Here is an 89720-nt window from a genome sequence, read left to right as displayed (position 1 = left end):
AGCATCCGGTCGCGCAGGAAGCCGGCGTTGTTGACCAGGGCGTCCAGCCGGCCGATGGCGTCCTGGGCGGTGGCCACCCGCGAGGCGGCGCCGGCGTGGGTGGTGATGCCGCCGGGGGGCGCGGCGGCCCCGGCGGATGCGGGGGCCGCCGCGGCGTGTTCACAGCTTCCGCAGGGAGAGCCGCTGGACCTTGTGGTCCGGGCCCTTGCGGAGGACGAGGCTGGCGCGGCCGCGGGTGGGGGCCACGTTCTGCTCCAGGTTGGGGCGGTTGATGGTGCGCCACATCAGGCGGGCGTAGTCCAGCGCCTCCTCCTCGGAGACCTGGGTGTACTTGCGGAAGTACGAGCAGGGGTCCTGGAACGCGGTCCGGCGCAGTTTGCGGAAGCGGCCGAGGTACCACTGCTCGATGTCCTCGGTGCGGGCGTCCACGTAGACCGAGAAGTCGAAGAAGTCGGCGAGGCCGAGCCGGGTGCGGCCGTCCTTGCCGGGCAGCGCCGGCTGGAGGACGTTCAGGCCCTCGACGATGAGGATGTCCGGGCGGCGCACGGTCAGCCGCTCGCCGGGCACGATGTCGTAGATCAGGTGCGAGTAGACCGGGGCGGTGACCTCGGCCCGGCCGGACTTCACGTCGGCCACGAAGCGGGTCAGCGCCCGGCGGTCGTAGGACTCGGGGAAGCCCTTGCGGGACATCAGGCCGCGGCGGTGGAGTTCGGCGTTGGGATGCAGGAAGCCGTCGGTGGTGACCAGCTCGACGTGCGGGTGCTCGGGCCAGCGGGCCAGCAGCGCCTGGAGCAGCCGGGCGGTGGTGGACTTGCCGACCGCGACGCTGCCCGCCACGCCTATCACGAACGGGGTGCCGGGCTGGGAGCCGTGGCCGTTGCCGGCGTCGCCCAGGAAGGTGTTGAGGGCGCCGCGGAGGTTGCTGGTGGCGCCCACGTAGAGGTTGAGCAGCCGGGACAGCGGGAGGTAGACGTCGCGGACCTCGTCGAGGTCGATGACGTCGCCCAGGCCGCGCAGCCGTTCGACCTCCTCGGCGGTCAGCGGGAGCGGGGTCCGCTCCCGCAGGGCACTCCACTCCGCACGCGTCAGGTCGACGTACGGCGAGCTGTCGGTGCGGCGTCGTTGCGGATCCGTCGTCAGGGACACAGGGCCCATTGTCCGCGGCGGGCGCGGGCGGACCGCGGCGGGGTGCCGTCCGGCCGTCCGGGGCGCACGGACCCGGTCGTCGGGCGCCCGGAGGAGTGCGGACAAGGGTATTTTCTGACCGGGAGCGGCGCCGGTGGCCGCCGGGGAGACACAGGGGGGTCGGCGTGCGAGCACGCCTGCGGGAACTGCTGCGCGAACGCGCCCGGGAGCGCCGGCGGCGCGCGGCGGGCGCCCGGGCCGGGGCCGAGGGCTTCGCGGCCCGGGTCCACGCCGAGCTGGCCGAGGAGTTCCCGGACGCCGACATCGGGGAGGACCTGGCGGACTTCCTGGCGCACCACGAGCCCGGCGGGGACCCGGAGGCCGACGCGGAACTGCGCGCCCGGGCCCGGGAGGCGCGGGACCGGATAGCTCGCGGGTATTGAGAACGGCCCGGCGTAGGCTGCCTCCATGTGCGGAATCGTGGGGTACGTGGGCGGGCAGAGCGCCCTTGAGGTGGTGCTGGCCGGGCTGAAGCGGCTGGAGTACCGCGGCTACGACTCGGCCGGGGTCGCGGTGCTCGCGGACGGCGGGCTGGCCGCGGCCAAGAAGGCCGGCAAACTGGCCAACCTGGAGAAGGAGCTGGCCGACCGCCCGCTGCCCACCGGCACGGTGGGGATCGGCCACACCCGGTGGGCGACGCACGGCGGGCCCACCGACGCCAACGCCCATCCGCACCTGGACAACGCCGGCCGGGTCAGCGTCGTGCACAACGGCATCATCGAGAACTTCGCCGCGCTGCGCGCCGAACTCGCCGACCGCGGGCACGCGTTGGCGTCCGAGACCGACACCGAGGTGGTCGCGCACCTGCTCGCCGAGGCGTACTCCTCGTGCGGGGAGCTGGCCGAGGCCATGCGGCAGGTGTGCCGGCGGCTGGAGGGCGCGTTCACCCTCGTCGCGGTGCACGCCGACGCGCCGGACGTGGTGGTCGGCGCCCGCCGCAACTCCCCGCTGGTGGTGGGGCTCGGCGAGGACGAGGCGTTCCTGGCCTCGGACGTCGCGGCGTTCATCGCGTACACCCGGGAGGCCGTCGAGCTGGGCCAGGACCAGGTCGTGGAGCTGCGCCGGGACGGGGTGGCGGTGACCGACTTCGAGGGGGCGCCCGCCGAGGTCCGCCCCTACCACGTCGACTGGGACGCCTCGGCCGCCGAGAAGGGCGGCTACGACTACTTCATGCTCAAGGAGATCGCCGAGCAGCCGAAGGCGGTCGCCGACACCCTGCTGGGGCGGGTGGACGCCGCCGGGGTGCTGTCGCTGGACGAGGTGCGGATCCCGCCGGCGGTGCTGCGCGAGGTCGGCAAGGTGGTCATCGTGGCGTGCGGGACGGCCTACCACGCCGGGATGATCGCCAAGTACGCCATCGAGCACTGGACGCGGATCCCCTGCGAGACGGAGCTGGCCAGCGAGTTCCGCTACCGCGACCCGATCCTGGACGACCGCACGCTGGTGATCGCCATCAGCCAGTCCGGGGAGACCATGGACACCCTGATGGCGCTGCGGCACGCCCGCGAGCAGGGGGCGCGGGTGCTGGCCATCTGCAACACCAACGGCTCGACCATCCCGCGGGAGTCCGACGCGGTGCTCTACACGCACGCCGGGCCGGAGGTGGCGGTCGCCTCCACCAAGGCGTTCCTGACCCAGCTGGTCGCGGTCTACCTCGTCGCGCTGTACCTCGGGCAGGTGCGCGGGACGAAGTGGGGCGACGAGATCCGGGACGTGGTGCGCGAACTGGCCGCCATCGGCACGCAGGTGCAGCAGGTGCTGGGCACCATGGAGCCGGTCCGCGCACTGGCCCGCTCGCTGGCGGACAAGAACACGGTGCTGTTCCTGGGCCGGCACGTCGGTTACCCGGTCGCGCTGGAGGGTGCGCTCAAGCTCAAGGAGCTGGCGTACATGCACGCCGAGGGCTTCGCGGCCGGTGAGCTCAAGCACGGCCCGATCGCGCTCATCGAGGAGGACCTGCCGGTGGTCGTGGTGGTGCCGTCGCCGCGCGGCCGGTCGGTGCTGCACGACAAGATCGTCTCCAATATCCAGGAGATCCGGGCCCGGGGCGCCCGCACCATCGTCATCGCCGAGGAGGGCGACGAGGCCGTGGTGCCGTACGCGGACCACCTGGTGCGGATCCCGCGGACGCCGGTGCTGCTCCAGCCGCTGGTCTCCGCCGTCCCGCTCCAGGTCTTCGCATGCGAACTGGCCACCGCCCGCGGCAACGAGGTCGACCAGCCGCGCAACCTGGCCAAGTCGGTCACGGTGGAGTGACGCGGGTGATCATCGGGGTCGGGATCGACGTCGCGGAGATCGACCGCTTCGACGCGGCGCTGCGGCGGACGCCGGAGCTGGCGCACCGGCTGTTCATCGAGGCGGAGCTGACGCTGCCGAGCGGCGAGCGGCGCGGTATCGCCTCCCTGGCGGCGCGGTTCGCCGCGAAGGAGGCGGTGGCCAAGGCGCTGGGCGCGCCGGGCGGTCTGCACTGGACGGATGCCGAGGTGTACGTGGAGGACAGCGGGCAGCCGCGGCTGCGGGTGCGCGGCACGGTCGCCGCCCGCGCCGCCGAACTGGGCGTCCGCTCCTGGCACGTGTCGCTCAGTCACGATGCCGGGGTGGCCTCGGCGGTGGTGGTCGCCGAGGGGTGAGGCGGGCCGGCGGCGCGCGGGCGGCGCGCGTTCGCGGTGCCCGGTGCCGGTGTGACACTGGCCGCATGAGGACTGCCTACAGCGTTCAGACCGTGCGGGCCGCCGAGCAGGAGCTGATGGCCCGGCTGCCCGAGGGAACCCTGATGCAGCGGGCGGCGGCCGGACTGGCCGCCGCCTGCGCGCAGTTGCTGGGCCGGGTGTACGGGTCCCGGGTGGTGCTGCTGGTGGGCAGCGGCGACAACGGCGGGGACGCGCTGTACGCCGGTGCCCGGCTGGCCCGCCGCGGCGCCGGGGTGCGCGCGGTGCTGCTCTCGCCCGACCGGGCCCACCGCGGCGGGCTGGCGGCGCTGCGCGCGGCCGGCGGGCGGGTCTCGTCCGACGCCCCGGGCGACATCGGGCGGGCCGATCTGGTGCTCGACGGCATCGTCGGCATCGGCGGCCGCGGCGGGCTGCGCCCGGAGGCCGCCCGGCTCGCCCGCGCGGCCCGCGCGGCGGCGGGTGCGGTGGTCGCGGTCGATCTGCCCAGCGGCGTGGACGCGGACACCGGCGAGGTGGCCGGCGAGGCCGTCCGGGCCGATCTGACGGTCACGTTCGGCGCGTACAAGCCGGGCCTGCTGATCGATCCGGCGCGGGAGCGGGCCGGGGCGCTGCGCCTGGTGGACATCGGCCTGGACGTGCCGCCGGCCGCCGCCGCCGAGGCCCTCCAGCACGCGGACGTGGCCGCGCTGCTGCCGCGGCCGGCGGCGGAGAGCGACAAGTACCGGCGGGGCGTGGTCGGGGTGGTCGCGGGGTCGGCGCGGTATCCGGGGGCGGCGGTGCTGGCGGTCGCGGGCGCGGTGCGCGGCGGCGCCGGGGCGGTGCGGTACGTGGGGCCGGCGGCGGACGCGGTGCTGGCGCGGTTCCCGGAGACGCTGGTGCACGCCGGGCCGCCGGGGGCGGCGGGCCGGGTCCAGTCCTGGGTGATCGGCCCGGGGCTGGGCGACGAGTCGGGGGCGCTGGAGGAGGTGCTGGCCGCGGACGTGCCGGTGCTGGTGGATGCCGACGGGCTGCGCTTCCTGACGCCGGACCGGGTCCGGCGGCGCAGTGCCGGGACGCTGCTGACCCCGCACGCCGGGGAGGCGGCGGCGCTGCTGGGGTGCGGGCGCGCGGAGGTCGAGGCGGCGCGGCTGGCGTCCGTACGGGAGCTGGCCGCGCGCTACGGGGCGACGGTGCTGCTGAAGGGCTCGACGACGCTGGTGGCGGAGCCGGCGGACGGGGTCCCGGTCCGGGTCAACCCCACCGGCACCGGCTGGCTCGCCACCGCGGGCAGCGGCGATGTGCTCTCCGGGCTCACCGGTTCCCTGCTGGCCGCCGGGCTCGCGCCGCGGGACGCCGGTGCGGTGGGTGCGTACCTGCACGGCCTGGCGGCCCGGCGCGCGGCCGGCCCGCACGGCGCGCCGATCGTGGCGTCCCAGGTGGCCGGGGCGCTGGGGGCGGCCTGGCGGGACGTGGTGTCCTGAGGCCCGCGGTGCCCTGCCGGGGCGCCGGGGGCCGGGGTGCCGTGGACGCGTGGACGGCCCCTGCGGGCCGTGCCGTTGGCGGCTTTCCCGCCGGTTCGGCCGGGCTCGGCCCGTTCCGCGTGGCGCGTCCCCCCGGGAGGCGCGGGAACGCGAAAAGCCGGGACGGGACCGGCGTCAGCAGGGACCCCGAGGGCGGTCGCCTGCGACACTGAGGGGGATGAACGAGACAGCGAAGCGTGCCCGTGCCGCCATCGACCTCGCCGCCGTGCGGTCGAACGTCCGTGCCCTGCGGGACCGTGCCCCCGGGGCCGAGCTGATGGCCGTGGTCAAGTCCGACGGCTACGGGCACGGCGCCGTCCGGTGCGGCCGCGCCGCCCGGGAGGCGGGCGCGGCCTGGCTGGGCACGGCGCTCCCGGAGGAGGCGTTCGCCCTGCGCGCCGCGGGGGACACCGGACGGCTGATGTGCTGGCTGTGGACCCCGGGCGGGCCGTGGCGCAGAGCGGTCGAGGAGGCCATCGACGTCTCGGTGAGCGGCCTGTGGGCGCTGCGGGAGGTCGCGGACGCGGCGCGGGCCTGCGGCCGGGCCGCGCGCGTCCAGCTGAAGATCGACACCGGGCTCGGCCGGAACGGCTGCCAGCCGGCCGACTGGGCGGAGCTGACCGCGGCCGCCCGGGCCGCCGAGGCCGAGGGCGTGCTCGCGGTCACCGGCGTCTGGTCGCACTTCGCGTGCGCCGACGAGCCGGGGCACCCCTCGATCGCCGCGCAGCTGGCGGAGTTCCGCCGGGCGCTGGCGGTGGCCGACGCGGCCGGGCTGCGCCCCGAGGTGCGGCACATCGCCAACACCCCGGCGCTGCTCACCCTCCCCGAGGCCCACTTCGACCTGGTGCGCGCCGGGATCGGCATCTACGGCGTCTCGCCCAGCCCGGAGCTCGGCGCGCCGGAGGACTTCGGGCTGCGGCCGGTGATGACCCTGGAGGCGTCGCTGGCGTCGGTCAAGCGCGTGCCGGGCGGCCACGGGGTGTCGTACGGGCACCTCTACACCACACCGGGGGAGACCACCCTGGCGCTGGTCCCGCTGGGGTACGCCGACGGCATCCCGCGGCACGCCTCGGGGACGGGGCCGGTCCTGGTCGCCGGGAAGTGGCGGACGGTCGCCGGGCGGGTGGCGATGGACCAGTTCGTCGTCGACCTGGGCGGCGACCGCGCCGAGGCCGGGGAGCAGGCGGTGCTGTTCGGGCCCGGGGACCGCGGCGAGCCGAGCGCGGAGGACTGGGCGCGGGCGGCCGGCACGATCGGGTACGAGATCGTCACGCGGATCGGGAGCCGGGTGCCGCGCGTCTACGTGGACGGCGCGGCGCCCGCCGGAGGCGGTGGCGGGGACGGCGCGGCGCGGACGGGGGGCGGGGCATGACCGACGGCGGCAGGATCGCGGCGCAGGCCGTGGAGACGGCCGTGGAGGCGGCCGTCGAGACCGCCGCGGAGACGGCCGGCAACTGGGCCCGGGCGGGCCGCCAGGCGGGCCTGGCGGGGCTGGCGATCGGTGTGGTCGCGGCGGGCGCGGCGGCCGGGGTGGCGATGGAGCGGCTGACCGTCGGCCGGGGGATGCGCCGCCGGGCGCGGCTGGCGCTGGACGCGTCCGGCCCGTACGGCACGCTGCGCGGCATTCCGGGGGCGGCGGTCGCCGAGGACGGCACCGAGCTGTACTACGAGGTCGACGAGGTGGGGGAGCGGAAGCCGGCGGGGCGGGCCGCCAAGGGCGCCCGGGGGGCCGTCAACGGCTCGGCGAGCGCCCGTGCGGGCAAGGAGACGCGGGCCGCGCAGGACGCCCACAGCGGGCTGCACAAGCGGCTCAGGGCGGCTCTGGGGCGGCGCTCCCCGGCGCCGACGGTGGTCTTCAGCCACGGGTACTGCCTGAGTCAGGATTCCTGGCACTTCCAGCGGGCCGCGCTGCGCGGTGCGGTCCGCACCGTCCACTGGGACCAGCGCAGCCACGGCCGCTCGGCGCGCGGCCACGGGCAGCTCGACGGGAGCGAGCCGGTCACCATCGACCTGCTGGGCCGGGACCTGAAGGCGGTGCTGGACGCGGCGGTGCCCGAGGGGCCGATCGTGCTGGTCGGGCACTCCATGGGCGGGATGACGGTGATGGCGCTGGCCGACCAGTTCCCGGAGTTCGTCGCGGAGCGGGTGGCCGGGGTCGCGCTGATCGGGACGTCGGCGGGCCGGCTGAGCGAGGTGGGCTTCGGGCTGCCGTCGATGGGCTCGAAGGCGTTCCACTGGCTGGCGCCGGGGGTGCTGCGGGCGCTGGGGCGGCAGAGCGAGCTGGTCGAGCGCGGCCGGCGGGCCACCGCGGATCTGTTCGCGGGGCTGGTCAAGCGCTATTCGTTCGGCAGCCCGGAGGTGGATCCGGCGGTCGCGCGGTTCGGCGAGCGGCTGATCGAGGCGACCCCGATCGACGTGGTCGCCGAGTTCTTCCCGGCGTTCGCGGTGCACGACAAGACCGAGGCGCTGGTGGCGTACGACACGGTGCCGGCGCTGGTGCTCGCCGGGGAGGAGGACCTGATCACCCCGGCCGAGCACAGCCGGACCATCGCCGAGGTGCTGCCCGACGCCGAGCTGGTCTGCGTCCCGGAGGCCGGGCACCTGGTGATGCTGGAGCGGCCCGAGCTGGTCAACGAGCACCTGGTGGGGCTGGTGGAGCGGGTCAGCGCGGCCCGGAGGTCGCGCTCGGCGCGGGCCTGACACCCCGGTGTGCGCCGCCGCCCCCGGCCGGGCGCGGGACCGCCGCCGCGTCCGGGCCGTACCATTTGCGGCATGAGCACCACTGGCGTGACCGCCCGCGTAACCGTCAAGTCCCCCGATCAGATGCAGGAGTTGGGCCGCCGGCTGGCGCCGCTGCTGCGCCCCGGCGACCTGGTGCTGCTCACCGGTGAGCTGGGGGCCGGGAAGACCACGCTCACCCGCGGCCTGGGCGAGGGCCTGGGCGTGCGGGGCGCCGTGACGTCCCCCACCTTCGTCATCGCCCGGGTCCACCCCTCGCTGACCGGCGGCCCGGCGCTGGTGCACGTCGATGCGTACCGCCTCGACGGCGGCCTGGACGAGATGGAGGACCTGGACCTGGACGTCTCGCTGCCGGAGTCGGTGGTGGTCGTCGAGTGGGGCGAGGGCAAGGTCGAGGAGCTGTCCGAGGAGCGGCTGCACGTCGTCATCGGCCGCGCCGTGGGCGCCGAGGCCCCCGGCGGCCTCACCGGGCACCCGGAGGAGGACGAGGACGACGTGCGCGAGGTGAGCGTCACCGGGATCGGTGCGCGCTGGGCGGACGCCGGACTGCCGGACCTGGAGATCTGCTGACCAAGGCCGCTCCGGGGCGGTTTTCGGACCGGTCGGCCCGGTAGTTTCCGACAAGCCGTCGGCAAAATGTTGCGCGCGCGGTGCCGCGCGTGGTCACATGGGTGGGAGAGCCCTGGTTAGGTGTGCCTAAGTAGAGCCTGACCCCAGTCGCTTGCCCCAGGAGCCCGGGAGGCGTCCATGTCCCCCCACCAGCCCTCGCCGACGATGAACGAGCTGCTCGCGGCCGGTGCCGCGGCCAGCGCCGTCTCCACGCCGCCGGATACCGCGGAGGAGGCGAACGGCGCCGATGCCGCGCGCGCCGCGCGGCGGGCGGAGGAGCGGGCCGGGGAGAGCGACGAGGACGAAAGCGGCGCATCGGGGCGCCCCGCCGCGGCCGGCCGGCCCGCGTCCACTCCGGGCCGCGACGCGGCGTAACCCACACGGGCGAAGCGCGCGGGCGTCAGGGGACGACGGCGTCAGGGGACGACGACGACCTTCACGCCGCGCACCGCGAAGTCCCACAGCGCGGCGCCGTCCGCCCGCGCCTCCCGGATGCCGCCGGTCTTCCTGCCGTTCGCACCGCCCGGCGCGGGCGTCGAACCGTCGACCGCCGCGCTGAAGCCGATCACCACGCCGTTGACGGCGGCGAACCGCACCACGTGCTCGACCGCCACCCCGTCCGAGCCGGTCACGCTCACCGACCGCGAGGTGACCGGGTAGGTGCCCGGTGCCGGGGACACCGCGCTCGGCGTCACCGGGAACGTCCGCTGCGCGGTGCCGTCCGCGCCCACCAGCCAGACCCGCTTGGCGTCCAGCGCGTACACCACCCGCTTGCCGGTGCCCGACTGCGCCGGGACCGCGGGCGGGGCGGGCGGGGTGTCCTTCTTGTCGTGCTGCTCGCGGGCGGCCGGCCGCTCGGCGCTCCTGGCCTGGCCGCGCACCGGGGTCAGCGGGCCGGAGGCGGACGCGGTCGCCTGATAGCCGAGCACACCGATCGCGACCAGGGCGGCCACGGTGAGACCGGTGACGATCGTGCTGCTCTTAGCGGGCACCGCGGTGCCACCTTTCCGTACGCTCCCGGCCGCGGGCGGGGAGGGTGCTGGGTCGTGCCGACTGGGCGGGCAGGGGACCGACGGTAGCACCGCACCGGGCACCGCCGGCCGCGCCGTAGTCTTTAAGGCGTGCTGCTGCTAGCTCTTGACACCGCCACCCCCGCCGTCACCGCCGCGCTCCACGACGGTTCCCGCGTCCTCGCCGCCGCCGGCGAGGTGGATGCGCGCCGGCACGGGGAACTGCTGCTGCCCGCCGTCGACCGGGTCCTGGCCGAGGCCGGGCGGAAGCTCGCCGACGTCACCGGCATCGTGGCCGGGGTCGGCCCCGGCCCGTACACCGGGCTGCGGGTGGGGCTGGTCACCGCCACCGCCTTCGGCGCGGCGCTGGACGTGCCCGTCCACGGCCTGTGCTCGCTGGACGGCCTGGCCTACGCCTCCGGGCTGACCGAACCCTTCGTCGTGGCCACCGACGCGCGCCGCAAGGAGGTCTACTGGGCCCGGTACGCGGACGCGCGCACGCGGCTGACCGAGCCCGCCGTGGACCGCCCCGCCGACCTCGCCGACGAGGTCGCCGGGGTCCCGGCCGTGGGCGCCGGCGCGCTGCTCTACGACACCGTCTTCACCGGCGTCCGGCGCGACGGCCCGGAGCACCAGTCGGCCGCCGCGCTCGCCGAGCTGGCCGCCGCGAAGCTGGCCGCGGGCGAGGAGCTGCTGCCGCCGCGCCCGCTGTACCTGCGCCGCCCGGACGCCCAGGTGCCCGCCAACTACAAGGTGGTCACCCCCAAGTGAGCCCTCGCCCCGACGGGACCGGCCCCGCCCCGCGCGGCGAGCTGCGCGAGATGCGCTGGTGGGACCTGGAGCCGGTGCTGGCGCTGGAGCACGACCTCTTCCCCGAGGACGCCTGGTCGCCGGGGATGTTCTGGTCGGAGCTCGCGCACGCCCGCGGTCCGCTGGCCACCCGCCGCTACCTCGTCGCCGAGCAGGGCGGGCGGATCACCGGCTACGGCGGGCTCGCCGCCGTGGACGGCACCGGTGACATCCAGACCATCGCCACCGCGCGCGACCAGTGGGGCACCGGCCTCGGCGGCCGGCTGCTGGCCGCGCTGCTCGGCGCCGCCACCGCCTTCGAGTGCCACGAGGTGCTGCTGGAGGTGCGGGTCGACAACCTCCGCGCGCAGCGCCTCTACGAGCGCTTCGGCTTCGAGCCGATCGGCTTCCGGCGCGGCTACTACCAGCCCGGCAACGTCGACGCGCTGGTGATGCGCCGCCCCTCCCAGACCTCCTCCGAAGCACCCTCCGTACAAGGAACGTGAACATGGCTGATTCCCGCGGCGGACCGCTCGTCCTCGGCATCGAGACCTCCTGCGACGAGACCGGTGTCGGCATCGTCCGCGGCCACACCCTCCTCGCCGACGCGGTCGCCTCCAGCGTCGACGAGCACGCCCGCTTCGGCGGGGTGGTGCCCGAGGTGGCCTCCCGGGCCCACCTGGAGGCGATGGTCCCCACCATCCAGCGCGCGCTGAAGGAGGCCGGGGTCGCCGCCTCCGACCTGGACGGCATCGCGGTCACCGCCGGGCCCGGCCTGGCGGGCGCCCTGCTGGTCGGCGTCTCGGCCGCCAAGGCGTACGCCTACGCCCTCGGCAAGCCGCTCTACGGCGTCAACCACCTCGCCTCGCACATCTGCGTCGACCAGCTGGAGCACGGCCCGCTGCCGGAGCCGACGATGGCGCTGCTGGTCTCCGGCGGCCACTCCTCGCTGCTGCTGGCGCCCGACATCACCTCCGACGTCCGGCCGCTGGGCTCGACCATCGACGACGCGGCGGGCGAGGCGTTCGACAAGGTCGCCCGGGTCCTCAACCTCGGCTTCCCGGGCGGCCCGGTCATCGACCGGTACGCGCGCGAGGGCGACCCGGAGGCGATCCGCTTCCCGCGCGGCCTGACCGGCCCGCGCGATGCCGCCTACGACTTCTCCTTCTCCGGTCTGAAGACCGCGGTGGCCCGGTGGATCGAGGCCAAGCGGGCGGCCGGCGAGGAGGTACCGGTGGCGGACGTCTCGGCGTCGTTCCAGGAGGCGGTCGTCGACGTGCTGACCCGCAAGGCCGTCCGGGCCTGCAAGGACAGCGGCGTGGACCACCTGATGATCGGCGGCGGGGTGGCGGCCAACTCCCGGCTGCGGGCGATGGCCGAGCGCCGCTGCGAGGACGCCGGCATCCGGCTGCGGGTGCCGCGCCCCAAGCTGTGCACCGACAACGGCGCGATGGTCGCCGCGCTGGGCGCCGAGATGGTGGCCCGCAACCGCCCGGCCTCGGCCTGGGACCTGTCCGCGGACTCCTCGCTGCCGGTCACCGAGCCCCACGTCCCGGACCCGCACGCCCACGACCACGGCCACGGCGGGCACGGCGGCCACGATCACGACCACTTCCACGAGCTGAGCAAGGACAACCTCTATTCGTAGCCCGGACGTCCGGCGGCCCGCGCGCCACGCCGTATCCTGACGGCGGGCGCGGGTTACCGCCCCGTAGGAACGACCGGGGGACGGCGGGGGACGCGCGGTGGACTGGGACTGGTGGTATCTCTTCTTCCTGATCGGACCGGCGCTCTACGCCGGCCGCGCGGTGCGCGGCGCCGCCGCCGGGGCGCTGCGGACGCGGCACCGGCGCAAGCTGGCGCTCATCGAGGCGCGCCGGGCGGAGCGCCTGGCGCTGGAGGCCGCTGACCGTCCGCCCGCCCCGGTGTGCGGCTGCGAGCACCACCTCGCCAAGCACGACAAGCAGGGCGTCTGCCACGAGACGGTGCGCACCGCCGTGGCCTGGGGCGCCGACGACCGGCCCGTCCGGTACGAGGCCCGCCCGTGCGCCTGCCAGCAGTACGTGGGCCCGCAGCCGCTCGCCCGGATCTACGCCGAGGACCTGACCGACCTGGCCTGAGCCGGTGCCGGGCGGGTCAGGCGGCCGCCCCGGCGGGGTGCCCGAGCAGCATCGCGGGCGCCCCGGCGACCCGGGTGAGGAAGACCGTGCAGCTGTGCGGTCCGGCGAGCTTGAGCTTGCGGCGCAGCTCCTCGGGCTCCACCGCGGACCCGCGCTTCTTGATCACCGCGACGCCGACCTCCCGCTCCCGCAGCAGCGCCCGCAGCTTCTTGACGTTGAAGGGCAGCACGTCGGTGACGGCGTAGGCGGTGGCGTACGGCGTCGGCACCAGCTCGTCGGCCGTCACATAGGCGATGGTCGGGTCGATCAGCCGCCCGCCGACCTGCTCGGCGACCTCGGCGACCAGGTGCGCCCGGATCACCGCGCCGTCCGGCTCGTGGAGCCAGCCGCCGACCGGGCCGACCGGGGCGGGGTCCGGCGGGCCGGCGCCGAGGAGGGAGGCGCCGGACGGCAGCAGGGTGGCGCGGCGGGCGCCGGGCCGGCCGGTGCCGAACCACACCACGGCCTCCTTCACATCCCCGCCGTCGGAGATCCACTCGGTCTCGGCGTCCTCGGGCAGCGCCTCGTGCGGGACGCCCGGCGCGATCTTCAGCGCCGCGTACGGGGCCGAGCGGGCCGCGCCGACCGCCCAGGACAGCGGCGGCGCGTACGCCTCGGGGTCGAAGATCCGGCCGCCGCGGGCCCCGGTGCGCCGGGCCGGGTCCACGAACACCGCGTCGTACCCGGCGGTGCCGGTCTCGGTGACGTCGGCGCACCGCACCTCGATCCGGTCCGCGAGCCCCAGCGCCGCGGCGTTCGCCCGGGCCGCCGCGCAGGCCAGCGGATCGCGGTCCACGGCCAGGACGCGGATGCCGGCCCGGGCCAGCGCCAGCGCGTCGCCGCCGATCCCGCAGCACAGGTCGGCCAGCGTGCGGACGCCGAGGGCGGCCAGCCGGGCGGCGCGGTGGTCGGCGACCGGGGCGCGGGTGGACTGCTCGACGCCGTTGGGGGTGAAGTACATCCGGGCGGCGTCCGCGCCGAACTTGGCCGCCGCCCGCTGCCGCAGCCGGGCCTGCCCGAGGGCCGCGGAGACCAGCGGGGCGGGGTGGTCGCGGCGCAGCCGGGTGGCGGTCGCCAGCTCGTCCGCCGGGTCGTGGTCCCGCAGGGCGGCCAGCAGCTCCTGGCCCTCGGGGGCGAGCAGCGCGGAGAAGGTGTCGAGATCGGTCATCGGCACCATTGTGGGCCAGCCGGCGGCCCGGTCCGCACCCGCGGCCGGCTCAGGCCCCGGGGGCGGGCCCGGTGATCCGCGGCACCCGCTGGGTGGCGTCGGCGTCCGGCCGGGCCGGGGCCGGCCGGACCGGCTCCCGGCGCCGCTGGGCGCTGTCGCTGACCCGCAGCAGCACCGCCACCATCACCCAGTTCGCCACCATCGACGAGCCGCCCGCCGCGAGGAACGGCAGCGCCTTGCCGGTCAGCGGGATCAGGCCGGTGACGCCGCCGGTGACGACGAAGACCTGGAGCAGCAGCGCCCCGGAGAGCCCGACCGCCAGCAGCTTGCCGAACGGGTCGCGGGCGGTCAGGCCGACCCGCATGCCGCGCTGGGCGAGCAGGGCGTAGAGCAGCAGGACGGCCATCACCCCGGCCAGGCCCAGCTCCTCGCCGACGGTGGTGAGGATGAAGTCGGAGTTGCCGGCGAAGCCGATCAGCTCGGGGTGGCCCTGGCCCAGGCCGGTGCCGCCGATCCCGCCGCTGCCGAAGCTGAAGAGCGCCTGCGCGGCCTGGTCGGAGATCAGGCCCGGGGGCCGCTTGTCCGCCGGCAGGAAGATGTCCATCGGGTGCAGCCAGGCCATCACGCGGCCCTTGACGTGCGGTTCGGTGGAGCCGACGACGCCCGCGCCGACCACCGCCATGAGCAGGCCGCAGACCACCCAGCTGGTGCGCTCGGTGGCCATGTAGAGCATGATCACGAAGACGCCGAAGAAGATCAGCGAGGTGCCCAGGTCGCGTTCGAAGACCAGCACCAGCAGGCTGATGACCCAGATGGTGAAGATCGGTCCGAGCTGCCGGCCCGGCGGCAGCTGCATGCCCATCACCCGGCGCCCGGCCAGCGCCAGCGCGTCGCGGTTGACGGTCAGGTAGCCGGCGAAGAACACCACGATCATGATCTTCACGAACTCGCCGGGCTGGAGGGACAGCGGCCCCAGCATGATCCAGCGCTTGGCGCCGAACTTGTCCGCGCCGAAGAAGGCCGGCGCCATCAGCATCACCAGCGCGACCGCCATGGTCAGGTAGATGTAGCGCTGGAGGAAGCGGTGGTCGCGCAGCACCATCAGGATGACGACGCAGACCGCGACCCCGATGACCGTCCACACCAGCTGCCCGGTCGCCGCCTGGGCGATGTGCAGCCGCGGCTTCTCGGCGTAGGTGATGTCCAGCCGGTGCAGCAGCACCAGTCCGATGCCGGTGAGCAGCGTCGCCAGCGGCAGGATCAGCGGATCCGCGCGCGGGGCGAACCGGCGGACGACGAGGTGGGACACGAGCGCGATGAAGAAGACGCTCATCGCGAAGCCGCCCAGCCCGCCGCCGAACTGCCCCTTCATGGACAGCTCGGTGTAGGCGTAGCCGAAGACGGTGATGAACACGACGAAGGCGAGCAGCCAGGCTTCGGTCCGCCGGCGGTTGGGGGCCTGGGCCAGCGCCGCGAACGTCATGGTGCGCTCGGCGTCGCTCTCCGGTCCCCCGGGGCCCCGGGAAGCGCTGGTCAGTCCACGCACGGTTCCTCCGCGATCGATGGTCAGGGCCGCGGGGCGGCCGGGTCGTGGTCCGGTGTCAGCGGTCCGCGGGGCAAGACGGAACAGCCTCGGGGCCGGTTGCCGCCGACGCGCAGGTGTGTCGGAGTCCACCCGGTGCCGCCGGCCCCTGACACGGTACGCGCCCGCGGCTCGCTGGCACTCCGCTTGACCGAGTGCTAACGGCGTCATAGTCTCAGCGTTGGCACTCCCCGACGGAGAGTGCCAACACAGCGACGGGCAGGTCCGGCACCCGCGACGACGGATCCACCTGGTCGCCACCTCAGACAGTTAACCCCGTGAGATCTCCGAAGGGGGAGGTCGGATCGTGACGACCGCCAGCTCCAAGGTTGCCATCAAGCCGCTCGAGGACCGCATCGTGGTCCAGCCGCTCGACGCCGAGCAGACCACGGCCTCGGGCCTGGTCATCCCGGACACCGCCAAGGAGAAGCCCCAGGAGGGCGTCGTCCTGGCGATCGGCCCGGGCCGCTTCGAGGACGGCAAGCGCATCGAGCTCGACGTGAAGGTCGGTGACGTCGTGCTCTACAGCAAGTACGGCGGCACCGAGGTGAAGTACAGCGGCGAGGAGTACCTCGTCCTCTCGGCCCGCGACGTGCTCGCGATCGTCGAGAAGTAAGTCACCGGATTTGCCCTGATCTGCGCCCCTGGTTCCCGCGTTCTCACCGACCCGGGGCAGGGGCGCAGCTCATTTTTCGCGAGAGCGGTCCCGGCGGCGAGGCCGACGATCGCAACGAGAGGACTTGAAGCAACCCATGGCGAAGATCCTGAAGTTCGACGAGGACGCCCGCCGCGCCCTTGAGCGCGGTGTGAACAAGCTGGCCGACACGGTCAAGGTCACCATCGGCCCCAAGGGCCGCAACGTGGTCATCGACAAGAAGTTCGGTGCCCCGACCATCACCAACGACGGTGTGACCATCGCGCGCGAGGTGGAGATCGAGGACCCGTACGAGAACCTCGGCGCACAGCTCGTCAAGGAGGTGGCGACCAAGACCAACGACATCGCGGGTGACGGCACCACCACCGCCACCGTGCTGGCCCAGGCGCTGGTCCGCGAGGGTCTGCGCAACGTCGCCGCCGGCGCCTCCCCGGCCGCCCTGAAGAAGGGCATCGACGCGGCCGTCAAGGCCGTCTCCGACGAGCTGCTGGCCACCGCCCGCCCGATCGACGACAAGTCCGACATCGCCGCCGTCGCCGCGCTGTCCGCCCAGGACCCGCAGGTCGGCGAGCTGATCGCCGAGGCCATGGACAAGGTCGGCAAGGACGGTGTGATCACCGTCGAGGAGTCCAACACCTTCGGCCTGGAGCTGGACTTCACCGAGGGCATGGCCTTCGACAAGGGCTACCTCTCGCCCTACATGGTCACCGACCAGGAGCGCATGGAGGCCGTCCTCGACGACCCCTACATCCTGATCCACCAGGGCAAGATCTCCTCCATCCAGGACCTGCTGCCCCTGCTGGAGAAGATCATCCAGGCCAACGCCTCCAAGCCGCTGCTGATCATCGCCGAGGACGTCGAGGGCGAGGCGCTCTCCACCCTCGTCGTCAACAAGATCCGCGGCACCTTCAACGCGGTGGCCGTCAAGGCCCCCGGCTTCGGTGACCGCCGCAAGGCGATGCTCGGCGACATGGCCACCCTCACCGGTGCCACCGTCGTCGCCGAGGAGGTCGGCCTCAAGCTCGACCAGGTCGGCCTGGACGTGCTGGGCACCGCCCGCCGCGTGACCGTCACCAAGGACGACACCACCCTCGTCGACGGCGGCGGCAACTCCGCGGACGTCGCGGGCCGCGTCGCCCAGATCAAGGCCGAGATCGAGACCACCGACTCCGACTGGGACCGCGAGAAGCTCCAGGAGCGCCTGGCCAAGCTCGCCGGCGGCGTCTGCGTGATCCGCGTCGGCGCGGCCACCGAGGTCGAGCTCAAGGAGAAGAAGCACCGCCTGGAGGACGCCATCTCCGCGACCCGCGCCGCGGTCGAGGAGGGCATCGTCTCCGGTGGTGGCTCCGCCCTCGTCCACGCCGTCAAGGTGCTGGAGAACAACCTCGGCAAGGACGGCGACGAGGCCACCGGTGTCGCCGTGGTCCGCGGTGCCGCCGTCGAGCCGCTGCGCTGGATCGCCGAGAACGCCGGCCTCGAAGGCTACGTGATCACCACCAAGGTGTCCGAGCTCGACAAGGGCAACGGCTTCAACGCCGCCACCGGCGAGTACGGCGACCTGGTCAAGGCCGGCGTCATCGACCCGGTCAAGGTCACCCGCTCGGCCCTGGAGAACGCCGCCTCCATCGCCTCCCTCCTGCTGACGACCGAGACCCTGGTCGTCGAGAAGAAGGAAGAGGAAGAGGCCGCCGCCGGTCACGGCCACGGTCACGGCCACGCGCACTGACACCGGCCGGCCGCGCGCCCGCCGCGCGCCGTCGCAGGCCGCCGCCGAGGCCCGGTCCCGCACCCGCGGGGCCGGGCCTCGGCCCGTTCCGGGGCCCGGTCCGGCCGCTCAGGCCGAGTACCCCAGCTCCTCCCAGCGCACCGGCTCCGCGAACGGCTCGCCGCGCGCGTACCGCGCCAGCTCGTCCAGCGCGTGGTCGGCCATCCGGTGCAGCTCGGTGCCCAGCGACCCGGCGATGTGCGGGGTGAGCAGCACGTTCGGCAGGTCGTACAACGGCGAGTCGGCGGGCGGGAGTTCGGGCTCGGTGACGTCCAGTACGGCGGACAGCCGCCCGCCGCACAGCTCCGCGACCAGCGCCCGCTGATCGACCAGCGAGCCGCGCGAGGTGTTGACCAGCGTCGCCCCGTCCGGCATCAGCGCCAGCTCCCGGGCCCCGATCAGGTGCCGGGTGGCCGGCACCTCCGGCGCGTGCACGCTGACCACGTCGCTGCGCGCGCACAGCTCCGCCAGCGGCACCCGCGCCACCCCCAGCCGCGCCGCCTCCTCCGCCGCCAGGTACGGGTCGTGGACCAGCACCCGGAACCCGAACGGCGCGAGCAGCGCGATGACCCGCCGCCCGATGCGGGACGCGCCGACGATGCCGACGGTGCGCCCGTGGTTGCCGGCGCCGGCCAGCTCGGCCGCCCAGTCGTGGCGGCGGCGCAGCGTCCGGTAGCGGTGCGCGGCGTGCAGCACCCGCTTGTTGGCGAACAGGACGGCGGCCAGGGTGTACTCGGCCACCGGCCGGGCGTTGACCGACGCGGCCGAGCTGACGGCCAGTCCGCGGACCCGGCAGGCGTCGGTGACGTGGTGCTTGACCGACCCCGCCGCGTGCACCACCGCCCGCAGCCGGGGCGCCGCGGCCAGCACCTCGGCGGTGAGCGGCGGCGCACCCCAGCAGGTGAGCAGCACCTCCGCCTCGGCGAGCGCGGCGGCCACCGCGCTGCCCGGCCCGTCCCACGCGTGCGCGACAAGCCGCCGGTCCGTTCGGACCAGCCCCTCCAGGCGCGCCCACTGCGGTTCCCCCAGCAGCCGTTCGGCCACGCCCGGACCCATCGCCAGCAGCAGTACCGGTCGCATCGCCACCCCTCCTCCGACGCCGTCTCCCCCTTGCCTTCCCCGCCCGGGCCGCCCGCTCCCGCCCCGCGCCGGCCCCGTCGTGCGCGCCGGGCGCGCCCCGCCCCCGGCCACCGCGTGGCGATCCCCAACTCCCGGCTACGGTTCCGGTATGACGACTGCACTGATCACAGGAGCAACCGCCGGCATCGGCGCGGCGTTCGCCCGCCGCCTCGCGGGCGACGGGCACAGCGTGGTGCTGGTGGCCCGCGACGAGAAGCGCCTCCGCGAGCAGGCCACCGAACTCCACGACCGGCACGGCATCGAGGCCGAGGTGCTGCGCGCCGACCTGGCGACCGAGGAGGGCATCGCGGCCGTCGAGGCGCGCCTGGCGGACACCCGGCGGCCGGTGGACCTGCTGGTCAACAACGCCGGCTTCGGCAACAAGGGCGAGTACCTCGACGTCCCGATGGCCGACGAGCTGGCGATGCTCAAGGTGCACTGCGAGGCGGTGCTGCGGCTGACCACGGCCGCGGTGCGCGGGATGCGCGAGCGCCGGCGCGGCGCCGTGGTCAACGTGGCGTCGGTGGCGGCGTTCGTGCCGCGCGGTACGTACGGCGCGAGCAAGGCGTGGGTGGTGCAGTTCACCCAGGGCGCCGCCCGCGACCTGGCCGGCAGCGGGGTGCGGCTGATGGCGCTGTGCCCGGGCTTCGTGCGGACCGAGTTCCACCAGCGGGCCGGGATGGGCACCGACAACATCCCCGGCTGGCTGTGGCTGGACGCGGACAAGCTGGTGGACGCGGCGATGAAGGACCTGGCCCGCGGCCGGTCGCTGTCCGTCCCCGACCCCCGCTACAAGGCGCTGGTGGGCGCGGTGAAGCTGGCGCCGCGCGGCATGCTGGGCGGCCTGACCTCGCGGACCGGCCGGAAGTACGGCCCCCGGTAAGGGGGCCGCACCCCGCTCAACAGGCCGCCCTCTCCGTGTACTTCAGCGCCGTCTCGCGCGCCTTGGCGTGCAGGGCGTCGCCGGCCTCCAGCAGGCGCGGGAGGAGTTCGCGCCGGGTGGTCAGGGCGCGGAACATCAGGGCCACGGTGATGTCGTGCCCGGGGCGGTGCTCGATGCGGACGGGGTCGCCGGCGCGGATCTCGCCGGGTTCGAGGACCCGGAGGTAGGCGCCGGGGACCCCGGCCTGGGTGAAGCGCTTGAGCCAGCCGCGTTCGCCCAGCCGGCCCTGGAAGGTGCGGCAGGGGATGCGCGGCGAGGTGACCTCCAGGAGCAGCCGGCCGCCGACCCGCCAGCGTTCGCCGACGCGGGCGCCGGTGACGTCGAGTCCGGCGGTGGTGAGGTTCTCGCCGAAGACGCCGTTGGGCAGGTCCCGGTCCAGCTGCCGCTGCCAGTCGTCGAGGTCCTCGCGGGCGTACGCGTAGACGGCCTGGTCGTCACCGCCGTGGTGCCGCAGGTCGACCACCGCGTCGCCGGCGAGGCCGCTGCCGCCCCCGGGGCCGGGGGCGGCCACCGCCACCGGCCCGGCCGCGGGGCGTTTGTCGATGCCCGTGCCGCCCTCGGCGGAGGTGTGCGGGGAGGGCGTGGCCCGCCCGGTGTTCACGGTCAGAAGTGTCGCGCTCATGACCGCACGCTAGGACACCAGGTCAAAAGCAGACATCCTATTTTTCGCGTATGACCCAAGAAGTGCTTATGCTGGAAGGGTGATCGAAGCTCGTCATCTGCGGGTGCTGCGCGCCGTCGCCCGGACCGGTTCCTTCTCCGCCGCCGCCCGCGAACTGGGCTGCACCCAGCCGGCGGTCAGCCAGCAGATGAAGGCCCTGGAGCAGTCCGCCGGCACCCCGCTGCTGGTGCGGACCGGCCGCGAGATGCGGCTGACCCAGGCCGGCGAGGCGCTGGTCCGGCACGCCGCCGGGATCCTGGCGGGGCTCTCCGCGGCCGAGGACGAGGTCGCCGCCATCGCGGGGCTGCGCGCCGGGCGGGTGCGGCTGGTGTCGTTCCCCTCGGGCAGCTCGACGCTGGTGCCCACCGCGCTGGCCCGGATGCGGGCCGCCCACCCGGGCGTCCGGGTGTCGCTGGACGAGGCCGAGCCACCGCGCTCGATCGAGCTGCTGCGCAACGGCGAGTGCGAGATCGCGCTGGCCTTCCGCTATCCGGAGGTGCCGGGCGCGGACCCGTCCGCCGGGGCGGAGTGGGACGACCTGGTGGTCCGGCCGGTGCTCTCGGACCGGCTCACCGGCCTGGTGCCGGACGGCCACCGGCTGGCGCGGGCCGGTGCCGCGCGCTTCACGGACCTGGCCGGCGACCCGTGGATCGCCGGCTGCCCGCGCTGCCGCACCCACCTGGTCGAGGTCTGCGAACGCGCCGGCTTCACGCCCCGGATCGACTTCGCCACCGACGACTACCCGGCCGTGATCGGCCTGGTCGGCGCCGGGCTGGGCGTCGCGGCGCTGCCCGAGCTGACGCTCGCCTCGGTGCGGCCCAAGGGGGCCACGGCGGTGCGTCTGGAGCCCGCCGTGCACCGCGAGATCGTCGCGCTCACCCTGCCGGATCTGGCCCATGTGCCCGCGGTCGGCGCGATGCTCGACCAGCTGGCGGACGCCGCCGGGCGGTGACCGCCGCGGACCCCGGAGGGGCGGGACCCGCGGCGTACCGGGTCGTGAGCCGTGCGGGAACGTGGCACGGATTCGCTCGTACGGAATCGGTCGTAGGGAACGTCGTAGCGATTCGGTCGTACGGAAACAGTCGTGCAGGAACGTTTCTTCGGTAGTGCGTCCGCCGGGCCGGTCAGGCGCCGGGCACGGTCGCGTGGCCGGGCAGCGAACTCGCCGGGACCATCCGGTGGCGGGCCCGGCCCATGAGTTCCTCGCGCTCGTCCTCGGTCAGGCCGCCCCAGACGCCGTAGGGCTCGCGGACCGCCAGTGCATGCGCCGCGCACTGGGCCCGCACGGGGCAGCGCATGCAGACCTCCTTCGCCGACGCCTCCCGCGCGCTGCGGGCCGCCCCCCGCTCACCCTCGGGGTGGAAGAAGAGCGAGCTGTCCACACCACGGCAGGCGGCCAGCAGCTGCCAGTCCCAGAGGTCTGCGTTCGGGCCCGGGAGGCGGGAGAAATCTGCCATTGCTTGTCCCCTCGGAAGCGATGCGTATCGGGCTCGGTGCTCACGACGGTACATCTACTGTCTAAGTAGATGTAAATATGACTCATTGCGAATCTAGCCTCAGTCCACGCGAAAATGGAAGAAACAGAGCCAAATAGGGCATAGGGTGCACGCGGGATGCCGGTCGACCGGTGAATCGTCTGCGTATCCGGCTCCTCACGGAGCGTGCTGAACTCGGTCACCGAAGCCGTAACTCTTTCGAGTGACCGTCGTTGAGTGTGCGGAGGTGGTTGGCGGAGGGAGGTCTCGGGCAGGTGTCCGAGGCGGCCGTCAATCGCCCAGGTGACGATACGTACCAGCCTGGAGGCTCAAGGTGACGCGCATCAGCTGCGGAGGACGGTCATGACTTCCGTCCTCGTCTGCGACGACTCCCCGCTTGCCCGAGAGGCGCTCCGACGTGCGGTTGCGACCGTGCCCGGCGTCGAGCGCGTGACCACCGCGGCCAATGGCGAGGAGGTCCTCCGCCGCTGGGGGGCCGACCGCTCGGACCTGATTCTGATGGACGTGCGGATGCCCGGCCTCGGCGGTGTCGAGACCGTGCGCCGTCTGCTGTCCGCGGACCCCGGTGCCCGGATCATCATGCTCACCGTGGCCGAGGACCTGGACGGGGTCGCGCTCGCGGTCGCCGCCGGCGCCCGCGGCTATCTGCACAAGGACGCCTCGCGCGCCGAGCTGCGGGCGACGGTGACCCAGGCGCTGGCCGACCCGACGTGGCGGCTCGCCCCGCGCCGGCTGCGGTCCGCCGAGATGGGCGCCGCGCCGACGCTGACCGCCCGGGAGATCCAGGTGCTGGAGGGGATGAGCCACGGCCGCTCCAACGCCGAGATCGGCCGGGAGCTGTTCCTCTCCGAGGACACCGTCAAGACGCACGCCCGGCGGCTGTTCAAGAAGCTCGGCGCCTCCGACCGGGCGCACGCCGTCGCGCTCGGCTTCCGCTGGGGCCTGGTCCGCTGACACCGCTGTGCACACGGGGTTACGACGCCCACCCGCTCGCCGGGCCGCGTACGTCGTAACCCCGCTGCGTCGATGCCGGGCGCCGAAAGCTCACGCGATGCCGCATCCTTGAGGCGTGACTCCTCCCCGGCGGAGGCCGGGGCTTCTCACTCGGCCAGAAGAGACCTCATGACGGACAAGCCCTGCCCGGTGCCCTCCGGCACGCAGACAAGCTACCGGCGAGGCCCCGTGGTCGGTATGGGTACAACCCGAACGGGGGAGGCGTAGAACGTGAGTGCTAGCGCGACGGCTCGTAACGGTTGGGGGGCGAACGACGGGGGTGATGCCGCGGATCGTCCGGCGTCGGGGCACCATGGACCGATGCGTGAGGACGGGAAGCAGGAGATCGGCGCCCTCGTCGCACGCGCCGTCGAGGGCGACCGGCAGGCCACCCACGATCTGCTGGCCCATGTGCACCCGCTCGCCCTGCGCTACTGCCGCACCCGGCTCTCCCGGCTGCCCGGCGACGCCCGGCACTTCGTCGAGGACCTGGCGCAGGAGGTCTGCGTGGCGGTGCTCTGCGCGCTGCCGCGCTACCGCGACACCGGGAAGCCCTTCGAGGCGTTCGTCTTCGCGATCGCCGGGCACAAGGTCGCCGATCTACAGCGGGCCGCGATGCGGCATCCGGGGAGCACGGCGGTGCCGTCGGACGAGATGCCCGAGCAGCCGGACGATTCGCTGGGCCCCGAGGAGCGCGCGCTGCTGAGCAGCGACGCGGAGTGGGCCAAGAAGCTGCTGGCCAATCTGCCGGAGAACCAGCGGGAGCTGGTGCTGCTGCGGGTCGCGGTGGGGCTGACGGCGGAGGAGACCGGGCAGATGCTGGGGATGTCGCCGGGTGCGGTGCGGGTCGCCCAGCACCGCGCGCTGAGCCGGCTGCGGGCGCTCGCCGAGCAGTAGCGGCGGTCCGGTGCCGCGGTCCGGTGCCGCGGTCCGGTGTCGTGAAGTCGCCGTAGGAAAGTACGAGTGACGAGCCCCTCATTGCTCGTGGATTGGGACACCCCACAAGCCCGTTAGCATGGGAGTCCGCGCTGAGGCAAGAGCATTGGGGAAGGTGTCATGACTGACAACGTCGAGGGTATGCCCGCCAAATTCGCCATGCTCGGGCTCACATACGACGATGTGCTGCTGCTGCCCGGCGCGTCCGAAGTGCTGCCCAATGCCGTGAGCACCGCGTCCCGCGTCTCGCGGAACGTCCGGGTCAACATCCCGCTGCTCTCGGCCGCCATGGACAAGGTCACCGAGGCGCGGATGGCGATCGCGATGGCCCGGCAGGGCGGCGCGGGCGTGCTGCACCGCAACCTGTCCATCGAGGACCAGGCCAACCAGGTGGACCTGGTCAAGCGCTCCGAGTCCGGGATGGTCACCGACCCGATCACGGTCCGGCCGGACGCGCCGCTGGCGGAGGCCGACGCGCTGTGCGCCAAGTTCCGGATCAGCGGGGTGCCGGTCACCGACGCGGCGGGCAAGCTGCTGGGCATCGTGACCAACCGCGACATGGCCTTCGAGATGGACCGCAGCCGCCAGGTCCGCGAGGTCATGACGCCGATGCCGCTGGTCACCGGCAAGGTCGGCATCTCCGGTGACGACGCCATCGAGCTGCTGCGCCGCCACAAGATCGAGAAGCTGCCGCTGGTGGACGACGCCGGGGTGCTCAAGGGCCTGATCACGGTCAAGGACTTCGTCAAGGCGGAGAAGTACCCGCACGCCGCCAAGGACGCCGAGGGCCGGCTGATCGTCGGGGCCGCGGTCGGTGTCGGCGACGCGGCGTACGACCGGGCGCAGGCGCTGGTCGAGGCCGGTGCGGACTTCCTGGTCGTGGACAGCGCGCACGGCCACAGCCGCGGCATCCTCGACATGATCGCCAAGGTGAAGTCCAACATCAACGTCGATGTGGTCGGCGGCAACGTCGCCACCCGCGACGGCGCCCAGGCGCTGATCGACGCGGGCGTGGACGGGGTGAAGGTCGGTGTCGGCCCGGGCTCCATCTGCACCACGCGGGTGGTCGCCGGCATCGGCGTCCCGCAGGTCACCGCGATCTACGAGGCCGCCCAGGCGTGCCACGCGGCGGACGTGCCGCTGATCGGCGACGGCGGCCTCCAGTACTCCGGCGACATCGCCAAGGCGATCGCGGCCGGTGCGGACACCGTGATGCTGGGCTCGCTGCTGGCCGGCTGCGAGGAGTCGCCGGGCGAGATGGTCTTCGTCAACGGCAAGCAGTTCAAGTCGTACCGCGGGATGGGCTCGCTGGGCGCGATGCAGTCCCGCGGCCAGGGGCGGTCGTACTCCAAGGACCGCTACTTCCAGGACAACGTCCTCTCCGAGGACAAGCTGGTGCCGGAGGGCATCGAGGGCCAGGTGCCCTACCGCGGCCCGCTGGCCTCGGTCGCGCACCAGCTCGTCGGCGGTCTGCGGGCCTCCATGGGCTACGTCGGCTCCGCCGACATCCCCGAGCTGAAGGAGAAGGGCCGCTTCGTGCGGATCACCGCGGCGGGTCTGAAGGAGAGCCACCCGCACGACGTCCAGATGGTCACCGAGGCGCCCAACTACGCCCGGAGCTGACCCGGCCGCCCGGCGCGGGCACGGCCGGATGCGCCCCCGGTGTCCCCCGTCGGGGATACTGGGGGCGTATCCGTAGGAAGGCAGAACCAGTGACTGAGATCGAGATCGGGCGCGGCAAGCGCGGCCGCCGGGCATACGCGTTCGACGACATCGCCGTGGTACCCAGTCGGCGCACCCGTGACCCGAAGGAGGTCTCGATCGCCTGGCAGATCGACGCCTACCGCTTCGAGCTGCCGTTCCTGGCGGCGCCGATGGACTCGGTGGTCTCACCGAAGACCGCGATCCGCATCGGTGAGCTGGGCGGCCTCGGCGTGCTCAACCTCGAAGGGCTGTGGACCCGCTACGAGGACCCCGAGCCGCTGCTGGCGGAGATCGCCGAGCTGGACGGTGCGACGGCCACCAAGCGGCTCCAGGAGATCTACGCGGCGCCGATCAAGGAGGAGCTGATCGGGCAGCGTCTCAAGGAGGTGCGCGACGCCGGTGTGGTGACCGCCGCGGCGCTCTCCCCGCAGCGCACCGCGCAGTTCTCCAAGGCGGTCGTGGACGCCGGGGTGGACATCTTCGTGATCCGCGGGACGACGGTCTCCGCCGAGCACGTCTCCAGCGCCGCCGAGCCGCTGAACCTCAAGCAGTTCATCTACGAGCTCGACGTGCCGGTGATCGTCGGCGGCTGCGCCACGTACACCGCGGCGCTGCACCTGATGCGGACCGGCGCGGCCGGTGTGCTCGTCGGCTTCGGCGGCGGTGCCGCCCACACCACGCGCAACGTGCTGGGCATCCAGGTCCCGATGGCGACCGCGGTGGCCGATGTCGCCGCCGCCCGCCGGGACTACATGGACGAGTCCGGCGGCCGGTACGTGCACGTCATCGCGGACGGCGGGGTCGGGTACTCCGGCGACCTGCCGAAGGCGATCGCCTGCGGTGCCGACGCGGTGATGATGGGCTCGCCGCTGGCGCGCGCGACGGACGCACCGGGCCGCGGCCACCACTGGGGCATGGAGGCGGTCCATCAGGACGTGCCGCGCGGCAAGCGGGTGGACCTCGGTGCGGTCGGCACGACCGAGGAGATCCTGTGCGGTCCCTCGACGACGCCGGACGGGACGATGAACTTCTTCGGGGCGCTGCGGCGGGCGATGGCCACCACGGGGTACTCGGAGCTGAAGGAGTTCCAGCGGGTGGAGGTCACGGTGGCCCCCGGGCGGTAGCCGCACGTTGTCGGCCGGGGCGGTGGTCCGGACTGCTTCGCTTGACGTCCGGGCCACCACCCCTCCGGCCCCGCCCCCTCCCGTGAGAAGAGCCCGGCCGTGCCGGGCTCTTCGGCGTGTTACAGGCGGTGGGCGGCGCCGGTGGGGGTGGTGCCCTGGGTGTCGAGGAGGAGTTGGGCCTTGACGGCCAGGCCCTGGAGGTCGTAGGTGCGGTGGGGCTGGAGGAGGACCGTGAGGTCGGCGGCGGAGGCGGCGTCGTAGAGGGAGTCGGCGCGGGGGACGGGGCGGCCGGCGACCTCCCAGCGGGGGACGTAGGGGTCGTGGTAGGTGAGGTGGGCGCCCAGCTGGCGCAGGCGGGCGGCGACCTCGCGGGCCGGGGTGCCGGTGAGGTCGGCGAGGTCGGGCTTGTAGGTGATGCCGAGCAGCAGCACCCGGGCGCCGCGGGCGGACTTGCCGTGTTCGTTGAGCAGGGTGGTGCAGCGCTGGAGGACATAGGCCGGCATCCGGTCGTTGATGTCCTGGGCGAGTTCCACCATGCGCAGTGAACCGCCTTGCGGGGCGCGGCGGTTGGGGTCGAGCGGGGCGGCGTGGCCGCCGACGCCGGGGCCGGGGCGGAAGGACTGGAAGCCGAACGGTTTGGTCTCGGCGCAGCGGATGACGTCCCAGAGGTCGACGCCGATCTCGTGGCAGTAGACCGCCATCTCGTTCATCAGGGCGATGTTGATGTGGCGGTAGTTGGTCTCCAGGAGGTTGGCGGTCTCGGCCTCGCGGGGGCCGCGGGCGCGTACGACCTTGTCGGTGAGCCGGCCGTAGAAGGCCGCGGCGGCCTCGGTGCACGCGGGGGTGAGGCCGCCGATGACCTTGGGGGTGTTGCGGTAGCGGTGGGTGCGGTTGCCGGGGTCGTGGCGGGCGGGGGAGCAGGCGAGGTGGAAGTCGCGGCCCGCGGTGAGGCCGGAGCCGGCTTCCAGGAGCGGGCGGAGGAACTCCTCGGTGGTGCCCGGGTAGCCGGCCGATTCGAGGATGACGGTGGTGTGCGGGCGGAGCCGGGCGGCCAGGGTGCGGGCGGCCTCGGCGAGTGCGGACAGGTCCAGGGCGCGGTCCTCGCCGAGCGGGGTGGGGGCGCACAGGACGGCCGTGCGGACCCGGCCCAGGGCGGCGGGGTCGGCGGTGGTGCGGAAGCCGGCCGCGAGCAGCCGGCGCAACTCCGTGGCGGACAGCGGGCCGCCGGTGCCGGGCAGGGCGGCCGCGCGGGGGTCGGGATCGTAGCCGATGGTGGTGAGGCCGGCGGCGGTGGCGGCCTGGGCGAGGGGCAGACCCAGGTGACCGAGTCCGATGACGGCGAGATCTGCGGGCATGCTGCGGCCGTCCTTCCCGAGGGGTGGTGGGGGGCCCTGCGCGGTGTCCTGGTGCCCGGGCGGCACGGCGGGCGGCCGGGGCGCCAAGGGGCATAAATAGACTAAGCGGATATTTGACCCAGAATGGGTATTGGCGGATCGCCGTGCCCGGGTGTTGCCGCCGCGGGCGCACGGTGGTCGGGGGCGCGGGCGCGGGAAGAATCGTCGGACGGGGGGTGTGGCTTTCGGATCACAGCGGGAGGCAGCGGTGAAGACAGCGACCCTCGGACCGGCGCAGCGCGCCAAAGCACTCACCCGGATGGCGGAGCGCGAACTGGACGTGTTGGTGGTCGGCGGCGGGGTGGTCGGCGCCGGCACCGCCCTGGACGCCGCCACCCGCGGGCTGGACACCGGGCTGGTCGAGGCCCGTGACTGGGCGTCGGGCACGTCCAGCCGGTCGAGCAAGCTCGTCCACGGCGGCCTGCGGTATCTGGAGATGCTGGACTTCGCGCTGGTGCGCGAGGCGCTCAAGGAGCGCGGGCTGCTGCTCCACCGGCTGGCGCCCCACCTGGTCCGGCCGGTGCCGTTCCTCTACCCGCTCCGGCACCGCGGCTGGGAGCGCTTCTACGCGGGCTCCGGCGTGGCGCTCTACGACGGGATGTCGGTCTCGTCCGGGCACGGCCGCGGGCTGCCCGTGCACCGCCACCTCTCGCACCGCCGGGCGCTGCGGGTCGCGCCCTGCCTGCGCAAGGACGCGCTGGTCGGCGCGTTGCAGTACTACGACGCCCAGATGGACGACGCGCGCTACGTCGCGACCCTGGTGCGGACCGCGGCCGCCTACGGGGCGCACGTCGCCAACCGGGCCCGCGTGGTGGGTTTCCTGCGCGAGGGCGAACGGGTCGTCGGGGCGCGGGTGGAGGACGTCGAGGGCGGGGTGGAGTACGAGGTGCGGGCCCGGCAGGTCGTCAACGCGACCGGGGTGTGGACCGACGACACCCAGGGACTGATCGCGGAGCGCGGTCAGTTCCACGTGCGCGCCTCCAAGGGCATCCACCTGGTCGTCCCCAAGGACCGGATCCACTCCACGACCGGGCTGATCCTGCGGACCGAGAAGAGCGTGCTCTTCGTCATCCCCTGGGGGCGGCACTGGATCATCGGCACCACCGACACCGACTGGGACCTGGACAAGGCCCATCCGGCGGCCTCCAGCGCGGACATCGACTACCTGCTGGAGCATGTCAACGCGGTGCTGGCCACCCCCCTCACCCGGGACGACGTGGAGGGCGTCTACGCCGGGCTGCGCCCGCTGCTGGCCGGCGAGTCGGACGCCACCAGCAAGCTGTCGCGGGAGCACACCGTGGCCCACCCGGTGCCCGGCCTGGTGGTCGTCGCGGGCGGAAAGTACACCACGTACCGGGTGATGGCCAAGGACGCGGTGGACGAGGCGGTGCACGGGCTGGACGCCCGGGTCGCCGACTGCGTCACCGAGAACGTGCCGCTGGCGGGCGCCGAGGGCTATCAGGCGCTGTGGAACGCCCGGGCCCGGATCGCGGCCCGGACCGGGCTGCACGTGGCCCGGATAGAGCACCTGCTGAACCGCTACGGCTCGCTGACCGAGGAGCTGCTGGAACTGGTGGTGGCCGACCCGTCGCTGGGCCGCCCGCTCGCCGCCGCCGACGACTACCTGCGCGCCGAGGTCGTCTACGCCTGCACGCACGAGGGCGCCCGGCATCTGGACGACGTGCTGACCCGGCGCACCCGGATCTCCATCGAGACCTTCGACCGCGGCACCCGCAGCGCCCGGGAGGCCGCCGAGCTGATGGCCCCGGCGCTGGGCTGGGACGGTGCGCAGGTCGAGCGGGAGATCGCGCACTACGAGAAGCGGGTGGAGGCGGAGCGCGAATCGCAGCGGCAGCCCGACGACCTGACGGCGGACGCGGCCCGGCTGGGCGCGCCGGACATCGTGCCGCTCTCCTAGGGCCGCTCGGGCGGCGGCCGGTGACGGGCGGTCAGGTGCGGCGGCGGCAGAACTCGGCGGCCAGGACCGCGGTGCCGTCCGCCCGGCCGGCCGGGGCGTCGGTGTTGACCCGGTAGCTGACCAGATCGCGGCCGTCGGCGGTGCCGGCGGTCTGCGCGTACGAGCCGTTGATGTCGCCGTTGTGGCCCCAGACCGTCACCCCGCAGGGCAGCCGGGTGGCGTAGACGCCCAGGCCGTAGGCGCCGCCGGTGGCCCGCTCGCCGCGCAGTTCGGCCATCTGGCGGGGCGCCAGCAGCCGGCCGCCGAACAGGGCCGCGAAGAAGCGGTTGAGGTCGCCGAGGGTGGTGATCATCTCGCCGGCCGCACCGGCCCGGCTGGGGTTGAGGGCGGTGCTGTCCACGCTGCGGCCGCCGACGTCGGAGTAGCCGCGGCCGTGCGGCGCGGGCAGTGCCGGGCTGTCGCCGGGGAACGAGGTGTCGCGCAGCCCGGCCGGGACCAGGACGCGGCGGCGCACCTCCTCGGCGTACGGGTGCCCGGTGACGCCCTCGATGACCAGGCCGAGGACCAGGTAGTTGGTGTTGGAGTAGGCGTAGCGGGTGCCGGGGGCGGCGGTCGGGGGGTGGGCGAGGGCGATCCGCAGCAGCTCGGCCGGGGTGTGGCGGTCGTAGCGGTGGGCCGGGAAGCCCGTGCCGTACAGCTGTTCGGCGAGGTGCGGGTCCTCGGTGTAGTTGAACAGGCCGCTGGTGTGGTCCAGGAGCTGGCGGACCGTCACCCGGCGCAGGTCGCTCGCGCCGCCGGCGCCGGTGAGCGGGGTGCCGGGCGGGAGGTGGCCGGCGGCCGGCCCGTCGAGGGCGAGCCGGCCCTCCCCGACGAGTTGCAGCACCACCGTGGCCACCAGGGTCTTGGTGAGGCTGCCGGCCCGGAAGTGGTCCCGGCGGCCCATCCTGCGGCCGCTGCGCAGATCGGCGACGCCGGCCGCGGTGAACCGCGAGGCGGCCAGGTGGCCGCCCCGGGTGACCAGTGCGGCGGCGCCGGGCGCGCCGTCGGCGACCAGCCGGTGCAGCGCGGCCGCCGTCGCGGCCGGCGGCCGGAGCGCCGGCACCGGACGGACGGAGGCGAGGGGGCCGCCCGTACACCCCGTCAGGGCCAGGGCGGCCAGCAGGGCCGTGGCGGTGCGGCGCGGCGGGCCCGGTGCGGCCGGGCGGGGCGTGCGGAGGGGCACAAACGGACTCCCGTCGTCCGGGCCATCATGACGGGTGCGCGACGCCCTCCGGCACCCACCCGGGCCTTCCGCACGGCCGTGGATGAGAGAGAATGAAGGCTCTGCCAGGGTGGGTTGTCCGAGTTGGGGCAGTTTGGTGCTCGATGGAGAATCGAGGCTGCCAACTCGGCTGGAATGCAGAGGGGATTCCGTGGGCGACGAGGTCGAGATGGACGGCAAGGAGGGCAGGCTCCTCGCCGGCCGGTACCGGCTCGCCGATGTTCTCGGCCGGGGCGGGATGGGCACCGTCTGGCGGGCCGAGGACGAGGTCCTCGGCCGCACGGTCGCGGTCAAGGAGCTGCGCTTCCCCGGCGGCGTCGAGGAGGACGAGAAGCGCCGCCTGATCACCCGTACCCTGCGCGAGGCCAAGGCGATCGCCCGGATCCGCAACAACGGCGCGGTGACGGTCTTCGACGTGGTCGACGAGGACGACCGGCCCTGGATCGTGATGGAGCTGGTCGAGGGCCGCTCGCTGGCCGAGGTGATCCGCGACGACGGCGCGCTCACCCCGCGCCGCGCCGCCGAGGTCGGCCTCGCGGTGCTCGACGTCCTGCGCGCCGCCCACGGCCAGGGCATCCTGCACCGCGACGTGAAGCCCTCCAACGTCCTGATCTCCGACGACGGCCGGGTGGTGCTCACCGACTTCGGCATCGCCCAGGTCGAGGGCGACCCCTCGGTGACCTCCACCGGCATGCTGGTCGGCGCGCCCTCGTACATCTCGCCGGAGCGGGCCCGCGGCCAGAAGCCCGGCCCGCCGGCCGACCTGTGGTCCCTGGGCGGCCTGCTGTACGCCTGCGTCGAGGGCGTCCCGCCGTACGACAAGGGCTCGGCGATCGCGACCCTGACCGCGGTGATGACCGAGCCGGTGGAACCGCCGAAGAGCGCCGGGCCGCTGGAGGACGTCATCTACGGGCTGCTGGTGAAGGACCCGGCGGCCCGGCTGGACGAGGCGGGCGCGCGGGCGCTGCTGCTGGGCGTCATCCACGCCCCGGAGCCGGAGCCCGAGCCCCCGATGGACGCGACGCGGGCGATGGCGCTGCCCGCGGTGCCGGCGGAGCGGGCCGCGCGGCCCGCGGGCAAGCCCAAGGGGCCGGCCGCGGTGCCGCCGAAGCCGCGGACGAAGCCGGCGGCCGGGACGGCGCGCCGGACGCCCACCGGCGGGCCGGGCGGCGGGGCGGCGAAGCCGGCGGCCCGCGGGACCGGCGAGGGCACCGCGGTGTCCCGGCCGGCCGCGGCCAGGACCGGTGCGCGCACCTCCCCGGCCCGGCCCGGCTTCGACGCGGACGCCGCCAAGGAGCGGGTGCGCGCGGCGCTGGCGTCGGTGCGGAACGCCGCAGCGGCGGCCCGTTCCGACTCCAGACCCGGTGGCGGGGACGGCCGTCCCGCCCCGCCGCGCGCGTCGGTGACCGATGTCGTCCCGCGCCGCACGCTGATCATCGGGGTGGTCGTGGTCGTCGTCGTCCTCGCGACGCTGCTGGCGCTGGCGTTCAGCAGCGGCGGCGACACCGCGGGCGACGCCCGGGGGGCCGGCGCGAGCCGGGCCGCGACCCAGTCGGCCGCCGCGAGCGGGGACCCCGCCACCGACGGCGCGGACACGCCCGGCGGCGGCTCGCCGGGCGCCGGGGGCAAGGGCGGCAAGAAGGACGGCGCGGCGCTCCCGGACGGGTTCGCGGCGGTCGCCAACGGCGGCTTCCACTTCCGGATGGCGATGCCCGAGGGCTTCCGGCAGACCGGCACCGCGGGCCAGAACTCCGGCGCCATCTACAGCGCCGGCGGCGGCTTCCCGCGCATACAGGTCGACTACAACGACGCGCCGGGCAAGGACGCCGCGGCCTCCTGGCGCAGCCTGGAGCCCAGCGTCGCCGGGTCCAGCGAGGGCTACCACCTCCTGGGCATCAAGGCGGTGGACTGGCGCGGCTACCCGACCGTCGCGGACTGGTCGTTCACCCGCCGGCAGGGCGGCCAGGACGTGCGGGTGCTCAACCGCGGCTTCCGCGCCGACGACCACCACGGCTACGCCATCATGATCACCTGCAAGGCGGACGCCTGGGACGCCAAGGAGTGCCGGGAGCTGCGGGAGACCGCGTTCCGGACCTTCGCGATCAAGGACTGACCCGTACCGCGCGCGGACGGACACCGCGCGCGGCGCGCTCCGGCGGGCCCGACTGTCCGTGCCGCCCCGTATCGTGAGAAGGCCCAAGTCGTCCGCATCCGTCACCGGCGGGGCGCGGCGCACGCTGAGGGGAGGCGCGTCGTGGACGAGTACGCGGGACCTGTGCTCGCCGAGCGCTACCGCCTGCCGCGGCGGCCGGCCGGTGGCGGCCCCAAGTCCCCCGACGGCCCCTTCGCGGGGCAGCCCGCCGCGGTGCGGGCCCTCGACGGCTACAGCGGGCAGCAGGTGCTGATCCGTCAGGTGCCGCTGCCCGAGGTCGTGGACGCCGAGGTCGTGGCGGCGGACGGGGCCGGTGCGGAGGGGGCCGGGGCGTACGGGGCCGGGGCGTACGGGGATCCGGCGGACGGGCGTGCGGAGGATGGTTTCGGCAGGGGGCGGGGCCCGGCCGGCGCCGACCGCAGCCCCCGCGACCCGCTGGCGCGCCGCGCGCTGGAGGCCGCGACGGCCGCCGCCCAGCTGCCCGACCACCCGCTGCTGGAGCAGGTCTTCGACGTCTTCGCGCAGGACGGCAGCCTGTGGATCGTCGGGGAGGCGCTGCCCGCCCGCCCGCTGGCGGCGCTGCTCGCCGAGCGGCCGCTGGGCCCGCACCGCGCCGCGGAGATCGCCGCCGACCTGCTCACCGCGCTGCGCGCCCTGCACGCCCACGGCTGGCTGCACCGCAACGTCACCGCCGGCACGGTCCTGGTCTGCGACGACGGCCGGGCCGTGCTGACCGGGCTGGCGGCCGGTGCGGCCCAGGAGGCGCTGTGCGGGTACGACCCGCGGCCGGGGGCGCCGGCCGCCGCGGCCCGGCCGGCCGGGGGGCCCGCCGGGCTCGCCGCCGAGCGGGCTGTCCAGGCCCGGCTGCACCTGGTCGGCGCGGTCACCGAGCGCTGGGCGCCGGAGCTGGCCGGGCCGGCGGACGGCGGTGGTCCGGCGGGTCCGGCCGCGGATCTGTGGGCGGTGGGCGCGCTGCTGTTCCGCGCGGTGCAGGGGCGTCCGCCGTTCCCCGAGGAGAGCGCGGGCGAGCTGGTCCGGCTGGTGCGGGCCACCCCGCCGGCCGCGGCCGCCGAGTGCGGGGTGCTGCGGCCGGTCGTCGAGGCGCTGCTGTCGGCCGACCCGGCCGGGCGGCCCGGGTCCGGGGAGGTGCTCGCCCGGCTGCGGGAGCTGCTGCGCGGCGCGCCGGAGCCGGATCCGGGCCGCGGGCTGGTGACGGTGCCCGCCCTGGCGGGTGCGGGCGATCCGCGGCGGCTGCCGGTGCTGCGGCGCCGCGGCGAAGTGGTCCGCCAGGGGCGGCGCGCCCCCGTCCGTACGGCCCGTCCGCCGCGCCTGCCCCGGCAGTCCGGGCCGGGCCGCCCCGGGCGGGTGCCCGCCGCGGTGCCGGAGCCGGACGGGCCGGTCCGGGTCGGCGCGGGCCCGGCGGCGGGGCGCGGGCCGCGTGCGCCGCGGAGCCTGGGCCGGGTGCTGCTCGCGGTGATCCTGCTGCTGATGGTGGCCGGGATCGCGTACGCCGCGGTGTTCCTGCCGAAGTCCGGGGCGGACGCGGCGGGCGGGCCGGACGGCGCGGACCGCTCCGGCACCCCGGGCGGCGCGCCCGGCCGCAGCCCCGCCCCCGCGCCCGGCGGCACCGGCGGCCCGACCCCGCCGCGGACCACCGCCACCGCCGCCCCCGGCTTCACGCTCCGCACCGACCCGCTGGGCTTTTCGACCGCGGTCCCCGACGGCTGGCAGCGCGCCGGTGCCGACCGCGGCGGGGCGCGCTACACCGGCGGCGGCCTCACGCTGCTGGTGGTGCCCGGCCGGGACACCACCGCCCGGTTCGGCGCCGACCCGATGGCGTACCAGCAGACCGGGGAGCCCGAGCTGGCGGCGTACCGCGCCTCCGAGTGGTCCACGGTCGCCGGGCTGCGGCGGATAGACGTCGGGCAGACGGCGATGGCCGAGGGCACCTTCACCTGGAAGGACCGCGGCGGCCGCCAGGTCTACGCCCGCAACCTCGCGATGATCCGCGACGGTCGCTACCACCTCGTCCTGGTCACCGGCCCGGTCACCGGCCGCGCCGCGGTGGACCGGGTGTACGCCCGGGCGAGCAGCGCCTACCGCCCCGGTTAGCGGTCCGGGGCCCGGTCCGCGGCCCCGCCCCCGAAGCGTGCGCGCAGGTCGCGCTTGAGGACCTTGCGGAGGGTCGCGCCGCGCGGCAGGGCCGGTACGACCTCCAGCCGCTCGGGCAGCTTGTGCCGGGCCAGGCCCTGGGAGAGCAGCCGGGCGGTGACCGCGCCGAGCGTCAACTCCCCGGCTCCCGGCGGCTGTTCGACCACCGCGCAGACCAGTTCGCCGCGCTCGGCGTCCGGCAGCCCGATGACCGCCGCGCCGGCGATGTCCGGATGGCCGGCCAGCAGGTCCTCGATCTCCCGGGCGGAGATGTTCTCGCCCTTGCGGATGATGATGTCCTTGAGGCGGCCGGTGACGACGAGGTGCCCGGTGGGGGTGAGGTGTCCGAGGTCGCCGGTGGCCAGGAAGCCGTCGGCGGGAGCCCTCCCGGGGCCCGGGGCCGGGCCGGTGTCGCCGAGGTAGCCGCGGCACACGGCCGGGCCGCGCAGCAGGATCTCCCCGCTGCCGGGCGCGATCCGGATCTCCATCCCGGCGGCCGGCCGTCCGTCGGTGCCGGCCAGCAGCGCGGCGCCGTCCAGCGGATCGCCCATGGTGACCATCGGGGCCTCGGTGAGCGCGTAGCCGTGTACCAGCTGGCACCCCAGCTCGGCGGTCACCTCGTGGTGGAGCGCGGGCGGTTTGGGCGCGCCGCCGCCGGCCAGCAGCCGCAGCGAGGGCAGCAGCCGCTCCCCGGGCGGCAGGGCGCGCTGCGCGGCGAGGAAGAGCGCGTAGAAGGCCGTGGAACCGCCCGCCACGGTGACCCGGTGGCGGCGGTACGGGGCGAGCGCGGCGGGCAGCGCGAACCGCTCCAGCAGCACGGCCGGGATGCCCAGCGTGAGCAGCATGACGGTGTAGTCGGGCCCGGCGACGTGGGCGTACGGGAAGGCCATCGAGCCGACGTCGCCGGGGCCCAGCCGCAGCGCCGCCGCCAGGCAGGCGCCGGCGGTGCGCAGTCCGCGGTCGGTGTGCAGCACGCCCCGGGGCGCGGCGGTGGTCCCGGAGGTCCAGTAGATCCAGCGGACCGCGTCGGGGTCGGCGGGCGGCGGCGGCAGGGTGGCCGGGTCGCCGTCCGGGAGTGGGCCGGACGCCGGGAGGACGGCGGGCGGTGCGGGCAGCCGGGCGGCCGCGCGGCGGGCCGGGGCGGCGGCGCCGGTGCCGTGCGGGCCGCCGGGGACGAGCAGGAACGCGGCGCCGGTGCGGCGCAGCACGTGGTCCAGTTCGTGCTCGCGGTAGCCGGGCAGTACCGGGCTCTGCACCGCGCCGAGCCGGGCCAGGGCCAGGCTGACCAGCACCGTCCCGATCCGGGTGGGCAGCTGCCAGACCACCCGGCTGCCGGGCCGGACGCCGTGCGCGTGGAGCCCGGCGGCGACCCGTTCGGCGCCCGCGCGCAGCCCGCCGAAGGTGATCCGGCGCTCGTCCCGGGCCGCCCGGGCGCCCTGGACGAGCGCGGTGGCGCCGGGCGTCCGGGCGGCGCGCCAGGCGACCAGGTCCCACAGGGTGCTGCCGCTCATACCGTCCTCCCGGAAAGTGCCTGACGCGACGTCAGTTCAGCTGCCGCTGCCGGAGGTTAGAGGGGAACGCCTTGCCGGTCCAGGGGGTCGGGGCTAGCCTGGAGCCCAGGAACTGACGGACCATCAGATATGGTCGTGGCGAGCGGGACGGGGCGAGGGGACACCATGGCGGATCCTGGGGCGCTGCCGCGCACCACCGGCACCGACGGCCGCGCGGCCCGGCCCGCGCGCCGGGACGCGTAGGCCCGGGATGGACCTCGCCTGCACCGAGGAGGAGGAGGACTTCCGGGCCGGGCTGCGGGCCTGGCTCGCCAAGGTGCTGCCGGCGCTGCCGCCGAAACCGGCCGCCACCGACTGGCCGGGCCGGCGGGCGTACGACACGGCCTGGCAGCGGATGCTGTACGACGCCGGGTACGCCGGACTGCACTGGCCGGTGGCGGCCGGCGGCCGGGGCGCCACCCCGACCCAGCACCTGATCTTCCTGGAGGAGACCGAGCGGGCCGGTGCCCCGTACGTCGGCGCCAACTTCGTCGGACTGCTGCACGCCGGGCCGACCATCGCCGCCGAGGGCACCGCCGCCCAGCGCGCCCGCTGGCTGCCGCCGATCCTGCGCGGCGAGGAGATCTGGTGCCAGGGCTTCAGCGAACCGGACGCCGGTTCCGACCTGGCCGCGCTGCGCACCCGCGCCGTCCGGGACGGCGACGACTACGTGGTGACCGGCTCGAAGATCTGGACCTCGCACGCCGAGGTCGCCGACTGGTGCGAACTGCTGGTCCGCACCGACCCCGCCGCCCCCCGGCACCGCGGCATCAGCTGGCTGGCGATGCCGATGGACGCGCCCGGGGTGACCGTCCGGCCGCTGCGCACGCTGGCCGGCTCGGCCGAGTTCGCCGAGGTCTTCCTCGACGAGGTGCGGATCCCGGCCGCGCACCGCGTCGGCGCCGAGCACGACGGCTGGCGGGTGACGATGGTGACGCTCTCCTTCGAGCGCGGCACCGCCTTCGTCGGCGAGGTGGTGGCCTGCCGCCGGGTGCTTGCAGGGCTCGCCCGCGCCGCGCGCGCCAACGGGCGCTGGGACGACGCGGTGCTGCGCCGCCGGCTGGGCCGGCTGAACGCCGAGTTCGCCGCGCTGTGGCGGCTGACCCAGTGGAACGTCAGCGCGGCCCAGCGCAGCGGCGGTGTCCCGGGCGCCGGCGGCTCGGTCTTCAAACTGCGCTACTCGCACGCCCGCCAGGAGCTCTACGACGCCGCGGCCGAGGTCCTGGGCGGGGACGCGCTGGACGCGGACCACCCCTGGGTCGCCGACCGGCTCTCCGCCCTCTCGTACACCATCGCCGCGGGCACCTCGCAGATCCAGCGGAACATCGTCGCCGAGCGGATCCTCGGCCTGCCGAAGGGGCGGTGAGCGGCCCGGTGGACTTCCAACTGACCGATGATCAGGCGGCGTTGCGGGACGGCGCCCGGGATCTGCTGACCGGCCGCTTCGGCCCGGAGCGGCTGCGGGCCGCGGTCGGCGCCCCGGTGCCGGACCGCGGGCTGTGGCGGGAGCTGGCCGCCGCCGGGTTCCTCGCGGTGCGCCTGCCGGAGGCCGCGGGCGGCGTCGGGCTGGGGCTGCCGGAGGCGGTGCTGGTGTGCGAGGAGGCCGGGCGGGCGCTGCTGCCGGGGCCGCTGGTGGCCGGGCAGCTGCTGGCCGGCGCGGTGGACGGGGTGGCGACCGGGGAGCGGCTGGCTGCCCTGTGCGACGGCGCGGCCGACCCGGTGCTCTGCGAATTCCCGGACGCCTGCGCGGAGGTGGTGGTCCTGGACCGGGGTGCGCCGGGGCGCGCGGCCGGGGCGTACCGGTGCGCGCCCGGTGCGGTGACCCGCGCCCCGTTCGCCTCCGTCGACCCGCTCACCCCGCTCGCCCGCCTCACCGGCTACCCGCGCACCGCGCCGCTGCCCGCCCTCGACGTGCCCCGGCTGTACCGGGAGGCGGCCCTGCTGACCGCCGCCGAGCAGCTCGGCAGCGCCGCCCGGACGGTGGAGGCAGCCGTCGCGTACGCCCGGCAGCGCACCCAGTTCGGCGCGCCCATCGGCTCCTTCCAGGCGGTCAAGCACCTGTGCGCCGGGATGCTGGTGCGCGCCGAGCTGGCCCGTGCGGCGGTCTACGCGGCGGCCGTCACCGGGGACGCCCTCGACATCGCCGGCGCCAAGCTGCTGGCCGACGAGGCCGCGGTGCGCAACGCCCGGGACTGCCTCCAGGTGCACGGCGGGATGGGCTTCACCTGGGAGGCCGAGGTCCACCTGCACCTGAAGCGGGCGTGGCTGCGGGCGGAGCGGTGGTGCCGGGCGCGGGAGGCGGAGGAGCGCCTGGCGGACGCGCTGGCGGGGTGACCGCGTGCGCCCGCGCACGCCGGTGATCACTCAGCGTCGCGGGTGCGCCGCCCATGTCAGACTCTGGCACCCCGTGTGCGAAATGTCGGATCCCTCACGCATAAGCAGTCACGGAGGGTCGATATCGGGTTGTGTCCTGGGCGTGACTCGTCACAGGGGGGAGTGGCGGCCGTGCTCCGGTACGCTCCGTGGGGTGCGAGTGGTTCTGTGGCGCAAGGGTCGCGGTGCCGTCGGAAGGACGGCTCCGGGTCATGGACTGCGCGCCGCTCGCCTCGGGCGGGGCCCGGCCGGCCCCCCGTGTTCGACTCCCCGCACCGGGCGTCGCACAGTATGCCGCACGCATACTCCCTTGCGCTGGAATATGCCCGAAGCGGTTGTTGTGGTGACGCAACGTCAATCATGCTGTGGGGCGCCGGAGTCACGCACCGTGACTCCGTGGAGGCGCGAGGCGATGTTTCCGCCGGTTCGGATGGTGTGAGCGGTGCAGGTGCTTCAGGTGCAGTTGGAAGTGCGGCCCGACCCCGCGGAAGTGGGGCGGGCCCGGCGGTGGGCCCGGTCGCGGCTCGCCGGGTCGGGCATAGGGGCGGACGAACCGCTCGCCGAGACGCTGATCCTGCTGATCTCCGAGCTGGTCACCAACGCCGTGGTGCACACCGGCTCGACGGCCCGGCTGCGGATGTGCTTCTCCGGCAGCGGCGCCGTGGTGGGCACCGTACGGGTCGAGGTGGTGGACACCAGCGCCCGGCCGCCGCGGCCCCGGCACGCGGACGGCGACGACACCAACGGCCGCGGCCTGGAGCTGGTCGACGGCCTGGCCGACCGCTGGGGCTGGCAGCGCGAGGGCACCGGCAAGCGGATCTGGTGCGAAGTGGACCGCGGGCAGCCGCTGCTGCTGACCACGGGTGCCGATACGGGCGCCTACGACCCGCTGCGTCCCGTTCCTGTCGCAGCGACAAAACGGGCGTAAGGCGACGAATCGGTTCGCCTGACGCGGAATTAGTCCGGACCAGGTGTTGACGCCGCGTGGTCCGGTGATCACTCTTGGGGAAGCGATGCGCCGCGAGGGGACGCCAAGGTCGCGGCCTTGGCGAGTGCGGATCGCGGCCTGGTCGGGCCTGCCGGCGGACGCCGGGAGGGGGGTGGCGGACCGCGGTGCCGTGCTCGGGGCGCGCAGCGCGGGCACCGCCACCCGCCCGGCCGGGGGCCGGCTGCCACGGGGTCACAGCACCGCCACCGGGGCCACCGGGCTGCCGGTGCCGCCGGTGAACGGCTCGGGCATCGCACTCAGCAGGAAGGCGTAGCGGCCCTCCTGGGCGCACGCCTCCGACAGCTCCTCCAGATTCCAGTTCTGGCCCTGGAGCATGCCCATCTCCACCAGGTGCAGCGCGTGCACCGGCAGCCACAGGCCCTCGACCTCCGGCGGGAAGACCTCGAACGTCAGGGTGTCGTTGGCGACCGCGGCGACCCCGCGGGCGTGGAACCACTCGGGGGTGCGCAGCGACAGGCCGGGGGACGGCGTCGCGTACGCCTCCCGGTCGCCGGCCAGGTAGTGCCTCAGCTGCCCGGTGCGGACCAGGACGATGTCGCCGGACCGGACCGCGGTCCCGGCCAGCTCCTCGGCGGCGGCGAGGTCGTCCGGGGTGACCGCGTGCCCGCCCGGCAGCCGGTCGGTGCCGTGCACCCGGGCCACGTCCAGCAGGACGCCGCGGGAGACGACCGGGGCGGCCTTCTCGATGCCCAGCGCGGTGGCGCCGCGGTGCGCGGTGATGGTGTCGGCGGGGCGGCCGTTGTAGAGCAGCCCCGAGTGCGAGACGTGCGGCAGCGCGTCCCAGTGGGTGGCCGCCTGCAAGCCCATCGTGACGGCGTCGTCGGAGGTGGCGACCGTGTCCGGGCCGAAGATCTCGTGGTTGACGGCGACCATGGTGTGCAGCGGGTTGATCCGGCCGGGGATCATGCCGGTCTGCACCCCGTCCCGCCGCAGCGGCAGCGCCAGCGGGACCCGGCGGCCGCTGCGGACGGTCGCGGCCGCCGCCCGCACCACGTCCGGGGTGATCAGGTTCAGCGTGCCGATCTCGTCGTCCGGGCCCCAGCGGCCCCAGTTGTTCACGCGCCGGGCGATGTCGTGGAACTCCTGCGGCAGCGGCATGGGTCTCCTTGGCGTCCGGGGGCTTGTGCTCGTACCGCCTCTGCTCAAAAATCTAACGGTCCGTCAGAAATGGTGGGAAGGGGCGCGGCATGGGGAACTTCTTGGCCGGAAAGGTGATCGCCGTCACCGGCGCCGGCCGCGGCATCGGACGGGCCGTCGCCCTGGCGGCGGCCGCCGAGGGCGCCGAGGTGGTGGTCAACGACTACGGCGTCTCCCTCCAAGGCGGCGCGCCCACCAGCGAGGTCGCCGAGGCGGTCGTCGCGGAGATCGCGGCGGCCGGCGGTACCGCCGTCGCGGTCGCCGACGACATCTCCACGATGGCCGGCGGCCAGCGGGTGGTGGACACCGCGCTCGCCGAGTACGGGCGGATCGACGGCGTGGTGTGCGTCGCCGGGATCCTCCGCGAGCGGATGCTCTTCAACATGACCGAGGAGGAGTGGGACCCGGTGGTCGCCACCCACCTCAAGGGCACCTTCACGGTGTTCCGCGCCGCGGCGGCCGTGATGCGCCGGCAGAAGTCCGGCACGCTCATCGGCTTCACCAGCGGCAACCACCAGGGCAGCGTCGCCCAGGCCAACTACGCCTCGGCCAAGGGCGGGATCATCTCCCTGGTCCGCAGCGCCGCCCTGGGCCTGCACAAATACGGGGTCACCGCCAACGCCGTCGCCCCGGTGGCCCGCACCCGGATGTCGGCCAACGTGCCGATGGAGCTCAAGGAGATCGGCGACCCGGAGGACGTGGCGGCGTTCGTCGTCTACCTGCTGAGCGAACGGGCCCGCGCCGACGGCGTCACCGGGCAGGTCTACACGGTGGCCGGACCGAAGATCGCGGTGTGGGCGCAGCCCAGGGAGCTGCGGTCCGCGTACGCCGAGGGCGGCCGGTGGACACCGGAGCGGGTCGCCGAGGTGGTCGCGGGGGCGGTCGGGACCGATCCGATGCCGCTGCTGGAGCGGGTGGGGGAGATGGCGCGGGCGGCGATGGCCGCGGAGCGGCCGAATGTTTAGCCGGACATTGTCGGCTTTCGGGCCGTGAGGGTGTTTCGTGGCGCCTGCGGCGGGGGGGCGCGGCTGCGGGGGCGCCCCACGGTGTCGGCTTTCCCGCCGTGGGGATGTTCTGTTGCGCCTGCGGCGCGGGGCCGGGATTCCGCTGCGCGGGGCTTTCGGGCCCGCCCCTCCCGTCGGGGGTGGGAAATCGGTGGGTTCGGGCTCGTGTGAGTGGGTCGGTGCAGGTGGTCGGTCTCGGTTCCGGCTTCGGTGAGGGGCGTGGGATATGCGTGGGGTGGTTTTCGACGGGGAGCAGGTGCGGGTGGTCGGGGACCTTGAGGTGCGGGGGCCGGGGGCGGGGGAGGTGCTGGTGGGGGTGCGGGCCGCCGGGTTGTGCCACAGCGATCTGTCGGTGATCGACGGGACGATTCCGTTTCCGGTGCCGGTGGTGCTGGGGCACGAGGGGGCGGGGGTGGTGGAGGCCGTCGGGGCGGGGGTGACGCATGTGGTTCCCGGGGACCATGTTGCGTTGTCGACGCTGGCGAACTGCGGGGCCTGCGCGGAGTGCGACCGGGGGCGGCCGACCATGTGCCGCAAGGCGATCGGGATGCCGGCGAAGCCGTTCCGGCGGGGCGGTGCCGAGCTGTTCGCCTTCGCCTCGAACTCGGCGTTCGCGGAACGCACCGTCGTCAAGGCGGTCCAGGCGGTCAAGATCCCCCAGGAGATACCGATGGCCTCGGCCGCGCTGATCGGGTGCGGGGTGCTGACCGGGGTGGGGGCGGTGCTGAACCGGGCGCGGGTGGACCGCGGGGACTCGGTGGTGGTGATCGGGGCCGGCGGGATCGGCCTCAACGTCCTCCAGGGCGCGCGGCTCGCGGGTGCGTCGGTGATCGTGGCGGTGGACGCCAATCCGGCGAAGGAGGCGGTGGCCCGGCAGTTCGGGGCGACGCACTTCGTGGACGCCTCGGCGGTGCCGGACGGCGTCAAGGCGGTGAAGGAGATCCTGCCGGCCGGCGCCGACCACGCCTTCGAGTGCGTGGGCAGCACCCGGCTGATCCGGCAGGCGGTCGAGCTGCTGGACCGGCACGGCCAGGCGGTGCTGCTGGGCGTCCCGCCGGCCGGCGCCGAGGCGTCCTTCCTGGTCTCGTCGATGTATCTGGACAAGGCCATCCTCGGCTGCCGCTACGGGTCGTCCCGGCCGCAGCGGGACATCGCGCTGTACGCCCGGCTGTACCGCGAAGGGCGGCTGTTGCTGGACGAGTTGGTGTCCGCGACGTACCGGATCGAGGACTTCGCCGCGGCGGCCGACGACGCGCACCACGGGCGGGTGGCGCGGGCGGTGCTGGTGTTCGGGGAGTGACCGCTGGCCCGATCCTGACGAATGCTGTCCCTCCGGCCGCTCGTTCCGGTGGGCCGGCCCCCGGAAGCTGGGGGCGTGAACCGTACACCCGTTGACCTGCCGAGACGTACCGATGCCGAGCGAGCGGCCGGGCCGCGGGCCGCCCGCCGGCGGCCGCACCGGGCCTGGTCGGTCGCCGCCGTCACCTTCCTGACCCTGATCGGCGCGGCCGGCTTCGCCTCGCTCCCGGGGCTGCTGATCGATCCGCTGCACGCGGAGTTCCACTGGTCGCGCGGGACCATCGGGCTGGCGGTCTCGGTCAACCTCGCGCTCTACGGGCTGACCGCGCCGTTCGCCGCCGCCCTGATGGACCGCTTCGGCATCCGCCGGGTGGTGGCCGCCGCGCTGACCGTGATCGCGGCCGGCGCGGGCCTGACCGTCTTCATGACGGCGAGCTGGCAACTGGTGCTGCTGTGGGGCGTCCTGGTGGGCCTGGGCAGCGGGTCGATGGCGCTGGCGTTCGCGGCGACCGTCACCCACCGGTGGTTCACCGCCCGCCGCGGCCTGGTCACCGGGATCCTCACCGCGGCCGGCGCCTCCGGCCAGCTGGTCTTCCTGCCGCTGCTGTCGCTGCTCGTCCAGCGGTACGGGTGGCGTCCGGCCGCGGTCACCGTGGCGCTGGCCGCGCTCGCCGTCGTCCCGCTGGTCTGGCTGCTGCTGCGCGACCACCCCGCGGACGTGGGGGTCACCCCGTACGGTGCCGCGGAGTTCGTGCCCAAGCCGCCGCCGCAGCGCGGGGCCGCCCGGCGGGCCGTGGGCGCGCTGCTCTCGGCGGCCCGCACCGGGCCGTTCTGGCTGCTGGCCGGCACCTTCGCGATCTGCGGCGCCACCACGAACGGCCTGGTCAAGACGCACTTCGTGCCCGCCGCGCACGACCACGGCATGCCGATGACCGCGGCCGCCTCCCTGCTCGCGGTGATCGGGGTGTTCGACATCGCCGGCACCATCGGGTCCGGCTGGCTCACCGACCGCTTCAACACCCGCCGCCTGCTGGCCGTCTACTACGGGCTGCGCGGCCTGTCCCTGCTCGTGCTGCCGCTGCTCCTGGCGGACACCGTCCACCCGCCGATGGTCTTCTTCATCGTCTTCTACGGCCTGGACTGGGTGGCCACCGTCCCGCCGACGCTGGCCCTGTGCCGCGCCCACTACGGCGACGACAGCGCCATCGTCTTCGGCTGGGTGCTCGCCGCCCACCAGGTCGGCGCCGCCCTCATCGCCTTCCTCGGCGGTCTGGCCCGGGACGCGTTCGGCACCTACGACCCGGTCTGGTACGCCTCCGGCGCGCTGTGCGCGGTGGCCGCGCTGATGGCGCTCGTCCTGCGGGACCGGGGCGCCGCCGGGCGGGGGTGAGCGGTCAGCCCTCGAACCTGCCGAACGCGCCCCGGTGGAAGAGCAGCGGCCCCTGCGCCGCGGCGGCCGGGTCGGTGCCCAGGGCCTCGACGCGGCCGACGACGATGTGGTGGTCGCCGCCGGTGTGGACGGCGTGGACGGCGCAGTCGATCCAGGCGGGGACGTCCGCCAGCCGCGGGGAGCCGGTGACCGGCGCCGGGGTGTGCCGGACGCCGGCGAACTTGTCGGCGCCGCTGACCGCGAAGGCGCGGCACAGCGCGGCCTGCCCGGCGCCCAGGACGTTGACGCAGAAGACGCCGGCCCGGGCGATCCGCGGCCAGGTCGCCGAGGTGCGGCCCGCCATGAAGACCACCAGGGGCGGGTCGAGGGAGAGCGAGGCGAAGGACTGGCAGGCGAACCCGGCCGGGCCCGCCGGACCGCCCGGCGCGGTGATGATCGTGACGCCGCTGGCGAAGTGGCCCAGCACGGCGCGGAATTCCGCGGGGTCCAGCGGGGCGCGTTCGCCGTCGCGGACGGCGCGCAGCGAGGGGCGTGCCCCGGCGGCGGGGGTGCCGGCGGCCGGGGGCGCGGCCGCGGCGAGGGCGCCCGTGGAGCGGAGGTGGCGGACGGCCGCGGCCGCCATTCCGGCGTGTCCCATCATGGCCTCATTGAAACTGATGGCCCGTCAGATAGGAAGGGGCGGGTGCCACTCACACGGGTGGTTCGGGCCGGAACGGCCGGATGAATCATGAGGGTTCGGGCAGATTGGGGCCGTGTTCCTGATTGGCTGCCGGGCGCCCGGGTACCTTCCCCCTCGGTCGCGCCGTAGCCGAGCACGGGGGAGGGTTCCGGTTCATGGCCGATGCGACACCGCCGACCGCTCGGTCGGCAGCCGGGTCCGGCGGGGCCCGGGCGGCGGCGTTCGACGAGGTGTTCTGCGGGCTGCTGCCGCGGCTCTACCGGCGGGCCGTGATGCTGGCCGGCTCGCGCCAGTCGGCGGAGGACGCGGTCCACGAGGCGTACCTCAAACTGGCCGCCCGCCCGCAGCGCTTCCTGGCCCATCCGGAACCGTACGCCTACGCCTTCACCGCCGTCCTGAGCGCCACCCGGGACGCGTACCGCAAGGAGCGGCGGCAGGTGCTGGTGGACGAGGTGGCGGACGTGGCGGACGGGGCCGGGGCGGGCGGCGGGGCGGGGCCCGGCTCGGGGGAGTGGGACGGCGGGGTGGCGCGGCGGCACGCGGAGCTGGAGGCGGTCCGGCTGCTGGGGCGGCTCTCGCACCGGCAGGCGGGCATCGTGATCCTCGTCGACCTGGACGGGTACACCCTCGACCAGGCCGCACAGATCATGAAGGTGCACCGCGGCACGGCCGCCCGGCACCGCGCCCGGGCCCTGGACAGGCTGCGCGCGTACCTCGTTGAATCGGAGCACGGACGGGCCGGGAGGTGAGCGGCACGGTGGGCGCGGGGCCACGGTACGGCGGGGACGGCGAGGCGGAGGCGCGGCTGCGGGCGGTGCTGCGGGCGGCCGACGAGGAGATCGAGACGCCCGCGGGCCTGTGGGAGCGCGTCAAGACGCCCGCACCGGCGGGGAGTTCGGGGGTGATGGTCCCCGGGGGCGGGCCCTGGCGGGCCGGGCCGGTGCGGCGGCCGTACGCCGTGGTCCTGGCGGTCGCGGCGGGGGTGGCGGTGGTGGTGCTCGGCGTGTGGTGGCTGCTGCTGCGGCCGGGCGCCGTGGACGTCCGGCCGGCCGGGCCGCCGGCGTCGGTGCCGGTCACGGTCTACAACAGCGAGGCGGCGTGCCGGACGGACCGCACCCTGGAGTGCTCGCTGCGGCTGGCCAAGGACCCGTACCGGACGTACGCGGCGCACGGGAACTCCGCGGGGCGGGTCTGGCACGGCGACGTGCTGGCGGCCCGCTGCGTGGTGACGGACGGGCAGCTGGTGCGGGACGAGCAGGGTGTGACGTCCACCCGGTGGTACCGGGTGCGCACCGGGCAGGGCGTGGCGGGGTGGCTGCCCGGGGTGCGCACCCGCAACACCCGGGAGGTGCCGGAGTGCCCGGAGGCGGGGCGGCGGTGAACGGGGGCGGCGGTCACCGCCCCCGGTAGGCGGGCCGGCGGCGGTCCGCGAAGGAGGCGAGGCCCTCCTGGGCGTCCGCCGTCGTCATGTTGATCTCCTGGGCGGCCGCCTCGGCGCCGAACGCGGTGCCGCGGTCGCCGTCGAGGGAGGCGTTGACCAGCTGCTTGGTCAGGGCCAGGGCCCGGGTGGGGCCGGCCGCCAGCCGCTCGGCCCAGGCGCCGGCGGTGGCCGCCAGCTCCGCGTCGGGCACGACCCGGTTGACCAGGCCCAGCCGGGCGGCCTCGGCGGCCGGTACGGCGTCCCCGAAGAACATCAGCTCCTTGGCGCGCTGCGGGCCGATCAGCCGCGGCAGCAGGTAGGCTCCGCCGCCGTCCGGCACCAGCCCGCGGCGCACGAACACCTCGATGAAGCGGGCCGACGCGGCGGCCAGCACCAGGTCGCAGGCGAACGCCAGGTGCGCGCCGATCCCGGCGGCGGTGCCGTTGACGGCGGCGATCACCGGTTTCTCGCAGTCCAGTACGGCGGCGATCAGGCGCTGGGCGCCGTCCCGGATCATCCGCGCGACGTCGCCGGCCACCCGGTCGCCGGTCCGCGGGGCGCCGCGCAGGTCGGCGCCGGCGCAGAAGCCCGGGCCCGTCGCGGTGAGCACCACGGCCCGCACGGCGGGGTCGGCGGAGGCGTCGGCGAACCGGCGGATCAGGTGGTCGCGCAGGTCGGGGGTGAGGGCGTTGAGGGCGTCGGGGCGGTTGAGGGTGAGCTGTGCGACGCCGTTGTCAGTGGTGTGGAGTATCAAGGAGGGGTCGGGCCGGGGGGCGGGCGCGGCGGCGGTGGCCGCCGGGTCCGGGCCGCCGGCGGTTCCGGTACGGGGGGACGGTGCGGACGTCATGGCGAAGCGGCTCCACGGGGGGCGGGACGGTACGGGAGCGCGGCGGGCGGGGCCGCCGCGGCGGTGCTCAGCGGCAGACGGCGAGGGCGTCCAGGGCGACCGCGCCCTGGCCCCGCTCCAGGACGACCAGCGGGTTGATGTCGAGTTCGGCCAGCCCGCCGTCGAGCTCCAGCGCCATCCGCTGGACCCGCAGCACGGTCTCGACCAGCGCGTCGGTGTCCGCCGGCGGCATCCCGCGGACGCCGTCCAGCAGGGCGCGGCCGCGCAGCCGCCGGAGCATGGCCCGGGCGTGCTCCTCGCCGAACGGCGGGACGCCCACCGCGACGTCCCGGAGGACCTCCACGAGCACCCCGCCCAGACCCACCGAGACGGTCGGGCCGAAGAGCGGGTCGTGGGTGACGCCGACGACCATCTCCACGCCGCGTTCGATCATCTGGCAGACCAGCACGCCGTCCAGCGGCAGGTCCTCGTAGCGGGCGATGTCGGTCAGCTCCCGGTAGGCGTCCCGGACCTGGCTCGCCGAGGTCAGACCGACCTTGACCAGTCCCAGTTCGGTCTTGTGGGCCAGTTCCGGGCCCGAGCCCTTCAGCACGACCGGATAGCCGACCTGGGCCGCCGCCCGGACGGCCGCCGCCGCGCTGGTCACCAGCTGCTCGCGCGGTACGCGGATGCCGTAGGCGCGCAGCAGCTGCTTGGCGGCGTGCTCGCTGAGCTGCCGGCCGGGCCGCAGCAGGGCCTGCGCCTTGCGGGCGGAGGGGGTGCGGACGCGCGGGGCGTCGTCGAAGGGGGAGCGGTAGGCGGCGGTGAAGCGGTGGTGGTCCAGATAGGCGCGGACGGCGGTGATGCAGTTGGCGAAGGTGCGGAAGGTCGCCACCCGGGACGAGCCGAGCAGGGTGCGGCGGTAGGCGTCCTCGGTGCCGACCGGCGAGCCCCACACCACGCACACCAGCTTGTCGGTGCGCTCCGCGGCGGCCACGAGGTCCCGCGCCAGCTTGTCGCTCATGGGCGGGAAGGGGCCGGTGATCGGGCAGATCAGCACGCCGACGGCGGGGTCGGCGAGGATCGCGTCGATGATCTTGGGGCCGCGCCAGTCGCCCACCGGGTGGCCGCCGTTGTCGATCGGGTTGGCGACGTTGAGGTAGCCCGGTATCCACTGGTGGAGTTCGGCCTGCTTGGCGTCGCCGAGGGTGGGCAGGGTCAGGCCCGCGGCGGTCGCCAGGTCGGCGAAGTGCGCCCCGGTGCCGCCGGAGATCGAATAGACCGCGACGCCCTCGGCGGTGGGCCTGCGGGCCCGGGCCAGCAGCGCCGCGGTGTCCTGCAACTCGTCCAGGCCGTCGACGCGGATCACGCCGAACTGCCGCAGTGCGGCGTCCACCACGGCGTCCGCGCCGGTGAGCTTGCCGGTGTGCGAGGCGGCGGTGCGGGCGCCGGTCTCGGTGCGGCCGACCTTGACGACGACCACCGGCACCTTGTTGCGGGCCGCGCGGTCGGCGGCGAGCAGGAAGCTCCGGCCGTCCTTGAGCCCTTCCACGTACGCGGCGATCGCGCCGACCTCGGGGCGGGAGGCGAAGTAGGAGAGGAAGTCGGCGGTCTCCAGATCGGCCTCGTTGCCGGTCGGGGCCCAGTGCGAGAGCCGGATGCCCAGTTCCTGGAGGGCGAAGACGGGCCGGCCCTGGTGGCCTGACTGGGTGATCAGGGCGATGGCCGGGCCGTCGAGGTCGGCCCGGAATGCCTCGAAGGCGTTGAGGTTGGTGTTGGGCCCGAGCAGCCGCAGGCCGGAGCCCGCGACGGCCTCGGCCAGCCGGGCCTGGGCGGCCGCCCCGTCCTCGCCGGTCTCGGCGAAGCCGGAGGCGAAGGCGACCGCGAAGGGCACCCCGGCGGCGGCGAGCTCCCCGATCACCGGCAGCGGATCGGCGACGAGCAGCACGGCGAGGTCGACGGTCTCCGGCAGCTGCGCGACGCCGGGGTGGCAGGGCAGTCCGAAGACCTGCTCGCGGCCGGGGTTGACGGGATGGAGCCGGGCGCCGACCCGCTCGGCCCAGGCGATCAGCTGGCGGGTGATGCCGGTGTTGGGGCGGCCCTCGGTGTCCGAGGCGCCGATCACGGCCACCGAGGCGGGCCGGAAGAAGCGGTCCAGGTCCGGGACCGGGGCGTGCAGCGGGCGGCCGCTGACGTCGAGGTCGGCGGCGGCCGGCCCGGCGGCCGCGCCGCCCGCCGTGCGCGGGCCGCCGCTGCCGCCGGGGTCCCCGGTGGCGTGGACGGTCGGTGGCCGGTGCTCCCCGCAGGCCACGACGCGGGCCGGCCGGGAGTGCGTGGTGAGGGTGCCGTGAGTCGATCCAAGCATCGCAGACGCCCGCTCCTGTGTGACGGCTCTCGTGGACTGCGCGCCGTACCGCGCTCAGCAGTAGCTGACGCCTTGTCAGGTTACTGAACTGACGGCTCGTCAGGAATGGGTGTGCGCGAGGTGCCCGGCAAAGCTTCCGGACGCGGCGCCCGCGCCGTGCGGGGCTCTGCGGCCCCCTTGCGCGCCGCCCGGCCGTGCGCTGAACTGACGTACCGTCAGGAAATTTCGGTGCGGACGGAGCCGTCGGACGGCGGCGGTGGGGACGGGGAGATGGCGGCGGTGCGGAAGGCGGCGGAGGCCGGCGGTGCGGCCCGGGCGGCGGCGCCGGCGGCGCGGTTCGACCTGCCGGAGGTGGACGACTTCACCCGGCCCTACTGGGCGGCGGCGGCCGAGGGGCGGCTGCTGCTGCGCCGCTGCCGGGCCGCGGGCTGCGGCGCGGTGCACCACTACCCGCGCGAGTTCTGCCCGTCCTGCTGGAGCGAGGACGTCGGCTGGGAGCCGGCGACGGGCCGCGCCACCCTCTACACGTGGTCCGTCGTGCACCGCAACGACCTCCCGCCGTTCGGTGGCCGCGTCCCGTACGTCGCCGCGGTCGTCGACCTGGCCGAGGGCCCCCGGATGATGACCGAGGTGACCGACTGCCCGGAGGCCCGCCTGCGGATCGGTATGCCGCTCACGCTGCACTTCCGCACGGAACGGCCGGCGGCCGCCGGCCCGGACGGCGGCGGCCCGGGCCCGGCTCCGGACGGCGGGTTCGCGATCCCGGTGTTCCGCCCGGCGGGGTGAGCCCGGGGGCGGCTGCCCGGGCCCCGGTCCGCCCGCGGCCCCGCGCGCCCCGCCCCGGTCCGCCTCCGGTCCGGCTCGTCCGCGGCCCGGCCGGAGACGGCCCGGCGGCCCGGCCTCCCTCACGGCCAGAGCAGCTCCCGTTCCCAACCGCCGTCCGTCCGCCGGTAGGTGAGGCGGAGGTGGCGGCGGCGGTGGTCACCCTGGAAGAACTCCACCTCGTCGGCGCGCAGGACGTACAGGGTCCAGCTCGGGGCCGGGGCGTCCGGCTCGCGCCCGGCGCGCTCCCAGGCGGCGTCCGCCGCGCGGTGCAGCTCCGCCACCGAGCCGAGCACCTCGCTCTGGCGGCCCACCAGTGCGGCGGCCAGCGCGCCGGTGGACCGGCGGTGCAGATCGGCGGCGCTCTCCTCGGGCCCGGCCGCGGTCACCGTGCCCCGCACCCGCACCTGGCGGCCGGCCGCCGCCCAGTAGAAGGCGAGCGCGGCCCGCGGCCGGGCGGCCAGGTCGCGGCCCTTGCGGCTGCCGCGGTGGGTGCCGAAGTGCCAGCCGCGCTCGTCGGCGTCGTGCAGCATCACGATGCGCACCGACGGGTCGCCGGCCGCGTCCGCGGTGGCCAGGGACATGGTGTGCGGTTCGGGAACGCCGGCCTCGGCGGCCTCGCGCAGCCACTGCCGGAAGAGCGGCAGCGGCTCGGCGGGTGCCTGCGCCGGGTCGAAGGACGGCAGCTCCCCGGTCCAGACCCGCAGGCCGCGCAGCAGGTCGCGGAAGGCCAGGGTCTCGGCGTCGGCGGCGGCCCCGGCGGTCGGCGTGCCATCGGTGCCGGCGGTGTCATCGGTGTGATCGGGCATGCCGGGGAGCGTACGCGGCGGCCCCGGGCCCGGAGTCCGGCAGCGCGCGCCCGAGGAAGCCGGTCGCCGCTACCCCCGCCCCAGGACCACCGTCCCCGAGGAGCAGAACCAGCCGCCCGTGCCGGAGGCGACGGCGAGTTCGGGCAGGCTGCCGTCCGGGCGGCGGACCTGGCGGTCCGGGCCGGCCTCGCCGCGCAGCTGCCGGACCGCCTCGACCAGCAGGAACAGCCCCCGCATCCCGGGGTGGCAGGCGGACAGCCCGCCGCCGTCGGTGTTCACCGGCAGCGCGCCGCCCCGCAGCAGCCGTCCCTGCTCCACGAACGCCCCGCCCTCCCCCTTGGCGCAGAAGCCCAGGTCCTCCAGCGTCACCAGCGTCATGTAGGTGAAGGCGTCGTAGATCTCGGCGAAGTCGATCTCCGCGGGGCGGACGCCGGCCCGTTCGAAGGCCAGGCGGCCGGAGACGGCGGCGGGGGAGACGGTGAAGTCCGGCCACTCCGCCATGGCGGAGTGCGAGACGGCGGTGCCCGCCCCGAGCACCCAGACCGGGCGCGGGGCGAGGTCGGGCACGTGGTCCTCGGCGACGAGCAGGACCGCGCAGCCGCCGTCGGAGCGGACGCAGCAGTGCAGTGCGGTGAACGGGTCGGCGATCATCGGGCCGGACAGCACCTCGTCCACCGTGATCGGCTCCCGGTACAGGGCGTCCGGGTTGGCCGCCGCGTTGGCCCGGGCCTGGACGGCTATCCGGGCCAGCTGCTCCAGGGTGGTCCCGTACTGGTGCTGGTGGCGGCGCGCGGCCATGGCGTACTTGGCGATCAGGGTGTGCCCGTAGGGGGCCTCGAACTGGAGCGGCCCCCGGGTGCCGAAGGAGAGGTTGGCGGTGCGCCGCCCGGCCTTGAGGTCGGCGCGGGCGGTGGAGCCGTAGACCAGGAGGACGGCGTCGGCGTGACCGGCCGCGATGGCGTCGGCGGCGTGCGCGGCCATCACCTCCCAGGTGGCGCCGCCCACCGAGGTGGAGTCCACCCAGGTGGGGCGCAGGCCCAAATATTCCGCGACCTCCACGGGGGCGAGCGTGCCGAGCCCGGCGGACGCGAAGCCGTCGATCACCGAGCGGTCCAGCCCGGAGTCGGCGAGCGCGCGGCGGGCGGCCTGGGCGTGCAGGGCGTAGGGGGTGGCCCCGTCCACCCGCCCGCAGTCCGACAGTGCGACCCCGGCGACGGCGACCTTCCGGCGGCGGAGGGGGGACCCTGCTGACGTCAGCCTCATGAATCTGACGGTACATCAGATACAGGCGGGCGGGCAGGGGTGGGAGGGCTGCGGCGGCAACCCTCCGGCTCTAGGAAAGTGGTTGCCCCGTCCCTATGATGACGGGCCGTCAGATCGGGCGCCGTCCGGGCGGACGGCGTCGCCGCACGGCCGGGAGGAGCCCGCCGATGGATGCCGCGTTCACCGAGGAGCAGGACGAGATCCGCCGCCCGCTGCGCGCACTGCTGGGCCGGTACGGCGGCCCGGACGGGGGCGGGGCGGCCCCGGGCGGCCCCGACGGGTACGACCGGGCGCGGTGGCGGCGGCTCGCCGCGGCGGCCTGCCTGCCCGGCCTGGCCCTGCCCGCCGCGTACGGCGGGGCCGGCCGCGGGACCGCCGGACTCGCGGCGGCCTGCGAGGAGACCGGCCGCGCCGGACTGCCCAGCCCGCTGATCGGCACCGCCGCGCTGGCCGCCCCGCTGCTTCTCGCGCTGGGCGGGGAGGAGCGGCGCACCGCCCTGCTGCCGGCCCTGGCCGCCGGGGAGCTGACCGCCACGCTGGCCGTCCCCGGCGGGCGGCTGGCCACCGCGCTGGCGCTGACCGGGGCCGGCGGCGGCGACTGGGCCGGCGGCGGCCGCGCCGGGGGCATCCAGGCCCGGTGGTCGCCGGCGGACGGCACCCAGGGGGCGGCGGGGGACTGGCGGCTCTACGGGGAGGCCGACCAGGTCCTCGACGGTCACACCGCGGACGTCCTGGTGGTCGCCGCGCACACCGGCGGGTTCGCACGCGGCCGGACCCTGCTCTTCGCCGTACGGGCGGCCGGCCCGGACGGTGCGGCACCCCCCGGGCTGCGGCGGGGCCGCCAGGACGCGGCGGACGGGACCAGGCCGCAGGCCCGGGTGGAACTCCGGGACGTCCCGGCCGAGTTGCTGGGCGAGGCGCCCGCGGACGGGGACCGGGCGGCGGCCGCGGTGGCCGCGGCGCTGGCCGCCACCGGGGCGACGGCGGCCGCCTGCCTGGCGGCGGAGGCGGCCGGTACGGCCGGCGCGCTGCTGTCCCGTACGGCCGGCCGGCTGCGCGCGCACCTGGCGGACGGCGGCCCGGCCGGCGCCCCCCAGGGCCTGCGGCACCGGCTCGCCGAGCTGTACGGGGCGGTGCAGGCGGCCCGTACGGCGGCGCACCACGCGGCCCGGGCGGCGGACGGCGCCGGCCCGGGGGAGCCGCCGGTGCCCGGTGCGGGCGCGCTGGCGCTGGCCCAGGCGCTCGCGGCGCTGCGCGCGGTGGCCGCCGAGGCGGTGCAGCTGCCGGGCGGGCCGGGCGCCGGCGGGGACCGCGCCGCGCGGCGGGCCTTCTCCCGGGCCGCCGGCGACGAACTGCTGCTCGGGCCGGTGCACGCGCTGCGCGCCGGGGCCGCGGACCGGGCGGGCCTCTTCGGGCCCGGCGGGGAGCCGGCGGGAGCGCCCGGCGCGGGCGGCCCCGCGGGCCCGGTGGCGCGAGCGGCGGTCGGTGCCTGATGGACCGCCGCGCCCACCTGGTGCAGAAGCTCTCCGCGACCCGTACGTTCGCGCGCATCGCCCCGCACGTCATCCCCCCGCTGGACCGCGCCGTCCACCGGCTCAGCGGCGGCAGGTCCCTGCTGAGCACCCGGATGCTGCCCGGTGTCGTGCTGACCGCGACCGGGGCGCGCAGCGGGCTGCCGCGGCGCACGCCGCTGGCGTGCCTGCCGCAGGAGGACGGCGGCTGGCTGCTGATCGGCAGCAACTTCGGCCGCCCGGGGCACCCGGCGTGGACCGGCAACCTCCTCAAGACGCCGGAGGCGGAGGTGAATTGGCGCGGCCGGGACATCCCGGTGCGGGCGCGGCTGCTGACCGGTGAGGAACGGGCGCGGGCCTGGCGGGCGGCCCTGGACTTCTGGCCGCCGTACGCCGCCTATCAGGCGCGGGTGGAACGGGAGATCCGGCTGTTCCGGCTGGACCGGCGCTGACCACCGGGCCACGGGCCGGGCGCGGGCCTCCGGGCCACGGGCCGGGCGCGGGCCGGTCGCGCCCCGGGGGCGCCGGAACGCGCGCAGCGGGTGCCGTACGGCCCCGTCGGGGCGGCGGGCACCGGCTGCGAGGCGTTGCGGCTATGGCAGGACAATCACAGGACGAACGATTCCCGGGGCGGACCGGGGCGGCGGCGGCAGGGGCGGCCGTGAGGCGGCCGGCGGACCGGCGGCACCATCGGCGCCGGACGCGGGCGCGCTACTTGGTGGGCTTCTTGCCGGTGATGCCGTAGTGGACCAGCAGGGCCAGATTCGGCTTGAGGTCGGCCTGCTTGACGCCCCAGCTCTGGAAGCCCTTCTGGTGGCCGGCGACCGCCGCCAGCATCGCCACGAGGGAACCGGCCATGGCCGCGGCGCTGACGTCCTTGTCGACCTTGTTCTTGGCCTGGAGTTCCTGGATGGACTCGGTAAGGGAGTTGGTGACCGCGTTGAGGATCTTCATGCGGATCTTGTAGAACCGCTTGTCGCCCTCGGCGGCGCCCAGGTCAACGACGCGCAGGATCGCGTCGTGCCGGCGCCAGAAGGACAGGAAGCCGTCGACCAGCTCCTCGGCGGCCTGCCAGGCGGACTTGCCCACCCAGGAACGTCCGGCGACAAGATCGGTCAGGCTCGCGCCCTCTTTCGCCATCTCCTCGGCGATTTCCAGAACCGCGCCTTCGACATCCGGGAAGTACTGATAGAACGTCGCGGGTGAAGTGCCCGCTTTTCGGGCCACATCGATGACTTTGACGTCCCGATAGGGGGACGAACTGAGCATTTCACTGAGGCAGTCGAGAAGCTTTTGCCGCGTCGCCTGTCCGCGGCGGCCGGCAACTCTGCCGTCGACGGTTCGAACTTGTCCTGTCATGCCGTCAGCTTACCGAGGGGTGATCGGAGCGCGATTTGGCTGCCTGCAAATGGGGACGCGGGAGTTCGGGCCCGCCGACGCCCCCGACCGCCCTGGCCGCGGGCCCGGTCGCCGCCGGAAGCGGGCCCGCCGCCATTGGTCCGATCCGGTGAATGCTGTTATCAACAGGCTGTGGACAACTCCCTGGACAACCCCGGTGGACAGCTGCCGGGTGCGGCGCCGCGGACGCCCGGCGGGGGCGGCCCGGGACGCCGCGCGCCGCCCGCGGCGCCGTGGCCGCGAAATCGCCGCGCACGGAGCAGAATTGATCCACTCGCGCGCGGGGCGGGGTGCCGGCCCGGACGGGGGTGGGGGATGAGCGGGCAAACGCGGAGGGCGAGGGAATGGATTCGGCCACCGGTCGACGGGTCTCCGGTGGGGCGCCACGGGCCCGCGGAGCGGCCGTTATGCACCGGCTGCGCACCGGCAGACGCGGAATCCATCCGTCCAGATGGGGCGATGAGCGGCGGAAATTCGGCGAGCATCGGCCGAAGGCGAGGTGCGACCGGCCGGTAACCCGTCGGCAATCGCCCGACCCCGGACGTATCGGCGCACGTCAGGGCGGGGTGGAATACGCCGGGTAATGGCCTTGTTGCGTACGGCAGGGGGAGTGTCGTGACACGGCCGACAGGCCCCGGGTTCGCAACCGTCGGCCCGGCCAGGAAGAATCAGGGTGCGTACGGCCGTTTCGGCCAGGCGGTGAGACGCTGCGCAGGGGCAGTGGCTCTCGGCGGCTCGTGGCTCTTGAGGGTCTCGTTTTACGCCCCACGGGGAGGTGGCAGGCAAGTGGTGGAGCAGCTGACGCAGCACGATCCCCGGCGGATCGGCCCGTTCGAGGTCCTCGGCCGTCTCGGGGCCGGCGGCATGGGCCTGGTCTATCTGGCGCGCTCGGCGTCCGGCCGGCGCGTGGCGATCAAGACCGTCCGGTCCGAACTCGCCGAGGACCAGCTGTTCCGGGTCCGCTTCACCCGCGAGGTGGAGGCGGCCCGCGCGGTCAGCGGCTTCTACACCGCCGCGGTGGTCGACGCCGACCCCAGGGCCGCGGTGCCCTGGCTGGCGACGGCGTACGTCCCCGCGCCCTCCCTGGAGGAGATAGTCAATGAGTGCGGGCCGCTGCCGGTCCAGGCGGTGCGCTGGCTGGCCGCCGGTATCGCCGAGGCGCTCCAGTCCATCCACGGCGCCGGCCTGGTGCACCGCGACCTGAAGCCGTCGAACGTCCTGGTCGTCGAGGACGGCCCGCGGGTGATCGACTTCGGTATCGCCTCCGGGGTGTCCAACACCCGCCTGACGATGACCAACGTCGCCGTCGGCACCCCGGCGTACATGTCGCCCGAGCAGGCCCGCGACTCCCGCAGCGTCACCGGCGCCAGCGACGTCTTCTCGCTCGGCTCCACGCTGGTCTTCGCCGCCACCGGGCACGCCCCCTTCCACGGCGCCAACCCCGTCGAGACGGTCTTCATGCTGCTCCGGGAGGGCCCCGACCTGGCCGGGCTGCCGGAGGAGCTGCGGCCGCTCATGGAGTCCTGCATGCAGATGGAGGCGGCCCAGCGGCCGTCCCCGGCCGATCTCCAGTCCGAGCTGGCCCCGCACCTCTTCAGCTCCGGCAGCGACGACAGCGGCACCGCCTCGGCGTGGCTGCCGCCCGGTGCCGTGGCGCTGATCGAGCGGCGGCGCGGCGGCGGCCGGGGCGCCGCCCCGCAGACCACCCCGCGCCCCGCGGCCGCGCCCCGCCCGGAGCCGGCCGCCGTGCCGCCCATGCCGCCGGCCCCGCCGCCGCAGTCCGCGCCCGCCGACGGCTGGCCCGGCCGGGTCGGCGCCGGCCCCGGTGCGCACCGCCCGGCCGACCCGCGGAGCGGCGCGCCCGCCCCGGTGGGCTCCTCCGCACTGCCCGCCGCCCCGCCCGCCCCCGACGGCGCCGCCGGTCCGGTGCGGCTCGGCGGTTCGCCCGCCCCCATAGGGCCCGGGCCGCGCGCCGCCGAGGCGCCGCAGCCGCGCGGCCAGGCCGCCCCGGCCACCAACTGGGTCCGGCCCCCCGGCGGCGCCCCGGCGGCCGGGGTGCCGCCGCAGGGCGCGCCCGCCGGCCAGGCCGACGCCGCGCCGGCCCCCGAGGCGCCGGCCGCCGAGCCGGGCCGCTGGCGCCCCTGGCGGTTCCGGATGTCGAACGACGTCTGGGGCACCCCGGTGGTCGCCGGCGACCTGCTCTACGTCACCTCGTTCGAGGTGCACGCGCTCGATGTGGCCAGCGGGCGGCGGAAGTTCAAGACCCGCGACGTGGCCTGGGCGATGGCGGTCGCCGACGGCCGGATCCACGCCTCCGACGGCCCGACCCTCTACGCCCTGGGCGCCGAGGACGGCGGCGAGCGCTGGCGGCTGGGCAGCGAGGGCTGGATCTACGCCCTGACCGCCGGCCACGGCACGGTCGTCACCGCCACCCGGGGCGGCGGCGTGCAGGCGTGGGAGGCGGCCACCGGCGAGCTGCGGTGGGAGCTGGCCGGCGCCCAGACCGACTTCGAGAACGCCGAGGCCGCGCCGGTGCTCCACGAGGGCACGGTCTACGTCTGGGCCGACGCCCGGCTCACGGCACTGGACGCCCGCTCCGGCGCCGAGCGCTGGTCCTACCCGGTGGGTGACGCGGCGTCCTGCGGCGGCGTCCCGGTGCGGCTGCTGCCGGCGCCCGACGGCGCGGTGTACGTGGTCGCCGGCACCCGGGTGCTGGCGCTGGACGCCGCGCGCGGCGACGTCCGCTGGCACTTCGAGGCGCCCGCGGTCTTCCTGAGCCCGCCCGCCTTCGCGCCCGGCCCCGCGGTCACCGGCGGCGGCCTCTACCTCGCCGACTATCTGGGCACGGTCTACGCCCTGGACGCCGCGGACGGCCGGGACCGCTGGCGGATCGCCACCGAGGCCCGGCAGTCCACCGAACCGGTCCTGGTCGCGCACGGCGCCGTCCACCTGGGCAGCGGCAAGGCCCTCTACACCCTCGACGCGGTGACCGGCACCCCGCGCTGGCGCTTCCAGGCGGGCGCCGAGGTCGTCGGCTCCCCGGTCGTCGCCGAGGGCCGGGTGCACTTCGGGTCGGCCGACCACTGCCTCTACACCCTCGACGCGATGGGCGGGCAGCTGCGCTGGAAGCTGGCCACCGGCGGCGAGATCACCGGTTCGCCGGTGGCGGTCGGCGGCGTGGTCTACGCCTGCAGCAAGGACCGCTGCGTGTACGCGCTGGACGCGGCCAAGGGGACGGGGCTGGCGCGGCGCCCGTAGCCGCGTCAGCCGCGGTCCGGGCCGGGCCCGTCCGGCGGCCGGTCCGGACCCTCCGGCCCCTCGGGGCGGCCGCCCGGGGCCCGGTCGCCGCCCGCCGCGCCGCCCGGCTGCCGCTGCTCGCGGCCCCAGTCCACCGGCCGGGTAGGCGGCTGCTGCTGCCAGGTGGTCCGGGTGGGGGCCGAGGCGCGCGGGCCGGAATGCCCCTCGGGGGCGGGCGGGTGGTCCGGGGCCCAGGGCCCGGGCGGCGGGTGCGGTGCGCGCTCGTCCCGCTCGTCGTCCTCGTGCGCGGGCACCCGGCGCGGGCGGCCGCGCATCACCAGCGCACCCAGGATCAGCAGGGCGCCGCCGCCGAGCGCGTTGGCCGCGCCGACGCCCAGTCCGTGGGCGCCGGCGGTCAGTTCACCGGCGCTCTGCCCCTGGCGGACCATCCACAGGATGGTGAAGCCGAGGACCACCAGCCCGGCGAGGGTGATCAGCAGCCGGGACCGCAGCACCACCCCGACCAGGGTCAGCAGTCCGGCGAAGGCCATCGGGAGCAGCAGGGAGCCGAAGAGCGTGGCGCCGTTGCCGGTGAGGCCGCCGAAGAGGTCCTCGATCCGGATGTCGCTGCCCTGACGGCCGTCGTACCAGGGACGGAAGGGGCTCCAGACGGCGGCCGCCGCTCCGATGAGGGCGATCAGGGACCCGAGAACGTTGCGCACCACGGCGTCGCCTCGCTTCGCTCGTTCCGTCGTCCTCCGGGACCGACGCTACGCCTGCCCGTCCACCGCCGCGAGACGGGTGCGGCCGGATGCGTACGGCCCCCGGCCGGTGCCCGCCCTGGCTGTCGGCGGGTCTTGCTAGGGTGCCGTGCACGCGTCAACCCTGGGGGTTCGGCGGGTTCGGCAGCAGCAACGGGGGATGGTCGAGGCAGATGGATCAGCGCACGCGTACGGGCACGTCCGGCGGGGGCACGGGGCGCCGCGCCCGCAGGGGGAGCACCGCGGGCCTCGCGGTCGGGCTGGCGGCGGTCACCCTCGCCGCGGTGGGCGGCTGCGCCTTCCCCAGCCCCCGGCCCCATGTGACGATGCCGAGCAACTGGCCCAGCCCGTCGGCCTCGTCGTCCGGCTACGACCCGTACCACCCGACGCCCTCGTACACGCCGGGCTACGACAGCTACTCGCCGTCGCCGTCCCCGACGGAGGAGACCTTCGATCCGGACGGGCGGTCGGACGTGCGCGGCAGCGGCTGCGACTTCTCCGCGTCGCTGCGCCGGTTCACCTACACCCTCTCGATCACCAACCCGTCCACGACCAGTACGTACTCCTACGACATGCGGATCGACTGGATGAAGGACAAGCCGGCGGACGGCACGACGTACGGGGTCCACGAGCGCAGCGTCGTGGTGGCGCCGGGCGCGACCGAGACCTACACGGCCACGTACACGCTGAACCAGGCGTCGTGGCAGGCGTTCTGGTACACCTGCCAGATCACGCGGGCGCACAAGACCAAGATGTGACGCGGTGCCGGGGCCGGGGCCGGGGCCGGGCGGCCGGGCGGCACCGGCCCGGCGGTCACCTGACGGGTGGCGGGTCCTGGCCGGGGCCGCCGCGGTCGCGGGCGGCGAAGAGGGCGGCCTGGCGGTCCGGCGGGAGGCTGCCGAGCGCGATCAGCTGCGGGGCGTGCGCCAGCGCCTGGGTCCTGGCCGCCTCCTTCGCGGCCCACAGGGCGCGGACGGTGCCCTGGACGGCCTCGGTGGGCTGGGCGGCGAGGACCGCGGCGCGGCGCAGCGCGGTGGCGGCCGCGGCGCCGGGCGCGGTCAGTTCGGAGACCAGCCCGGTCGCGTACGCCCGGCGGGCGCCGAGCCGTTCGGCGGTGCCCATCAGGGCGAGCCGGGCGATCTCCCCGTAGGGCATCCGCTGGGCCATCAGGACCGACTCGTAGGCGCTGACCATGCCGTAGGTGGTGTGCGGGTCGAAGAAGGTGGCGTCCTCGGCGGCGATGATGAACTCCGCCTCGCCCAGCAGGTAGAAGGCGCCGCCGCAGGCCATCCCCTCGACCGCGGCGAGCACCGGTTTCCACAGGTCGTTGGCCTTGGGGCCGATCCGCAGCAGCGGGTCGTCCAGGGAGAACGGGGAGGCGGGCTGGGGGACCTCGGCGGCGCGGTCGATGCCGGTGCAGAAGGCGCGGCCGCCGGCGCCGGTGAGCACCGCGGCCCGTACGGTGCCGTCGGAGCGGAACTCCCGCCACAGGGCGGAGAGTTCGGCGGCGGTGGCGAGGTCGAGGGCGTTGTGCCGGGCCGGCCGGTCGAGGGTGACCAGGGCGACCCCGTCGGTGATCTCGGTGCGGACCCCGGGGGCGGTCACGGCCGCTCCAGCATCCAGCGGGGGACGGTCGGGCCGCCGGGCGGGGTGGGGAAGACCGCCTTCACCGGGGCGCCGATGCGCAGCCGGGCCGGGTCGACGGAGTTCAGGGCGGCGTCCGGGGCGGCGACGAGGTTGCCCACCAGGCGGATCCGCGGGGCCTCGGCCAGCTCCACGACGATCGCGTTGTAGGGGGCCAGGGCGGCGTAGGCGGGCAGCAGCGGCGGGTGCGCGAGGACGTACGACCAGATCCGGCCGCGGCCGCTCATCCGCTGCCAGCGGGCGCCGAACGACTGGCAGTGCGGGCAGCAGGGGCGGGGCGGGAAGCGCGGTTCGTCGCAGTCGGCGCAGGTCTGGACGCGGAGTTCGCCGCGGGCGGCGTACTCCCAGAAGGGCGCGCCGTCGTCGTCGGGGACGGGGAGCAGCAGGCCGGCGGCGGGGTCGGGGGGAGTGTCAGTGTCGGGTGGCAGGCTTGTGGTCATGGAATCACGGACGGTTACGGAAGGGTCCGCCGGGCCGGTCGCCGGGCCGGTGGGCCGGGAGTGGTCTGCGCGCATCCGGTATCAGCTCCTCAGCAGCAGTGCGGAGGTGGGCACGCCCTCGCCCGCGGTGACGAGGCAGGTGGCGGCGCCCGGGACCTGCGCGGTGCTGGTCCCGCGCAGCTGCCGGACGCCCTCGATGATCAGGTTGAAGCCGTGGACGTACGCCTCGGAGAGGCCGCCGCCGCCGGTGTTGAGGGGGAGCCGCCCGCCGATCTCCAGGGCGCCGCCCTCGGTGAAGGCGGCGCCCTCACCGCGTCCGCAGAAGCCGTAGCCCTCCAGCGAGAGGGGTATGAGGGGGGTGAACGCGTCATAGATCTGTGCCACGTCGACGTCCTGCGGGCCGAGGTCGGAGCCCTTCCACAGGTGCCGGGCGGCGGTCCAGGCCGGGCCGCTGAGCGGGTCGTCGTTCCAGTAGTTGACCATGCCGTGGTGCTGGGCGGGCAGGCCCTGCGCGGCCGCGTGGACGTAGACGGGCCGGCGCCGGCAGTCGCGGGCGCGCGCGGCCGAGACCACCACGCAGGCCAGGGCGCCGTCGGTCTCCAGGCAGTTGTCGAAGAGGCAGAGCGGTTCGCTGATCCAGCGCGCGGTCATGTACATCTCGCGGGTCAGCGGGCGGTCGTACATCATCGCGGCCGGGTTCTGGTTGGCGCGGTTGCGGCAGGCCAGGGCGACGTTGAAGAAGTGGTCGCGGGTGGCGCCGTATTCGTGCATGTAGCGCCGGGCCAGCATGCCGATCTCGTCGGCGGGGCGCAGGAGGCCGAAGGGCCGGGTCCACTGCGCCGGGGTGGGCAGCTGGACGCGGGTGCTGGTCCACGGCCGGGGCCCGGAGCCGCGTTTGCGGGACCGCCAGGCGACGCCCACGCTCGCCTGCCCGGTGGCGATGGCGGCGGCCAGGTGCCCCACCGTCGCGCACGAACCGCCGCCGCCGAAGCCGACCCTGGAGAAGTGCGTGACGTCGCCGGCGCCGATGGACTTGGCGATCTCGACCTCGTCGGTCTCCTCCATGGTGTAGGAGGCGAAGGCGTCCACCTCCGAGGGGGCGATCCCGGCGTCGTCCAGGGCCGCGATGATCGCCCGGCAGGCCAGTGCCTTCTCGGACTCCGGGAGCCGTTTGGCGAACGGCGTCTGCCCGATGCCGACGATCGCCGTAGCGTCCTTCAGGGTCGCCCCCATGGCCACCTCCGTGCTCGGCCGTCACTGCTGACAGCGGAGGAGGCTACCGCTAATCTGACGGTCAGTCAGCTAGTGCGGGGCCGGTCTTTTGCCGCAACCGGGAGGCGGGGCGATGGGTGAACACCTCGATGCGCGGGCGGACGTGGCGTACGGCTCGCTGGCCCGGCTGGTGCGCGCCGCGGCCGCGCGCCACGGCTCGCGGGAGGCCGTCGTCGAGGGCCGCACCCGGGTCAGCTACGCGGAGCTGGGCGAGCGGGTGGAGCGGGCCGCCGCGGCCTGCGTCGCCGCCGGGGTCGCCCCCGGCGACCGGGTCGCCGTCTGGGCGCCCAACACCTGCGACTGGATCGTCTCCGCCCTCGGCGCGGTCACCGCCGGCGCCGTCCTCGTCCCGGTCAACACCCGCTTCAAGGGCGCCGAGGCCGCCGACCTGCTGCGCCGCACCCGCGCCCGGCTCCTCTTCGTCACCGGCACCTTCCTCGGCACCTCCTACGTCGCCTCGCTGCGCCGAGCCGCCGGGAGCGGGGACGGCCGCGGCCCGCTGCCCGGACTGCCGCACCTGGCGCGGGTCGTGGTGCTCGCCGACGACGCCCCCGCCGACTTCACGCCCTGGCGGGCCTTCCTCGCCGCGGGGGAGGCGGTCCCGGCCGGCGCGGTCCGCGCCCGGTCTGACGCCCTCGGCCCCGACGACCCCTCCGACATCCTCTTCACGTCCGGTACCACCGGCCGTCCCAAGGGCGCGGTGATCACCCACGGCCAGACGCTGCGCGCCTACGACGTCTGGAGCGCACTGGCCGGCCTGGTGGAGGGCGACCGCTACCTCATCGTCAACCCCTTCTTCCACACCTTCGGCTACAAGGCCGGCATCATCGCCTGCCTGCTGCGCGGCGCGACGATGGTGCCGCAGCCGGTCTTCAGCGCGGACACCGCGCTCGCCAACATCGCCGCCGAGAAGATCTCCGTCCTGCCCGGCCCGCCCACCCTCCACCAGCAGCTCCTGGACCACCCCGGCCGCGCGCTGCACGACCTGTCCGCGCTGCGCCTGGTCGTCACCGGCGCCGCCGTCGTCCCGCTGGAGCTGGTGGAGCGGCTGCGCGGCGAGCTGAAGGTCGCCACCGTCCTGACCGCGTACGGCCTGTCGGAGAGCACCGGGGTGGTCACCATGTGCCGCCGCGGCGACCCGCCGGAGGTGATCGCGGCGACCGCGGGCCGCGCGCTGCCGGACACCGAGGTCCGGGTCGTGGACGCCGCCGGCCGCCCGCAGCCGCCCGGCACGCCCGGCGAGGTCCAGGTCCGCGGCTACCACGTCATGACCGGCTACTACGAGGACCCGGCCGCCACCGCCCGGGCCCTGGCCCCCGGCGGCTGGCTGCGCACCGGCGACGTCGGCGTCCTCGACGCGGCCGGCAACCTCCGGATCACCGACCGCATCAAGGACATGTTCATCGTCGGCGGCTTCAACGCCTACCCCGCCGAGATAGAGCAGCTCCTCGCCCGCCACCCGGACCTCACCGAGGTCGCGGTCGTCGGCATACCCGACCGTCGCCTCGGCGAGGTCGGCAAGGCGTACGCGGTCCGCCGCCCCGGCTCCCGCCTCACCGCCGACGACCTGATCGCCTGGTCCCGCCGCGAGATGGCCAACTACAAGGTGCCCAGGGAGGTGGAGTTCGTCACCGCCCTGCCGCGCAACGCGAGCGGCAAGGTCGTCAAGGGGCTGCTGCGGGAGCGCGGTGGGGGCGGCGCGGCGGGCGCCCCCTAGCCGGCGATGCCGACCGGGTGGACCTGGATCTTGTCGTCGTACGGGCCGGCCAGCTTCAGCGCGTCCGCGGGCCACTTCAGGGACACGCTGTGGGTCTCGTTCGGCGGCGTCACGATCAGGTGGGTCGGGGACGCGAGGCTGTCGCCGCTTGCGTCGACCTGGTACGAGATGCTGAAGGTGGCGGTGTCACCGGGCTTCAGGTCGGTGACGCGGGGCTGCTCACCGCCGCGGTGGACGGGGGCGGAGGTGCCGTCGGTGTCCTTCAGGTCCACGCCCGCGAAACCCGTCGCCGAGCAGGTCCGGGAGCCCTTGTTGGTCATCCGGACGGTGACGTCGCCGACCTGCTGGTCGGGGGAGCTGTTGACCGCCTCCATGGCCAGTTCGCCGGTGCGGCAGAACGCGCTCTTCCCGCCGCTGTGCGCCGCGCCGTTGCCGGAGCCGGCGCGGGACGGGGCCGCACCGCCCGAGCCGGCCCGGGACGAGGTGGCGCCCCCGGAGCCGGACGTGGCGTTGTCCGGCCGGGCAGCGGTGCCCGGCGCGCCGGCGGCGGAACCCGTGCCACCGGCCTCGGGGGCGGCGCCCGTACCGCCGGCGTCGGCGGCCGCGCCCGGCCGGCCCGCGGGCTTGGCGGCGGCGGTGTCCGAACCGGAGCAGGCGGTCAGGGACAGCGCGGCGGCCGCGGTCAGGGCCGCAGCGGCGACGCGCAGGGTGCGGCGGCGAGCGGTGCGGGCAGTGGCGGTGGCGGTGGCGCGCATGTCGGGTCCCCCGGGAAGTGGTGGCGTGCTGTCCTCGGTACGACATCCACCGTGGCCGGGGCCGCTATCGCAGGACTGCCGCTCCACTAACGCCCGGCTGAGCGGGGCCGGCCCACGGCGCCAACGCCTCGGCAGGCGCCCGGGCAGCAGGCCGGTACGGAGCACACCGCAGGAAGAACCGCCCCGTGCGGCGGCCGGCTCTCACCGCAGGGCGGCCACCGCGCCCGTCCGTTCGGTGGCGATCCGGACGGCGAAGCACGCCAGCGCGGTGCCCATGACGTAGCGGTGCAGGCGCTGCCAGAGCGGGTGCCGGCCGAAGAACCCGGCGACCGAACCGGCCGTCACGATGAAGAACGCGTTACCGGCGACCCCCACCGCGATCAGGGTCAGCCCCAACAGCAGCCCCTGGAGCCCGACATGGCCGCCCGCCGGGTCGACGAACTGCGGCAGCAGCGAGATGTAGAGGATGGCCACCTTGGGATTGAGCAGGCAGGTGAGGAAGCCCATCAGGAAGAGCTTGCCGTTCCCGTCCGGCGTCAGCTCCCGGGGCGCCACGGCGGACCGGCCCCCCGGCCGGACGGCCTTCCACGCCAGCCAGAGCAGGTAGCCCGCACCGGCCAGCTTGAGGGCCAGGTAGATCTCCGGCACCAGCGCGAAGACGGTGGCGATACCGGCGGACACCGCGAGGAGGTAGACCAGGAAGCCGAGGGCCACCCCGGCCAGCGAGACCAGCCCCGCCCGGCGGCCCTGGGTGATCGAGCGGGAGACCAGATAGATCATGTTCGGCCCCGGCGTCAGCACCATGCCGAGCTCCACCAACGCGATCCCCGCTATTGCTCCCAGCCCGATCACAGCACACCCTCCGTACGCGCGTTCGCCTGATCGCAACCTAGCAGCCGTCGCACACGCCCCCCGGCGGGCGGCGACGGCCGGGCCCGCGCCCCCGCCCGGGACCTACCGCGCGCCCGCGATCCGGCCGCCGTGCACCCCGGTGCCCCGCGCCAGCGCCCGCATCCGGTCGGCGAACCCGTGGCGCACCGACCCGAACCACACCGCGAGGTCCGCCGCGCCGGCCGCCTGCCAGGCCGCGACCTCGGCGGTCAGCTCCGCGAGCGTCCGGTCCGGCCCGTCCCAGCCGATCCGGGCGCCGGCCGCGACCGGGGCCGCGCCGCCGGCGGCCCGGCGCGCCAGCCACGCCGCGCGCTCCGCGAACCCGTCCGGGGTGAGCCCCACCCCCTGCCAGTAGCCGCCGAACTCGGCCGCCCGCCGCAGCGCCGCGTCCGAGTTCCCCCCGATCAGGAACGGCACCGGCGCGGCCGGCACCGGTTCGAACACCGCCCGCCCGTCGAACGCCACCGTCCCGTCGTCGTACGGCCCGCCCGCGCCCGTGTGCAGCTGCCGCACCAGCCGCAGCGTCCGGTCCGTCCGCGCGCCCCGCTCGCGGAAGTCCGCCCCGGCCGCCGCGAACTCGTACGGCTGCCAGCCCACGCCCACCCCCAGGACGAACCGGTCCCCGCTCAGCCGGGCCAGGGCCGCCGACTGCCGGGCCAGCAGCAGCGGTTCGCGCAGCGGCGCGACCAGCACGGAGGTGCCCAGGGTGACCCGCTCGGTGACCGCCGCCAGGTAGGAGAGCGTGGTCAGCGCCTCGTACACCCCGCCGTAGCCCTCCGGCGGCCGGCCGTACGGGCCCGGCGGCAGCAGGTGGTCCGGCAGCCAGACCCCCGCGTACCCCAGCTCCTCGGCCTCCCGCGCGAGCGCGGCCAGTTCCCCGGCGGCCATCGCCCCCGACTCGGAGGGCAGCACGACGTGCAACCGCATCTCCCCGCTGTCGTTGCCGGGGCTCCTGGTGGGGCGGTGACCGGCGCTCATGGTGGTGGCCTCGCTTCCGGACGCGGGACGCGGGGAGCGGCTGACGCGGCGACAGCTGGCGTGGCGGGCACAGCTGAAGCGGCCGAACGGCTCCGGCGGCCCTGGTGGCTGGTACGGTCTCGTACTCCGTCGGAGACCCGTTGTAAGCCCTCACACCGATGTCAGGGTCAACAGCGGGGGACCGGGAGGCGGCCCCCGGGGCCGGGCAGCCGCCCGTCAGCCCCCGTACCGCGCCCGCAGCCGCGCCTTCAGCACCTTGTTCAGGGGCCCGCCGCGCGGCAGTTCGTCGGTGATCTCCAGCTGCTCCGGCAGCTTCTGGGTCATCAGCCCGGCGGCCCGCAGGTGCGCGGTCAGCCCGGCCAGGGTGAGCGCCGGCCCGTCCGCCCCCGGCCCGCCGTCCCGCCCGGCGAGCGTGACCACCGCGCACACCCGCTCCCCGCGCTCCCGGTCGGGCAGCCCGATCACCGCCGCCTCGGCCACCGCGGGATGGGTGCGCACCAGGTCCTCGACCTCCTGCGCGGAGATGTTCTCGCCCTTGCGGATGATGATGTCCTTCAGCCGCCCGGTGAGCACCAGGTGCCCGTCGGCGCGGAGGTACCCGAGGTCGCCGGTGCGGAAGAAGCCGTCCGCGCCGAACGCCGCGGCGGTCAGCGCCGGATCGGTGTACCGCCGGAACACCATCGGCCCGGCGACGGTCACCTCCCCGGTCTCCCCGGTCGCGGCCCGGCTGCCGTCCGCCCGTACGATCCGCACCCGGGCGCCCGCGACCGGCCGGCCGACGGTGTGCGCCAACTGCTCGTCGCTGTCGTACGGCGTCCCCATCGCGATCATCGGGCACTCGGTCATCCCGTACCCGTGGACCAGCGCGCACCCCAGCTCCCGCCCGGCCGCCCGGTACAGCTCCGGCGGCAGCGGCGCCCCGCCGCCGGAGAGCAGCCGCAGCGAGGGGATCAGCGGCCCGGCGTCGGGGGCGGCCGCCCGGCGGCGCCGCGACGCGTCGTGGAACGCCTGGTAGAACGCGGTGGAGCCGCCCGCCATGGTCACCCCGTGCCGCCGGTAGACGGCGGCGGCCCCCTCCGCGTCGAACGCCTCCAGCACGACCGCGGGGAAGCCGCTGATCAGCATGGCGATGACGTAGTCCGGCCCGGCGATGTGGGCGTAGGGGAACGCGATCGAGCCGACGTCGTCCGCCGACATCCCCAGCGCGGTGGCCAGCCCGGCCCCGCCGGCGATCAGCGAGGCGTCGGTGTGCTCGACCCCCTTGGGCGCGGCGGTCGTCCCGGACGTGTAGTAGATCCAGCGCACGTCACCGCCGCCGGCCCCGTCCACTGCACCGGTCCCGTCCGCGGGCTCGGGCAGCGCCGCCGGGTCCCCCTCCGGCAGCCCGCCCCCCACGTCCACCACCCGCACCCGCGCCCCGCCCGCGCCGGGGCCGCTTGCGATCTCGTCCGCCCCGGTCCCGTGTGCCGCCCCGCGCACCATCGCCGCGTAGTCGAACCCCCGCCACACCCCCGGTACCAGCGCGAACGCGGCCGCCGACTCGGCCAGGACGAACCCGACCTCCCGCGCCCGGTGCAGATGCAGCACCGGTATCTGCACGGCCCCGAGCCGGGCCAGCGCCAGCGAGGCGATCACCGTCTCGATACGGGTCGGCAGCTGCCACATCACCCGCGTCCCGGCCCCGATGCCCAGCTCCCGGAACCCGGCCGCCGCCCGCAGCGCCGCATCCCGCACCGCGCCGAACGACACGCTCCGCCCGCCGCCCCCGTCGAAGAACATCGGCGCGCTCCCCGAGGCCCGCGCCCGGTACTCGACCAGTTCCCACAGCGTGCGGACACGGGCGGGTTCGAACACGGCGCGCCTCCTGGGCGGACGGGCGGTGCAGGTCCGGACGGCGCGACTGTAGCAGCGGAGCTGACGGGGCGTCAGCTACCGTGCGAACCCCGTGTGGCACCCAGCGCGTGCGTCCCGTACGGGATGACTCGCCCGCCTCCACCCCGAAGGCGGACGCCAAGTGTTTCGGAATGAAAACATCCGCCCCCGGGAAGCGCGAACGGGGCCGGGTCTTCCGCCCGGCCCCGTCCGCGGCACCGCGCGGGGCGGAGTGTTCTCCGGCTCCCGGTCAGGGCATGTGGTTGTCCATCGGCGACAGCCCCGCGTGGTCGCCCTGCGGGGCCGCCGGCATGTGGTTGTCCAGCGGCGCCATGGGTGCGTGGCGGTCCGGGACCGTCACGGAATGCGACGGGCCGGGTATGTGGTTGTCGGCCAGGGCGGGCGTCGCGGCGGCGCCGAGAGCGGCCACCGCGAGGGCGGCGGCGGCCAAGGACTTCTTGGTGCGGGTCATGCCAACTCCTCAGAATCCGGGGATCGTTGCTGTTCCCAGAAACAAACTAGCGTTAAGTGTGGGCAGATGTTCGACACTTGTCGGGAAAGCCAGGGGATATCGCGGGTTTTACTCCCCGCGGAGAAACGCCACAGGGGCCGGTTTTCCGTGGCTTCCCCTCCCAGCCACGGAAACCCGGCCCCTGCGATCCCCCGTTTTCCCCGTTCCCCCGATTTCCTCAGGGGTCCCCCCGGGGCCCCCGGTTGTGTCCCCCCGTTCCCCCGTGTCCCCCCGTGTCCCCCGTGGGTTCAGTGGGTCTTACTTGGGCTCACCGATGGGCTGGTGGTTGTCCTCGGTGATGGCGACGCCCGGTGCGGCGATGGGCTGGTGGTTGTCCATCGGCTTGACGACATCCCGCTCGCCGGGCTTCTTCACGCGCGGAGTGACGCCGGGCGCGATGATCGGCTGGTGGTTGTCCAGTGGCAGGATGCCATCCAGTTCGGCGGTCGCCTGAGCCTGGTTGTCGGTGCTCATAGAGATCAACTCCTGAGTGGGCGCTTGATGCTTGATCCAGCCCGCCCGGCGACTCCCCCGTTGGTCGCCGGACGGGCATGGCGGCCGCTCACAATAACCGTGCGGCCTGGGCACCGAGCCGCTTGCCCCCCGAGGCGGCGGTTCGATGCTTCAAGAGTGGCCCCTCGCGATGAACGATCGATAAACGCCGGCGCTGAACGGGGAACGGTGGCCGTTCAGACGACCGCGGCGGGAGAGAGGAGCGCGTGCACCACGCGGCCTTCCGCGGAGCCCAGGCGTTCGAAGGTTGCCAGCGCCTCCTGCCAGCACACCCGCGCCCGGCCGGTGTGCCCCAAGGCGTGCAGGGCGCGGCCCAGCGTGGTCAGCACCGTGGCTCGCCAGGAGTCGCCGCCGATGCCCCGCAACGCGGTCAGCGCCTGCTCGGCGCGGTTCGCCGCGCTGGCCGGCCGACGGGCGGACAGATCCACCTCGGCCAGCCGGAAGTTGGTCATGCCCTCCCAGAAGCGCTGCCGACTGTCCTTGAAGATGGCCAGCGCGGCGGTCAGCTGCTCGGTCGCCTCATCCAGCCGCATCGCCTCGGTGTACGCCAGGGCAAGGGCGTACATGCCGTTGGCGAGCCGGCGTTTGGCCCCCAGCTCGCGGTAGATGGCGATGCCCTGCGCCGCCAGTTGGATGGCGCTGTCCACCCGGCCGGTGGCCAGATGCACGCGTGAGAGGTTGCACAGCGCGCTGGCCTCGGACTGCCGGTTGTGGTCGTCTTGGAAGGCCGACAGCGCCTGCCGCAGATACCCCTCGGCGTCGCTGTGCCGCCCCTGGGAATTGGCGATGATGCCGCGGTCGTTCGGCGCGTACGACGACGAGAACGGGTCGTCCGTGGCAAGTCCCAGCAGCATGGCGGACTTGGCGTTCTCGTCCGCCGCGTCCAACCGTCCGGTCAGGGTGCGGACGTAGGTGAGGGCCAGGTGGACGCGGGCCTCCGCGCGCTGGTCCCCGGCCTCCCGGGCGGCCCTGAGCAGGGCTACGCTGGTCTGCTCGAACTGCAACGCGTCGGCGCCCGACTCCGCGAGGTCCTTGACCAGCAGCATCAGGTCGGTCGCACGGCGCAGGGTTGCGGGGCCACTCGACTGGCGTGCGCAGGCGAGCAGGCAGCCGGCCTCGCTGAACAGCCACTCCAAGGCCGCGGCGCGCGCCCCGAATTCCAGCCCCGGGTAGTCGGTCTCCTCCAAGTGGGCGATCAAGCGGTCCCCGGGGCGTTCGAGGGCATAGACCCGCGATGCCGTCACCAAGTAGAAGTCGAGCAGCCGCGACAGTGCCGCGTCCCGTTCGGACGGCGGGTGTTCGTCGCGTTCGGCGCAGGCCCGGGCGTAGAGGCGGACGAGGTCGTGGTAGCGGTAGCGGCCCGGTGCGGCGGACTCCAGCAGGGAGGTGTCGACGAGTGATTCGAGGAGGTCCTCGGTCTCCTCCGCGCCGAGGCCCAGAAGCGCCGCCGCCGCGGCCAGGGAGATGTCCGGGCCGTCGGCCAGGCCCAGCAGGCGGAAGGCGCGGGCCTGGGGCGGCTCCAGCTGCTTGTAGCCCAGTTCGAAGGTGGCCTTGACGGCCAGGTCGCCGGCGCGGAGTTCGTCCAGCCGGCGGCGCTCGTCGGCGAGCTTGCTGGCGAGCGTGGCGACCGTCCAGGTGCGGCGGGAGGCCAGGCGGGACGCGGCGATGCGGATGGCCAGCGGGAGGAAGCCGCAGGCGCCGACGACGGCCATCGCGGCCTGTCGCTCGGACGCCACGCGCTCCTCGCCGACGATCCGGGTGAAGAGCCGGAGGGCCTCCTCCGGGCTCATCACGTCGAGGTCGACGAGGTGCGCGCCGGCCAGGTCGATCATCCGGGACCGGCTGGTGATCAGTGCCGCGCAGCCCTCCGTCCCCGGCAGCAGCGGCCGGACCTGTGCGGCGTCGCGGGCGTTGTCGAGCAGGGCCAGGACGCGGCGTCCGGCCAGTGTGGAACGGAAGAAGGCCGCCCGCTCCTCCAACCCGTCCGGGATCGCCGAGTCCGCCGTGCCCAGGGCGCGCAGGAACGCGCCGAGGACCGCCTCCGGTTCGGCCGGGTTATGGCCGGCGCCCTGGAGGTCCACGTACAGCTGCCCGTCCGGGAAGTGCTCGCGGGCGGTGTGCGCGACGTGCACCGCGAGGGTGGTCTTGCCGACGCCGCCGATCCCGGCGACCGCGGAGACCGCCATCACGCTGCCCTCGGCCGTCGCCAGCTGGTCGCTCAGTTCCCGGACGAACGCGGCCCGGCCGGTGAAGTCGGCGACCGTGGCCGGGAGCTGGCGCGGCCGGACGAACGCCGAGCCGCCGGCGTCCGGGCCGTCCTCGGCGGCCGGCGCGTCCAGGTCGGTGTCGGCGCGCAGGATCCGCTGCTGGAGCTCGGACAGCGACGCGCAGGGGTCCACGCCCAGCTCGTCCGCCAGCAGCCGGCGGGTGTCCGCGTACACCGCGAGCGCCTCGGCCTGCCGGCCGCTGCGGTACAGGGCCAGCATCAGCAGCTCCCGCAGCCGCTCGCGCAGCGGGTGCGCGGCGGTCAGCGCGGTGAGTTCGGAGACCGCCTCGGCGTGCGCGCCGGCCTCCAGGTCCAGTTCGAGCCGGGTCTCGGTCAGGGACAGCCGCCACTCCTGGAGCCGGGTCCGCTGGGTCTCGGCATACGGGCCGGGGAGCCCGGCGAGCGGCTCGCCGTCCCACAGGTCCAGGGCGGCGTCGAGGAGTTCGCGGGCCCGGCCGCGCTCCCCGGCGGTCTTGGCCTTCTCCGCCTCGGCGGCGTACTGCTCGGCGGTGTCGTGGTCGAGGTCGAGGGGGCGGCCGTCCACGGCCCGCAGCGCGTAGCCGCCGGACTCGCTGACCAGGGCCTCCGCGTCCGGCCCGAGCGCCTTGCGGAGCCGGGAGGCGTAGGTGCGCAGCGCGGCGAGGGCGGCGTGCGGCGGTTCGTCGCCCCACAGGGCGTCGACGAGCTCGGGCGCGGTGGCGGTGCGACCGCCGCGCAGCAGCAGCGCGGCGAGCAGGGCGCGCTGCTGCGGGGAACCCGCCGCCAGCGGCGTCTGGCCGCGCCAGGCCCGCACGGGACCGAGCACGGTGAAGCGGAGCCGCTCCCGCACCTGTCCCGGACCGTCGTCCATGGTGTCCCCCTGCCGTGTCCCGTCCGTCCGCGCTGCTGTCATGGCTGTTCGTCCGCGCCTTTACACCGGGCGCAACGGTCAGTCTGCCTTGTCCCGGGCCTCTACGTCAGTAGGGGTCCGCAGCGTGCACAAAGCCTCCCCGGACGGCGCGGAACGGCTCCCACCGCCGCCCGCGGGACGCCCGGAAGGATCCCTTCCGTCGTTCCCCGGACGCCGGTTGACGCGGTGCTTCCGCAGCTCAGCGCGGTGCCTCGCTCCCGGCGCGGTCCTCGCGCCCGGCCGCGGGCCCCGCCGTGCCTCCGCGCTGTTCCGTCCCCGCACGCCCCGTCCACACGTCCGCGGGGCCCGCGCCCCGTCACCGGAGGCGACCCCTGACTGGCTGGTTTGTTATGCCCGCCGTCCCGCCACGGCCGACACCCGCCTACGTACACGTACGCGGCGGGCCTACCGGTTCTCCACCGGAGTGCCCTTCCCCGGCGTGCCGGCTTACTGACGGTCCGTCAGATCAGCGCTACCGTACCCCCATGGAGTCCAACGCGCCCTTCCCCAGGATCATTTCGGTCGACGACCACACCGTGGAGCCCCCCGGCGTCTGGCGGGACCGGCTCCCCTCGAAGTACCACGACACCGGCCCGCGCATCGTCCGCGCGCCCATCAGGGAGATGACCTTCACAGGGGGGCGGTTCGCGCCCCGGATGGGCGACCCCGGGGACGACGGCCCGATAGCCGACTGGTGGGTCTACGAGGACCTGCACCGCCCGCTGACCCGCCTCGACACCGCCGTCGGCTACTCCCGCGACGAGATCAAGCTGGAGGGCATCACGTACGAGCAGATGCGCCCCGGCTCGTACTCGGTGCCCGAGCGGCTGGCCGACATGGACGCCAACCACGTGCAGTCCGCGCTCTGCTTCCCCACCTTCCCCCGCTTCTGCGGCCAGACCTTCACCGAGGCCAAGGACCGGGAGCTGGGCCTGCTGGGGGTGCGCGCGTACAACGACTGGATGGTGGAGGAGTGGTGCGGTCCGCAGGCCGGCGGCCGGCTGATCCCGCTGGCCATCGTCCCCCTCTGGGACGCGGACCTGGCCGCCGCCGAGGTGCGCCGCAACGCGGCCCGCGGCGTCCGCGCCGTCTGCTTCAGCGAGATCCCGCCGCACCTGGGGCTGCCGAGCATCCACACCGACCAGTGGGACCCGTTCCTGCGCGCCTGCGACGAGACCGGCACGGTCATCGCCATGCACATCGGCTCCTCGTCGAGGATGCCGTCCACCTCGGCCGACGCGCCGCCCGCCGTCGGTTCCACGATCACCTTCGCCAACTGCTGCTTCTCGATGACCGACTGGCTCATGAGCGGGGCGTTCGACCGCTTCCCCGGCCTGCGGATCATGTACGCCGAGGGCCAGATCGGCTGGATCCCGTACATCCTGGAGCGCGCCGACGTGGTCTGGGAGGAGAACCGCGCCTGGGGCGGCGTCGCCGACAAGGTCCGCCGCCCGCCGTCCGAACTCTTCGCCGAGCACGTGCACGGCTGCTTCTTCGACGACGCGTTCGGCCTGCGCAACCTCGACGCGATCGGCGTCGGCAACGTCCTCTACGAGACCGACTACCCGCACTCGGACTCCACCTGGCCCCGGTCCCGCGAGGTCGCCGAGTCCCAGATGTCCCACCTCGCCCCCGACACCGTCGAACGCATCGTCCGCGGCAACGCGATCGACCTGCTGGGGCTGACGGCGGACGGGCTGTGGGGTCCGTCGGTCAAGCGGCGCTGACCGGCCGCGGAACCGCCCGCCCGCGCGCCCGTCCGGTACCTACGGCACGTACGTACCGGACGGGACCGTTCCCGTCGCGGCGACTCCGGCCGGGACTCCGGCTACGACTCCGGCTGCGGCTGCGGCTCGCGCGGCGCCTCCGGGGGCATCGGGCCCCCGTCGTGCTTCCCGCCGTCGTCCTGGGCGATCACCTCCAGGTCCCGGGGGTGCCGGAACGGGGTACCGCGCCACCCTTCGGCATCGGGCGTGCGGGAGGCGTACGTCTCCACGGCTGTGGGGCTCATTCACCGACTCCTCTTCCGTGAGGGGCCTGCCGCCATCAGGTCACGGCGCGGCCCGTGGTCCGCAGGAACTGCGGTGGGGGTCACCCGCTCCGGACGTCTGCGCGTGCCGGGCTGGACCGCTTCCTGCGTCGGGGGAGCGCCCTGCCGCCTGCACAGAGGGAACGGCGTTCTTCGAAACGTAGGGCGAGCGAAGGAGACCGGTCCAATGCCTTGCGCGCGCTTGCACGTCTTCACCTCAGCGCCTGAACGGCGTCGGCGACCAGCGTTCGGGCGTGCTTTCCGTAACAGGCGATCGAGGCGAGCGCGGAGAACATGCGCTCATAGGTCTTGATTTCGCTGGGCTGTTTCACGGCAATCTGTGCGGTGGCCAGCTCGATGATTACCTGCTCGTTGTCGAAGAGCCAGAAGCCCTCCAACGGCCACATGCGGCGGTCGGCCGCGAACGGAACGACGCCGAAGCTGACGTGTGGCAACGAAGCTATGGAGAGCAAGTGCTCAAGCTGCTCAGTCATCACCTCACGGGAGCCGAATCGGGCCCGCAGCGCAGCTTCCTCCAGGATGATGCCGAAGCAGCGTCCGGCGTCGCGCACTACGCGCTGCCGCTGCATGCGCACTTCGAGCGCTGCCTCGACGTCGTCGGGCAGCCGTCGGAAGGCGGAGATGGTGCGCATGATGGCCCGCGCATAGTCCTTGGTCTGGAGTATTCCGGGAATGACCCCCGGCTCATAGATGCGAAAGCGCCGGGTCCGCTCGTAGAGGGGGACATGGGCCTGTTGGGCGTGCCGCATCCCGTCCCGTTGGAGCCGTCGCCACTCGACGTACATCCCTTCGATGCCGTGCGCCGACGCGAGGAGGTCTGCGTATACCTCTGGGGCACCGCAGAGTTCCGCGTAGGCGCGCAAGTCGGCGTCCGAGGGTGAGGTCTTGCCGTTTTCGAGCCGGGAAGTTTTGGATTCGCTCCAGCCGGCACGGTCCGCGAGGGACCGTGCCGTCATGCCGGTGCGTTGCCTCATCTCCTTGAGCCGTTGGCCGAGGGCACGGCGGGCCGCCTGCACCGCGGACGAGGGCGAGTTGGTCATGGGCGCGTCGCTGGATGGGTCAGGAAGGGCGGTACTCCGCGTGCGGGGTGGCGCGCTCCCACACGGCTTCGAAGGCGCTGACGCACAGGTCGCGGATCTTCGGGTCGGTCGTCAGCTCCATCCAGTCCTCCGAGCTTTCACCGTCCCCGGTGAAATGCAGGACGAGGACGAGTTCGTTGTCGAACACCCAGAAGTCGTTGCCGGGGAAGGCGATATCGGTCGCCCGGCGGCGGGAAAGCCAGCCGATCTGCTCGCCAGCTCTGACGTTGGCGTCGGAAACGTGGTGCTCGAACCGGATGTAGTCCGATTCGGGCACCGAGAAGACCCTTGCCCGACGGATCACGGCGCCGCGATCCGTCGCTTGCCGCGCCCAGGTGAGCCAGGGGCGCAGTTCGGGGTCGTTGTCCTCCGGGAGGTTGCGTTTCCCTGCCTTCCAGGCAAGGAAACTCGGATCGGACTCCATATATCCGTCGCGCATTTCCAGATGAACGGCGGAATGCTTGGTCGAGGCCAGCAGGCTCTCAAACGTCGGGGGCTTCGTCACGCTTCACCTCCAGGAAGAACTGCACCATGCGCCGGGGAATCTCCACGACGTCCTCGTGATCCGGCACGTCCATCCGGGAGCGGCGGCGCGCGTCCGTGACCTTCAGCCCCTGGACGAGATAGCTGTCGGTCTCGTCGTCGAGGTAAACCGTGGGAGAACCGCCGTCCTTGCTTTCGGGATCCTTGCCGAGCATGTGCAACGACATGATGCCCTCCTCGTTCGCGGGGTGGTAGCTGAGCGCGATCCTGCACTCTGCGCTCTGCTCGGCGCACGCGACTTGCACGAACTTGCACGGTGACAAGCTGCCGCTTGGCGGGCTGCTGGGGAAGCCGCCGAGCTGGCGCAAGCGTGTGGAGTGCGGCGTCCGGAGCCGCCCAGCGTTCGCCTGCTGGTCCACTGCCGCCTACCGGAGCCGGAGCACCATCACGTCATGAAGGTCGGCGCCCTCCCAGGGGTGGGCCTCACCCACCTTGCGGTACCCCCAGGAGCGGTAGGCGGCCTGCGCCGCGGGGACGTCCGGGCGGGCGTTGAGCAGTACCCGCTCCTCGGTGGCGCCGGCGAGCAGCGTCTCGTGCATCCGCCGGGCCACGCCGCGGCGGCGCCAGGGGGCCCGTACGGCCAGCTCCATCAGCCCGAACGTGCGGTGTCCGTCCTCCCGGCGGAGCCCTTCGCTGACGGGCGTGGTGAGGCGGTCCCACCAGCCGGTTGCCGGGCTGAGGGGGTAGCCGTACGCGATACCGACCGGCTCACCGTCCCCCGTCCGGGCGAGTGCGGCGCGGAAGGTGGCCTTCCGTACCTGGGACCGGAAGCGGCGGAAGTTGGCGTCAACGTCCCCCGAACCCTTGTCGTACGGCGGCTCCGCGAACGCCTCGGCATAGACCAGGGTGAACGCCTCCTCGGCCCGCGCGGCTGCCGGGCCGTCCAGGCGCTCCACGGTGATCGTTTCTGAAGTGCTCATCGGGCCCTCGCTCGCGTCGTCTCCCGGATGCGCTCGACCGCGTCCCGCGCTGAAGAAGCCTCGAAGCGCACTGCGGCCTGTTCGAAGGCGTGCAGTCGGCGGCGGAGCCTGGCTGAGGAGACCCCGCCGCATGCGGCAAGGACGCGCGTCATCTCGTGGCACGCTTCCTCCACCTCACCCGTGTCCAGGAGCGTCTGCGCCAAACGGGCTCGGTACCAAGCAGTGTTACGCGTGTAGCCGCCGCCGAGTCCCGCGACGGCGGCGCGCAGGAACGGGATCGCGCGCGCGGGTCGGTGCGCCCTGGCGTAGTAGGCCGCCGTTGCGTAATCGACCTCAACGGGGCCGGCGAACCTGGCCCATGGCGGCACATCTGTGTCCATGTCGGTGCGTCCCTGGTACGACACGGCGCGGCTCAGCGCCCTGCGTGCGCCGGGGAGATCGCCCGAGTGCGTGGCCGCGCTCGCTTCCCGCAGGGAGATCACCAGATGCACGGTGGGACCCGCCCCTGCCTGGTGCGCGAGGCGGTATGCGTTCTCGACCGCGGACCGCGCCTCCCAGAAGCGCCCGGAGTCGACGGTGAGCAGTGACAGCGTGTTGAGGGCGCGGACCTGCAACAACGGGTTGTCGATGAGCTGTGCGGCGGTCATCGCCTCCATGCAGGCGGCACGCGCCTCGCCGGCAGGGCCGCCGTCGTAGCCGAACCAGGCTCGGTGACAGGCGATTTCGCAGAGCATGGTCTGGAGGGCGCGGCCCACCCGGCTTGTGTAGACGCTGCCGTTCAACGCACGGGTGATCTGCTGTTCAAGCCGTTGCGCACGGGTCTTGGCGGGTATGCCGCCCAAGCGGTGGTCAACGGTGTACAGGTCGGCGAAACGAGCGCGCAGCGCCGCGACATCGCTCGCACCGAGCCGAGGGCCGTGCTGTTGCGGGAGGATCGCAGCGGCAACGACCGCTCCCGTACCTGTGACGAATGCCCGGCGTCTCACTTCTTCATCGTCGCCGATTCTTTCCGCCGTCGCTCTCCGGTGGGCCGGGACAGCGAATCCCAGGTCCGCAAGGGGGAGGCCGAACAACGCCTCCAGCACCGCCTGCTGGCCCGGATGCGGCAGTGGCGGTGGCGCCTCGCTCTCCCATCTCCGTAACTGGCGGACGCTCACCGAGGCGCTGACCCCTAAGCGATCCGCCTCGCGGGCGAACGCGGCGACGAAGGCCGTCTGCGTATACCCGGCTTCCTTGCGCAACCGCGCGAGCGGGCTTCCATTTCCCTCCGCCATGCGTGTCCCCTTGGGTGTGCGGATCTCCTTGTCACCGTAACGACGTGATCGGGGGCCCGGTGGCAAAACGTCCGCCGAAACGTCCGGTCGGGGAGGACCCACGGGCGCCGCCGGGACGGTGCACTGGTGGGACAGCGATCCACCGCCACAAAGGACCCCCGCGACCGTGGGAGCGGCCCGGGGGCGTGGCCCTCAACCCCATGGAGGTTGACGACGTGCGCCAATTTAGCGCTTGGCTCTTCGATGTGCTGCTGCGGGTGGCACTGCCCGCCCGAGGACGGCACCGCTGTCCCGGGGTGCCGGCAGCCCCGGTGCCCGGGGCCGCGCCACCGCCCGTGCCCCGCCACGTTCCCGCCCGACGGTGGGCGGGGCCGGGGCCGCTGCGTCGTGACGACGTCCACCCCGTCCGCCCCTACGTCCTCACCGCCGAGGAACGGCAGCGACGCCGCGAGCAGCGGGGCCGACGCCGGACGTTGTGGCTGGCGGTGCACGGGATCGACGCCGGGCCGCGCTGGATCCACGGTCTGGAGGTGGCGGGCTGATGTGCGGTACGGGCGCCCCCGTTCACCTGTGGGAACCGTTGCCGGAGCCGGTGCCGGCCGACGGGTGTGACGTGTGCGGCGCGCTGGCCGGGCAGCGGGCACGGGCTCACGCCGCCGGCGACTGGTCGAAGGTGACCGACTGCAATGTGGAGATGCGGCGGCCGCATCCACGTGCGTAGGAGCCGCGCGCGTGACGTCCTGGTGGCGAGGTGGCCGCCGTGCGCGTCTGAGGGGCGCCGACTCCTCTTGTCTGATGCGCCGTCAGGTACCACCATGTCCGCACTTCGAGTGCGGCGCGGCGCGGCGCGGTTCGGGCCGGGTCGGGAGGGGTGTGGGCATGGTGCGGGTGCTTCCGCAGGGGCGGCTGGTGTACGGGATGCAGTTGCCGGTGCAGGCGCAGAGCGGGCTCTTCGCCGAGGGGTGGGAGGCGGGGGCCGGGCCCCGGGACCTGGTGGCGGTGGCGCGGGCGGCCGACCGGGCCGGGTTCGCGTACGTGGCGTGCTGCGAGCACGTGGCGGTGCCGCGGCGGCTGGCCGGGGCGATGGGGACGGTCTGGTACGACCCGGTGGCGACGCTGTCGTACCTGGCGGCGGTGACGGAGCGGGTGCGGCTGCTGAGCCATGTGGCGGTGGTGGGGCTGCGGCATCCGCTGCTCAGCGCCAAGCAGTACGCGACGCTGGACCGGCTGTCCGGGGGGCGGCTGATCCTCGGGGTCGGCGCCGGGCACGTCCGGGAGGAGTTCGAGGCGCTCGGGGTGGACTTCGGGCGGCGCGGGGCGGTGCTGGACGAGACGGTCGACGCGCTCAAGGCCGCGCTGGGGGAGGAGGAGTTCCCGGAGTTCGCGGGGGAGCGGTTCGCGTTCGGGGGGCTGGGGCAGGCGCCGCGGCCGGTGCAGCGCCCGCGGCCCCCGGTGTGGGTCGGCGGCTCGTCCCCGGCGGCCGTGCGCCGGGCCGCGGTCCGGGGGGACGGGTGGCTGCCCCAGGGGGACCGCAGGGACCAGCTGCCGCGGCAGATCGGGACCGTGCGGCGGCTGCGGGCGGAGGCCGGGGTCGCCGAACCGATCGAGATCGGCGCGATCGCGGAGCCGGTGTACGTGGGGAAGCCGGGCTGGGACACCGGGCGGCGGACACTGACCGGCGCGCCGGAGCGGATCGCGGCCTCGTTGCGGGAGTACGCGGCGATGGGCGTCGACCAGATCCAGGTGCGGCTGCGCAGCCGTGACCGGGCGGAACTGGTCGAACAGGTCGCCGCCTTCGGCGCGGAGGTGGGGCCGCTGCTCAACGGCTGACCGGCGGGGCGGCGCCGCCGCCGGGCCACTGTTCGTTCGGACACCCACCCACAGGGAGCGCGGTCATGGGAAAGCTCGACGGCAGGGTCATCGTCATCACGGGAGCGGCGCGCGGGCAGGGGGAGCAGGAGGCGCGGCTCTTCGCGGCGGAGGGGGCGCGGGTGGTGCTCGGCGATGTGCTGGCGGAGGAGGGGGAGGCGCTGGCCGCGGAGCTGGGGGAGGAACGGGCCCGGTTCGTACGGCTGGACGTGGCGGTGGAGGAGGACTGGACGGCGCTGGTGGCGGCCGCCACGGCGGCGTTCGGGAAGATCGACGGGCTGGTGAACAATGCGGGCATCCTGCGCTTCAACGCGCTGGTGGACACGCCGCCGGCGGAGTTCCGGCAGGTGCTCGACGTCAACCAGACCGGCTGCTTCCTGGGGATCCGGGCGGTGGCACCCGAGATCGCGGCGGCCGGCGGCGGGACGATCGTCAACACCGCCTCGTGCGCGGGGCTGACCGGTATGCCGTACGTCGGCGCGTACGCCGCCACCAAGCACGCGGTGGTGGGGCTGACCCGGGTGGCCGCGCTGGAGCTGGCGGGCCGGGGGATACGGGTGAACGCGGTGTGCCCGGGGGCGGTGGACACGCCGATGACCCGTCCGGCGGGGCCGGCCCCCGCGGAGAATCCGGCGGATCCGGCACAGCAGGCACAGCAGGCACAGGAGGCGCGGGCCGTGGAGGAGTTGTACCGGAAGCTGGTGCCGCTGGGGCGGATGGGGCGGCCGGAGGAGGTGGCCCGGCTGGCGCTGTTCCTGACGAGTGAGGACTCGTCGTACATCACGGGGCAGCCGTTCGTGATCGACGGGGGGTGGCTGGCGGGGGTGAGTCCGTTCTGAGGGCGGCAGGGCGGCAGGGCGGCAGGGCGGCAGGGCGGCAGGGCGGCAGGGCGGCAGGGCAGTGGGGCGGCGGGTGGCACGGCAGAGGGGGCGGCGGGACCGGCCGGCGGCCGCGCAGGTGGGCGTGGCCGGAGGCGCGGGCGGCCCGTTGCTGACGGGGCGTCAGGTTTGCCGGTTGCGGGTATTGACGGGCCCCGGCGGCGCTGGAACAGTCGGTGCCATTGAACCTGACGATGCGTCAGAAAATCCGCTGAGCGGGTAGGGACGGTGAACCCCCTTGGAATTCGGGCTCTTTGTGCAGGGCTATGTGCCCGCCGCGCGAGCGCAGGCCGACCCGGAGGCCGAGCACCACGCGCTGATGGAGGAGACCGAGTACGTCATCCAGGCGGACCGGTCCGGCTTCAAGTACGCCTGGGCCTCCGAGCACCACTTCCTGGAGGAGTACTCGCACCTCTCCGCCAACGACGTCTTCCTCGGCTACCTCGCGCACGCCACCGAGCGGATCCACCTGGGCTCGGGCATCTTCAACCCGCTCGCGCCGGTCAACCACCCGGTGAAGGTCGCCGAAAAGGTCGCCATGCTCGACCACCTCTCCGGCGGCCGCTTCGAGTTCGGCTCCGGGCGGGGCGCCGGGAGCCACGAGATCCTCGGGTTCCTGCCGGGCATCACCGACATGAACCACACCAAGGAGATCTGGGAGGAGACCATCGCGGAATTCCCCAAGATGTGGCTCCAGGACGAGTACGCGGGGTTCCGCGGCAAGCACTGGCAACTCCCGCCGCGCAAGGTCCTGCCCAAGCCGTACGGGGGTTCCCACCCGGCCATGTGGTACGCGGCCGGCTCGCCGTCCTCCTACGCGATGGCCGGGAAGAAGGGGCTGGGCGTCCTCGGCTTCAGCGTGCAGAAGGTCGCGGACATGGAGTGGGTCGTCGAGGCGTACAAGAACGCGGTGAAGGACGCCGAGCCGGTCGGCGACTTCGTCAACGACAACGTGATGGTGACGTCCACCGCGATCTGCGCGGAGACCCACGAGCAGGCCGTGCGGATCGCGGTCGGCGGCGGGCTCCACTACCTCCAGTCGCTGCTCTTCCGCTACCACGACACCTTCCCGCGCCCGGACGGCATCCCCGAGTGGCCCGCCCTGCTCCCGGAGTACACCGAGGAACTGGTCGAGCTGCTGATCGCCGAGGAGCTGATGATCTGCGGCGATCCCGACGAGGTGCTGCGGCAGTGCAAGCGCTGGGAGCAGGCCGGCGCCGACCAGCTCTCCTTCGGCCTGCCGATCGGGATCTCGTACGAGGACACCATGACCACCATCAAGCTCATCGGCGAGCACGTCATCCCGAAGATCGACACCGACCCGGTGCACCGGACGACCCGCTTCCGGCAGCGGGCGGGAGCGGCGGCGGGCTGACCGCCTCAGCGGGCTGACCGGCCTCGGCAGGCTGACCGGCCGCCACAGGCAGACCGCCTTCGCAGGCCGACCGGCCGCCGCAGGCGCACCGGCGGCTCGGGCCGGCCGGTCGCGGGCCCGGCCGCTCCTGCCTCGCGCCACCCCGCCCCGCCCCCGCGCCGTGGTTTCACGTGAAACACCGCCGCCCGCCCCGCGACGACCATTCCACCCACCCACCCGCACCGAGAAGGGACGCACGCCATGCTCGACCACCTCATCCAGGCCGCGACCGTCGTGGACGGCACCGGCGCGCCCGCCTTCGCCGCCGACGTCGGCATCCGGGACGGACGGATCGCGGTGATCGCCGGGCCGGGCACGGTCACCGAGGAGGCCCGGACCAGGGAGGACGCGGGCGGCCTCGTCCTCACCCCGGGCTTCGTCGACCCGCACACCCACTACGACGCCCAGCTGTTCTGGGACCCGTACGCGACCCCCTCCCTCCACCACGGCGTGACCACCGTCGCGGGCGGCAACTGCGGCTTCACCCTCGCCCCGCTCCACCCCGGACGGCCCGAGGACGCCGACTACACCCGGCAGATGATGAGCCGGGTCGAGGGCATGTCCCTGGTCGCCCTGGAACAGGGCGCGCCCTGGACCTGGCACACGTTCGGGGAGTACCTGGACGCACTGGAGGGGCGGATCGCGGTCAACGCCGGCTTCATGGTGGGCCACTGCGCGCTGCGCCGCCACGTCATGGGCCCGGACGCGGTCGGCGGGCAGCCCACCCCGGACCAGCTGGACGCGATGCTCCGGCTCTTCCACGAGGCGATGGACGCCGGCGCGTGGGGCCTGTCCACCACCCAGTCCGCCACCCACACCGACGGCGACGGCGCGCCGGTCGCCTCCCGCCACGCCCGCCCCGCCGAACTGCTCGCGCTCTCCCGCGCCGTCGCCGAGCACGAGGGCACCCAGATCGAGGCGATCGTCGCCGGCTGCCTGGACCGCTTCAGCGACGAGGAGATCGACCTGCTGGCGGAGATGTCCGCGGCCGCCGGACGCCCGCTGAACTGGAACGTGCTGACCATCGACTCCGCCGTCCCCGACCGCGTGCCGCGCCAGCTCCTCGCCTCCGAACGGGCCCGCAAGGCCGGCGGCCGCGTCGTCGCGCTGACCATGCCCATCCTCACCCCGATGAACATGTCGCTGGGCACCTTCTGCGCCCTCAACCTCCTCCCCGGCTGGGGCGACGTGCTCGGCCTCCCGGTGCCCGAGCGGATCGCCCGGCTGCGCGAGGCGGACGTCCGGGCGGAGATGCTGCGCCGCGCGTCCGGCGAGGAGGCCGGGGTCTTCCGGCGGCTGACCGACTTCGCCCGCTACGTCATCGGCGACACCTACTCCGCGGCCAACGAGGGACTGACCGGCCGGGTGGTCGGGGACATCGCCGCCGAACGCGGCCAGGACCCGTTCCACTGCCTGGTCGAGATCTGCGCCCACGACCGCCTGCGCACGGTGCTCTGGCCGATGCCCACCGACAACGACCCGGCCAGCTGGGAGCTGCGGCAGCAGACCTGGCAGCACCAGGACGTCCTGCTCGGCGGCTCGGACGCCGGTGCGCACCTGGACCGGATGTGCGGCGCCCCGTACACCACCCGCTTCCTCGGGGACTGCCTGCGCGGCCGCAAACTCGTCGGACTGGAACAGGCCGTGCGGATGCTGACCGACGACCCGGCGCGGCTCTTCGGGCTGCGCGACCGGGGCCGGATCGCCGAGGGGCACCACGCCGACCTGGTCCTCTTCGACCCCGAACGGATCGACGCCGCCCCCGCGACGCTGGTGCACGACCTGCCGGGCGACAGCCCCCGCCTGGACTCCCGCGCGATCGGCGTGGTCAGCGTGCGGGTCAACGGGGTGGAGACGATCCGGGACGGCGCGGTGACCGGCGCGGTGCCCGGCACCGTCCTGCGGTCGGGCCGGGACACCGAGACGGTGAGCACCCGGTGAACGGGCGCGGACCCGCGCGGCGTCCGGGGCCGGGGCGCGGCGCCGGCGGGCCGGGGCAGCCGCTGTTCATCGGCGGGGCCTGGGTGGAGCCGGACGACGGCTACTACGACGTCATCGACCCGGCGACCGAGGAGACCGTCGGGCACGCCCCCGAGGCGAGCCCGTCCCAGGTGGCGGCCGCGGTGGACGCCGCCCGGGACGCCTTCGGCACCTGGTCGCGGACCGCGCCGGAGGAACGGGCGGCCGTCCTGGACCGCACCGCCCGGATCATCCGCCGCGAACTGGCGGGGTACGCCGAACTGGCCCAGGCGGAGAGCGGCGCCACGACCCGGACGGCCCGCGCCCTCCAGGTAGGGGTCTCCGCGGCCCGCTTCGCGCGCTACGCCCGCGGCGCGCTGGAACCGGTGGAGACCGCGGTGCCGCCGCAGATCAACGAGGCCGGGCCGATGGGCGGCGGGGGCGTCTTCGGGGCGGTCGCGGTGCGCCGCCCGGTGGGCGTGGTCACCTGCATCACCTCGTACAACAACCCGTGGGCGAACCCGGCGGGGAAGGTCGCGCCGGCACTGGCCATGGGCAACACGGTGGTGGTCAAACCGGCGCCGCAGGACCCGCTGTCGGTGTACCGGATGGCCGAGGCGCTGGCGGAGGCCGGGGCCCCGCCCGGGGTGGTCAACGTCGTCAGCGGGACCCGCCCGGAGACCGGCGCGGCGGCGGTGGCGGCGGACGGTGTGGACATGGTCAGCTTCACCGGGTCCACCGCGGTCGGGCAGCGGATCGCCCAGGAATGCGGCCGCGGGATGAAGCGGCAGCTGATGGAGCTGGGCGGCAAGGGCGCCGCGCTGGTCTTCGACGACGCCGACCTGGCGTCCGCCGTCGCCGGCATCGGCACCACCTTCTCCTTCTACAGCGGCCAGATCTGCACCGCCCCGACCCGGGTCATCGCGCAGCGCGGGATCTACGAACGGCTGGTGGCGGGGCTGGCGCGGTACGCCGGGCGGCTGCCCGTCGGGGACCCGCGGGACCCGGCGACGGTGGTCGGCCCGGTGATCTCCGCCGCGCACCGGGACCGCGTCGAGGCGCACCTCGCGCTGGCGGTCAAGGAGGGCGCCCACCTGGTGGCCGGCGGCGAACGACCGGAGGCGGAGCGCGGCTTCTACGTGGCGCCGACCCTCTTCGCGGAGTGCGCCCCCGGGATGCGGGTGGTCCGGGAGGAGATCTTCGGCCCGGTGGTGGCGGTGCTGCCCTTCGACGACGAGGAGGAGGGCATCGCACTGGCCAACGACAGCGACTACGGGCTGCTGGACTACATCTGGTCCGGCGATGTGGCCCGGGCCTTCCGGGTGGCGGGGCGGCTGCGGGCCGGCGGGGTCGGGATCAACACGGTGGGGCGGAACATGGAGGCGCCGTTCGGCGGCTTCAAGCGCAGCGGGGTCGGCCGCGACGTGGGCTCGTACGCGCTGCACGCCTACAGCGAGCTCCAGGCGGTGGTGTGGCCGGGGTGAGGGGCGGGGCGAGGAAAGCAGGCGCGGGCGCGGGCGGCGCGGCCGGAATCGGGGGCCGTCACGACGTGAATGCCGCGTGACCGGTATGTGACGTTCGAAATTCGGACGGGAAAATTTGGAACCGGGTCAAATCAGACAGTGCTGCGATTCTCGCAATGCGGAAGACTTCCATCGCGCAACCGATGTCCAAGGTTCAACATGATTTTATCCTTCGAATAACTGCTTGATGCATCGATTTCCCTGCGGAGCGAAGCCCTGGCCTCCGGAGGATGATCTTCCGGATACGGAAACAGCAGCGCTTAACGTCCTGTTCATGGTTCAGGTTGACCCCCGGCCCCAGGCCGGAGACACGGTAACGAGCGTCACCGCTACCGGCAGTAACCCCGCAAGCGCCACCGGCGACACCCGGAACAAGGGCCTCAGCGGCAACTCCGTCGGCCTGCTCGGCAGCGCGGTCATCGGCATCTCCACCGTCGCGCCGGTCTACTGCCTCACCTCCACGCTCGGCCCCACCGTCGGCGAGGTCGGCGTGCAGATGCCCGCCGTCTTCCTGGCCGGTTTCCTGCCGATGCTGCTGGTCGCCTTCGCCTACCGCGAGCTGAACAAGGCCGTCCCCGACTGCGGAACCTCCTTCACCTGGACCGTCAAGGCATTCGGGCCGCGGGTCGGCTGGATGTGCGGCTGGGGCCTGGTGATCGCCACGATCATCGTGCTCTCCAACCTGGCCGGCGTCGCCACCTCGTTCTTCTACCTCCTGCTCGGCGAACTCACCGGCAGCCCCGCGATCGCCGCCCTGGACCACAACCGGCTCGCGCACGTCCTGACCTGCCTGGCCTTCATCACCGTCGCCACCGCCATCAGTTACCGCGGGATGACCGCGACCAAGGGCGTCCAGTACACCCTCGTCGGCCTCCAACTCGCCGTCCTCGCCGTCTTCGTGGCGATGGCCGTCGTCAAGGCGCGCTCCGGCGACTTCGCCGGCTCGCTGCACTTCTCCTGGACCTGGCTCGACCCGTTCGCGGTGAAGTCGTTCTCCTCCTTCACCGCCGGCCTCTCCCTCTCGATCTTCATGTTCTGGGGCTGGGACACCTGCCTGACGGTGAACGAGGAGACCGCCGGCAGCGAGAAGACCCCCGGCCGGGCCGCGCTGCTGGCCATGCTCGTCCTGATCGGCTCCTACCTGCTGACCGCCGTCGGCTCGCAGATGTTCGCCGGCGTCGGCGGCAAGGGCCTCGGGCTCGGCAACCCGCACACCGCCGACAACGTCTTCGCCGCCCTCGCCAACCCCGTCATGGGCACCGTGCTCGGCGTGCTGCTGTTCGTCGCGGTCCTCGCCTCGGCCGCCGCCAGCCTCCAGACCACCTTCATCCCGGTGGCCCGCACCGTCCTGGCGATGAGCACCTACGAGGCGCTGCCGGCCTCCTTCGCCCGGATCCACCCGCGCTTCCGCTCCCCGGGCCGGGCCACCGTCGCGGCCGGCACCGCGACCGGTGTCTTCTACGCCGTGATGAGCTTCATCAGCCAGAACGTGCTCATCGACACCATCTACGCGCTCGGCCTCATGATCTGCTTCTACTACTCGATCACCGCCTTCGCCTGCGCCTGGTTCTTCCGCCGCGAACTGCGCAACTCCGCCCGGGACCTCTTCCTCAAGGGCGTCTTCCCGCTGCTCGGCGGCCTGCTGCTGGCCTCCGTCTTCACCAAGACCCTGATCGACATGTGGAACCCCGCCTACGGATCCGGCAGTTCGGTCCTCGGCGTCGGCTCGGTCTTCATCATCGGCGTCGGCCTGCTCCTCCTCGGCGCCGTCCTCATGCTCGTCATGCAACGCCGCAGCCCCGCCTTCTTCCGCGGCGAAATCCTCACCCGCTCAACCCCGGCACTGGTGGTCGAGGACTGAGGCCCCGGGGGCCCGGGGGGCTCCCCCCCCCCGCCCCCGGGGCCCGGCCCGCGCGCCGACCGCGGGCC

General features: G+C 74.8%; 79 protein-coding genes. 45 read left to right on the top strand and 34 right to left on the bottom strand.

Translation table 11 applies throughout. The features are described 5' to 3' along the window. Positions 1-159 precede the first annotated feature (159 nt). Positions 160-1146, bottom strand: coding sequence for a type I pantothenate kinase (gene coaA / locus MUU72_RS25005; protein WP_248015637.1), 987 nt, complete (start codon positions 1144-1146; stop codon positions 160-162). A 164-nt stretch (positions 1147-1310) separates the two neighbouring features. Here coaA and MUU72_RS25000 point away from each other — a divergent pair, with 164 nt between their 5' ends. From MUU72_RS25000 to MUU72_RS24965, 8 genes are all read left to right on the top strand, one after another. Next, the gene (locus MUU72_RS25000) at positions 1311-1568 is read left to right on the top strand and encodes a hypothetical protein (RefSeq protein WP_248015636.1); all 258 of its coding nucleotides are present in this window, start codon (positions 1311-1313) and stop codon (positions 1566-1568) included. Positions 1569-1593: 25 nt separating this feature from the next. After that, positions 1594-3441 carry a glutamine--fructose-6-phosphate transaminase (isomerizing) gene (gene glmS, locus MUU72_RS24995; protein ID WP_248015635.1) on the top strand — a complete coding sequence of 616 codons (1848 nt, stop codon included), beginning with the start codon at positions 1594-1596 and terminating at the stop codon, positions 3439-3441. A 5-nt stretch (positions 3442-3446) separates the two neighbouring features. Beyond that, the gene (locus MUU72_RS24990) at positions 3447-3815 is read left to right on the top strand and encodes a holo-ACP synthase (protein ID WP_066980925.1); all 369 of its coding nucleotides are present in this window, start codon (positions 3447-3449) and stop codon (positions 3813-3815) included. 65 nt (positions 3816-3880) lie between these two features. Then, positions 3881-5314, top strand: a complete 1434-nt coding sequence (locus tag MUU72_RS24985) for an NAD(P)H-hydrate dehydratase (RefSeq protein ID WP_248015634.1) — start codon at positions 3881-3883, stop codon at positions 5312-5314. Positions 5315-5531: 217 nt separating this feature from the next. Next, positions 5532-6725 (top strand): alanine racemase, encoded by a 1194-nt coding sequence (gene alr, locus MUU72_RS24980; RefSeq protein ID WP_248015633.1) that lies wholly within the window; start codon positions 5532-5534, stop codon positions 6723-6725. Then, on the top strand, positions 6722-8053 hold the full coding sequence (locus MUU72_RS24975; protein ID WP_248015632.1) for an alpha/beta fold hydrolase: 1332 nt from the start codon (positions 6722-6724) through the stop codon (positions 8051-8053). Before alr ends, MUU72_RS24975 begins: the two co-directional genes overlap by 4 nt. Positions 8054-8125: 72 nt before the next feature. Beyond that, positions 8126-8662, top strand: a complete 537-nt coding sequence (gene tsaE / locus MUU72_RS24970) for a tRNA (adenosine(37)-N6)-threonylcarbamoyltransferase complex ATPase subunit type 1 TsaE (RefSeq protein WP_248015631.1) — start codon at positions 8126-8128, stop codon at positions 8660-8662. A gap of 177 nt (positions 8663-8839) precedes the next feature. Next, positions 8840-9076 carry a hypothetical protein gene (locus MUU72_RS24965; RefSeq protein WP_248015630.1) on the top strand — a complete coding sequence of 79 codons (237 nt, stop codon included), beginning with the start codon at positions 8840-8842 and terminating at the stop codon, positions 9074-9076. Positions 9077-9117: 41 nt separating this feature from the next. Here the strand turns inward: MUU72_RS24965 and MUU72_RS24960 are convergent, their stop codons facing one another. Further along, the gene (locus MUU72_RS24960) at positions 9118-9693 is read right to left on the bottom strand and encodes a hypothetical protein (protein ID WP_248015629.1); all 576 of its coding nucleotides are present in this window, start codon (positions 9691-9693) and stop codon (positions 9118-9120) included. Between the two features lie 129 nt (positions 9694-9822). Here MUU72_RS24960 and tsaB point away from each other — a divergent pair, with 129 nt between their 5' ends. From tsaB to MUU72_RS24940, 4 genes are all read left to right on the top strand, one after another. Beyond that, complete coding sequence (tsaB, locus tag MUU72_RS24955; protein ID WP_248015628.1) at positions 9823-10482, top strand: tRNA (adenosine(37)-N6)-threonylcarbamoyltransferase complex dimerization subunit type 1 TsaB; 660 nt, start codon at positions 9823-9825, stop codon at positions 10480-10482. Positions 10483-10532: 50 nt separating this feature from the next. Beyond that, the gene (rimI, locus tag MUU72_RS24950) at positions 10533-11006 is read left to right on the top strand and encodes a ribosomal protein S18-alanine N-acetyltransferase (protein ID WP_248015644.1); all 474 of its coding nucleotides are present in this window, start codon (positions 10533-10535) and stop codon (positions 11004-11006) included. Between the two features lie 2 nt (positions 11007-11008). Then, the gene (tsaD, locus tag MUU72_RS24945) at positions 11009-12148 is read left to right on the top strand and encodes a tRNA (adenosine(37)-N6)-threonylcarbamoyltransferase complex transferase subunit TsaD (RefSeq protein WP_248015627.1); all 1140 of its coding nucleotides are present in this window, start codon (positions 11009-11011) and stop codon (positions 12146-12148) included. Between the two features lie 97 nt (positions 12149-12245). Beyond that, a complete protein-coding gene (locus MUU72_RS24940) occupies positions 12246-12620 on the top strand; it encodes a hypothetical protein (RefSeq protein WP_248015626.1) in 375 nt (124 codons plus the stop codon). A gap of 16 nt (positions 12621-12636) precedes the next feature. On the opposite strand, the gene MUU72_RS24935 is transcribed toward MUU72_RS24940, so the two are convergent. Both MUU72_RS24935 and MUU72_RS24930 read right to left on the bottom strand, forming a co-directional pair. Further along, positions 12637-13827, bottom strand: a complete 1191-nt coding sequence (locus MUU72_RS24935; RefSeq protein ID WP_248015625.1) for a class I SAM-dependent methyltransferase — start codon at positions 13825-13827, stop codon at positions 12637-12639. Positions 13828-13876: 49 nt separating this feature from the next. Next, a complete protein-coding gene (locus MUU72_RS24930) occupies positions 13877-15310 on the bottom strand; it encodes an FtsW/RodA/SpoVE family cell cycle protein (RefSeq protein WP_248015643.1) in 1434 nt (477 codons plus the stop codon). A 406-nt stretch (positions 15311-15716) separates the two neighbouring features. On the opposite strand from MUU72_RS24930, the gene groES reads away from it, so the two are divergent. Next, the gene (gene groES, locus MUU72_RS24925; protein WP_066988311.1) at positions 15717-16025 is read left to right on the top strand and encodes a co-chaperone GroES; all 309 of its coding nucleotides are present in this window, start codon (positions 15717-15719) and stop codon (positions 16023-16025) included. A 136-nt stretch (positions 16026-16161) separates the two neighbouring features. Beyond that, entirely contained in the window at positions 16162-17790 is a 1629-nt protein-coding gene (gene groL / locus MUU72_RS24920; RefSeq protein ID WP_248015624.1) for a chaperonin GroEL, read from the top strand. A 108-nt stretch (positions 17791-17898) separates the two neighbouring features. Here groL and MUU72_RS24915 read toward each other — a convergent pair whose 3' ends face one another. Further along, complete coding sequence (locus MUU72_RS24915) at positions 17899-18909, bottom strand: hydroxyacid dehydrogenase (protein ID WP_248015623.1); 1011 nt, start codon at positions 18907-18909, stop codon at positions 17899-17901. A 148-nt stretch (positions 18910-19057) separates the two neighbouring features. Here MUU72_RS24915 and MUU72_RS24910 point away from each other — a divergent pair, with 148 nt between their 5' ends. Then, the gene (locus MUU72_RS24910) at positions 19058-19831 is read left to right on the top strand and encodes an SDR family NAD(P)-dependent oxidoreductase (RefSeq protein ID WP_248015622.1); all 774 of its coding nucleotides are present in this window, start codon (positions 19058-19060) and stop codon (positions 19829-19831) included. 16 nt (positions 19832-19847) lie between these two features. On the opposite strand, the gene MUU72_RS24905 is transcribed toward MUU72_RS24910, so the two are convergent. After that, entirely contained in the window at positions 19848-20513 is a 666-nt protein-coding gene (locus tag MUU72_RS24905; protein WP_248015621.1) for an MOSC domain-containing protein, read from the bottom strand. A 79-nt stretch (positions 20514-20592) separates the two neighbouring features. Between MUU72_RS24905 and MUU72_RS24900 the strand changes: the two genes are divergently transcribed. Further along, positions 20593-21504, top strand: coding sequence for a LysR family transcriptional regulator (locus MUU72_RS24900; protein ID WP_248015620.1), 912 nt, complete (start codon positions 20593-20595; stop codon positions 21502-21504). A gap of 172 nt (positions 21505-21676) precedes the next feature. Here MUU72_RS24900 and MUU72_RS24895 read toward each other — a convergent pair whose 3' ends face one another. Beyond that, positions 21677-22009, bottom strand: coding sequence for a WhiB family transcriptional regulator (locus tag MUU72_RS24895; protein ID WP_248015619.1), 333 nt, complete (start codon positions 22007-22009; stop codon positions 21677-21679). Between the two features lie 381 nt (positions 22010-22390). On the opposite strand from MUU72_RS24895, the gene MUU72_RS24890 reads away from it, so the two are divergent. From MUU72_RS24890 to MUU72_RS24875, 4 genes are all read left to right on the top strand, one after another. After that, positions 22391-23002, top strand: coding sequence for a response regulator transcription factor (locus MUU72_RS24890; RefSeq protein WP_003948568.1), 612 nt, complete (start codon positions 22391-22393; stop codon positions 23000-23002). A 360-nt stretch (positions 23003-23362) separates the two neighbouring features. Beyond that, positions 23363-23938 carry a sigma-70 family RNA polymerase sigma factor gene (locus MUU72_RS24885; RefSeq protein WP_066988322.1) on the top strand — a complete coding sequence of 192 codons (576 nt, stop codon included), beginning with the start codon at positions 23363-23365 and terminating at the stop codon, positions 23936-23938. Between the two features lie 159 nt (positions 23939-24097). Continuing rightward, positions 24098-25600, top strand: a complete 1503-nt coding sequence (gene guaB, locus MUU72_RS24880; protein WP_248015618.1) for an IMP dehydrogenase — start codon at positions 24098-24100, stop codon at positions 25598-25600. 89 nt (positions 25601-25689) lie between these two features. Next, positions 25690-26805 carry a GuaB3 family IMP dehydrogenase-related protein gene (locus tag MUU72_RS24875; protein WP_248015617.1) on the top strand — a complete coding sequence of 372 codons (1116 nt, stop codon included), beginning with the start codon at positions 25690-25692 and terminating at the stop codon, positions 26803-26805. A 119-nt stretch (positions 26806-26924) separates the two neighbouring features. Here the strand turns inward: MUU72_RS24875 and MUU72_RS24870 are convergent, their stop codons facing one another. Further along, positions 26925-28160: a nucleotide sugar dehydrogenase gene (locus tag MUU72_RS24870; protein ID WP_248015616.1), complete on the bottom strand. Its 1236-nt coding sequence runs from the start codon at positions 28158-28160 to the stop codon at positions 26925-26927. Positions 28161-28407: 247 nt separating this feature from the next. Between MUU72_RS24870 and MUU72_RS24865 the strand changes: the two genes are divergently transcribed. Then, complete coding sequence (locus tag MUU72_RS24865) at positions 28408-30117, top strand: glycerol-3-phosphate dehydrogenase/oxidase (RefSeq protein ID WP_248015615.1); 1710 nt, start codon at positions 28408-28410, stop codon at positions 30115-30117. A 31-nt stretch (positions 30118-30148) separates the two neighbouring features. Here MUU72_RS24865 and MUU72_RS24860 read toward each other — a convergent pair whose 3' ends face one another. Continuing rightward, a complete protein-coding gene (locus MUU72_RS24860; protein WP_248015614.1) occupies positions 30149-31339 on the bottom strand; it encodes a serine hydrolase domain-containing protein in 1191 nt (396 codons plus the stop codon). A 190-nt stretch (positions 31340-31529) separates the two neighbouring features. Between MUU72_RS24860 and MUU72_RS24855 the strand changes: the two genes are divergently transcribed. Both MUU72_RS24855 and MUU72_RS24850 read left to right on the top strand, forming a co-directional pair. Further along, positions 31530-33491 (top strand): serine/threonine-protein kinase, encoded by a 1962-nt coding sequence (locus tag MUU72_RS24855; RefSeq protein ID WP_248015613.1) that lies wholly within the window; start codon positions 31530-31532, stop codon positions 33489-33491. Between the two features lie 141 nt (positions 33492-33632). Next, positions 33633-35642: a serine/threonine kinase C-terminal domain-containing protein gene (locus MUU72_RS24850; RefSeq protein ID WP_248015612.1), complete on the top strand. Its 2010-nt coding sequence runs from the start codon at positions 33633-33635 to the stop codon at positions 35640-35642. On the opposite strand, the gene MUU72_RS24845 is transcribed toward MUU72_RS24850, so the two are convergent. Next, positions 35639-37192, bottom strand: coding sequence for a class I adenylate-forming enzyme family protein (locus tag MUU72_RS24845; protein ID WP_248015611.1), 1554 nt, complete (start codon positions 37190-37192; stop codon positions 35639-35641). The genes MUU72_RS24850 and MUU72_RS24845 overlap by 4 nt on opposite strands. Positions 37193-37442: 250 nt before the next feature. Between MUU72_RS24845 and MUU72_RS24840 the strand changes: the two genes are divergently transcribed. The 3 genes from MUU72_RS24840 (at position 37443) to MUU72_RS24830 (ending at position 40532) form a co-directional block, all read left to right on the top strand. Then, positions 37443-38597 (top strand): acyl-CoA dehydrogenase, encoded by a 1155-nt coding sequence (locus MUU72_RS24840; protein ID WP_248015610.1) that lies wholly within the window; start codon positions 37443-37445, stop codon positions 38595-38597. Positions 38598-38605: 8 nt separating this feature from the next. After that, complete coding sequence (locus MUU72_RS24835) at positions 38606-39565, top strand: acyl-CoA dehydrogenase family protein (RefSeq protein WP_248015642.1); 960 nt, start codon at positions 38606-38608, stop codon at positions 39563-39565. Positions 39566-40046: 481 nt separating this feature from the next. After that, positions 40047-40532 carry an ATP-binding protein gene (locus MUU72_RS24830; protein ID WP_248015609.1) on the top strand — a complete coding sequence of 162 codons (486 nt, stop codon included), beginning with the start codon at positions 40047-40049 and terminating at the stop codon, positions 40530-40532. Between the two features lie 252 nt (positions 40533-40784). Here MUU72_RS24830 and MUU72_RS24825 read toward each other — a convergent pair whose 3' ends face one another. After that, positions 40785-41711, bottom strand: coding sequence for a cyclase family protein (locus MUU72_RS24825; RefSeq protein WP_248015608.1), 927 nt, complete (start codon positions 41709-41711; stop codon positions 40785-40787). An 89-nt stretch (positions 41712-41800) separates the two neighbouring features. Here MUU72_RS24825 and MUU72_RS24820 point away from each other — a divergent pair, with 89 nt between their 5' ends. The 3 genes from MUU72_RS24820 (at position 41801) to MUU72_RS24810 (ending at position 45443) form a co-directional block, all read left to right on the top strand. Beyond that, positions 41801-42715 (top strand): SDR family oxidoreductase, encoded by a 915-nt coding sequence (locus tag MUU72_RS24820; protein ID WP_248015607.1) that lies wholly within the window; start codon positions 41801-41803, stop codon positions 42713-42715. 265 nt (positions 42716-42980) lie between these two features. Beyond that, the gene (locus tag MUU72_RS24815; protein WP_248015606.1) at positions 42981-44054 is read left to right on the top strand and encodes a Zn-dependent alcohol dehydrogenase; all 1074 of its coding nucleotides are present in this window, start codon (positions 42981-42983) and stop codon (positions 44052-44054) included. A 96-nt stretch (positions 44055-44150) separates the two neighbouring features. Beyond that, complete coding sequence (locus MUU72_RS24810; protein ID WP_248015641.1) at positions 44151-45443, top strand: MFS transporter; 1293 nt, start codon at positions 44151-44153, stop codon at positions 45441-45443. A 4-nt stretch (positions 45444-45447) separates the two neighbouring features. Here the strand turns inward: MUU72_RS24810 and MUU72_RS24805 are convergent, their stop codons facing one another. Continuing rightward, on the bottom strand, positions 45448-46065 hold the full coding sequence (locus MUU72_RS24805; RefSeq protein ID WP_248015640.1) for a flavin reductase family protein: 618 nt from the start codon (positions 46063-46065) through the stop codon (positions 45448-45450). A 212-nt stretch (positions 46066-46277) separates the two neighbouring features. Here MUU72_RS24805 and MUU72_RS24800 point away from each other — a divergent pair, with 212 nt between their 5' ends. Beyond that, positions 46278-46871, top strand: coding sequence for an RNA polymerase sigma factor (locus MUU72_RS24800; RefSeq protein WP_248015605.1), 594 nt, complete (start codon positions 46278-46280; stop codon positions 46869-46871). An 8-nt stretch (positions 46872-46879) separates the two neighbouring features. Next, positions 46880-47503, top strand: coding sequence for a hypothetical protein (locus MUU72_RS24795; RefSeq protein WP_248015604.1), 624 nt, complete (start codon positions 46880-46882; stop codon positions 47501-47503). A gap of 13 nt (positions 47504-47516) precedes the next feature. Here the strand turns inward: MUU72_RS24795 and MUU72_RS24790 are convergent, their stop codons facing one another. Both MUU72_RS24790 and MUU72_RS24785 read right to left on the bottom strand, forming a co-directional pair. Beyond that, on the bottom strand, positions 47517-48389 hold the full coding sequence (locus tag MUU72_RS24790; protein ID WP_248015603.1) for an enoyl-CoA hydratase/isomerase family protein: 873 nt from the start codon (positions 48387-48389) through the stop codon (positions 47517-47519). Between the two features lie 67 nt (positions 48390-48456). Continuing rightward, the gene (locus tag MUU72_RS24785; RefSeq protein WP_248015602.1) at positions 48457-50733 is read right to left on the bottom strand and encodes an acetate--CoA ligase family protein; all 2277 of its coding nucleotides are present in this window, start codon (positions 50731-50733) and stop codon (positions 48457-48459) included. A gap of 270 nt (positions 50734-51003) precedes the next feature. On the opposite strand from MUU72_RS24785, the gene MUU72_RS24780 reads away from it, so the two are divergent. Beyond that, the gene (locus tag MUU72_RS24780) at positions 51004-51519 is read left to right on the top strand and encodes a Zn-ribbon domain-containing OB-fold protein (RefSeq protein WP_248015639.1); all 516 of its coding nucleotides are present in this window, start codon (positions 51004-51006) and stop codon (positions 51517-51519) included. Positions 51520-51638: 119 nt separating this feature from the next. On the opposite strand, the gene MUU72_RS24775 is transcribed toward MUU72_RS24780, so the two are convergent. After that, complete coding sequence (locus tag MUU72_RS24775) at positions 51639-52364, bottom strand: pyridoxine/pyridoxamine 5'-phosphate oxidase (protein ID WP_248015601.1); 726 nt, start codon at positions 52362-52364, stop codon at positions 51639-51641. A gap of 69 nt (positions 52365-52433) precedes the next feature. Continuing rightward, positions 52434-53627, bottom strand: a complete 1194-nt coding sequence (locus MUU72_RS24770; RefSeq protein ID WP_248015600.1) for a thiolase C-terminal domain-containing protein — start codon at positions 53625-53627, stop codon at positions 52434-52436. 167 nt (positions 53628-53794) lie between these two features. Here MUU72_RS24770 and MUU72_RS24765 point away from each other — a divergent pair, with 167 nt between their 5' ends. Beyond that, positions 53795-55120, top strand: a complete 1326-nt coding sequence (locus tag MUU72_RS24765; RefSeq protein WP_248015599.1) for an acyl-CoA dehydrogenase family protein — start codon at positions 53795-53797, stop codon at positions 55118-55120. Continuing rightward, positions 55120-55590, top strand: a complete 471-nt coding sequence (locus MUU72_RS24760) for a nitroreductase family deazaflavin-dependent oxidoreductase (protein WP_248015598.1) — start codon at positions 55120-55122, stop codon at positions 55588-55590. Before MUU72_RS24765 ends, MUU72_RS24760 begins: the two co-directional genes overlap by 1 nt. Before the next feature lie 259 nt (positions 55591-55849). Here MUU72_RS24760 and MUU72_RS24755 read toward each other — a convergent pair whose 3' ends face one another. After that, entirely contained in the window at positions 55850-56497 is a 648-nt protein-coding gene (locus tag MUU72_RS24755) for a TetR family transcriptional regulator (RefSeq protein ID WP_248015597.1), read from the bottom strand. 825 nt (positions 56498-57322) lie between these two features. Here MUU72_RS24755 and afsK point away from each other — a divergent pair. Further along, positions 57323-59794, top strand: a complete 2472-nt coding sequence (gene afsK / locus MUU72_RS24750; RefSeq protein ID WP_248015596.1) for a protein serine/threonine kinase AfsK — start codon at positions 57323-57325, stop codon at positions 59792-59794. Between the two features lie 5 nt (positions 59795-59799). On the opposite strand, the gene MUU72_RS24745 is transcribed toward afsK, so the two are convergent. Then, positions 59800-60498 (bottom strand): hypothetical protein, encoded by a 699-nt coding sequence (locus MUU72_RS24745; protein ID WP_248015595.1) that lies wholly within the window; start codon positions 60496-60498, stop codon positions 59800-59802. Positions 60499-60707: 209 nt separating this feature from the next. Here MUU72_RS24745 and MUU72_RS24740 point away from each other — a divergent pair, with 209 nt between their 5' ends. Then, on the top strand, positions 60708-61292 hold the full coding sequence (locus tag MUU72_RS24740; RefSeq protein WP_248015594.1) for a hypothetical protein: 585 nt from the start codon (positions 60708-60710) through the stop codon (positions 61290-61292). Between the two features lie 55 nt (positions 61293-61347). Here the strand turns inward: MUU72_RS24740 and MUU72_RS24735 are convergent, their stop codons facing one another. From MUU72_RS24735 to MUU72_RS24725, 3 genes are all read right to left on the bottom strand, one after another. Further along, a complete protein-coding gene (locus MUU72_RS24735) occupies positions 61348-62139 on the bottom strand; it encodes an enoyl-CoA hydratase/isomerase family protein (RefSeq protein ID WP_248015593.1) in 792 nt (263 codons plus the stop codon). Then, complete coding sequence (locus MUU72_RS24730; protein WP_248015592.1) at positions 62136-62618, bottom strand: Zn-ribbon domain-containing OB-fold protein; 483 nt, start codon at positions 62616-62618, stop codon at positions 62136-62138. Before MUU72_RS24730 ends, MUU72_RS24735 begins: the two co-directional genes overlap by 4 nt. 81 nt (positions 62619-62699) lie before the next feature. Next, positions 62700-63851: a lipid-transfer protein gene (locus MUU72_RS24725; RefSeq protein ID WP_248015591.1), complete on the bottom strand. Its 1152-nt coding sequence runs from the start codon at positions 63849-63851 to the stop codon at positions 62700-62702. Positions 63852-63963: 112 nt separating this feature from the next. Between MUU72_RS24725 and MUU72_RS24720 the strand changes: the two genes are divergently transcribed. Further along, positions 63964-65607, top strand: coding sequence for a FadD3 family acyl-CoA ligase (locus MUU72_RS24720; protein ID WP_248015590.1), 1644 nt, complete (start codon positions 63964-63966; stop codon positions 65605-65607). Here MUU72_RS24720 and MUU72_RS24715 read toward each other — a convergent pair. The 7 genes from MUU72_RS24715 to afsR all read right to left on the bottom strand — a co-directional run bounded on the left by MUU72_RS24715 (position 65604) and on the right by afsR (position 74285). Further along, on the bottom strand, positions 65604-66362 hold the full coding sequence (locus MUU72_RS24715) for a DUF4232 domain-containing protein (RefSeq protein WP_248015589.1): 759 nt from the start codon (positions 66360-66362) through the stop codon (positions 65604-65606). The two genes, MUU72_RS24720 and MUU72_RS24715, sit on opposite strands and share 4 nt — an antisense overlap. 201 nt (positions 66363-66563) lie before the next feature. Then, on the bottom strand, positions 66564-67214 hold the full coding sequence (locus MUU72_RS24710; protein ID WP_248015588.1) for a LysE family translocator: 651 nt from the start codon (positions 67212-67214) through the stop codon (positions 66564-66566). Between the two features lie 102 nt (positions 67215-67316). Then, on the bottom strand, positions 67317-68231 hold the full coding sequence (locus MUU72_RS24705) for a TIGR03619 family F420-dependent LLM class oxidoreductase (protein ID WP_248015587.1): 915 nt from the start codon (positions 68229-68231) through the stop codon (positions 67317-67319). Positions 68232-68447: 216 nt separating this feature from the next. After that, positions 68448-70085, bottom strand: a complete 1638-nt coding sequence (locus tag MUU72_RS24700) for a class I adenylate-forming enzyme family protein (protein ID WP_248015586.1) — start codon at positions 70083-70085, stop codon at positions 68448-68450. 268 nt (positions 70086-70353) lie between these two features. Beyond that, a complete protein-coding gene (locus MUU72_RS24695) occupies positions 70354-70575 on the bottom strand; it encodes a hypothetical protein (protein ID WP_248015585.1) in 222 nt (73 codons plus the stop codon). Positions 70576-70872: 297 nt separating this feature from the next. Further along, entirely contained in the window at positions 70873-71088 is a 216-nt protein-coding gene (locus tag MUU72_RS24690) for a hypothetical protein (protein ID WP_248015584.1), read from the bottom strand. 215 nt (positions 71089-71303) lie between these two features. Further along, positions 71304-74285, bottom strand: coding sequence for an SARP-family global regulator AfsR (gene afsR, locus MUU72_RS24685; protein WP_505016671.1), 2982 nt, complete (start codon positions 74283-74285; stop codon positions 71304-71306). Positions 74286-74767: 482 nt separating this feature from the next. On the opposite strand from afsR, the gene MUU72_RS24680 reads away from it, so the two are divergent. Continuing rightward, positions 74768-76009: an amidohydrolase family protein gene (locus MUU72_RS24680; protein ID WP_248015582.1), complete on the top strand. Its 1242-nt coding sequence runs from the start codon at positions 74768-74770 to the stop codon at positions 76007-76009. A 101-nt stretch (positions 76010-76110) separates the two neighbouring features. Here MUU72_RS24680 and MUU72_RS24675 read toward each other — a convergent pair whose 3' ends face one another. The 6 genes from MUU72_RS24675 to MUU72_RS24650 all read right to left on the bottom strand — a co-directional run bounded on the left by MUU72_RS24675 (position 76111) and on the right by MUU72_RS24650 (position 80148). Next, complete coding sequence (locus MUU72_RS24675; RefSeq protein WP_248015581.1) at positions 76111-76293, bottom strand: hypothetical protein; 183 nt, start codon at positions 76291-76293, stop codon at positions 76111-76113. A gap of 230 nt (positions 76294-76523) precedes the next feature. Further along, complete coding sequence (locus tag MUU72_RS24670; protein ID WP_248015580.1) at positions 76524-77372, bottom strand: helix-turn-helix domain-containing protein; 849 nt, start codon at positions 77370-77372, stop codon at positions 76524-76526. A 19-nt stretch (positions 77373-77391) separates the two neighbouring features. Further along, positions 77392-77916, bottom strand: coding sequence for a DUF6879 family protein (locus MUU72_RS24665; protein WP_248015579.1), 525 nt, complete (start codon positions 77914-77916; stop codon positions 77392-77394). Continuing rightward, entirely contained in the window at positions 77894-78121 is a 228-nt protein-coding gene (locus MUU72_RS24660) for a hypothetical protein (protein WP_248015638.1), read from the bottom strand. The genes MUU72_RS24665 and MUU72_RS24660 overlap by 23 nt, the downstream gene beginning before the upstream one ends. Positions 78122-78319: 198 nt before the next feature. Next, positions 78320-78874, bottom strand: coding sequence for a GNAT family N-acetyltransferase (locus tag MUU72_RS24655; RefSeq protein ID WP_248015578.1), 555 nt, complete (start codon positions 78872-78874; stop codon positions 78320-78322). Further along, the gene (locus MUU72_RS24650) at positions 78871-80148 is read right to left on the bottom strand and encodes an NsdA family TPR-like regulatory protein (RefSeq protein ID WP_248015577.1); all 1278 of its coding nucleotides are present in this window, start codon (positions 80146-80148) and stop codon (positions 78871-78873) included. Before MUU72_RS24650 ends, MUU72_RS24655 begins: the two co-directional genes overlap by 4 nt. Before the next feature lie 335 nt (positions 80149-80483). Here MUU72_RS24650 and MUU72_RS35685 point away from each other — a divergent pair, with 335 nt between their 5' ends. The 7 genes from MUU72_RS35685 (at position 80484) to MUU72_RS24610 (ending at position 89652) form a co-directional block, all read left to right on the top strand. After that, complete coding sequence (locus tag MUU72_RS35685) at positions 80484-80690, top strand: hypothetical protein (RefSeq protein WP_308403867.1); 207 nt, start codon at positions 80484-80486, stop codon at positions 80688-80690. A gap of 337 nt (positions 80691-81027) precedes the next feature. Beyond that, positions 81028-81978 (top strand): TIGR03619 family F420-dependent LLM class oxidoreductase, encoded by a 951-nt coding sequence (locus MUU72_RS24635; RefSeq protein ID WP_248015574.1) that lies wholly within the window; start codon positions 81028-81030, stop codon positions 81976-81978. Between the two features lie 65 nt (positions 81979-82043). Next, entirely contained in the window at positions 82044-82856 is an 813-nt protein-coding gene (locus MUU72_RS24630) for an SDR family NAD(P)-dependent oxidoreductase (RefSeq protein ID WP_248015573.1), read from the top strand. A gap of 277 nt (positions 82857-83133) precedes the next feature. Continuing rightward, a complete protein-coding gene (locus MUU72_RS24625) occupies positions 83134-84270 on the top strand; it encodes an LLM class flavin-dependent oxidoreductase (protein WP_248015572.1) in 1137 nt (378 codons plus the stop codon). 240 nt (positions 84271-84510) lie between these two features. Next, positions 84511-86250 (top strand): N-acyl-D-amino-acid deacylase family protein, encoded by a 1740-nt coding sequence (locus MUU72_RS24620; RefSeq protein WP_248015571.1) that lies wholly within the window; start codon positions 84511-84513, stop codon positions 86248-86250. After that, positions 86247-87752 (top strand): aldehyde dehydrogenase family protein, encoded by a 1506-nt coding sequence (locus tag MUU72_RS24615; protein WP_248015570.1) that lies wholly within the window; start codon positions 86247-86249, stop codon positions 87750-87752. The genes MUU72_RS24620 and MUU72_RS24615 overlap by 4 nt, the downstream gene beginning before the upstream one ends. A 313-nt stretch (positions 87753-88065) precedes the next feature. Then, positions 88066-89652, top strand: a complete 1587-nt coding sequence (locus tag MUU72_RS24610; protein ID WP_248015569.1) for an APC family permease — start codon at positions 88066-88068, stop codon at positions 89650-89652. The last annotated feature ends 68 nt before the right edge of the window (positions 89653-89720 follow it).

This window comes from Streptomyces rhizoryzae, from assembly GCF_023155275.1.
Lineage (GTDB): Bacteria > Actinomycetota > Actinomycetes > Streptomycetales > Streptomycetaceae > Streptomyces > Streptomyces rhizoryzae.
Note: the sequence above shows the minus strand (reverse complement) of the source record. Positions and strands in the feature narration are given on the sequence as shown.

What these genes read in the sequence shown, in the direction of transcription:
- MUU72_RS24895 (WP_248015619.1), bottom strand. Translation starts at nt 22,009, where the DNA reads ATGGCAGATTTCTCCCGCCTCCCGGGCCCGAACGCAGACCTCTGGGAC.
- rimI (WP_248015644.1), top strand. Translation starts at nt 10,533, where the DNA reads ATGCGCTGGTGGGACCTGGAGCCGGTGCTGGCGCTGGAGCACGACCTC.
- MUU72_RS24770 (WP_248015600.1), bottom strand. Translation starts at nt 53,627, where the DNA reads ATGAGGCTGACGTCAGCAGGGTCCCCCCTCCGCCGCCGGAAGGTCGCC.
- MUU72_RS24785 (WP_248015602.1), bottom strand. Translation starts at nt 50,733, where the DNA reads ATGCTTGGATCGACTCACGGCACCCTCACCACGCACTCCCGGCCGGCC.
- afsR (WP_505016671.1), bottom strand. Translation starts at nt 74,285, where the DNA reads ATGACAGCAGCGCGGACGGACGGGACACGGCAGGGGGACACCATGGAC.
- MUU72_RS24805 (WP_248015640.1), bottom strand. Translation starts at nt 46,065, where the DNA reads ATGGCGGCCGCGGCCGTCCGCCACCTCCGCTCCACGGGCGCCCTCGCC.
- MUU72_RS24695 (WP_248015585.1), bottom strand. Translation starts at nt 70,575, where the DNA reads ATGACCCGCACCAAGAAGTCCTTGGCCGCCGCCGCCCTCGCGGTGGCC.
- MUU72_RS24845 (WP_248015611.1), bottom strand. Translation starts at nt 37,192, where the DNA reads ATGAGCGGCAGCACCCTGTGGGACCTGGTCGCCTGGCGCGCCGCCCGG.
- MUU72_RS24800 (WP_248015605.1), top strand. Translation starts at nt 46,278, where the DNA reads ATGGCCGATGCGACACCGCCGACCGCTCGGTCGGCAGCCGGGTCCGGC.
- MUU72_RS24650 (WP_248015577.1), bottom strand. Translation starts at nt 80,148, where the DNA reads ATGGCGGAGGGAAATGGAAGCCCGCTCGCGCGGTTGCGCAAGGAAGCC.
- MUU72_RS24965 (WP_248015630.1), top strand. Translation starts at nt 8,840, where the DNA reads ATGTCCCCCCACCAGCCCTCGCCGACGATGAACGAGCTGCTCGCGGCC.
- MUU72_RS24725 (WP_248015591.1), bottom strand. Translation starts at nt 63,851, where the DNA reads ATGGGGGCGACCCTGAAGGACGCTACGGCGATCGTCGGCATCGGGCAG.
- MUU72_RS24690 (WP_248015584.1), bottom strand. Translation starts at nt 71,088, where the DNA reads ATGAGCACCGACAACCAGGCTCAGGCGACCGCCGAACTGGATGGCATC.
- MUU72_RS24760 (WP_248015598.1), top strand. Translation starts at nt 55,120, where the DNA reads ATGGACCGCCGCGCCCACCTGGTGCAGAAGCTCTCCGCGACCCGTACG.
- MUU72_RS24730 (WP_248015592.1), bottom strand. Translation starts at nt 62,618, where the DNA reads ATGACCACAAGCCTGCCACCCGACACTGACACTCCCCCCGACCCCGCC.
- glmS (WP_248015635.1), top strand. Translation starts at nt 1,594, where the DNA reads ATGTGCGGAATCGTGGGGTACGTGGGCGGGCAGAGCGCCCTTGAGGTG.
- MUU72_RS24790 (WP_248015603.1), bottom strand. Translation starts at nt 48,389, where the DNA reads ATGACGTCCGCACCGTCCCCCCGTACCGGAACCGCCGGCGGCCCGGAC.
- MUU72_RS24610 (WP_248015569.1), top strand. Translation starts at nt 88,066, where the DNA reads ATGGTTCAGGTTGACCCCCGGCCCCAGGCCGGAGACACGGTAACGAGC.
- MUU72_RS24820 (WP_248015607.1), top strand. Translation starts at nt 41,801, where the DNA reads ATGGGGAACTTCTTGGCCGGAAAGGTGATCGCCGTCACCGGCGCCGGC.
- alr (WP_248015633.1), top strand. Translation starts at nt 5,532, where the DNA reads ATGAACGAGACAGCGAAGCGTGCCCGTGCCGCCATCGACCTCGCCGCC.
- MUU72_RS24905 (WP_248015621.1), bottom strand. Translation starts at nt 20,513, where the DNA reads ATGAGCGCGACACTTCTGACCGTGAACACCGGGCGGGCCACGCCCTCC.
- guaB (WP_248015618.1), top strand. Translation starts at nt 24,098, where the DNA reads ATGACTGACAACGTCGAGGGTATGCCCGCCAAATTCGCCATGCTCGGG.
- MUU72_RS24915 (WP_248015623.1), bottom strand. Translation starts at nt 18,909, where the DNA reads ATGCGACCGGTACTGCTGCTGGCGATGGGTCCGGGCGTGGCCGAACGG.
- MUU72_RS24975 (WP_248015632.1), top strand. Translation starts at nt 6,722, where the DNA reads ATGACCGACGGCGGCAGGATCGCGGCGCAGGCCGTGGAGACGGCCGTG.
- MUU72_RS24715 (WP_248015589.1), bottom strand. Translation starts at nt 66,362, where the DNA reads ATGCGCGCCACCGCCACCGCCACTGCCCGCACCGCTCGCCGCCGCACC.
- MUU72_RS24815 (WP_248015606.1), top strand. Translation starts at nt 42,981, where the DNA reads ATGCGTGGGGTGGTTTTCGACGGGGAGCAGGTGCGGGTGGTCGGGGAC.
- MUU72_RS24720 (WP_248015590.1), top strand. Translation starts at nt 63,964, where the DNA reads ATGGGTGAACACCTCGATGCGCGGGCGGACGTGGCGTACGGCTCGCTG.
- MUU72_RS24620 (WP_248015571.1), top strand. Translation starts at nt 84,511, where the DNA reads ATGCTCGACCACCTCATCCAGGCCGCGACCGTCGTGGACGGCACCGGC.
- MUU72_RS24985 (WP_248015634.1), top strand. Translation starts at nt 3,881, where the DNA reads ATGAGGACTGCCTACAGCGTTCAGACCGTGCGGGCCGCCGAGCAGGAG.
- MUU72_RS24780 (WP_248015639.1), top strand. Translation starts at nt 51,004, where the DNA reads ATGGCGGCGGTGCGGAAGGCGGCGGAGGCCGGCGGTGCGGCCCGGGCG.
- MUU72_RS24660 (WP_248015638.1), bottom strand. Translation starts at nt 78,121, where the DNA reads ATGTCGTTGCACATGCTCGGCAAGGATCCCGAAAGCAAGGACGGCGGT.
- MUU72_RS24655 (WP_248015578.1), bottom strand. Translation starts at nt 78,874, where the DNA reads ATGAGCACTTCAGAAACGATCACCGTGGAGCGCCTGGACGGCCCGGCA.
- MUU72_RS24635 (WP_248015574.1), top strand. Translation starts at nt 81,028, where the DNA reads ATGGTGCGGGTGCTTCCGCAGGGGCGGCTGGTGTACGGGATGCAGTTG.
- tsaE (WP_248015631.1), top strand. Translation starts at nt 8,126, where the DNA reads ATGAGCACCACTGGCGTGACCGCCCGCGTAACCGTCAAGTCCCCCGAT.
- MUU72_RS24670 (WP_248015580.1), bottom strand. Translation starts at nt 77,372, where the DNA reads ATGACCAACTCGCCCTCGTCCGCGGTGCAGGCGGCCCGCCGTGCCCTC.
- MUU72_RS24910 (WP_248015622.1), top strand. Translation starts at nt 19,058, where the DNA reads ATGACGACTGCACTGATCACAGGAGCAACCGCCGGCATCGGCGCGGCG.
- MUU72_RS24755 (WP_248015597.1), bottom strand. Translation starts at nt 56,497, where the DNA reads ATGACAGGACAAGTTCGAACCGTCGACGGCAGAGTTGCCGGCCGCCGC.
- MUU72_RS24675 (WP_248015581.1), bottom strand. Translation starts at nt 76,293, where the DNA reads ATGAGCCCCACAGCCGTGGAGACGTACGCCTCCCGCACGCCCGATGCC.
- tsaD (WP_248015627.1), top strand. Translation starts at nt 11,009, where the DNA reads ATGGCTGATTCCCGCGGCGGACCGCTCGTCCTCGGCATCGAGACCTCC.
- MUU72_RS24705 (WP_248015587.1), bottom strand. Translation starts at nt 68,231, where the DNA reads ATGAGCGCCGGTCACCGCCCCACCAGGAGCCCCGGCAACGACAGCGGG.
- MUU72_RS24870 (WP_248015616.1), bottom strand. Translation starts at nt 28,160, where the DNA reads ATGCCCGCAGATCTCGCCGTCATCGGACTCGGTCACCTGGGTCTGCCC.
- MUU72_RS24825 (WP_248015608.1), bottom strand. Translation starts at nt 41,711, where the DNA reads ATGCCGCTGCCGCAGGAGTTCCACGACATCGCCCGGCGCGTGAACAAC.
- MUU72_RS24680 (WP_248015582.1), top strand. Translation starts at nt 74,768, where the DNA reads ATGGAGTCCAACGCGCCCTTCCCCAGGATCATTTCGGTCGACGACCAC.
- MUU72_RS24930 (WP_248015643.1), bottom strand. Translation starts at nt 15,310, where the DNA reads ATGACGTTCGCGGCGCTGGCCCAGGCCCCCAACCGCCGGCGGACCGAA.
- MUU72_RS24765 (WP_248015599.1), top strand. Translation starts at nt 53,795, where the DNA reads ATGGATGCCGCGTTCACCGAGGAGCAGGACGAGATCCGCCGCCCGCTG.
- groL (WP_248015624.1), top strand. Translation starts at nt 16,162, where the DNA reads ATGGCGAAGATCCTGAAGTTCGACGAGGACGCCCGCCGCGCCCTTGAG.
- MUU72_RS24740 (WP_248015594.1), top strand. Translation starts at nt 60,708, where the DNA reads ATGGATCAGCGCACGCGTACGGGCACGTCCGGCGGGGGCACGGGGCGC.
- MUU72_RS24630 (WP_248015573.1), top strand. Translation starts at nt 82,044, where the DNA reads ATGGGAAAGCTCGACGGCAGGGTCATCGTCATCACGGGAGCGGCGCGC.
- MUU72_RS24935 (WP_248015625.1), bottom strand. Translation starts at nt 13,827, where the DNA reads ATGACCGATCTCGACACCTTCTCCGCGCTGCTCGCCCCCGAGGGCCAG.
- MUU72_RS24775 (WP_248015601.1), bottom strand. Translation starts at nt 52,364, where the DNA reads ATGCCCGATCACACCGATGACACCGCCGGCACCGATGGCACGCCGACC.
- MUU72_RS24885 (WP_066988322.1), top strand. Translation starts at nt 23,363, where the DNA reads ATGCGTGAGGACGGGAAGCAGGAGATCGGCGCCCTCGTCGCACGCGCC.
- MUU72_RS24890 (WP_003948568.1), top strand. Translation starts at nt 22,391, where the DNA reads ATGACTTCCGTCCTCGTCTGCGACGACTCCCCGCTTGCCCGAGAGGCG.
- MUU72_RS24840 (WP_248015610.1), top strand. Translation starts at nt 37,443, where the DNA reads ATGGACCTCGCCTGCACCGAGGAGGAGGAGGACTTCCGGGCCGGGCTG.